This window comes from Candidatus Oscillochloris fontis (assembly GCF_004138135.1).
GTDB classification, from domain to species: Bacteria; Chloroflexota; Chloroflexia; order Chloroflexales; family Chloroflexaceae; genus Oscillochloris; species Oscillochloris fontis.
In genome coordinates this window covers 1-115,343 of record NZ_RYFD01000001.1, presented here as the reverse complement: position 1 = coordinate 115,343, position 115,343 = coordinate 1, and the positions used below count along the sequence as shown (strand labels likewise).

Here is a 115,343-nt window from a genome sequence, read left to right as displayed (position 1 = left end):
GTACAGCACTTGAGTAGCCCCACCCAGTCAATATAATCGAGTGCCAGCGGGGCGTCAATGGGAGCTTCGAGGTAGGGGCGGAAGTGCTGATCAATCAGCGCAGCGGTCAGGCTGGCCCGTTCAAGGTAGCGCCCAACCTGAATAAACTGCCAGCCTTCACCATGGGTCATCGTGGCGTCGGTGATCCCTTGGAAGAGGTGGACGCCCTGTTTGACATCGTGATAGAACTCCAGCGGTTCACCCTGCCAGATCGCATCAATGCTACTGCGGCGCATATTCAGGTAGAGCCGATTGACCTGCTCCCACATCTCAGAGCTGATCTGCTCGCGCACTTGGCGCGCATTTTCGCGGGCGGCAGCGATGCAGAAGAAGATCGAACCCTCGTTACTGGTATCGAAGGTGAGCATACTCGCAATCGCGTAGGCATCACCAGAGCCGCTGGGGGGCGGATAGGCGCGCAGCGAGGCCAGCAGACGTTCCCAGCGCAGGCTGGTGGTGTGGGGTGCCTGGTCGAGCATCATATTCAGCCCCACCGCGATCAGGCGGGCGGTATGTTCGGCGCGCTCAAGATAGCGGCTCATCCAGTAGAGGCTGTCGGCAACACGCGATAACATTTGCTTCCCCCTCTACTCAGATAAGACCCAAGTATCTTTACTGCCCCCGCCCTGCGATGAATTGACCACCAGCGACCCACGGCGTAGCGCCACCCGCGTTAAGCCCCCCGGCACAATCGTGACCGTCTCGCCATTGAGGATGTAGGGGCGCAGATCAATATGGCGCGGCTCGACCTGCTCCTCAACAAAGCAGGGGGCGCGGGAGAGGCTCAGGGTGGGTTGGGCAATATAGTTACGTGGATTAGCCAGAATGAGATCGCGGAAGGTCTCGCGCTGTTCACGAGTACTATGCGGGCCAATCAGCATCCCATAGCCACCCGATTCACCCACCGCCTTGATCACCAGATCCTCCAGGTGTTCCAAGACAAACGCCCGCTGATCGGATCGGTCACACAGGTAGGTCTCAACATTCTGAAGAATCGGATCTTCGCCGAGGTAGTAGCGGATGATCGCCGGGACATAGGCATAGACCGCCTTATCATCGGCGATGCCGGTACCAATCGCGTTGGCGAGGGCCACATTGCCAGAGCGATAGGCATTGAGCAGGCCAGGTACCCCCAGGATCGAGTCGGGGCGGAAGGCCAGCGGGTCAATGAAATCGTCATCCACGCGGCGGTAGATCACATCCACGCGGCGCAACCCGGCGGTGGTGCGCATATAGACAATATTATCGTGGCAGATCAGGTCGCGCCCTTCAACCAACTCGATGCCCATGGTACGCGCCAGGAAGGTGTGCTCGAAGTAAGCCGAGTTGTAAACCCCCGGCGTGAGCAGCACAATCGTGGGGTCGGGGCGATGGGCGGGTGCCAGCGAGCGCAGCGTAGTCAGCAGCGCTTTCCCATAATCATCAATCGGGCGCACGCCATAATTGGCGAAGACCCGTGGGAAGGCGCGCTTCATCACGGCGCGGTTGGTGAGCATATAACTCACCCCACTCGGCACGCGCAGGTTATCTTCTAAGACCGCAAAGGAGCTATCGGGCAGACGGATCAGATCTGTCCCCACCACCGAGATATAGATCTTGCGTGGCACCTCAACATTGCGCATCTCGCGGCGGTAGTGGTGACAGGTATAGATCAACTCTCTGGGAATGATCCCATCCTTAAAGATCTTCCCCTCGTGGTAAATATCGTGCAAGAAGAGATTCAGCGCGGTGATGCGCTGAGTCAGACCGCGTTCGATCACACCCCATTCAGCAGAAGTAATAATGCGGGGGAGCAGATCATAGGGAAAGATGCGCTCAGTTCCGGCATCTTCGCCATAGACCGTAAAGGTGATCCCCTGATTGACAAAGGCCGCATCAGCATAGCGCTGGCGTGCGATGAGTTCTTCGGTACTCAACTCGCGCAAGCGATCATAGAGAATGCGGTAATGCTCGCGCACCTGGCCCAACGGCGTGAACATTTCGTCGTAGGCCGTGTCGAGTTGGTAGCTAGTGAATGGGGGCCGCCCAATGTCGGTTGCGCTGCGCTCGGTGAGCATCGTGCGTGGAATCCTAAATCTACGAAAGGTAGGACATTCGCAGAGAGGGCAGCAGGGCGTCGTTGCCGTTGCGTCTTCACTTGGGGTTCTCTGGGTTAAGGGGTATGATAACTTTAGGCGGGCGATTCGTCAAGTAGCGACGCACAATGTTGCGTCGCTACGTGGGGGCATTGCGTGCGACGCAAAATAGCGTGCGTCGCACGATGTTGCGTCGCTACGTCCCCAACCACCCGATCACCCGATCCGTCAGGTTGGCCAAGGCGCGCACCGCTAGTTCCAGGTGTTCTTCGCGGGTGTCCTCGGCATGATGGTGCGAGATACCGCGCAGACTCTGGACAAAGAGCATGACCGTAGGGATGCCCGCACGGGCCATCTCGGTTGCATCATGCAGGGGGCCACTGGTCATGCGGTAGTAGGTGCCACAGGTGTCAATGACTGCTGCCTCGGCGAGTTCGACCAATTGGGGGTGGAAGGTAATCGGGGCGATCTTGTAGATATGTTCCCAGGTAACATTGAGGTGTTCTTCGGAGGCGAACTGCCAACTGGCACGCATAGCACGGTTCAGTAACTGGGCAAGTTTGACACTATCGTGGTGGCGTTGATCCACCAGTTGTACGACATTTTCGGCCACCGAGGTGGCGATACCGGGTGAACAGACCACACTTCCCGATGTACACACCGCACGATCACCAACCTCGCGGGCAATCTCGCGCAGTGCGAGGGTCAACTTGGCAGCTCCGGCGAGCGCGTCGCGGCGCTGATCCATGGGTGTGGAGCCGGAGTGCGCCGCTTGGCCGTGCCAGAGCACCTTGTGGCGTTCGACCCCGCAACTGCCGGTGACAGCGGCTAAGGGTAAGCCTTGGGTTTCGAGCACTGGCCCCTGCTCAATATGCAATTCCACATAGGCGGCGGCATCAATCAACTCGCCCCCGGCTTGGCCCATGTTCTCCACATCCACCCCGTAGGCGGCGAGTGCTGCGGGGAGCGCGATGCCGTTGCGGTCACGCAGGCCCATGATATGTTCGGGGCGCAAGGTGCCCGAAGCCGCACTCGATCCGAGCAGGCTGTAGCCAAAACGGCCCTCTTCATCGGCCCAATCAACTAGGCGGATGGTGACCGGCGGTGTGCCGCGTGCCGCAATTGCCCGCAGCACCTCCAAGCCCGCCACCAGATTGAGCGAACCATCGAGCCAACCCCCATTCGGTACCGAATCAATATGGCCGCCGATGAGCAAGGCACGCGGCGATGCACCATGCAGCGTGGCCCACTGGTTGCCGGCCTCATCAACCTTCACCTCAACCGGCAATGCGGCCAGTTTGTTGCGCATCCAGGCGCGTGCTTGGGCCCACGGCTCCGTCCAGGCAACCCGTTGGGCACCCGCGTGGGTGCTGGTGAGGGCGCGCAGTTCCTTCAACTCGGCAATCGTGCGCAAGGGGTTGAGTGGTGTCAGCATGATCAGCCTCAGTGAGAGGAGGAATCACAAAGCGGGGCGGCAAGGTTTCCCCTGCCGCCCCGCTTGAGTTTCTTGTGGCGACCCCGGCGCGATTCGAACGCGCGACCTTTTCCTCCGCAGGGAAACGCTCTAATCCACTGAGCTACGGGGTCATTCCCTCGAACCTTGCGAAGTATAGCATGGGTTTTGGATTTGTGCAAATCAGGTAAGCGCCGCCAGCATCGCTTGCCACGCCGCATCTACCTGTGCCCGTGTATGAGCTTGGGTACCACTATTATCAATCACAACCGTGGCCCGCTTGAGGCGGTTGGCCTGGTTGACTTGGGCGGCGATGCGGTGGCGGGCTTCTTCTTCGGACATGCCACGGGTGGTGACGAGGCGCTCGATCTGTTGCGCCTCATCACACGTAATCACCCACACCTGCTGGCATTGATCAGCCCAGCCCGATTCGATCAGCTTAATCGCGTCAATCACTACGACGGGGCGCGGGAGGGGATGCAGGCGCGTTCCATACCCGCCAATCTGTTCGGTCTCGGTGATGAAGTTCAGGATCTCCGTCCGTACCGCTGGATGCACGATCTGTTCGAGGCGCCGCAGCGCGCTTGGATTGCCAAAGACGATGTTGCCTAGCAGCCGACGATCAATCGGGCCGTTGGGCGAACTGAGAACCTGCGGGCCAAAGGCGGCCACGATCTGGGTATAGACGGGGGTTCCCGGACGTTGTACGCGGTGGGTTACGCGGTCGGCGTCAATAGTACGCGCACCAAGTGCTGCCAACATCGCAACCACGGTGCTCTTGCCGCATGCAATTCCGCCGGTCAGACCAATCAGGTAGGGGGTGGCCATGGTCTTCTTTCTTGATCAGGAGGGGCGAAGCATCGCCCGTCAACCGGGGCACAGTGTAGGGGCGAAGCATCGCCCTCCATGTGGTCGGTGAACCCAAACGAGGTTGGAGGGCGATGCTTCGCCCCTACGGGATGATCTACAGATCGATATATTCCTGTTTGAGCAACGCATTCTCGGCAACACCGGCAATCGCTAGGAGTTCGCCCATCAATGCTGCGCGGTGTTCGGCATCGCGGCGGCTCCAGGTGCGGCTCTTGATTTCGAGATAGAGGTTTGGCGCGGTATCGGTACCGAAGTTATCGAAGTTGATCGCGAAGTCGTGCTCTTTGTAGAGAATCCGCCACCGTCGCCGCCGTTTCTCGCGCTCGGCGATCTGATCGGGTTGAAAGTATTCGCGGTAGAAACGTACTGTATGATCAGCAGGGGCGGTATAGCGGCCACGCGAGAGGACGATGGCCGAGGGCAGTTCGCCACGTTCACCGGAGGCAATCAGGGTGATGGTGTATTTGGGTTGCGGGCGCGCCCCCGGATCACTGCGGTGATCCTCGCGGATGCGGATGCGTTCGCCGTTGCTAAAGAGGAAGTAGGTATCGTACTGGGTACGTTCGCTCGTCTTGGTGATCTGCACCCCCGGTGCATTGATCAGCCGTGCCACGAGTGCGGCGGCATCCACATCAAGGCGCGCCTTGACCTGAATCTCGAAGATTTCGTCCTGCTGCACGCCACCAATCGCCAGGATCTTGGCCAGTAGGTTGCGCTCGCGGCGTGCCAGGAAGGCATCAATCCGGGCGGCGATCTGCTGCGAACGGTGCAGAATATCGGCTTCGTCGAGGCTGACGAGGTGCTGGTTGCGCACGAGAATGCGGCCATCAACCACGACATCACGCACATCGGCGGCGCGAGCGCTATAGACGAGGTGCGAGTAGATTGCATCGGGGCTGTAGGTGTAGCGCGGGGCACTGTGCAGATGTGCCAGTTGCACCACGGCGAGGTCGGCGCGTTTGCCTACTTCAAGCGAGCCGACGAGGTGATCGAGATGTACCGCCTTGGCGCCCCAGCAGGTGGCCAGCGCAAAGGCTTCGCGGGCGGGCACCACCGTGGGATCGCCGGAGATACCTTTGGGCAACAGCGCGGCCAGTTGGATCTCGGTAAACATGTCCTGGTCATCGTTGGAGGCCGGGCCATCGGTGCCGAGGCCAACCTTGACCCCCGAATCGATCAGGCGTTTGTAGGGTGCTATGCCACTGGCCAACTTGAGGTTACTGGTGGGGCATGGCACCGCCCCCGCACCCGCCTCGCGTAGGAGACGGATGTCATCCTCGGTGGCGTGGACACAGTGGGCCGCGATGCATGGCACATCGAAGGCCCCTACCCGCTTGGCGTAACGGATCGGCGTCACCTCGCGCTCGGCGATACTCTCCTCCACCTCACGTGCCGTCTCGGCCAGGTGGGTCACCAGGGGTACCCCAAACTCGGCACACAACGCCGACGCCTCGCGGTAGATGCGGTCGGTACAGGTGTAGGGGGCGTGCGGGGCAACCGTGGGGATGATCCGTTCGTGCCCGTGCCACTGTTCAATAAAGCGGCGTGAACGTTCTAGCCCTTCATCGAACGAGGCCGCATCGGGAGTGGGTAGCCGCATCACCGTCTGGCCGCAGATCGCCCGCATCCCGGCTTCATCGGCGGCGCGCGCCACCTCCTCCTCAAAGTAGTACATATCCACAAAGGTGGTCGTGCCGCCGCGCAACATCTCGGCGCAAGAGAGCAGGGTGCCAACATAGACAAACTCGGCATCCACAAACTGGCTTTCGACCGGAAACATATAGCCGAAGAGCCAGACATCAAGCTGTTGGTCGGCGACCATCCCGCGCAAAAGGCTCATCGGCACATGGGCATGGCCATTGATCAGGCCGGGGATGAGCGCACAACCGTGACAATCAATCATCTCGTTGGGGTGGTAGCGCTCGCTCAGCGCCGCGCTCGGCCCAACGGCGACAATCGCGCCGTTATGCACCGCCACCGCCCCATCAACCAGGATCGTCCCGGCGTGATCCATCGTCACCACCGTCCCGCCCGTCAAGAGGAGATCAATCTGTTCGGACATAGGCACCTCCCAGGATAAAGATATTAGGATATTGTACCAGAGTAGACCTGCAATATGAAAAAGCAGTATCATGCAAAGTGGTATCATGAGTCACACACGATCTGCCAAGGAGAAGTTGTGATGCCGATTGCTGACCTGATTCGCCCCGAGATCGCGGATCTCGAAGCCTATACGCCGATCCTTCCCCTCGATGTACTGGCCGCCCGCTTGGGCCTACCGATTGAACAGTTAGTCAAGCTGGATGCCAACGAAAACCCCTATGGCCCCTCGCCACGCACGGTGCAGGCACTGGCCGATTTGGCTACCACAGCCGGGCCAACCGGGCAACTCTCGCTGGCGATCTACCCCGACCCCAATCAGACCCGGCTGCGAGCGGCGTTAAGCGCCTATGTGGGTCAGCCGGAGGGTACCATCTTGGCGGGAGCGGGGGCCGATGAGTTGATCGATCTGGTGCTGCGGCTCTTTATTGCGCCGGGGGATGGTGTGATTGATTGCCCGCCGACCTTTGGCATGTACAAGTTTGATACCGGGGTGAATGGCGGACGCTTGATCACAGTCCCGCGCTTGGCCGATTTTAGCCTCGACATCCCCGCGATTGAAGCGGCGGCTCATGCGGGAGCCAAGGTGCTCTTCCTCACCCACCCCAACAACCCGACCGGCAATCTGACCCCGTTGGCGGATATCGAGCGCCTGCTCAAGCTCGCGCTGATTGTGGTGGTAGACGAAGCCTATATCGAGTTTGCCAGCCAGCAGGGGGCGGCCAGCGTCTGCGATTGGGTGCCACGTTACGAGAATCTGGTGGTGCTGCGAACCTTCAGCAAGTGGGCCGGGTTGGCGGGGATGCGCGTCGGCTATGGCATCTTCCCGGCCTGGATGATCGAGCAACTCTGGAAGATCAAGCAGCCCTACAACATCAGTTTGGGAGCCGAGACCGCCGCGATTGCGGCGTTGGAGGATCGCGATTACCTGTTGGCGAACGTGGCGCGGATTGTGGCTGAGCGCGAGCGCTTGCTGGAATGCCTGCGCAGCTTGCCCTTCCTCGAACCACATCCGAGTGCCTCCAACTTTATTCTATGCCGAGTCACCCGTGGCCATGCACGCGAACTCAAATTGATGCTAGAGCGCCTCGGAATTCTGGTACGCTACTACCATACGCCTCTCTTACAAGACTATATCCGGGTCAGTGTGGGTACTCCTAAACAGACTGACACGCTCATCCATGCACTTGAGACATGGTAACAAAACCCACAACTCCTGTCACACCCATCATGCGGGCTAAAACCGGGGCTTTGGCGATGGTGATGATCGGCATGGTCTTTTCGATCATGCTCTTCTTTACCATTGTGCATCTGGAGCAAGCGGGGATCAGACAGGAGTTTCTGGGCAATGCAGAGACCTCGGCGGTTGTGCTGAGTACAACCGCGAAGCAGTATGAGCATGATGTTGAGGTCATTCATGCCTTTTTTGCGGCCTCAAGTAAGGACGTGAGCCGGGGTGAATTTAGTGCCTTTGTGCGCCTCCACATGCAGCGGGCGGTGAGCACCCCAGGGGTGCAGGCGCTCATATGGGCACCCGTGGTTCCTGATGAACAGCGCACAGCATTTGAGCAATCCATGGCGCATGAGGGTTTTGCCCATTTTCAGATCCTTGAGCGTAATGCGCAGGGGGGGCTGGTGCCCGCGAGTAAGCGACGCGAGTATGTGGTAGCGAGTTATAACGAACCCTTTGAGACCACCAGCGGGGGGATTGGGTTTGATTTCACCTCGGAGCCAGTACGGCGGGCCGCGTTGGAGCAAGCCCGCGATAGTGGTGAAGCCACCGCGACTGCGCCAACCCGGTTGGTAGTGGGTGATGAGCCGGGATTTCTGATCTTCTGGCCGATCTATCAGCGTGAAGGGGCGATCAATACGGTAGCTACACGGCGCGCCAACATCACGGGGTATGTGATCGGGATGTTCCGGCTCCGCGATTTAGTCGAGACGGCCATACAGGTACCAGATCTCCGCGATCTCAATATCTACCTGTTTGATGAGGGCTTACCGGAAGATGCGCCCCCATTCTATATTCACTCGGCCTTCTCTCGCAATGAACCCCTCGACCCCAATGATGTCACCCTCACCCAACTGCTCAAACAGAACCCCTATAGTAGCCGGGTCAGTATGGCTGGGCGCAATTGGCGGCTGATCATTAGCCCAGCAGCCAGCTATGAGGCAAGCCGCTTAGATAGTATTCCATGGATCGCACTGCTGATCGGAATGACCAGCACCTTTGCGATTGCCTATGCGATGGCGCATCAACAACATGCGACAGAGCGGCTGCGCCACAGTGAGCACCGTTTTCGCCTGCTGATTGAGAAGGGTAGCAATGCCTTTGCGATCATTGCGCCAAATGGTACCGTTCAGTATACTAGCCCCAACTATGAACACATCTTGGGCTACCCAAGTGCGAGTCGGGTGGGACATAGCACCTTCGAGTTGATTCATCCCGAAGATCAGGCCGAAGCGCAGCGTGTCTTTCACGAGGTCGTGATCACACCAGGGGCGAGTCGTACCTTGCAGATACGGGTGCGTTACGCGAATGGTGGCTGGCACTGGATCGAAACGACGGCAACCAACCTACTTGATGAGCCAGAGATCACGGGCATACTGGCGAATGTGCGTGATATTCACGACTATAAGCGGACTGAGTTGGCGCTACGCGAGAATGAGCGGCGGCTGCGTACTATCTTGCAGACGGCCCAGGATGGCTTCTTGATTCTCGATCTGCAACTGCGCTTTCTGGATGTCAACGAAGCGTATTGTGCTATGAGCGGCTTCACGCGGGCCGAGTTGCTCAATGGGATGACGATCTTCAATGTTGAAGCCTTCGAGGCGCATGAACAAATTCATGCCCATGCGCACCAGATTATGACCCAGGGTATTGATCTCTTCGAGACCCGCCATCGGCGGAAGGATGGCACCACCTTCCATGTCGAGATCAGTGTTCACTATATTGATAGTAATGGCGGTGTGATGGTCTGTTTTTGCCGTGACATTACCGACCGTAAACGGCGTGAAGCCGAAATCCGCCACCTCAATAGCGAGCTTGAACAGCGTGTCGCGGAACGTACCGCCGATCTGAGCCGGGCAAATGCCGATCTGAACCGCGCTTTGCGGGCTAAGGATGAGTTTCTGGCTACCATGAGCCACGAACTGCGCACGCCGCTCAATGGGGTCCTCTCCTTCTCTGAATTACTCCAAGAACAGATCTCTGGCCCGATCAATGAACAACAACGTCGTTCGCTCCAATATATCGAAAGCAGTGGACGGCATCTGCTCTCGTTGATCAATGACATCCTTGATCTCTCTAAAGTTGAAGCCGGACGGATGGATATTCATACCGAAATATACTCGGTGGTTGAGATCTGTGAGGCTAGTCTGCTCTTTGTGAAAGAACTGGCCAACAAGAAGGGGCTTCAGGTTCAGTTTGTCTGTAACGACAACCTCGCGGTGATCGAGGTGGATGCCAAACGCCTCAAGCAGATGTTGGTGAATCTGCTCAGCAATGCGGTGAAGTTTACCCCTGGTGGTGGTCAGGTATTATTGGCGGTTACAACCGATGCCGATGATGGAGTAATCCAGTTTACGGTGAGTGATACTGGTATCGGTATTAAAGCCGAGGATATGGAGCGGCTCTTTCACCCCTTCACCCAGTTGGATAGCAGCCTTTCACGGCAGCATGAGGGCAGTGGGCTTGGCTTGGCGCTAGTACGGCGCTTAGCCGACCTGATGGGCGGGAGTATTGGGGTTGAGAGTGGCGGCGAGAACCAAGGGAGCCGCTTTGTGCTTGCACTGCCTTGGCACCCGAAACCTATGCTCCCGCCCACCATTCATACTGCGCAACAGCCACAAACGAATGTGCCGAACCGAATCGTATTTCCCAGCCAAGCTACTATTCTGCTCGCCGAAGATAACGAGATGACGATTGATGTGCTGATCGAGTATCTGCATTACCTTAACCTTCAGGTGGTTGTGGCACGCAATGGCCGTGAGGCAATTGAACGTGCCCAGGAATGTATGCCGACGCTCATTCTGATGGATATTCAGATGCCGGTGATGGATGGTCTTAGCGCTATCCGCGAACTGCGTACCCTACCCGCCTTTCGCACCACGCCGATCATCGCCCTCACCGCGCTGGCGATGCAGGGCGACCGCGAGCGCTGTTTGGATGTGGGAGCAAATGAGTACCTGAGTAAGCCGGTGAGTCTGCATGGGTTGGTTGAGGTGATGCAGCAGATGTTACGCAACGAGAAACCAAAAGAAGGAGCCGCCCTATGGCCGTAGAGATACGTGAATTGCTCGATGTTGCCCACACGCTGGCATGGCAAGCCGGCAAGATCACCCTGCGCTACTTCCAGAGTGGGGTGGCGGTTGATCATAAGGCCGATGAGTCGCCGGTAACGATTGCCGACCGTGAGACGGAATCTTTCTTACGTAGCGCGATTCTGGCGCGTTACCCCGATCATGCGATTTTGGGTGAAGAAGAAGGCGTCAGTGGTGGCGATGATGCCGAGTATCGCTGGATTCTCGATCCGATTGATGGCACCAAGTCGTTTGTACGCGGCGTGCCGCTCTATGGAGTGATGGTGGGGGTACTATACAAGAACGAGCCACTCGTGGGTGTCGTGAACATGCCCGCCCTAAACGAGATCGTCTACGCAGGTACGGGGTTGGGTTGCTGGTGGAACGGGCGACCCTGCCGGGTCTCGTCTATCCCCGCACTTCGCGAGAGCTTGGTGGTGGCGACGGTAGCCCACGGGTATGAGCAGTATGGCAAGGGGCAAGCCTTCCAACGGCTGGTTGAGCACGCGGGGATGTTCCGCACCTGGGCCGATTGTTACGGCTACCTACTGGTGGCAACCGGGCGTGCCGAAGTGGCGCTCGATCCGATCATGAATATTTGGGATGCGGCGGCTTTAGCCCCGATCATGCGCGAGGCGGGAGGCACCTTTACCGATTGGCAAGGGCGACCCAGTATCGAGCATCAGGAGGGCATTGGCAGTAATGGGTTGGTGTTGAACGAGGTGCTGGATCTGGTGCGTGGGTAGCGGCAGCCCATTGGGCCGTGGCTACATCCCCAAGCGCAGGTTGGGGGTCACATCCAACTCCCAACCACTCTGCTTGCCCGCCGCAAAGCGGTAGAAGGCCGCCGCTGCCACCATCGCGGCATTGTCGGTACAGAGGTCAATCGGGGGCACATAGAGCGGTACCTCGGCGCGACGGTTCAGTTCGGCCCGCAAACGGGTGTTGGCGGCCACCCCACCCGCCAGGATGATCGCGTTGGCCCCGTGCTGTCGCACCGCCTCGACGGTCTTGGTGCTCAGGACATCCACGACCGACTCCTGGAAGGCGTGGGCCATCTGGGCCACCCAACGCGGATCGAGCGGAACCGGAGCCGCCTTGGGTGGCTCCGGCGGGGTTGCCGGGGGCACCACACGCCCCTTGTGCTTGCCCGCAGGTTTGGCGGGCAACCGCGCCTCCCGCTCCTGATGCTCCTGCACCTTGTGGAGTACAGCCGTTTTGAGGCCGCTAAATGAAAAGTCGAAACTCTCACGCAGCCATGCACGCGGCAACACCAAGCCCCCCACCTGCGCCCCCTCGGCGACGCGCTGGATGGCCGGGCCACCGGGATAGCCCAGACCTAGGATGCGCGCCACCTTATCGAAGGCTTCGCCCACCGCATCATCACGGGTCTGACCGAGAATCGTGTAGTCGCCGTGGTCGCGCAGCAATGCCAGGAGGGTGTGGCCACCCGAGACGACCAGCGCGATCAGTGGGAAGGCAGGCGGTTCGGCATGCGCATCGAGCCAACTCGCATAGATGTGAGCCTCCAGGTGGTTGACGCCGATAAAGGGCAGCCCGCGCTGCCAAGCCAGCGCCTTGGCCGCATTCAGCCCAGTGAGCAGCGCCCCACTCAAGCCGGGGCCATGCGTGGCCGCCACCGCATCCACCGCCGACCAGCCGCCGGGGAGGGCGGACAGCGCCGCCTGCACCACCGGCACAAGGCTGAGGATATGCTGGCGCGAGGCCACCTCCGGCACGATACCGCCATAACGGCTGTGCATATCCATCTGCGAGGCGACGACGTTAGAGAGCACCGTGCGCCCACCGCGCACCACCGCTGCTGCCGTCTCGTCGCAGGAGGTCTCTAGGGCTAAAATAGTATAGGTGTTGGGTAGATCTCTCATGATGGTAGTATACGCCAATTTTGGCGAGTCGGGTATACTCGTATAACAGGGCATGGGCAAAGTCCTTGGGGCTGCACCCCAAGCCCCATTTTTTGTGGTGTTTTGGCGGCTTCGCCGCCAAAACACCACAAAAAATTCTGCGGGGGCGGCGCAGCCGCCCCCGCACCCCCACCGGAGGTGACTTTGCCCATGCCCTGACTCCAAATGACAGAGAACACCAACGAGGTACAATCTATGGTATAATTACCCGGTTGTGTGTAAACGTCTATCACTGCACGTTGTAGAGCAGTAGATCCCTTTCTATCCCGCCGCACCACCGGGCACGCGCAGCCCGTTATGGTACGACGAGCGGGATGTCACCAGAGGAGGACTCCATGCGCGAGCGTCGCCGGAACTACGAACTGATGATCATTATTAGCCCACTGCACGCCAACGAAGAGGGGGTTGCCGCTACCATCGAGCGCATCTCGCAGTCAATCACGAATGCAGGTGGTGAGGTCACGGGTGTCAACCAGAGCCCACCCTGGGGCCGTCGCAAACTGGCCTACCCCATCCGTGAGTATGCAAGTGGTGAGGCGAGCCGCCGCAACTTCACCGAGGGCTACTATGCCCTCTTCACCTTCAGCCTTGCGGCTGCCAAGGTGGTTGAGGTTGAGCGTACCCTCAAGCTGACCGACAGTGTCATGCGCCACCTCATCACGCTGGTTGAGGTGAAGACGCTCCCAACCGAAGAGGTTGTGGAAGAGGCTGAGCCGGTTGCTGATCAGGCGGAGTAGGGCTGTATAGCCGTTTGATCCCTCATTTCCCACTTCTGCACCCAGCATCGGGGATGGAAGTGGGAGGTGGGGGTGATTTTATCAGGTGTCTGCAACGCACATGGCTGATACACCAAAAAATCCCCCACAGGGTGGCCGTAAACCTACGACCCCCAATCCTCACGCCGCTCCACCACCCACCCGCCGCCGACTTGCCCGTCATGCCCGCGAGGTGCGCGATCAGCGCCGGGTGATGCTGATCATTGGGTCGGGTATCGGTTTGGCGCTACTGATCTTGTTGGTTGGCCTGAGCTATGACCGACTCTGGATTCCGAGTCGTCCGGTGGCGCAGGTCGGAAGTACTACGCTGAATCGTGGCGACTATTGGCAGCAGCAACGTTTGGCGTATGCCCGCGAACTCTCTCAGAACTTCCAATTATTGGCTCTCTTCGGTGGAAATCAGCAGATTGCCCAGCAGTTTGCCAACCAAAGTCCGTTGATCAATCAGCAGATTCGCAATCAGCGTGCTACTGAGGTTGATCCGGCGGTGGTGAGCCAGTGGGAGAATTTCCAACTTAAGCTGCAAGGGGCAACCCCGTTGGGTCTGAGCGCCTCGCCGGATGAGATCAATCAGGCGATTGCCAATGATCTGGCGCTGATCTTCATTCCGCCTCCGGTTGAGCCGATCACACCGACCACGACGGTTGAACTCACACCAACGGTTGCCCTGACGACGACGGCTGAATTGATGCCTACCCCAACCGCAACCCCGTCGCCAACCGCACTCCCTTCACCCACGCCCTCGCCAACGGCTGGGGGGCCAACCAGTACGCCCGAACCAACCATGACCCCCTTGCCCACACCACTGGCGGCTGAGGCCAGTACACAGGTGGAGCAGATTGTTGATGAGATCTTCCGGCGGTATGAACTGGAATTGGCGGCGGTGAGTGATAAGCCGCTGCTGACGAAGGAAGATTTCCGGGCTGCCCTAACAGCGCAGTATCACGAGCAGTTGCTCAATACGCGGGTGCAGGAGCGTTTGGTGCCCGAAGCCAGTTTTGTGGCCAGCGAGGTACCCAATCGGGTGGTGGCGCGCCAGATTTTGGTCGCGGTGAACCCGCCGGCTGAGGCGACTCAGGAGCAGATCGAGGCGCTCTTTGTGGCGGCCAAGGGCCGCGCTGATGCGCTCCTCAGCGAGTTACGTGGTGGGGCTGATTTTGCCACTCTGGCGGCTGAGGAATCGGATGATCCTGGTTCCGCGAGTATGGGTGGTGATCTGGGCGGCTTCGATCAGGATGGCAAGGCCGATAATGGTGCAACCTACCCGCCGGAGTTGGTAACGGCAGCACTTGCGCTCCAACCCAACACGCTGAGTGATCTTGTCCGTACTCAGTTTGGCTGGCATATCCTAGAGGTGACGGATCGTACCGTCCCGACCCTGGAAGACCAGTTGCGCGAGGCACGTACCAAGGCGCTCGATGACTGGTTGACCCAGCAGCGCACCACCATTGCGGTGCAGCGTTTCCCGGCACCTACCGCGACGCCTGATCTTGGCCCGGCAACAGCGACGGTCGTGCCAACCTATATGCCTGGCCCGCCAACGCCAATGCCGACGCCCATTCCAACCGAGGTGGTGACGGCAGTGCCGACCGAAGCACCGACTGAGGCACCGACTGAGGTAGTGCCAACTGCGGTACCCCTAACACCAACACCGTAACATGTATCGTTGCGCTATGCGGCTTGTTCCAAGCCGCATAGCGCAACGATACTCCCCCCACTCCTATGCGCAAATGGAAAGCCCAATCAACGCCCCGAGTCTGGTTCGCGGTGATCTTCATGATCCTGACCGCTACCGGCTCCACCTTCTTTTTTGCCGCAGTGGCGCAGGCGTTGCGCGTACCAATTGAGGCATGGGCAATTGATCTCAACCTCTATCTGCGCTTCTTGGCCGGTGTGGCGCTCCTGATCGTGACCGCGCAGGTGGCCTATCGGGTCGCCGCCGCACTGACGCTGGCCTATGGGCTAGATCGCAATGGCTTCTACATCTTCTGGTTGGGCAACCGGATGGTCGTGCCGCTCGGTCAGATCGAGAGCGTTGAGCGGAGTGCCAGCGTGGCCGATAGGGCTAGTTTGAGCCAGAGCCTGGGCTACTTTTATGGTGGCTTCAAGCTTCCTAGCGGGAAGATCGCCCAACGCTTCTCAACCCTGCCCACCAAACAGGCGATCATGCTTCAGACCAGTGGCCAAGCCTATATTATTTCGCCCAATAACACCGATACCTTTGTCCAGGAACTTGAACAGCGCCAACGGATCGGGGTCATCCAACAACTAACGCCGGGGGTCGAGGCAGGGCGCTATTTCTCCTACGCCTTCTGGGACGATCAGGTAGTGCGGCAGGCGTTGGTGCTGGCCTTCAGCTTGAGCCTCATCCTGCTTGGCTGGCTGGCCTCAATCTACCCCAACCTCCCCGCGCTGATCGATCTGCGTAGCAATGCGGCGGGAGAAGCGGGGGCGCTCAGTCCGCGCCATCAGATCCTCTTCCTACCCCTCGCTGCCTTCGCCACGCTGCTCTTCAATACTGGGTTGGGCATCACGCTCTATGTACGCACACCCTTGGGAGCACGCATGCTTCAGATGGCTTCGGCCATGGTGCAGTTGCTCTTTGCGGTGGCGGTGCTGACGATTGTAAGGTAGTTGGGGCTGTGCCCCAGACCTTCTTTTTTCTCTGCTGTTGGCGGCGAAGCCGCCAACAGCAGAGAAAAAATTCTTCGGAGGAGGCTTCGCCTCCCCCGAACCCCCGCCGCCCAAAAACACCTACCTTAGTAGTTCTGCTTCAGATACGCGCGCCATCCGGCATCAAACTCGGCAAAGCTCATCCCAAAGACGCTCTGCAAGGCACGGTCGTAGCGCTCTACACCCGTACCAGCGGTCTTGTTCATGGTTTCGGCCAACTCCCAGAACTTCTCCAGCCCACCTAGTTCGGTGTCTATGTAGGCCACCATTGCATAGGAGAGGCCGTAGGCCAACGAGACATCGCGCTCCAAGAGGTAGAGGTGGTCAAGATCCTGGGGGTTAGTGCTGCCTGAGGTGTCCAGAATCGGGATGATCTGGTTACTGGCAACTGCCGCGCTCACCTGCGAAGCGCGTGGGCTATCCGAGACATACTCGGCTAAGCCCTCGAACATCCAATCGCGCATGGTCGAGACGGGCATAAAGGCGCGCTCGTTGATCAGGTGGGTAAACTCGTGGGTGAGGGTCTCGCCGAGTTCGCCATCCCAACCCTTACTGGCATCGTAGTAGCCGAAGGCGAAGGAGTTAGGAGCGAAGATGACCATACGATCTTCGCGGGGCCGGTTACCAGAACGGTAGTAGGCGAGTGCCGATGCAGGTTGGGGTGGAGTGATACCGAAGATAGGACGAATATCTACGGTGGGCTTGAAATCAATCTCGCGGCCCAGCCGGGTGGTCACGATCTGGTAGGATTGCTCCATCAATTCCATAATGCGCGGGTTAATATCGTCGGCCCAAGCATAGGTGCGGTAGGTGAAGTGTTCACTCTCCAGTTTGATCGTCTCACCAAGCTGCTTGGCAGTTGGCTCAGAGAGCAGCCACGCGCCATCCACCTCGCGGAAGAGCCAGCCGTAGCGCTGCGAGCCAGACCCATCAATATGGGCGAGGACGAAGCCCAGATCGCGCTCTTCAATCGCGGTGACGCTGAACTGCCAGCCTCCGCCACCACCAAACATCGATTCCTGGTAGGTCGTGAAGCGCTCCTCAACCAAGCGCCGAAAGGGGGTATTGCTCTGATCCACCGTAGACTGGAGTAATGCCAGATCGTTACGGTTGTAAGCACGGGCATAGTCGTCGAGGGTGGCCTGAATCGCGGCCATGATCGTGGATTCATCGGGTGCGGCGGACGTGCTGGCGGCGGCACTGGTAGGTTCGCTGGTAGGCAGACTGGCCTGGGGTTGGTTACACCCGGCCAGTAGGGTGGCCGCCAAGCATGATGCGAGCATAATTCGGCGCATAGATTCTCCTGAGTGCGGGTACAATAGACCAATGCTTCTTCAATCTGATCGTACCACATGATGGATCTCGACACCCTCAACTGGCTCCAATCCCCACCTGGCCAAGCACTCTTGGCCGAACTTGCCGTGCGTCCCTTGGGCGAGGCGGATCTCTTGGGTGAGATCACCCGCTTGCGCCGCCACTTCGCCGCCGATCTGGTGCGCGCCGCAGTCGAGTTGGCTCGTCTGCGGCAGCGTGCGACAGCCAAGTTTCCGGCTGCCGAGCGTATGTTCTTTACCCGTGAGGCATTGGAACAATCGAGCGCGGCAGCAGTGGCGGCGCACCGCGCTACCCGCTTGGCTCCCGCTGGTCAGGTGGCCGACCTCTGCTGTGGGGTGGGTGGCGATGCGCTGGCACTTGCGGCTGGTGGTGCCGAGGTGCAGGCAGTGGATCGTGATCCGCTACGCTTGGCGATGGTGGCTGCGAATGCCACCGCCTTGGGGCTGGCCGAGCGCGTGCATCCCCTCCAACGCGATCTGCTCGCGGAACCCCCGCCTGCGGCGGCGGCGCTCTTCTGCGACCCCGGACGCCGCGCTGATGGTCGCCGCCGCTTTGCTGTCGAGGAGTATGAGCCACCCCTCAGCCATATTCTTAGTTGGCAACGCCAGACCCCGGCGCTGGCGGTGAAGTTGGCTCCAGGGGTGGATCTGGCTGCGCTGCCGAGTATGGCCGAAGTCGAGTTTGTCTCGTTGCATGGCGAGTTGAAGGAGGCGCTGCTCTGGTGTGGCCCGTTGGCGCAGGTGGCGCGGCGGGCGACGTTGTTGGATGGCACGGGCCATACTGCCATGCTGGTGCAACCCAGCCCCCCAACGTTCCCCCCGGCGATCAGCCCACCGCTCGCGTATCTCTACGAGCCTGACCCGGCGGTGATCCGGGCGGGGCTGGTTGCCGATCTGGCGGTGCAGATGGGGGCCGCCCAACTCGACCCGCAGATCGCCTATCTGACGGCGGCGCATCTTCAGCCGACGCCCTTCGCCCGTGCATGGCCCATCCACTCCTGGCAGCCCTTCAACCTTAAACGCCTGCGCGCCAGCCTGCGCGAACTCGCAGCGGGCGCGGTCACGGTCAAGAAGCGTGGTTCGCCCTTAGATACCGACACGCTGGCGCGCCAACTCAGTGGCGATGGCCCCAATCCGCTGGTGGTGGTGTTGACTCGCCACTATAATGCACCGATCATGCTCATCTGTGGCCCACCGATTGCGTTTCCGTCCCTCATCCATAAGGAGTCCCGCTAATGCCAAACAACAAATTCGCCTTCTTTAATGGTCAGATCGTGCCGATTGAGCAGGCCCAAGTGAGTGTCATGACCCATGCGCTCAATTATGGGACGGGTTGTTTCGAGGGTATTCGCGCCTATTGGAATGCCGAGGAGGAGCAACTCTTCGTCTTCAAGCTGCGCGAGCATATGGAGCGGCTGCATCGTTCGTGCCGCATCCTATATATGCAGTTGCCCTACAGTGTTGATGAGTTGTGCCAGATCACGCTTGATCTGCTGCGCCAAGAGGGCTTCCGCGAGGATGTCTATATTCGTCCGCTGGTCTACAAGAGTGACCCGCTGATCGCGGTGCGGCTGAACGATACCGCCGATAGCTTCACCCTGTGGGCGGTGGGTTTCGGGCAGTATCTTGATAGTAGCGCCCTCAAGGTGTGTGTCTCTTCGTGGCGGCGGATTGAGGACAATATCATCCCCTCGCGGGCCAAGGTGTCGGGAGCCTACATCAACTCGGCGCTCGCCAAGACCGAGGCGTTGTTGAATGGCTACGATGAGGCGATTGTACTCGGCTCGGACGGCCATGTCTCCGAGGCAAGCGCCGCAAACCTCTTCCTGGTGCGGAATGGGACACTGATCACCCCGCCGGTCACCAGTGATGTGCTAGAGGGCATTACGCGCCAGGTCGTGTCACAACTGGCCCAGGAGCGCCTTGGCCTGCATGTGGTCGAGCGTGCCATTGATCGCACCGAGCTCTATATTGCCGATGAGGTCTTTTTCTGCGGTACTGGGGCCGAGGTGAAGCCGATCATCGAGATTGATCACCGCAAGGTGGGGACGGGCGTGGCTGGCCCGCTGGCACCCATGCTGGCTCAACTCTACCGCGAGGTGGTGCATGGCAAGGTGGCGGCCTACCGCAAGTGGTGTACGCCGGTATACTAGCTTCCGGGAAGCTTGGAGCTACGCCCCAAACTCCAACTTTTGCTGTTGTTTGGCGGCTGCGCCGCCAAACAACAGCAAAAAAGATCTTTGGGGGCAGCGCAGCCGCCCCCGAACCCCCACCGGAGCTAAAACGGAACATCATCGTCGCTATCAATCGGCTGGGGCTGGTTGCGCCCCGGCGGACGGCTGGGGGTACGCCCGCTGCTGGGTGGCGGCGGTGGAGGTGCGCTGCGCCGCGCCGGGGGTGGCCCCTCTGCTGGCTCGTCGTAGGATTCGTCAACATCAGGGGCCGCACCACGCTCGTTGCGGCTGGAGAGAATGATCATGTCCTGCGCGATCACCTCGGTCGTGTAGCGCTCTATCCCCTCGCGGTCGTTCCACTTGCGGGTTTGTAGGCGTCCCTCAATATAGACCCGCGTGCCTTTATTCAAATACTGATTGCAGATCTCGCCGAGTTTGTCCCAGGCAACTACGCGGAACCACTCGGTGTCGTCATGCTTGTTGCCGTCCCGATCCTTCCAGGTACGCCCGCTCGCAACGCGGAAGTTGGTTACGGCGCTGCCCTGCTCGGTGTAGCGCATCTCAGGATCTGCACCGAGATACCCGGTTAGTTGTACCTTGTTTAGGTCCTTGGACATGGGTTTCCTCCCCGTTTGTGTGGTTTACTCATAAAACCAGTTCTAAGAACTGGTGTTCGCATTGTATCATACCCAATTGGCTGCGTCAAGTTCAGGATAGCCCGTAACTGTTCACACTTGGGGTAAAGGAAGCTTCTGATTGACGCAAAGGCGCAAAGACGCAAAGGTTTTGTTGCAGGCTTTGCGCCTTGGCGTCTTTGCGTCAAAATCGGAATGCTAGGAGAACTGTGAACAGTTACGATAGCCCAATATCAAACCCTGCCGCCAAGTCGCGCCGCGAGTAGCGCCGGAAGGCGAGGACGGTCTTGGTTTCAGTAACCCCTGCGATCTGGGCAATGCCACTGGGCACGGATTGGTCGAGTGAATCGTAGTCGCTCAACCGCAAGAGGGCGATAATGTCAAATTCGCCCGTCACCGAGTAGACTTCGGCGACGTTGGGGAGTTCGGCGATGGCCTGGGCAACTTCGCTGATGCGCCGCGATTCACATGCGATCAGCACGAATGCGGTGAGCATAGGATCTCCTCTCTGCTTGGTGACAGGATGGGTATTATAGCATTGTACCGCTAGAACGGTTCCGGTGGGCGCACGCGCCAGATCATCGGCGCGATCCAGATCCAGGCCGTATTCACCACTACCACCGCGCCCATGACCAACACCGCGAGGCGTCCTAGCCAGCCGCGTCGCCACAGGGCCGCACTGCTGATTGCCGTCCCCACGGCGATGATCCAGGCTAGGAACATGAGCCAGCGCGGGCTGTTGGTGGCCAGGGTGATGAAGGGCATCACCGCAAAGCAGATCGCCACGATCAGGCTGCCGAACATCATGGCCAACACCACACCTTCGCGGCTGAGGTGCGCGCCGAGCCGGGTGCGTTGGGCCAGCATGCCTACCCCTACCATCCCCAACGGGATGGGGAAGATGCCGAAGTGGGTGATCAGCCCTGCCCGCCACAGGTTCTCCCACATGGCGGCGCGGCTGGCCGGGGCGCGGTTGGCGACGGCGCTCATGCCGCTTTCGCGGGCGATCTCTAGCTGGTTGAGGAACATGGGGATGTAGGCGCTGTAGAAGAAGATCCCCGCGAAGAGAACCGCGCCACCAAGGGCGAGGCTGAGCGGCCAGCGTACCGCCCGCGCCCATGCCACCCCGCGCCAGCTCTGCACCCATGTCGCGGCCATCAGCATGGCCACCAAGAGTGTGGTGTTGATCAGGAACCCAAAATGGCCGAGGAAGACGAGGCTGAGTAGCCCAAAGATGGCTAGAATCCAGCGTAGCCGTTGCGCGTGGTCATCGCCCTGCCACGCCTCAACAGCCCAGCAGAGTGCCGCGATGCAGAGTAGGTGGAAGAATTGGCTGTAGATGTGGGTGTCAAACGACCACCAAGTGGTCATGAAGGTGGCGGCGGTGAAGACGTAGGTGGCGGATGCGAGCAGCGCGGTTGGACCGCGTGTCACCCGGCTGGCAATCGCGTAGATCAGTATTGCACTCAGCGCATCCACAAGTGCGGCCCCGATTTGCAGCACGCTACTGGGGGCGAGACCCACGAGGGTGAAGGGGGCCACGATCAGGTAGGGGCCGGGTGGGTAGGGGAAGTCAACGCCCCGGTTTTTGGAGAGAATATAGATCAGTCCGTTGGCGGCTTCGGTGAAGCGGTTGACATGAAAGTTGATGTCGCCATGCATGGCGTTGGGGTAGAGCCGCCCGCCGTAGCGCATCGCAAAGGCAATCACGGCGAAGCTGACCAGCCAACCCAGGTTGTTCGCGGTCAGTGGCACGCCAAACCGGCTGGCCAGTGGCGCAACGCCAGCGTGCAGGATGATCGCCAACGGGTAGGCCAGCGCACTGGCGATCAGCGCCGCGTTGGCTCCCGCCGCCCAGTGTGGGCGGTCGAGCAGCGCTACAATGCCCACCAGCACCCCGATTCCGGCATACAGACTCACCTGCTGCCACGTCGGCACCGCCGACCCTAAGGCGTGGCGCAACGCCAGCCACAGGCAGAGCATGGCCCCCAACCAACCCAGGCTCGCAGCCCAGTCGGGGCTGACGAATCCCGCCCCAGCCACACTGCGTATGACCACATGCTCTACCGGAACCCCCAGATGGCGCGGGTCGCCCGCCGGGGTGAAGGTGGCACTGCGTAGACTGAGACTGAGGTGGCCGTTGCTGGGTGCGGGGATGAGCAGGTGTTGGCGTGATCCGCTGGGGCGCACTGGCAGATCAACCAGATGGACATCATTGGCGAAGATGGCGATCTGGTGCGGGCCAAGCGCTAGGATCTCAGGACTTATGCCGAGGATGCGGATCTCGATACTGAGGCTGCGGCGGCCCACCCCAGCCATCTCGATGCGTGAGTCGGCCTGTGTCCAGCGATAATCGCCGTAACTGCTCGCTTCACCCGCGTTAAAGCCCTGCACAAAGGGTAGATCGCTGCCCACCCCTTCGGGGTAGCCAGCATTGATCGGGTAATTCAGAGGCAAGTGTGGGGTGATCAGGAAGATGATCAGCAGGCTGAGGAGGCCGATCCAGAGCGCGGGATGGATGACTCCCCGCAACGCTGCACCAAGGGTGAACTGTTCACGATGGGATGAAACGGGTTGCCCTCTCACGAGTTCACACTTCTCCTACGGGGCACATGGTAGGGGCGAAGCATCGCCCGCCAACCGCGTTCGGGTTCCCCTGCTCCATCAAGGGCGATGCTTCGCCCCTACGGAATGATTGGGGAACCCGACCATGATGGGGTTTCCTTGTCTTAGGGCATCCGGTTATTCCACGTCCGCAGGCAGATCACCCTCACCGACGAGGTCGTCATCCGCATCGCCGCCGCTGAGCAACTCTTCAAGCCGCGCCCGCAGTTTCTCCGCACCATCATCCTCAGCCACAGGCGGGGTGACGCTAATCCCCAGCAACGACTCGGCGCGTTCCACGTTGTTGGGTTGCTGTTCGGATACTGCTGGCCCGCTCTCCATCATGCGCGCCATCTCATCCACCAACTCGTCGCGCCCGCGCTCAGTACGCTTCTCGATCCCAGTACCGGCTGGGATGAGCTTACCGATGACCACGTTCTCCTTCAGGCCACGCAGGTAGTCCACCTTGCCGGTGATCGCCGCATCGGTGAGCACGCGGGTAGTCTCTTGGAACGAGGCCGCCGACAAGAAGCTGTCGGTGTTGAGCGACGCCTTGGTGATCCCCAGCAGTACGGTGGCGGCAGTTGCCGGCTCACCACCCTGGCTGACAACGTCGTTGTTGAGGCGACGGAACTCGGCGGCTTCGATCAACTCGCCCGGCAACAGCCCGGTGTCACCTGGCTCCTCGATCCGCACGCGGCGCAACATCTGGCGCACAATCACTTCGACGTGCTTGTCGTTGATGTTCACACCTTGCGAACGGTAAACCTTCTGGGCTTCGTTGACGAGGTAACGCTGCACCGCTTCGCGACCCTGAAGATCGAGCAGTTCCTGTGGGTTGGCGCTCCCATCGGTGAGCTGCTGACCCGCCACGACCCGTGCGCCATTCTCCACCCGCATGCGGGCGGTGTGCGGCACAACGAGTTCGCGCTCCTCGCGATCCTCCTGGCTGATCACGATGCGGTCGCCATAGATGTAGGCACGCCCGGAGAGACGCGCAATGATCGGTGGCTGCGGGTTGTCGGCGTTGTTGCTCTCGGCGATCACCTGACCCTCAGCCACATCGCTCTCGTTGTCAACCAGCGCGATGAAGTCCTTAGGCAACGTGTATTCATCGGTGTAGACCTCCGAGGCCACGATCTTGATCGTGCGCACGCCATCGTCATCCTTGACGACCTGCGCCACACCATCAATTTCGGCCAGCAACGACTTGCCCTTGGGCACCCGTGCCTCGAAGATCTCCTGCACACGCGGCAGACCCTGGGTGATGTCGTCGGCAGATGCCACACCACCGGTGTGGAAGGTGCGCAGCGTGAGCTGCGTACCCGGCTCACCGATGGACTGGGCCGCGACGATACCACACGCCTCGCCAATGTCCACCAACTTGCCGGTAGCAAGGCTGCGCCCGTAGCAGAGGCGGCAGATGCCATGCTCGGATTGGCAGGTCAGGGTAGAACGCACATAGACCGACTCGATCTTATGCTGATCAATCTTGTTGGCAATGTCATCGTCAATCTCGACATTGCGATCCGCAATCAGTTCGCCGGTCTCTTTGTCGTAGATCGGAGCGGCCAAAAAGCGCCCGACCATACGCACAGACAAGCGCTCCATCAGCTCGTCGCTATCTGCGGCGTGCAACCAGACCCCATCCTCAGTTCCACAATCCTCGATAGTGACGATCACATCCTGGGCCACGTCCACCAGACGCCGGGTGAGATACCCAGCTTCGGCGGTACGTAGCGCGGTATCGGCCAGACCCTTACGTCCACCGTGGGTAGAGACGAAGTAGTCGAGCACCGAGAGCCCTTCGCGGAAGTTGGCCTTGATCGGCTGCTCAATAATCCGCCCGGTGGGGTCGGACATGAGGCCGCGCATACCCGACATCTGCGAGATCTGGTTGATGTTACCACGGGCACCGGAGGTGGACATCATCGCCACCGGGCCGAACTGGTTCATGTTCTCCTTCACCGCAACGATGGTGAGTTTGGTGGCTTCCTGCCAGATACGCACAACCTCTTGGTAGCGCTCCTCTTCGGTGATCAGACCGCGCCGGAACTGCTTCTCGACATCGAAAACTTGGGCTTCGGCATTGCTGACGATCTCGTACTTGGCTTGTGGCACTTCGATATCGTTGATACCGATGGTCATACCACCATAGGTGGCGTTCTTGAAGCCAAGTGCCTTGATCTTATCCGCCTGTTGCGCCGTCTTCTCCGAGCCATAGATGCGCACCAATTCAATCTCGTTCTTGTAGGGCCACATGGCGCGCAGTTCGGCCAGATCCTCCTGGCTCACATTCTTGAGGTTGGTATAGTACTGGTAGCAGTCGGCGATGATCTCGCGCAGCCCCTTCTTATCAATCACGCGGTTGCGGTAGCGCAAGGGCGGCAGGAGCTCATTGTTGAGCAACACGCGCCCAATCGTCGTCTCGATCAGCATGCGCGGGGTGCCGTCTTCTGCCGGGCTAAGAACGCGCACATTCTCGGCGCGATCATTCTTGCCCTGGGGGTATCCTTCCATCCGAATCCAGATCGGAGCTTGAATAGCCACCAGACCCTTATCGTAGGCCAGCATGGCCTCATCAACATTGGTGAACTTCTTGCCACTCCCCAGTGCCCCATCGCGCACCTGCGAGATGTAGTAGCAACCCAACACGATGTCCTGCGACGGCGTAATGATCGGGTCACCGTGGGCCGGGCTGAGCAGGTTGTACTTACTCAGCATGCGCGTGCGAGCCTCTTCCTGGGCCTTGCGCGAGAGCGGTACGTGAACAGCCATCTGGTCGCCGTCGAAGTCGGCGTTGAAGGCGGCGCAGACGAGCGGGTGCAACTGAATGGCCGAGCCTTCGATCAGTTTGGCCTCGAACGCCTGGATGGAGAGGCGGTGCAGCGACGGGGCGCGGTTGAGCAGCACGAGGTAATCCTTGATCACCTCTTCCAGCACGTCCCACACCTCTGGGCGCACGCGCTCGACAATCCGCTTGGCGCTCTTGATGTTGTGGGCAAAGCCCTTCTCCACCAAACGGCGCATCACAAACGGCTTGAAGAGCTCCAGTGCCATCTTCTTGGGCAGACCGCACTGGTGCAACTGGAGGTTCGGGCCAACCACGATCACCGAGCGGCCCGAATAGTCCACGCGCTTACCGAGCAGGTTCTGGCGGAAGCGGCCCTGCTTACCCTTGAGCATGTCGCTCAGGCTCTTCAGACGATGCTTGCCCTTGCCCGATACCGCCCGTCCGCGCCGCCCGTTATCAATCAGGGCGTCCACGGCCTCTTGGAGCATGCGCTTCTCGTTACGCACGATGATTTCGGGCGCATTCAGCTCCATCAGCCGCTTGAGGCGGTTGTTGCGGTTGATCACGCGGCGGTAGAGATCGTTGAGGTCGCTGGTTGCAAAACGGCCACCGTCCAACTGCACCATCGGGCGCAGGTCAGGCGGAATGACCGGCAACACGGTCATGATCATCCACTCCGGCTTGTTGCCGCTCTTGCGGAAGCTCTCGACCACGCGCAAGCGTTTGGTGGCCTTCTTGCGCCGCTGGCCCTGGGTGGTCTGGACTTCAGCATTCAGATCCTCAGCCAGCTTGTCCAGGTCTACCTGACGCACGATCAGTTCGCGCACCGCGCCCGCACCCATATCGGCGCGGAAGACACCGGGGGCGAGATCGCGCAACTGGCGATACTCCATCTCAGAGAGGATGCGGCACGGCTTGAGACCATCAAGATGATCGAGCTTCTCCTTCTCCTCACGCACCAGGGTGTCCAGTTCGCGCTGGAGGCGCTCCTGCAACTTCTCCTGCTCCTGGGTCGCCTCGGCGGCCTTGCGCTCGCGCTCGGCATCGGTGAGCAACTCGGCATCCGACATATCGCGGGTGCGGCGAGCATCCAGAGTGTCCAGTTCCTGATCGAGCATCTCGTCGAGCTGATCGAGGGTGCGCTCGCTGATCACCTCGCCCTCTTCCACCAGGGTGGTGTTGCGGAAGGTGATGTCCTCATCGGTGACGAGGTTGGTCATCTCCTCCAGACGCTCGCGCAGGCGTTCGGCCTCGTTCGCGATCTCCTCGCGCAAGCGGCGGTAGTCCTCCTCAATGCGGCGCTGGGTGCTGACCTGGGCATTCTCCATGCCACCCAGATCCTGGGTGAGTTGGGTGCTCAGCTCGATGCGCTTATCTTCGGCCTGGCGCTGGATGTTCTCACGCTTCTTGGCATAATCTTCCTGAAGCATCTCGCGCGCCACAACCCGCAACTCCTCCTTCACCTCGACAATGACATACGAGGCAAAGTAGAGCACCCGCTCCAAGTTACGCGGGCTAATGTCGAGCAGCAGACCCAAGCGGCTGGGGGTGCCCTTCACAAACCAGATGTGCGACACCGGCGAAGCCAGGGTGATGTGGCCCATACGGTCGCGCCGTACCTTAGCGCGGGTAACTTCAACCCCACACTTGTCACACACCACACCCTTATAGCGTACCCGCTTGTACTTCCCGCAGTAGCACTCCCAATCCTTCGTGGGTCCAAATATTCGCTCACAGAACAATCCGTCACGCTCAGGTTTCAAGGTGCGGTAGTTGATCGTCTCTGGCTTCGTCACTTCGCCGTGCGACCAGCCGCGAATATCCTCTGGGGAGGCCAAGCTAATCCGGATTGCGTTGAAGTCGTTGATCTCAAGCATGGGGGTTCACTCCTGTGGCGGCAGATACGCGTGAAACTGCACCCGCATCTCCTCTGTGATTGTGCCACGCTCAGGGCGTTTTTTCGGCTGCCAGTCTAAAAAGGTAGCTGCAATGGCAGCCTTACGGTCAAGGGCTAAACCTGGATGCTCAACATAGAGCCAAGCCGCCAGACACTTTGCCCGTATCGTGCTCCACTTGATATACCAAAGCGAACGGTTGGCTACCACGTTTGGCGCGGGGATGCCGGTCTGTTCTGCTATTGCTACGGCCATATCTGCCAGAAGTTGGTACGAACCTGAGTAGATATGGAGAACTGGCCGATCACCATTCCATGAAAGTGTGCCATCACCATCAACAAAGCCACGCACAAAGTGGACGAGAAGATGGTTGGGTAGAACAGGAAAGCCGATTACGTTGGATTTGTTCGGCATTCCACCGAGTGATATGAGATCGTTATAGAGATCTCGGTTGCAAAATTCAATATGGTAGCAATCGCCCTTGGCGGACACCTTCCGAAAACTACAACTTCCACCGATCACCTGGGCCATTGTGAGCAAATGGTCGCGATCAATACTGGCAATTTCAACTATATGCGCTCCGTTATCGCTGCGGTGGCGCATATATCCATCCGCCCACCAGTACCCTAGCACATAGGCCATCTCCGGCGACCAAACCCGAAAGAAGTCTATCGGACGTGCAGTGCGAGGCATGATCGTTCTCCAGTAGAACATATATACTGGAGAAGATAGTACCTGTTTTCGGATTGTCTGTCAAGGGGAGAGCGTAGCTCTCCCCCGACATTGCCCCTAGAACTCGCCGCGCTCCATCCCACTCAGGTTGATGCCGTCGAGGGCGGCCATGTCGCCATCCGCATCGTCGGATAGCTCCACCGGCTTCTCGTCTTCGCTGAGGACTTCGACACTTAGACCAAGCGACTGAAGTTCCTTGATCAGCACCTTGAAGCTTTCGGGCACACCCGCTTCCTGGATCGGCTCGCCCTTCACAATCGCCTCGTAGGTCTTGACACGCCCCACCACATCGTCCGATTTGACGGTGAGCATCTCTTGGAGGATGTAGGCAGCACCGTAGGCTTCGAGTGCCCACACTTCCATCTCACCGAAGCGCTGGCCACCGAACTGAGCCTTACCACCCAACGGCTGCTGGGTCACGAGGCTGTAGGGGCCAGTCGAACGGGCATGGATCTTGTCTTCCACCAAGTGAGCCAGCTTGAGCATGTAGGCATAGCCGACCGTGACCGGGTGGTGGAAGGGGATGCCCGTGCGCCCATCATAGAGCGTCACTTTGCCGTCGGCGGGCAGGCCCGAGTCGATCAGCATCTGCTTGATCTGCTTCTCGTCGGCGCCGTCGAAGACGGGCGTGGCCACTCGGTAGCCCAGCCGCGCCGCTGCCCAACCCAGGTGAGTCTCCAAGATCTGGCCGATGTTCATACGCGAAGGCACACCAATCGGGTTGAGGATGATGTCCACCGGGCGACCATCGGGCAGGAACGGCATGTCCTCGATGGGCAGTACCCGCGAGACCACACCCTTGTTGCCGTGGCGACCGGCCATCTTATCGCCGGGGCTGATCTTGCGCTTCTGGCAGAGCAGCACGCGCACGGTCTGATTGACCCCGACGGGCAGTTCGGCCCCTTCGCTGCGCGAGAAGACCTTGACATCAATCACCTTACCGCGCACACCGTTGGGGACGCGCAGCGAACTATCCTTGACCTCACGTGCCTTCTCACCAAAGATCGCCCGCAACAGGCGCTCCTCAGCGGTCAGGTCGGTTTCGCCCTTGGGGGTAATCTTACCCACCAGGATATCGTTGGGCTGTACCTCGGCACCGACATAGATAATGCCGTGCTCATCCAGGTTGCGCAAGCTATCCTGGCCGACGTTGGGGATGTCGCGGGTGATCTCTTCGGGGCCGAGCTTGGTATCGCGAGCCTCAACCTCATACTTCTCGATATGGATCGAGGTGAAGATATCTTCGCGCACGAGGCGCTCCGAGACCAGGATGGCGTCCTCGAAGTTGCCACCTTCCCAGGGCATATAGGCGACAAGGATGTTCTGACCGAGCGCGAGTTCACCAAAATCGGTGCTGGAGCTATCCGCGATCACCTCACCGGTTTCAACCCGCTGACCACGTAACACATTGGGGCGCTGGTTGATGCAGGTATCCTGGTTACTGCGCATAAACTTACGCAGCGGATACTCGCGCTCCGTCCCATCGTCCTCCTCGACCACAATACGCTCACCCGTGGCACTCAGCACCGTACCGGGCTTGCGGACCACCACCACCTGACCGCTGTCGCGGGCGGCGCGGAACTCCATCCCGGTGCCAACAATCGGCGCGTCGGGGCGGAGGAGCGGCACAGCTTGGCGCTGCATGTTGGAACCCATCAGGGCACGGTTGGCATCGTCATGCTCAAGGAAGGGGATCAGTGCCGTCGAGACACTCACCACCTGCTTGGGCGAGACATCCATATAATCCACGCGGTCAATCCGCTCGCTGACGAAATCCTCACCGAAGCGGCAGGCCACCACATTGCTGATAAAGCGGTTATGCTCATCAATCTCAGCATTGGCCTGCACAACCACAAAGCGGTCTTCTTCATCAGCGCTGAGGTAATCCACCTCTTGCGAGACAATCGGGCGGATCTTGATCGTCTTGATCGGCATCTCAACGATACGCTCGGCCAGATTGCGGTTGATCTCGGTCTCGGCCTCGGCAATCGTCTCACCCGTATTGGGATCAACAATATCCTCGCGCAAGATCTGGCCACGCAGCAAGCCAATCGCAATCCGCTTGCTGATCGCCTGATCCACACGGGTACCCTTAGCCGCAATCAGATCGCCGGTACGCAAGTCGCGCACATCGCGCAGCAGAATACCCTTCTCCAACCAGACCGGCGCATTCTCGACCGTGTTATAGACCTTGCGGTAGGGCGTCTCAAGGAAGCCCATCTCATTGACCCGCGAGAAGGTAGACATCGTACCGATCAGACCGATGTTCGGGCCTTCCGGCGTCTCGACCGGGCAGATACGCCCATAGTGCGAGTGGTGAACGTCGCGCACCTCGAAACCGGCGCGGTCACGCGAGAGACCACCAGGCCCGAGGGCGGAGAGACGGCGCTTGTTAGTCAACTCAGCCAGCGGGTTGGTCTGATCCATGAACTGGCTCAACTGCGAACCGCCGAAGAACTCGCGCATCGCGGCCACCACTGGGCGAATATTGATCAACCCATTGGGGGTTGCGCCATCGGGATCTTGGAGCGACATACGCTCCTTGACGACGCGCTCCAGGCGCAGCAGACCGACGCGGAACTGCTGCTGGATCAGTTCGCCCACCGTGCGGACACGGCGGTTGCCGAGGTGGTCAATATCATCGGGGCGTCCGTGGCCATTATTGAGATGGATAATCTGCTCAACAATCTTAATGATGTCACGCGGCAGCAGCACACGCACATTCATACTGGGCGCATTGGAGACGCCATCGCGGCGGGCCTCGCGCTCCCAGAGATTCTTATTGAGCTTATAGCGCCCGACTTTCGCGAGGTCGTAGCGACGCGGGTTGAAGAGCAGCGACTCGAGTAGCGAGCGCGCATTCTCCAGCGTTGGCGGATCACCGGGGCGCAGGCGCTTGTAGAGTTCCATCAGCGCCTCTTTACTATTGCGTGCCGGGTCCTTATCGAGGGTAGCCTGGGTATAAGGATGCTCGTGAACCGTATCAACATGCTTGAGCACCTCGATCACGTGCTCATTATGCCCATGCTGATCGAGTTCATTATCGGGCACCCAGTGGCCCTCACCCGTCTCATCGGCCTGCCAGGCCAGAATAGCGCGGATCAGGATCGTGACCGGGATCTTACGCTTACGATCCACCTTCACACTCACCACATCGCGCTTATTGGTCTCAAACTCCAGCCACGCACCCCGGTTCGGGATGAGCTTCGCGGAGTGCAGCGAGCGCCCACTGGTTGGGTCCTTATCATCCTTAAAATAGACACCGGGCGAGCGGATGAGCTGCGAAACCACCACGCGCTCGGCGCCATTATAGATAAAGGTCCCGTTATCGGTCATTACGGGGAAATCGCCCAAGAAGAGTTCACTCTCCTTGATTTCACCCGTGGAAAGAATACGCAGTTCAACACTCACCCGCAGCGGTGCGGCATACGTCAAATCACGTTCGCGGCACTCAAACTCAGTAAAGCGTGGCTCACCGAAGACATACTCGCGGAAGTGGAGTTCCAGGTTCTTGCCGGTGAAGTCGGTGATGGGCGAGATCTCATCAAACAACTCGCGCAGGCCCTCGCGCTTAAACCAGTCGAAACTATTCACCTGGGTTTCGATCAGGCGTGGTACATCAATCGCATCATAAATGCGGGCGAAAGATCGGCGTTCGATGCGACTCTCACGGCGACCGCTCACGCCAGGATCGACAGGGGTGATCAGCGGCTGGAGCACGACACTCTCAATCAACGGGGGCATACTCACCTCTCCTCAGTCGTTGCGCCCTCAGCGAGCGACTACTCGTTGGCGCGTACAGGCTTCCGGCAGGCGGAAAACAGAAATCGCCGGTTCTCGGCACCAACCCATCATTGGGTGGCCATGGAACTGGCGGGAGGCGGAATGAAAACAAATATTCGTAAAAAAAGCGCCGAACGGCGCATAGCGAACAACAAATCTTGATCTAACTCGGTCAATAACCGATACTTCTTATAAGGTTGACACAAGGGTATGGCCACCTTAGTTTCTAGTAACTGCGAAAGAGGATATTAACACCTTTCAATCTTCTTGTCAAGTTTTTTGTGACCTTTTGACTTTTCCTGGGACTGAAGCCCCAAACCCCCACTAGTTACACTACCAGGGCATGTGCAAAGTCACCTCCGGTGGGGGTTCGGGGGCGGCGCAGCCGCCCCGCAGATATTTTTTGGTATGTTTTGGCGGCTTCGCCGCCAAAACATACCAAAAAATGGGGCTTGGGGCGTAGCCCCAAGAACTTTGCACATGCCCTAGTTACACTACGACTTCAGGTTGACCTTGCTCTATGGGCATGCTATACTTTCCCAGAATCCCGTATACGGGTAGAATCGGGCATTCAAAAGCCTTGAAAGCCCGCATAATTTCGCCCCCATCAATGAAAAGTGAGAAAGGTGGCGCCATGGCGCAGACACGTCTGGTGATCGCCGATGATGAGTCAATCATCCGCATGAATCTCAAGGAGACGCTGGTCGGTCTGGGCTACCTCGTGGTAGGTGAGGCAGGCGACGGCGTCAGCGTGATAAATCTGGCGCGGGAACTTCAGCCCGATCTGGTGCTGATGGACATCAAGATGCCCAAACTGGATGGCATCCAGGCGGCCAAGATTCTGACCGAAGAGAAGATCGCCCCGGTATTGTTGCTCACCGCCTACTCGGATCGTGAGTTGGTGGATCGGGCCAAAGAGGCCGGGGTGGTCAACTATGTCGTCAAACCATTCCGCGAAGCCGAGCTGCTCCCCGCCATCGAGATCGCCATGGCGCGCTACCAGGAATTCCTGGAGATGGACAAACAGATCTATGATCTGAAGGAGACCCTGGATACGCGCAAACTCGTAGAGCGCGCCAAGGGCATCCTGATGGACAGCCAGGGGCTAAAAGAGGCCGAAGCCTTCCGCAAGATCCAGCAACTCTCGATGAATACGCGCAAGTCCATGAAGGAGATTGCGCAGGCCATCCTGTTAGCCAACGAGATCTAATGCGCGATTCGGCGCCTCCGCCACCTCGTCTCCGCGCCGCGCTGCCGTATCTTCTCACGGCAGTTGCGGCGGTTTTCGTGAGCCTCCTGATCCAGATGACGCTGCTCCAACCTGCCCCGGCGCTCGTTCCCAGCCCCACCCCACTCCCGCTCCCCAGCCCCACACGGCTCGCGCCCACCCCGCAGCCGTCGCCGCTGCCCGCCGATGAGCGCGTGTTGCGTTTGGCGCTCCTCGATCTCGAAGCCGAGGATCGCCATCTGTGGAGCGCGATCTACCTCTTGCGTACCGCGAGCCAGATTGATGACGCCTTGCTCGCCGTGCAGACCAACGATCTGGAAGCGGCCCGGCGCGCACTACTCAATGCGCGGCGCTCGCTCGACCAAGCCTACGCGGTGAGTGGTGAGCCGCAGAAGGGGCCAATTGATACCTTCCGGCTCCAGATTGGTCAGATCCGTGATGATCTCTACCTGCGCCCGGAGGGGCTGGATCGTCGCCTGCGCCAGATGCGCCAACTCATTCTTAGTTTGGTGGATGCGGGGGGAATGTAGTGTAGGGGCGAAGCATCGCCTGCGGCTCCGCCACAGGGTTCGGTTGCTTATAGTGGGCGATGCTTCGCCCCTACGGCGTATTGCCCGTACCCAATCGGTCTGCTATCATGGCGGAAGATACCTCACGCTAGCCCTACCCCTGTTGGTAGCGGACATACAGTGGAAGGATTCGCGCAATGGCCCGTGTCTCAGTCAATATTAATGGCGAGCAGCGCACCTTCGCAATTCACAATCGTGCCCTGACCATCGGACGCCAGCTCGATAACGAGATTGTGTTGAACCATGCGATTGTTTCGCGTAAGCATGCCCAGATCGAATTGCGTGGACGACAGGCATGGATTATTGATCTGGAGAGCCGCAATGGCGTGACCGTCAACCGGCTGCGGGTGAAGGAGGAGCAGCTCAACGACGGTGATGTGGTTGGGGTGGGGCCGTTTGAGCTTCAGTTTGAGGATCGTGCTGCGCAGAGTGTGGTGCTCGATGATAGCCGCTATTTCCCGCTCGCCACCGAGGTGCGTGCGGTTAAGGGCCACGAGTTGCCACCTGAGGCGGTCAATCTTCAGGAGTTCTACTCCATCGCCATGCGTCTCAACCAGGTGGTTGATTTTCGTGAATTGCTCGATCTGGTGATGGAGGAGATCATGCGCGTGGTGCCCGCCCAGCGCGGCTTTCTGCTGCTGCGTAAGGGTGATGAACTGGTGCCACGGGTGGTTCTTCCTACGGGAACGGGTGATGTTGCGATATCGAGTACGATTGTGCGTAAGGCGTTAGAGGGTGGCGAGGCGGTTCTGACGAGTGATGCGCGGCTCGATTTTGCCGGCTCGGAGAGCATTATTAGTGCCAACATTCGCTCGGCGATCTGTGCCCCGTTGATGCTCCAACATAGTGCGATGGGTGTCATTCTGCTCGACTCGCCGGGGCGGGAGCAGTTCAATATCCGCGACCGCGATATGGTGACGGCGATTGCCAATCTGTCGGCAGTGGCGATTGAGCGTGCCCGCTTAACCGAAGAGTTGCGCCAGCAGGGCCAGTTGCGCCAGAACCTCGAACGCTTCCTCTCGCCCAATGTGGCCCAAGCCCTGGCGCGGTATGTCGCCCAACATGGCAAACTCTGGGAAGCGCAGGAACAGATCGTCTCGGTGCTCTTCGCCGATGTGAAGGGCTTTACATCGCTCTCGGAACGGCTCTCGCCGCGTGAGGTGCAGGATCTCCTCAACGAGTATCTGCATGAGATGACTGATGTGATCTTCCGCTACCACGGGACGGTAGACAAATATATCGGTGATGGTATCATGGCCGTGTTTGGTGCCCCGCGCCTGCCCGATGAGCCAGTTGATGACCAACACGCCATGCGCTCCGTCGCTGCGGCCATCGAGATGCAGGCCGCTCAGAAACGTTTGGTTAGTAAATGGGAACCGAGCAAAGCCTTCACGATCCGCATTGGGGTCAATACAGGCACTGCTTACACCGGCTTCTTTGGTACCCGCCACCGGCTGGAGTATACCGCCATCGGTGACACGGTGAATACCGCTTCGCGCCTCGAAAGCGCCGCTGAGCCGGGGAGTGTCTTTATTGGGGAAGACACCGCCGACATGGTGCGCTCCAGTTTTGATCTGCAAGAGATGGGCAAACTGCAACTCAAGGGCAAGCAACAATTGGTGAGTGCCTTCAAGGTGCTTGGGGCGAAGAAGTAACATGCCAACCGTTATTACTGTTCGTTTCAAAGATAGTGGCAAAACCTACTCCTTCGATCCGGGTGATCTGGAGGTGAGCCAAGGCGATTATGTGATCGTGGATACGGTGCGCGGCTTGGAGTTGGCGCGGGTGATCGCGGAGCGCCAGGAGGTTGCCGAGAGCGAGATCATTGGCGAGTTGAAGACGGTAGTACGGCGTGCCGATGCGAGTGATCTGGAGCGCCAACGCCTCCTTCAAGCCCGCCACGATGAGGTTCTGGCGCGTTGTGCCGAGAAGATCCGCGATCACGATCTGCCGATGAACTTGGTGAAGGCCGAGTACAGTTTTGATGGTTCGCGGCTGACGTTCTACTTCACAGCAGAAAAGCGGGTTGATTTCCGTATGTTGGTACGCGATCTTGCCCGTACCTTCAAGAGCCGGATTGAGTTGCGCCAGATTGGCCCGCGTGATGAGGCCAAGTTGTTGGGTGGGCTTGGCCCGTGTGGGCGGGTGCTCTGCTGTGCCTCGTTCCTGCCCGACTATGCGCGGGTGAGTATTAAGATGGCCAAGGATCAGGATCTGCCCCTCAACCCCAGTAAGATCTCCGGGGTGTGTGGGCGGCTGCTCTGTTGCCTCTCGTATGAACACGATCAGTATGTGGAGATGCGGGCCGAACTACCCCGCCGAGGTACCTGGGTGCAGACGGTTGATGGACCGGGTGAGGTGATCAGCCAGCATGTGTTGAAGCAGCAGTTGATTGTGCAACTGGCGGGCAGTGGGATGATCGAGACCTATGATGTGGGGAGTGTTGAAGTGGTGAATGCCCAAGAGGCAACCAGCGCCCGCTCACGTCAGAGTGATGCAGGCAGCACGCCAGTCAGCCCGCGCCCACGGCCAGATCGAGGTGAACGACGCAAGTTGCGTGATGAGATTGATCAGTATGAGATGGGTGAAGATCTGAGCATGCTGGAGGATGAGCCGAGTGAGTTGGATATGCTGATGAATCGCACAGCGAAGCCAACTCCCGAACCCCCACCCCAGCGCGAGGAGCGTCGCCCGCCGCGTCCTGCCCGTGAAACTCCGCGCCCCCCCCAGGCTGCCGACGAGCGCCCGGCCAATCCGCCACGCCGCCCACCACCGACGGCGTCGCCACCGGCGGCTGAGAACCAGCCACAGCAGCGCCGCCGTCGCCGTAAGCCAGGGTGAGGCGATAAGCGACTCGATTGAGGAAAGAAGGGATCTGACTATGGAGATCATCCCGGTTGATGATCATATTACGGCGATTGACCACAACTTGCTGGGGATGCCGGGAATTGGGGTGAGTTACCTCGTTCGTGGCGAGACCTGCGCACTTGTGGAGACGGGAACATCCCTCACCGTTCCACACACCTTGGCGGGGTTGGAGCGGCTGGGCGTGCGCCCCGAAGAGGTCGAGCATATTCTCTGTACCCATGTACATATGGATCATGCCGGAGGGGCGGGCTACCTCGCGGCGGCCTTGCCGCGTGCAACGGTCTATATCCACGGCAGTATGGTCGAGCATCTGGCCGAGCCGAGCCGCCTGATGAGTAGTGTGCGCCGGGCGGTCGGTGAAGAGGCATGGGTGCTACATGGCGATATGCTGCCGATTCCTATCGAACGGCTGCGCCCAGCCCAGGATCTACACTTGGATCTGGGGCGTGATGTCGTTCTGGAGGCCATTGCCACTCCCGGCCATTCGCCCGATCACCTCTCCTACTGGGAGCGCAAGAGCGGTGGCCTCTTTATTGGTGATGCAGCCGGGTTGGTGATGGATCGTTGGGGCATGGCCTTCCCGGTAACACCGGTGCCCACCTACGACCTCAAGTCGCACCGCGCAACCATCGCCATGCTCCAGACCTACGACATCCCACGTATCTATGTCACCCACCACGGGCCACATGATGACGTGGTGTTCCAACTTGCCCGTGCCCATGAACGCTTGGAGGAGCTCGTCGCGCTGGCGGAGGCCGCTTTAGCCGACGGCGATCCCGATGTGGAGGCATTGGCGGCGCACTATGTGCCCTATGAAGATGAGGGGCCGGTTGGCCCGATGGCGCGTAGTTGGAGCCGCATGAGTGTTGCCGGGATGCTGCGCTACCTATTGAAGCAGCGTTAATCAGAGAGTGACGGCCCCCCATGAATAATCTGGATGTTGGCCTCGTGATCGGTGCGGGGGTCTTTGTGGTGCTGGGGATGTATTGGGGCTTGATCCGCCAAGTGCTCTCGATTGTGGGCCTGATCGTGGGGGTCGCACTGGCGGGTCAGTTTGGCCCCAGTGTGGCTGATTGGCTCAGTTCGTTTATTGGCGACACGCGGGTAGCAGGGATTGTGGGCTTTGTGGCGGTGTTGGTATTAGTGAGCAGCATCGCCAGTATTGCGGCGTCCCTGCTACGCATCTTCGCCGGGTTGCTCTTCCTGGGCTGGCTCGATCATCTGCTGGGTGGGGTATTGGGCCTGATTCAGGCGATCTTAGCCGGGGCAATTATCCTGATCGGGATGATCACCTTCCCGACACCAGCTTGGTCTTCCGCCATCGCGACATCGCTGTTAGCCGGGTGGATCGTACAGGTGGGCCAGGTCTTTACGCTGATGTTGCCGGAGATGTTTGATGCTGCGGTGCGGGGGTTCTTAGGGCGGTAGAGACGCAACATGTTGCGTCTCTACCGAAAATGGTACGTCACTACTTCTTGGTTACGGCGCTAGCGGCCTCGTTGGCAGCCTTGGTTACCATACGACCAAGCTCGTTCTGGGCATCAATCGCCTTCTGGGCGGCATCCTGCCACGTCGTGATGATCTTCTGGGCCTGGGTCATGTCCCAACCCTGCATCATGCTACTGGGATCAGCCTTCTTGAGCAGGTCAAACCAATTCTCCGAGAAACGCACCTGGGTATCGGTCATGGCACGGGTCATCTCCAACACCTGACGGGTCAACTCCACCGCATTACTGGGCATACCCGGCACCGTGGGCATGGCCGGCATTCCCGGAATCCCCGGCATATTGACGGAGGCGGTAGCGACGCTCTCGGCCCACATCTGGGTGAGCTGAAGCTGCGACTCGAGCGCCTGCTTGACCGTGCCGCGCCATGTCTCGACCATCTTCTGCCAAGTTTCGGGACTCTGCGGGGTGGACATTAATTGCATCGAATTGAGCCAGGAATCCCATACTTTCTGCTGCGTGCCAGTCCAGGTCTTGATCATGTCGTTCGCCTGCTTCGTCCAGTCCATTCGGGTTCTCCTTTAGTATGACCATCAGTATGGTTTTGCGTTCTTGGTGTTGCACTGATCTGAGCGTATCTGCGTAGGTTACACCGGAGTTACGTCTGCTGGCTCTAGTGATGCTACAATGCCTGAGAAGATGACCATTGGTGGTCTGGTTCTATTCGCATAAGGAGCACGTGTCAATGCCGACCATTATTCCAGGATTGCCGGTTCTGCCCGCTCGTGTCCACATCCGTGAAGTTGGCCCGCGTGACGGGCTTCAGAATGAGGCGTGCATTCTGAGTACAGAGCAGAAACTTGCGTTAATCACGGCGTTGAATGCGACGGGGCTGGATCAGATTGAGGTCGGCTCGTTTGTACGGGCGGAGAATGTGCCCCAGATGGCGGATACGCCGCAGGTGTTTGCGCAGTTGGCGCGTAAACCCGGGGTGATTTACAGTGCGATTGCGCCGAATGAGGTAGGGGCCAAGCGAGCGGTGGCGGCCAACGTTGATGCGGTACAGGTCTTTTTGAGTGCTTCGGAGAGCCACAACCGCAGCAATGTGAATATGGGGATCGAACAATCGCTGGTGCAGGTGGCGAACATGGCGGCGATTGTGCGTGGCGCGGGGTTGCCCTTTGATGCGGTGCTTTCGGTGGCCTTCGGCTGCCCCTTTGAGGGCGAGGTAGCGATTGAGCGGGTACTCGATCTGTGTGCGCGGCTGCTCGATCTGGGGGCCGAGAACCTGACATTGGGCGACACGACCGGCATGGGGCATCCGGTGCTGGTGCAGCAGGTGGTGCGCGCCTTCCACGAGCGCTTCCCGCGTCAGCCCTTGCGCTTGCACCTGCATAGTGCGCGGGGAGCCGGTTTGGCCAACATCTTCGCTGCCATGCAGTTGGGCGTGGATGCCTTCGATAGCAGTATCGGCGGGATCGGTGGCTGCCCATTTGCCCCCGGCGCACCAGGGAATCTGTGTACCGAGGATATGGTTCACATGTTCCACGAGATGGGCATCGAAACCGGACTCGATCTGCCGGCGCTGATGCAGACAGCGCGTATGCTGGAAGAGATGCTCGGCCACGAAGTTCCCTCGCAGACGATCAAGGCCGGGATTTGTAAGCATATTACGGGGTAGCAACCATGAAGATCGCCGAGCGCATCGTCATCATTACCGGGGCATCGGCGGGGATCGGCGCGGCCACAGCGCGCACCTTCGCGCAGGCGGGAGCGCGGGTGGTGTTGGCGGCGCGCTCCCGCGAGCCGCTAGAACGGCTGGCCACCACGCTCCCCGGTGATCCGCTGGTCATCCCGTGTGATGTGGGCAACCCCGATCAGTGTCGGGAGTTGATCGCGCAGACTCAGGCCACCTGTGGGCGGGTGGATATTCTGATCAACAACGCCGGGGTGGGGCTGGCCGGGCCGGTAGCCGAGTTGGCCACCCCCGATCTGGCGCGTGCCTTTGCGGTGGATCTCTTTGGGCCAGTGTGGCTGAGCCAAGCGGTGCTGCCAATCATGCGGCGGCAAGGCCATGGCCAGATCATCATGGTCTCCTCGGTACTCGCCGAGCAGACCCTCCCCTACCTGGGGGGCTACGCGGCGGCCAAGGCGGCGCTGGAGCGTATGAGCGAGGCGCTACGCATGGAGTTACGGGGAAGTGGCATTACGGTGAGTGTGGTGCGCCCCGGCACGACCCGCACCGAGTTCAGTCGGAACCGGCTGGGTGGGGGCGCGGAGCAGCGTCGCTTGGCCCCCAAAGGCGTACCGCCGGAAACCGTGGCGGCCACGATCCTGCGCGTGGCGCAGCGCCAACAACGCACAGCCTATGTCACCAGGGGGGATCGGGTGGGAATCATGTTGGCCCGTGCCTTCCCCGGCCTGATCGAGCGGGTATTGGCGCGGGCGATTGGGTGGGGGAAGTAGGGGCGCATTGGCGTTCGGTTTGCGCACCGGTTTTTGACCGCAGAGGACGCCGAGGAGCGCAGAGGAAGAACCAGAGGTCGTAACCACAGGTAGCGCAAAATCCATCTCTCTGCGTACCTCTGTGTCCTCTGCGGTTGATATGGTGTACCCGCCTACTCGCGCCCATCCGGGTGGCAACGCATACAATCCTGGTAGTTCGTAATCCCCTCTTCTAGGTGCTCGGCACGTACCTTGGCTTCGCTATGCGCGTGGCAGTTGTAGCAGGTGTAGGTCGTGTACTGGTTGGGGGGTGGGTTGGTGTGGCAGGTCGCGCAGGCGATCTGGCCTTCACCACCATGATTGAGCGGGAAGGTATGATCAAAGATCACATTCTTCCAACTGCTGGTCACATGGCAACTCGCACAGTCGGTACCAAACTGACCGAAGTGTTCCTGCGGTTCAGCGTGGCAACCCACACAGGTGGTGGGGGTGCCTTGATAGATCTGGTTCTGGTGGCAAGCGGCACATTCCAGTTGGATGTGTGCGCCAGTCAGCGGGAAGGCTGTGCGGCTATGGTCAAACGTCACCTGCGCCCAGCCTGAGGGGGTATGACAGGCCGCACAATCAGTGCCGTAACTCCCCTGATGCACGTCATCTTCATGGTGGCAGGCGAGGCAGGTATCGGCAGTGGTGGCAAACTGCTCAGGATGGCGGGTATTGGTATGGCACATGCCACATTCAACCTGCTGGTGCAGCCCTTCTAAGGGAAAACGCAGGCTGGCATGGTCGAAGTTTCTATAGCGATCCACCCCATCGTGGCAATCCAGGCAGGTTGTTCCAAAATCGGCCTGATGTTGCGGCATAAAGGCGGGCTGATCCTGGGTATGGCAGCCGATACAATCCACCGCAGCGGCATCATAGGCATTGAATGGGCGCGGATTCTGGTTGAGCGGGGTATGGCAATCAGCGCAGGCAAAGGCTTGCCCACCCGCTGTGAACTGGTGCGCCGCGAGCGAGAAACCGAGTTGCGCATGCGGGAACTCATTCAGCGGCGCATCGGTGAGGCTGGCCGACTCGCCGCGATGCTCAACGTGGCAACCCATACACACGTTGGCATCGGGAAGCGCCCCGTGGAGCGTCGCTGGATTGCCGATTTGACTCTGGATGTCGCTATGACACGCCAAACATGCAGCAGCCATGGTGCGCCCCTCCCAGGGAGCCGTATGGCACGCTCCACAATCGCCACCAATCGCGGCGTGCGAGGCGACACCCCCAAGGGGGGTTCCGTTACGCTGTTGTGTACTCAGGGGGCCAGGGCTAAACATCGCACCACCACTGAACCAGCCAATGACGACCAAGCCAATGATGGTAATGATCCCGGCACCAATCCCAAAGGGCGTGAGGCAGCCAAGGCGGTTCATAATAGTCTCTTAAAGACGCAACAGGGTTGCGTAGTACATGGCCCCGCCAACATGCACAAAGGCCATAATGAAGAGCGCCACACCGAGCGGCACATGGACAGTATGCCAAAGGGCTAACAAGCGGCGAGCCATATCCAGGCGTTCGATCTGGCGCAGTAGACGCTGGCGTTCCTGCATGATGCGGCGCAACTCACTCGCGGTGGCTTGGTCCTGACTACCAAGCTGTCCCATGGCGCGTTCGAGGGCGGCCCGATCCCGCCAGGTGATCAAGGGCCGGACTAAGACACTTGCCAAGGGGCCACCCTGGGGCGTCGCCAATGCTGGCAACTCCAGGGCGGGGGCCGGCTCGCCCGATGTGCGGGTGCGGGTGAGAATCTCTAGGCGCGCCGCGCCCGCCGCCAGTTGCGTCTCCAGGTCGGCAAGACTCAGTTCCGCCCCATCGAGGGTGCGCGGGATGGCGGTGTAGAAGTAGCGCCCCACCACGCCACTCAGCACGACGACAACGGTGAGGAGCAACACCACCCCGGCGAGGCCGCGAAACTGCCATGCCGTATGGAGCAACACCATATACGAACCAACAATCCCGCTGACAATATGCCACTGTAGCCAACTACTCAGCCGCCCATAGGTCCATGTGCGGGCGCGTTTGCGTAGGGAATAGAGCGTTTCGGTGGCCAACATCAACACGAAACCGATGATGCCGATGCTGTGGCCGACGAGGCCACTCGCAGCGGGCGTTCCGAAGCGTGAGAGCCAAAGGTACAGCCCCGTAATGGCACCGAGCGCCACCAGTGAGATCTCGATCTCATAGGTCGTCTGGCGCAGCGGGCGAGGCGGGTCAACGTGTGGCGTGGTTGCCATAGAGATGCTCCAAGGAGGCAGCAAAATCGGTAAGCAGGCTGGGAGAGGCATGGCTCTCCTGCATGAGCGCGGCACGAATCGGGCTGATGTCGGCTTGGGCGCGGATCAAACGCTGGATCGTGCGCGAAAGACTCTGATCGCCCATCAGTACCGCACCGCTGATCGTGCGTTCGCCCAGCATCAGACGGATGCGATTCACGGCGTGGCGCTCCACCACCACCCAACTGGCATGGGCATGGCGCCATGTCTCGCTGTCGCCACGCGCAATCGTTACCAGATCGGTATCACTGCCACTGCCCACCGCCCCGATGATCGTGGTCGGAATCCCGGCCAACAGAGTCACATTCATGGCTACATGGCGCTGATAGGGCTGCGGAGCACCCAGCATAGTGTGGGCCGCAGCATAGCCGTGGTTACGCGCCGTCGGCCAGAGGGTGTCGAGGGTAGCTTGGCCGAGTACAGGATCATAGACCTGGGCCGCATCTCCGGCGGCGAGGATGTCGGGGACACTCGTCACCATATGCGTATCGGTGAGGATGCCGCGATCCACCTTGATACCCGCGTTGCGGGCGAGATCGATCTGGGGGCGGGTACCAATCGCCACCGCCAAGATCTGGCATGCGATGCGTTCCCCGGTTTCAGTCTCGATGGCTTCGAGCTTGCCGCGTGTGCCCAACACCTGGCGGATACGGGTCTGGTAGTGGATACTGATGCCATCGGCACGCAACCGATCTTCAACCAGACGCGATTCCTCGGCATCCAACAGATTAGCCCAGTACCGGTCGCCACGCAGGAGGTAGTGGACATGCACCCCACGCGCATGCAGTCCTTCAGCGAGTTCGAGCGCGGTGATCCCACCGCCGACAACGACGGCGGTTTTGGCACGCCGCGCCCGTTGCACTAAATGGCGGGCATCATCGAGCGTATCGAGATAACAGACCCCCTCCAACTCCGATCCAGACATATCGGCGGGAACCGCCCGCGATCCAGTCGCCAATAAGAGCCGGTCATAGGCGATCTCCTGGCCATCAGCCAGTTTGAGGCGGCGTTGGGCGACATTGATCTGGTTAACGCGGGCCTGCACCCAACGCACCCCCAGATCCCGCAGGCTAGCCGGGGAACGCAGGATCAATTGGCGCTCTGGAACACGACCATTCAGGTAGTAGGCCAAACCAGGGCGCGAATAGAAACCGGCAGCTTCGGCACTGATCAGCGTGACTTGAGCTTGGGGGGCACGGGTACGCAACACTTCAGCGGCGGAGACGCCCGCCACGCCTGATCCAACAATTACATACTGTGTCGCCATGGGGCGATCCTTAACTTCTATGTCTCTGGGCGTAACGGCACAAACTCCAACGCTCCACGCGGGCAGCGGGCCACACACTGGCCGCAGGTAAGGCATTGGCTATCGGTGATCGGTATGCCGCGCCATGCATAAGCCCGCACATCCAAGCCAAGTGGGCAGTTGTGGCTACAGATACCACACTGCACACAACGGCCAGCATCGGGCTGCACACACCCACGCGCCAAAACTTCGGCACGGGTGAGATCAAAAAAGATCGAGCGACGATCTATGCTCATTGGAAGCCTCATAAGTACTAGGGAACACTTCTGATGATACAACGCAAAGCTTGGAAATTGCTTTGAATCTAGGGCGAAGCATCGCCCACCATGTGGCACGGAGAACACAGACTACATTCGTGGGCAATGCTTCGCCCCTACTACATCGTTCTTAACCAATTCCAAGAAGAATGCAGTAGGCTACCCATGGTGTCCGCATCCACAAAACAGAAGGTTTCCCAGCATGAATGCCCGTTCAAGCCGTACCATCGTCGCCGTTGGGGTCGCACTAGTGCTGATCGTGATTGGAGTGGTGATCTCGAACCAAGGGAGTCGTACAGCCCCAACCACCACCCAACCCACCAGTGTTGCCCCGGCTATCATCCCCACAACCCAAGCCACCGCCCCGGTAATAAATGCCACTTCGGTACCTTCAAACAGCTACGCGGTCACTGCGGATCAGGCGGGGAGTATTGCCCTTGCCACTGCACCCGGTACGACCCTTCAGGGCACGCCAGTCATTGTGACCTACCAGGGCGCAACGGTCTACGAGGTGACACTGGATACAGGGATGGTCTATGTTGATGCAACCAGCGGCCAAGTAGTGGCGAGCACCGTGCCCAATAGCAGCACCACCAACACCAATGGCGGCGGCGAGGGTGATGATGATGACGATGAGCATGACGACGACGACTAAGCCGTAGCGGGGGCTTCGGGGGCCTGCGGCCCCCGTGAAAATTTCGCTTATTGGGGGGTGTTTTGGCGGCTGCGCCGCCAAAACACCCCCCAATAAGCTTTCAGAGGTAAGACTTAGGCTCGGTGAAGAAACCTAAGCATCTCGTGAGTAAACGACGAGGGTTTCCCAATAGAATTCCAAGAGAGCCGATCTATCCTGTTCATAGGTTCACATACGAACAGCAAATAAGACCGAACAGGAGTAATAGATATGCGCCAGCGCACCACCCGCACCTTTCTCGCAATGATGATCGCGATAACCTTGGTCTTTGTGAGCGACGGGATTTCGATCCTCTACGCGAACTTTTCAAGCGTGGTTCAGTTGAAGGAATACCCGATCTCCTACAAGAATGCGAGTTCAATCGCCCTCTCGCACGAGCCAGATGCGCGGGTCTTAGGCCAGCCCGTCTTGGTGAGCTATGCGGGGATGATGGTCTATGAAGTGACGCTGGACACCGGGCGGATTTACGTGGACGCGGAGACGGGGCGGGTGGTGGCGAATACGGCACGCGGGCCGATCAGTTGTGAGGTGTCGGCGGGGGGGTGAGGTCTTTTGTTAGCGCGAAAAAGCCTTGGGACAGCCGGAACGCGGCGCGTTGGCTTCGACAGGCTCAGCCAACGCGCCGCTGGCTGAGCTTGTCGAAGCCATGCGGCGCATCCCAAGATTTCTTCGCGCTAACGGTCTTTTTCAGCATACAGGCGACACACAAAGGAGCGAGGGCGAAATGCCCTCGCTCCTTTGTGTGTCACCCGGATTTTTACACATCCTCTTGCTATAATGCGAATAGATCTACACCCGTTTTGTATGCGTAGGAGTTGCCCTATGCCCTTCTCCACTGCCCACGCCCTCGTTATCGGTGTTGGTACGTATGCCCATGTGCCGCGCTTCAATGTGCCGATCACGGCCACTGATGCCACGAGTGTGGCGACGGTGCTGCGCGATCCGCAGTTGTGTGGCTACCCCTCGGAACAGGTGGCGCTGCTCAGCAATACGGACGCGAGCCGTGCGGGGATTCTAGCTGCGTTGGATGGGTTGACGCGGGTGAATGCGGATGATACGGTCTTCATCTTCTATGCAGGCCATGGCGAATATGGCGATGATGGCTACTACCTGACCACCCACGATACCCGCATGGACGGGAAGAAGGTCGTGGTCGGTACGGGGGTGCGCGAAGCCGAGTTGATTGCGAAGTTGCGGGCGATCCCGGCCAAGCGGCTGGTGCTGATCGTCAATGCCTGCCACGCCGGTGAAATCTCGCCCGTTCTGGCCGCCGGGGATGCCCCACCAACCGGCAACCCCATGCCGCCGCCCGTCGCTGCGGCGCTGCTGGGCACCGGCGAGGGGCGGGTGATCATCAGTGCGTGCCGTGAGAACCAGTACGCCTTCATCGGCCCCGGCCCGCTCACGCTCTTCACCCAGGCGCTGGTGGATGGCCTCCAGGGCAAGGGGATCGTGAGTAACCATGGCTATATCAGTATTTTCGACCTCTATACCCATCTCTACTTCACGCTTGAGGAGAGCGTCACGCGCCAGATCTCTGTGGCGACACGCAAGCACTATGGCGAGAAGCAGGAACCAGAACTGACCATCCTCAAAGGCGTCGGGCCGTTCGCGGTGGCGCTCTACCGGGGCGCATCCACCCTCGGCACATTCGATGCCTCCAGTTCGCCCCCCGAAGACACCGCTGTACGCGAGGTCAACCCGGCCTACAGCCAGGTGGTGCTGCGTCAGCGCCAGCACCAGCAACGCATCAGTGGGAACGCCCAGGTCGGCGCGGCGATTGCCGGTGATGTTCACGGCAACGTCAACGTGGATCAGCGCAGGCAGCAGGGCGGGGTACACTTTGGCGATGGCGGGCAGTATGGCGACATCTCGATTGGTGATGTGGTGGGCGGCGATACGATCACCACCGGCGACATTCGGGGTACGGGGATCGCCATTGGGCCAGGGGCGCAGAGCAGCGTGCGCCGTGTGGAGACCGGGGGCGGGGATTATGCCGAGGGGAGTATTGATAAGCGCCGGGGCACCTTTGTGAGCGGCGATCAGTTCACGATGTCCGGCAACTTCAGCGGTGCCCTGCTGAACATCAAGTCCACCCTGAGCAACGTGACCCAGAGCATCGCTGCGGCCCCGCACGCGGATGCGGCGGCGAAGGCCCAGTTGCAGACGCTGCTAGATCAACTGAGCACCGAGCTTCAGCGGGTACCCGCCACGCACGCGGCGGCGGCGGAGCAGACCGCCAAGCGGATCGAGCAGACCGTCGCCGAGGCCACCAAGCCCCGTCCCGACCGCGAGGATGTGGCCTACAGCTTGAAGCGGCTCCAGCAGGCCGCCGAGCAGATCGCCCTGGTGTTGCCAACCGTCTTGCCGATTACGATACAGATCAGCGAGGTGGTGCGGAGGATGATCGGGGGGTGAGGTTTCGGGGTGCATACCGGAGGGTTAGCCGCAGAGAACACAGAGAACGCAGAGGGAGGATGGAGGGGCGCATCGCGATGCGCCCACCGGAGGTTTGACCGCAGGGGACGCAGAGGGGCGCAGAGGGATGGGATGTTGAGGGTGATCGGGGGGAATCTGTAGGGGCGCATCGGGATGCGCCCACCGGAGGTTTGACCGCAGGGGAAGGATGGAGGGGCGCATCGGGATGCGCCCACCGGAGGTTTGACCTCAGAGGACGCAGAGGTGCGCAGAGGAAGGATGGAGGAGTGCAGAGGGATGCGACCACCGACCAGCGTCGGTGCTACCATACAAACCGAGTATACATAGCAGGTCGTAAGTTGCTACAATTAGGGGTAATGAAAGGATCTGACTATGACAATGCTACAGATAGAGTACCCCGAAGAGCTACTAGAAGCCACGGCCCAGTCTAGGCAGGAGCTTGAAGGGTTAGCCCGCGAGGCATTATTTATACGCCTCTATGATCTGGGTAAACTCTCGTCAGGAAAAGCATCTGAACTACTCGGAATATCGCGGAGGGAATTTCTCGATCTCCTGGGCATCTATGGCGTGTCTGCCTTTGATGATACTCAGGATGTTGTAGCAGAAGCGAAGGTTGCTATTGATGCTCGGCTGAACAACTGCTGGGCATGATTGATATAGATAATGTGGCCGCTCATCTATAGCCAGTGTGCTACTTGCTCAAACTGCAACAGGCGGTTAGGTCTTTCTGAAGCCGCAAAGCCTGCTATGCGATCCTCAGGCTTTGCACACAACCTACAGATGAGCGAATGTGGCGCTGGATTTATATGACACACCGATGCGAATGAAGAAATCCTTGAATAATCTGATCGCGATGGACTGAAGTGTCAGGCTGAAGAACCTTTATGTGCTTGCCCAGTTCAATAATGATCGTTCCAGCACAAGGGCAGCCACGCGGTGTACGTATATGCCTCATCCCACGCGAAGTAGCATCTGCTTCAAGAATGGCCTGAATAGCATCCTTGTGAGAGCTAGGGTTTTCAACACAACGGCTTGTTACTTGAGTACAGAGCAATCGCATTTCTGAAAGATCACGAATAGCATGAAAGACATGATCATTGGGGTGGTCATAGCGACTACCATCTGTTCCAACGGATACAACCACGATTGAAGGTTCAACTGCATCTAAAATATCGGTAGGGTTTGCGTTTTTCCATGCACCATGGTGGGGAAATTTAAGTACGTCACTTCGCAAATCTGCATGACGCCTTCGTAACTCGTTCCATCCACTTGGTTCAATATCTGCCGTAAGCAAGGCTGAAGATCCAGAACTTTCTATCCGAAGAATAGCTGATGTATTGTTCAATCCAAGGTGGTTAAGCTTGCCCATCTGAGCATGCGAGGGTTGTAAAATTCTAATTGCTTGTGTGATCGTCCCTTCAATCTCTAGACGATCTCCACTGCGAGGCCGCAATAATGGAATACAAGAGAGTTTGTTAGGTTCCTGCTCTGCCCAAGTCACCAACTCTTGATAGGCTGTACGTCGCACCCGCTCACGTATCTTTAGATCACTAGATATCTCACTATGCTCATCAGCATCAGGGGGTGGCGGTTGACGGTTGTAGAACCAATTAAAGATAAGACGTTCACACTCAATACCCAACTGTGGCCTACAGTTCTCAAGGAAACCCACAGATTCCTTAAAGTGATCGAGATGCAGATGGGTAATAATTAATGCACGAATAAAGCGGATATTTTCACCACGTAGGTACTCAATGACTGTATCTGCTTCGGGACAATCAATAATGACAGCTTCTCCGGTATCCGGCACTGTCACCACGATACTATCACCTTGCCCTACATCAAGGAATGCTATTTTGACGCTATGCTGAAACGTCATCCGTCTTGTTCTCCGCCAGAACCAAAAATATAGCTCAATTCTTGGACAAGCTCTTTCTCATCTTGATATGTGTGCTGCTGTGGAGCAAATGAATTCCACACAACACCATCAAGTGAACGTTTGCGCTTGTTGGCAAACGGTATTTTTGCTCGAAAGGGAGTCTCTGGGCGCAGCATCCATCCAGGCATTAAGGGATCGATGGGCACGGTCTGTATATCGTCGAAGTCACTGATCCAGAGAGACACGACTCCCTGCTCAGGCTGCACGTCTTCGACGATACCGCTAACTACATAATCAGCAATGCTACGATCTGGTTGGGGGTCAAGTGTGATTTGAGGGCGCTCATCCCACGCTGATATAGCACGTAGTCGTGCGTAGGTGGCATCGTCTAGGTCATAGGCTCTGCGAAGGATCGTATCAATGGATTGAACGGCTTCTTCCGGTAGTTGCTGGTTAGCATTTGCAGCTAATTCAATCTTTTGTACAGCATCAGTCAAGCTACGACAATCATCTGGACTAAGATCACAAGGAATAGGTATGGTATCAATAATGCGTCGTTCAATCCATGGATAACTACGATGTTCAGCAATCCAAGCATTACTAACGTGCCAGTTTATGATGGCCGTTAATGCTTCTTTAGAGAGGTGGGGATTTGTCTCTGTATTAGGCGACACAACCCAGAAACTATGCGAGACGTGATAACCTCTGCGTTCAACAACAGCTTTAGCACGTCTACCCCAACTAGTATTAGGTGAAGCAATCATGATGATCTTTTCCGAGTCAAGTAGGTGTTTGTTTTCAAGACGTGGCTCTTCAAAATCTCTTGGGTAAGTTGCACTGATTGCCGCATCATAATTGATATACCATGATCTCGACATAATTCGTCGAGCATCTGTCAGCCATAAAATATTGCTTTGGCTTGAATAATTTAGCCATCGCTTCTTTTCGGTTTTTATTCCTCGAATGGTACCAGGAAATATTGTTGCTAATAATGTAATATCATTACATTTCTGGCGAATCATATTCCAATCCAAATTCGACAAGATGACAGATTTAGATATGATATCATTCTTTGTTGTATTAATCGTAACTTTATTACTCTTTGATGGATAAATATCTGAATTAATACTTGAAGCTGTAAAAATACCTGATTTTACAAATTCCTCAATAGTACCATTCTGAATATTTCGTGTACGTATTGGGAATATAGTTTTACGCTTCTCAGATTCCTTACGTGCAAATAGCACCATTGGATGTACCTTTGCATCAGGAAAAACTCGTCTTGGAAGTTCCCAAATCTCAGTAATATCACAGTTTTCGAGTAAATTGTGCCGTATTTTAGGAGCCGCTTCAGAAATAAGAAATGATTGAGGCATAATCATAGCAATATAACCACCCGGTCGTACCCTACGAATGGCAAGATCTATGTGCGCATTTGCGGCTTCAACCCGCGTTCGTTTTCCTTCGGTTGGCATAAGATCATCAAGGGTTTCTGGCAGATCCCGCCTACCCCTAAAGGGTGGATTGCCAACGATAATGCCCGGGTTATGCGTTTCAATCCAGGGCCATTGACGCGCATCCTCATGCTCAATGTGCCAACTATCTTCTGACGTAGCAAGCAAAAGCCCCAGACCAGCAAGCTGCGCTGTAAAAGTGTCAATATCATTACCGATAATATGTTCTCTTAGTGAACGACCACGCATATCGCTCAGTTGCGACAATCGCTCAGTCCCGGCAATCAAAAAACTCCCCCATCCACATCCCATATCTACAATAACGCGATGATCGGGCGGAAGGAACTCAATAGGAATGTTTTGCAGGATGCGACGAGTAAGATAGAGGGGAGTATCGTAGAAACCTAACTTCTTTCGTTGTTCTTTACTATAGGCTTTGGTATAAAGGGCACTGAGCATGTCGGGAACAAAGGCAGAATAGTATATTTGGCGCAAGATGGTGTAGGCACGTTCAATCTTCTCGTAATTTCTCAGAAAAAAGTGTCTTGAACGGAAATAGGTCGGATATCGCTCGGCAGCAGTGAAAAACAATCGATCTAGTGACAGATTAAGTCCCTGCTGCCGCATTGATTCGTCAAAGATACCGGTATCAGCAAGAATCGTTGCGCCAAGCATTTGAATTGCCAAACCGGTAATTTCGCGGTCTGAAATATCAGGCCGATCACCCATGTCGTTGCGCAATTGTGTTACTGCTTGTCCAAATTTGTCTACCAGGGTGTCACGAGTGATATCAATGGCCCATAATGCAAGTTGAAGTGGTTCCAACTTCCGTAAGTGGGGATGCACGAACTGACTACGTCCCTGTTTCACACTGACGATCTGCTCAGGAGCAAAATCAACTCTGTATTCTTGAAGTATTTGAGATAGCTGAGAATAGGAAATCGCAGTACCTAACTCAACGGGTTGTATGGTCTTTCCATCTAATGTACTTGCCCAAAATGAGAACCTGTCTTCTCGATGAATAATATGAAAAGGTGCTGCTGTCGGGGCAAGAACTGAAACAATCTCTCTTTCAGTAAGATCATTTGTTGCGTTGTACACGACGCATCCAGCATATTCTGCCGGAGTACGACGAACAGGATCAGCGAAGGCCAACATATTGAGTTTCAGATCAACATTACGGCTAGTGAAATTGTAAGAATCAAGAATAGCCTTACGCGCAAAGCCGCGCTGGATCAGGCTATCATAAACTGCCTGACGAGCGTTATCGGGCAATGGCACAAAGCCGGGATTGAAACCAAATGGAGCGGCTTGTGAGAGCATCTTTGCCTCTTGTGGATACCGCAATACTGCATGTTCATACAGAACATGTGTCTATACTATAATATCAGCTTTGTTTGTCTTCTGCAAATTCGCATACATTCTCTGTGAAGATCCCCCCTACCTCTTTATCACCTCTCGCGAACGCCCGCCCTCCGCTGGCCCGACCACCCCCTGCTGCTCCAGCAGATCGATCAACTGCGCGGCTTTGCTGTAGCCGATGCGCAGCCGCCGTTGGAGGAGCGAGGCTGAGGCGCGTTCGTGCTGCACTACTAGTTCGCGGGCCTTCACCAACAACTCGTCCTGCTCGTCTACGCTGAGGAACTCGGCGGGTGGGCTGAAGTTCTCGTCGCTCTGGCTGGCCGCAGTCGGCTCAGTGGGGCGCGGCCCCGGTAATGCGCCACTGTACCCCGGCCCACTCATCCCCAACGATCCCCCCGGCTTCGCCTTGACCTCGGCTTCGCTGGCGGGGGGTACCGCGTTGCGCCAGAACTCGACGATCCGCTCTACCTCGCGGTCTGAGACGAAGGTGCCCTGGATGCGTACTAGTTTGGCCGAATCTGCGGCCATGTAGAGCATGTCGCCCCGACCGAGCAACTGCTCGGCTCCCGGCCCGTCGAGGATCACCCGGCTGTCAATCTGCGAGGTGACGGCAAAGGCGATGCGCGAGGGGAAGTTGGCTTTGATCAGTCCGGTGATTACGTCTACTGAGGGGCGCTGGGTGGCGATGATCAGGTGGATGCCGGTGGCGCGCGCCATTTGGGCCAGCCGACAGATGTAGGTCTCGGTCTCGTCGGGGGCCATCATCATCAGATCGGCTAATTCGTCAATGATGATAATGATGTAGGGCATCGGCTCCAGATCGGCGCGTTTGCGCCCCAGTTGTTTGTAGCTCTCTAGGTTGCGGCAGCCGTGGCGAGCGAAGATCTTGTAGCGCCGCTCCATCTCGCGGGTGGCCCACTTGAGGGTCGGGACGACTCGTTCTAACTCGGTGACGACCGGCGAGAGCAGGTGTGGAACCCGGTTGTAGACGATCATCTCGACCATCTTGGGGTCAACCAGGATGAGTTTGAGTTCGTCGGGGCTGTGGCGCAGCAGCAGGCCGCATAAGAAGGCGTTGACCGCCACCGATTTGCCGGAGCCGGTCGAACCGGCCACCAAGAGGTGCGGCATCTTGGTCATGTCGGCGATGACCGGGGTGCCGCTGACATCTTTGCCCAAGGGGAGTTTGAGTTTGCCCCGGTGGGCCTCGAACTCTTCGCTGTCAATCACCTCGCGCATACCCACCATGGCGATGGCTGAGTTGGGGATCTCGATCCCCACGGCTGCTTTGCCGGGGATGGGCGCTTCAATACGGATCGAAGGTGCCGCGAGTGCGAGTGCCAGATCCTTCTCCAATGCGGTAATCTTGCTCACCTTGACCCCCACGGCGGGCTGGAGTTCAAACTGGGTCACGGCGGGGCCGGGGTTGACATGGATCACCTGGGCCTCAACCTTGAAGCTGGCTAAGGTCTCTTCGATTAAGCGTGAACGGGCACGAAAGTCATCATCGCTGATCTCAATACTACCTTGGTAGGAATCGAGCATGTCGAGTACCGGCAATGGCCATGCGCGGTACACCGGCGAGACCTCGAAGCCCTCCAGCGCTTCCTGCACCGTCGCGTTGATTGGCTCGCTGGGTGGCGGGGGGCGACGCTCCACCGGGGGCGGCTCCGGGGTGGCCTTGGCGCTGACTGGCACGGGTGCCGGGAGCGCCGCCGGTGGTTTGGTGCGCGCCGCCGGTTTGGTGGGGGCCGGAGCCTCGACACCGGGGCGCTGAAAGAGACTCGCCTTGGTCGGGCGGGCGGCGATGGGCGTCGGAACCAGATCGTCGCTGGCACCCAGCGGCGGCGGCTGGAAGGGCAGATCGGCATCGGCGGGTGGGCGCGAGCGCACCGGACGGCGCGGGGCGCTCCACAGCATCGTCCAGAAGCGGGCGAGGCGCAGGCTGCTGCCGGTATACAATTCGCGCAGGGTAATGTTGAAGGTGAGCATGATCCCGGCGAGACCGAGCACAATTACCACGAGCACCGCCGCTGGGCGGCCAATGCTGCGATCTAGCAGTTCGGCGATCCAGTAGCCGATCCATCCGCCACCCTGATCGAGCCGATCAAGCAGGTGGATGTCGTGGAAGGGGAACTCCAACAGACCGAGGATGGCGAACAGCACCAGCAGCGTACCGAGCGTATTCGCGCCGCTGAGTTTAGCGTCCTGCATGCGCTCCTGGATCAGAATCGCCCCGCCAAGCAGACCCAGCGTGATCGGCACCACCAAAGCCCCGCTGCCAAAGGCGTAGCGCACCACTTCCAGGTACATTCCGCCGAGACCACCCGCCACCCCAGTGAGGAAGAAGAGCAGCGTGACCAGCGCCACCGTGATCAGCGCCAGCGCGAAGAGTTCGCGTTGGTGCTCAGGCCGCAACGAGATGCTGAAGCGTTGCGTTCTATTCGCAGTGCGCCGGGCTGGTGGCTTGGGCTTACTGCTCCGGCTGCCACCACTGCGCTTATTTCCTCCCCGTGCAGCCATTCGTCAATCCTTTCTGCTTGGCGCAAGAGAGTATAGCACATCTGCGCGGGGCGAAGCGTATAGGGCGCATCGCGAGCCCTCCCTGCGTTATTTATCCGCAGATTACGCAGATTACGCAGATTATTCCGGTGGGTGCATCGCGATGCCTCCCTGCGTTATTTATCCGCAGATTACGCAGATTGCGCAGATTATTCCGGTGGGTGCATCGCGATGCCTCCCTACGCCATGTGCTATAATCCTGCCGCACCTCACCCAATCGAGGATGGCTTTGACTATGCAAAAACTTGAGTCCCGTGTGCGCCAGATCGGCATGATAGACGGTGTCGTCGAATCGAAGAGCGATCTGATCAGCATCACCGTCCCTAGCTCTCCGTTAACCCCCGAAGCGCACAAGGGCAGCCTCTATATTCTAACCGAGCCCGATACGTTGGTTCCGCACAGCCGTCAGGCATGCCTGTTAGCGGCGCGAACCCTTCAGCGTGCCTTCTACGATGAGAGCACGTCGAGCATTACCGCCGCGATGCGACGAGCGATAGCCGCCGCCAATCATGCGCTCTACCAAGAGAATATTCCCCAGCCGGCGGGCCAACGCGCTACGGTGGGTCTCTCGATTGCCGTCCTGAAGGATGGTGAACTCTACGTGGCCCAAGTGCAACCCGCGCAGGCGTATGTGTTGAGCCAGGGGGTGTTGCGCGCCTTCCCGGCGCATCCCTCGTGGGACCCGGCCCATGTGAGTGTCGCGCCCTTCAGTCGGGCGGGAGCACTGGGGGCGAGTCTCTTTATTGAGCCGGAGTTCTACCGCTGTACGTTACGCGCCGGGGAGACGCTGATTCTCTGTTCGAGTAGCTTTTCGCCGTTGCTCACGCGCCAAGAGACGAACCAGATTCTGCGGTGGCGTGACCCAGATGCGAGTGGGGAGCGCCTGCTCCAGATTGCCAACGAGCATGGGTTGGTGGATGCCTACGCCTTGGTGGCAAGTCTGGAGGTACGGCGGGCGGCCTCGATCCAGCAGGAGACGAGCGCACCCGCCGTGCCGCCGCGTCCCGCACCTTTGTGGTCGGGATGGTTGGCACGCTGGAGGCCAGCACCGCAGGCCACGCCGCCGCCGGTAGCCCCGCGCCCCGACCCGCTCACCACGCTGCCACCGCCGTCGCCCTATTCGACTAACCCGATTGCGCGGCCAGCGCCGCTCGATATTGGTGAGGATCTGGGCACGCGCTATGCACGGGCGAAACAGGAGCGTGAGATTTCCGAACCTGAACTCCCACCCTCCACCTTCCTGGGTGAAGAGAACTACTTCAGTACCTCGCGGCGGATCGATCTGGGTGACGGGCCGGAATTAGAAGCCACCGCCCGCCCCTACCGCACGCGCTACGAAAAACGCCCGTTTGTCGATCTCACCTGGAAGGAGCGCTTCTTACTGCCCTTCCGCATGCTCTGGCTGGCGCTCGATGAGGCTATCCGGGCGCGGCGCGTGCGCCCGCTCAATACGCCGCCTGCTATTATGCGTGGCCAGGGTCTCTCCTACCGCCGCAACCAGATCAATATCCCCTGGCTTATGCTCCTGGGGATGAGCCTGCTGATCGTGATTCTCATTCTCTATGGCATGAACTTGACCCGTGAGAATGATCAGCAATTGGCGTTGGAGTACATTAGCGCCGCTGAAACCCGCTTGGCCTCTGTGCGTGAGGCGACGAATGAGACACTAGCGCTGGAGTCACTTGAGTTGGCGCGGCAGGCGATTGATGAAGTACGCGCTAGTGCGGTGGTGACCGATACCAACCCAACACTCTGGTTGCGCTACCAGGAGATCCAGCGCGAGTATGAACGCGCCCTCGCGGCGGTGCAGCGGGTCACCTTCATAGATAGCCCGACCCTGATTTCCACCCACCCCAGCGCTGAGGGCAGTTTTGAGGGCTTGGTGGTGCCACCGACCACCACGACCATCACCGACCCCTACCAGTTGGAGGTGATGCGCTACATCTATACGCTCGATGCGGAACGTGCCAACACGCCGCTCTACCGCATCCCGCGTGATGGTGGCCCCCCTGAACCCTACCTCAACCCCGGCACCCAGATCGGTGAGACGATTGTGGGGCCGATGCGCTCGGCGCTCTGGCGTATTGATCAGGTGGTCGCGGTTGATCAGGCTCCTGAGGGCTTTGGCTACTATTTCCGCAATCGTGACCAGTGGAACTACTCAAAGCTTGGTGGGAGTGAGATCTGGCAGGTGCGTGACCATCTGCGCATTGCAGAGTATGACGGGAATCTCTATGTCTGGGGGGCTGTCCCAAATGAGGTGCTCAAGTTCAATTCGGGGAGTTATGGCGATACCCCCGAATATTGGCTCGATCCTGCGAGTTTGGCCGATGTTGATCTGAGTAATGTGGTTGATATGACCGTAGATGGCGCGATCTACCTCCTGAATTCGAATGGGGGCGTGCTGGTCTTTAGTCAGGGCCGCTTGGTCAGTGAAATCAAACCAGAGACGATTACCCCAGTAATCAGTGGGGTGACGCGCTTCTTTGTCACCAACGATGGGTTTGGTGGTGGTTCGATCTTTCTGGTTGAGCCAATCAATGCGCGGATTATCCAGATCGATAAGTTGACAGGCAAGATTATCCAACAGATCCGCATGCGCACAGATAGCGAGTACCAACTGAATCAACTCAGCGATATGGTCGTGGTCTCTAATGGGCCACGCACACTGATCTATATGCTCAATGGGCGCTACATCCTGCGTGCGGAACTGCCCGCCCCGCCGCGCACCTTCCGCGAAGAGTCCGCTACGCCGACGCCTGCGGTGCAGCCATGATGCGCTGGTTCTGGATCTTCTGTGTGCTGGTGCTGGTAGGCTGCGCGGCCCCAGCCGATGATACCGGGTTGGGCGTGGGGCGGAGTAGCCCAGAGGCGGCGGTTGATGGATTTTTAGAAGATCTGAACCTCGCCATGCGTGATCCTAGCCTTGTGGATGTGGCGACGCAGCGCAGTTGGGCCGAGCGTTTGGCGGGCTACTTTGCACCCGGCGAGCGGGTTGATCAGCGGGTGGCGTTTAGTGAGATGCTGGCGGGTTTCGCCGATACGTCGCGAAACCCGATCTTCGGGAATCGCGCCACGCTAGAGATTACCTACACGCGCCTGGAGATCCTTAACCGTGAGGGCAATGAGGCACTCGTGCATGTGGTGGATGGTTCGTTCAACCTGCGCTGGCTGAATGAGCAGGGTGAGGTGATTCGCGAGCGCACCGGCGGGCTGACCGAGGTGATCGGCCAGCAGAACGGCGGTATTCCGGTGATTCAGGTGGATGGGTTGTGGTATCTGACCGAGGGGTAGATCTAAGAAAATACTAATGAGCGATTTTTAATCCTAGCATGAAGATCCCTTAAGAAAAGGGTTGACTATTCGAAGCTTCTGATCAATGACGAGGTGATGCTGCATATCTTCCGAATAGAGTGTTGGTACACCACTGTGAAGGGCACTCGCAATAATCAAGCTATCCCAATACGACAAGGAGTAGCGTACTCGGAGATCAGACGCCATAATGAGTTGTGCATGATCCAGATTGACGACCTGATACAGAGCATAAAAATCATCAATGAAATTACGGATATCCGCTTCGGGCGTATGTTCTTTGCGCAGGAGATTGGTGCATACCTCATTGACTACTTGCACACTCAGAAATAGAGGACGGGTTGCTGCAATCAATGCCTGTGCTATTTGTGCTTTACCCGGATCTTGTCCAGAAATAAATGCGTATAGCCAAATATTGGTATCAATAAATCCCGGTTGATATACCATACTTGTCGCCATACACTCTATTCCTTAGAGCTAAGCGGTTCTGTGGGTTCCTGCTCTTGGCGATCATAGATTTCATCACGTCGTAATGGCGTAAAGGTGGGATCACGGATCGGATCATGGAGTACTCGCTCAATGATTTTACTCGTTTTCTGATGCTCTGTACGTAGAATAATCACACGTACAGAACCAAAGAGTTGGTCACGGTACTCCGCAGGAACTTCAATCGCCCCATCTTTGATGCGTGTGTGAAACTCTATCGCGATCATTGTCTCACTCATGCTGGCCTCCTTGCGAACACAACATCTATACTATACCTGATCCTGGGCATGCATGGAAATGTTAGATCGTAACCAGAGCATGGATAAAGTCTTACTCCGACAAGTACGCCGGGTCGCGGCGCGCCTTGGTGCCCAGTAGGGTCAGCGAGAGCCGCCGGTACTCGTCCTGCTCGTCGCGCTGGATGTAGCCCTCACTCACCAACCGCTCGATCAACTCTTCTATCGCCGTCTGAGCGAGGTGGCGCAACGCCCCGAACTCGGCACAACGCTCCGGCTCCACCGGGCTGCTACTGGCCCCCTTCAGCACCCGCGCTAACCCACTGCGCCCCATCGCAAACGGTAGGTGACTCAGGCCATCCAGGGTGCGCTGCACATCACTGCGCGGGTCCTCGTCGTCACGCGGGGGGAGTGGCTGCGGGGCGCTGCGCTGCGCCCGGCGCACTCCGCTGCTCAACGCAAGCTCCGGCGCGCAGATATCGCAGCCGCTCTTACAGCGCGCCAAGCGCTGGCCAAAGTGGGCGGCGATGCTGCGGTGGCGGCATTCGTTGGCGCGGGCGTAGTGCGCCAACGCTTCAACCCGCTGCATCTGACGCTCGTGGTAGTCGTGGAGGAGGCTCTCGATGCGTGCCGCGACATCACTTGGCGCGGGGAGCAGTTCGATCAGGACTTGGCGCGGCCCGCCTCGGTAGCGCAAGAATCCGGCGTCATGCCAGCGCAGCAGTGCGCCTTCCAGATCCGAGGGCGACCAGCCCGCATCTGTGGCGAGCCGCAGGAGATCCACCTCCTGCCAGACGCCCACGCTCAAGCCAGCGAGCGCGGCCACCCGCTGCGCCTCGGCCTCCGGCGCGGCGGCCCCGGTCAGGCTCAGGCTCGCCGTTTCGGGCAGATCGAAGTGGCGGCGCAGCAATTCGACTCGCTCCAACATACTCAACCCCACCCGCACCAGCGTGTCGTCATCGCCATTCACCGCCCGTTGCAGCCGTTCAAGATCAATCACATCAACCGTGCCACGCATCTGCTGGCGCAGCGCCTTGTAGAGCGCCCGCAGATGGTCGCGGGTGATCGCCTGCTCCTGCAACCAGGTGGTCAGACGCGCCTTATCACTGCCTGCGTAGAGCAGCACGCAACGCGCCGGTTGGCCATCGCGCCCGGCCCGCCCCGCCTCCTGATAGTAGGCTTCGACCGACTGGGGCAGGTTGTAGTGGATGATCGCCCGAATATCGGCCTTATCAATCCCCATGCCGAAGGCCACCGTCGCCACCAAGACGCGGGTCTCGCCACGCATAAAGCGCTCCTGGGTCGCGGCACGGTCGGCCACCTGGGCGTGGTAGTGGTCGGCGGCGATACCCACCCCGCGCAGGATGTCGGCCAACTCCTCGCAGGCTTGGCGCGCCCGTGCATAGACGATGATCGGCCCGCTAATCTCGCGGCACAGGCTGATCAGCGCCTGCTGCTTCTCCTCGCGGTTGCCCGCCCGCGAGACCTGGAAGTAGAGGTTGGGGCGGAAGACCGAGGAGAGCACCGCTGCACTCTGGCCCAGCACCTGACGGATCTCTTCTTGGGTCTCCTGCGAAGCAGTAGCGGTGAGCGCCAGCAGCAACGGGTGCTCCAACTCGGCCAGCGCCCGCCCGATGAAGAGGTAGTCGGGGCGGAAACTCAAGCCCCACAGGCTGAGGCAGTGAACCTCATCCACCACGAAGAGCGCCACCCCGCAGCGCTTGAGCGCATGCAGGAAGGCGCGCTGGCGCAGCCGCTCCGGGGCAATATAGACCAGCTTGAACTCACCGGCGGCAATCGCCCGGATACGCTCGCTCAACTCGCGGGTGGTCAGAGTCGAGTTGATCAGCGTAGCGCGTTCGCGGACAAGATCGGGCAAGCCATCCATCTGATCCTTCATCAAGGCGATCAGTGGGCTGACCACGACGGTGGCCTGGGGCAGCAGCAGCGCGGGCAGTTGGTAGGTGAGCGACTTGCCGGCCCCGGTGGGCATAACGGCCAAGGTATTCACACCCGCCAGGACATTATGGATCACCCGCGCCTGATTGGGGCGGAAATCCTGCAACCCAAAGGAGTCGCGCAGCATCTGGTAGGCGGCATCGGGGAGCAGCGGCGCAGATGGAGGTTCTGGCTCCGGCAGATCGGGCAACACCGCCGCACGTTCGAGGCGCATGCCGAGTTCGGCCAGCACCTTACCGCGTTCCGCCAGTTCAAGATCGGCCAACTGAGCGCGCAGGGCATCGGCACTGGTCGCATCATCACTCAGTTCTGCCGCCCGCAGCAGAATCTGAAGATCGGCGGTCGTGGGGGTAAACTCCGGGCGCAGCATGAGCGCATCAATCTGACCACGTGCCGCCTCCGGGTCGCCCTGCTCCAGCGCCAACTCGGCCAAGCGGCGCACCGCCGCCAAGCCGTGAAGATCGCGCAGCGCCACCGCCCGATACTGCTCGGTTGCCGCCTCCAGATCGCCTTGGGCGTGCAAGAGATCGCCACGCAGTAACCCAGCCAGCAGTTCTTGGCTGGGATCTTCGGCCAGCGCATCGAGCGCCAGATCAAGCTCGGCATAGTGCCCGGCGGCCAAGAGCGCCCGCAACCGCAGTTGGCGGCGCGTCACACTCGTGGGGCGCTCAGCATCAATCTGGGCCAGGATCGCCAAGGTCTCCTCGGCCCGATCCACCTCGGCCAAGACCCGCGCCCGCCCTTCGCGCAACGTCACGCTCTGGGGTTGCTCAACCAGCCACGCCTCCAGGTAGCCCAGGAGCGTCTGAGTATGGCCCCAGCGATTCAGGTAGTTCACCAAGTGGCGCCGTGCATCCCCGGCGATCAGGCTCAGTGCCGCCGGAGCGAGGGTAAGAAGTGGGTTAGATGCTGTCATGGCATTTATTGTAGCAGAAGGTATACAGGGCATGTGCAAAGTCCTTGGGGCGCAGCCGCCCCCGCACCCCCACCGGAGGTGACTTTGCACATGCCCTAAGAAGGTATACTATAATCCTAGACAGATACGCCCATAGCGCGTACAATCGGTAGAGTGTTCCAATCTGCCGGAATCCTTTACGTGTACATAGAAAGTAGCAGATACATGGTTCGTCTGGAGAGTGAAATCCTGTTCACGCCAATCCCTGAACGGATTGCCCGGTTGCGCGAGTTGGCCTATAACCTCTGGTGGGCATGGCATCCTGAGGCACAGGATCTCTATCGTGAGCTTGACCCCGATCTCTGGGAGTTGGACTACCATAATCCGGTTGATATGTTGCGCGATGTGCGTCAAACCAAGTTGGAAGAGGCAGCCCTCAATCCTGCCTACCTGAAGAAGTTTGATGCGGTACTACGCGACTTCGATGCCTACATGAGCACGAAGCAGACATGGTTCAACCAGCACTTCCCGGAGTCCAAGGAGACCCAGATCGCCTATTTTAGCGCCGAATTTGGTATCCACGAGTCGTTGCCGATCTACTCAGGTGGCCTGGGTATCCTTTCCGGCGATCACGTCAAAGAGGCGAGCGATATGGCCCTACCGTTTGTCGCGGTGGGCTTTATTTATCCGCAGGGCTACTTCCGCCAGCGCCTTGACCATAGTGGCTGGCAGTTTGCCGAGTATAACAAACTCAACTTCGCCGATGTTCCGGCCATCCCCGCGCTCGACCCCGATGGGCGTGAGGTGGTGATCGAGGTCGAACTACCGGGGCGCATCATCTACGCCAAGGTCTACAAGTTCCAGGTTGGGCGGGTTTCGCTGTTGCTCATGGATACCGACATCCACCCGAACAGCCCGCAGGATCGCGAACTTTCGGCGCGGCTCTATGGCGGCGACCAAGAGATGCGCGTGTCGCAGGAGTTGGTGTTGGGGATTGGTGGGGTGCGCGCCCTGCGTCGCCTGGGCTACAAACCGAATGTCTGGCATATGAACGAGGGCCACTCGGCCTTCCTGGTGCTGGAGTTGTGCCGTGAGTTGGTGGTCGAGGGCATGAGTTTCGAGGCCGCGATGGCCCAAGTGAAGCAGCATTGTGTCTTCACCACCCATACTCCCGTACCCGCCGGAAACGATGCCTTCCCGGTTGCACTCATCGAGAAGTTCTTCTGGAACTACTGGCCCCAACTCAACCTGACCCGTGATGAGTTTATGGCAATTGCGCTGCAAGAGCAGGCTTGGGGTCCCACCTTCGCCATGACGGCGCTGGCGCTGCGGCTCTCCGACTACCACAACGGGGTGAGCCAGTTGCACGGCCATGTGGCGCGCGGGATGTGGCAGTGGCTCTACCCCGGTAAGAGCCAAGACGAAGTGCCGATTGTCGGCATCACCAACGGGGTTCACTCGGCCTCGTGGTTAGCACCGAGCATCCGCCAACTCTTCAACTCCTACCTGGGCAAGAACTGGGAGGATAGCCTCGATGACGCGGAGATGTGGAAGAAGATCTATCAGGTTCCCGACGAGGTACTCTGGAATACCCGCCAAGCCCTGAAGAAGGATCTGATTGATTTTGCCCGCACCCGACTCATCCAGTACTACCGCCGCCTCGGCCAACCCGCAACGGTCTGGCCGGTGTTGGAGGAGGGCATCCTGACGATTGGCTTTGCGCGCCGCTTCGCCACCTACAAGCGCGCCACGCTGATCTTCAAGGATATGGAGCGCCTGAAGGCGATCCTCAACAATCCCAGCCGCCCGGTGCAGATTATCTTCGCCGGGAAGGCGCACCCCAAGGATGATCCGGGCAAGCACTTCATCCAGCATGTCTACCAGTTGGCAATGCAGCCAGGGCTGACCGGACGGATCATCTTCCTGGAGGAGTACGACATGGCCGTCGGGCGCGCCCTCACCCAGGGGGTGGACGTGTGGCTCAATAACCCGCGCCGCCCGCACGAGGCCAGCGGTACCAGTGGCATGAAGGCGAGCCTGAATGGTGCCCCCAACTGCTCGATCCTGGATGGTTGGTGGCCCGAAGCCTTTAATGGCAAGAATGGCTGGGCAATTGGTGATGAGCGGGAGTATGACGATCAGGATCGACAGGACTGGGACGATGCCCAGTCGCTCTACCAGATCCTCGAACACGAGATTGTGCCGCGCTTCTACGACAACCGTAACGAGGCGGGCGTGCCGGTAGCGTGGGTGCAGACCTGCAAGGAGGCGATTGCGACCTGTGCGCCGCAGTTTAGCTTCCGCCGCATGCTGGCCGAGTATGTGCAGCGGCTCTATATGCCCGCTGCGCGGAGTTAGAGAAACGGCCCTCACCCCCAGCCCCTCTCCCGTGGGCTTCGCCCACAGGAGAGGGGAGCCGAATTTCCAAGAAATCCCTTACACCAACTCCGACTCCTCCCTCGCCTGTTCGCGCAGCGAACGGGAGAGGGGGGCTAGGGGGGTGAGGGCCACATAGGCGTTTTATGTTCCCCTTCGCTGATCTCTACCTACCCCTACGCACCCACTTCGGCCCCTTGCACGGCGCTGAGGCCCAATTACCCTGGTGGCCGATCTTCGGGCATGATCGCGCCTTTGAGATCCTGGTTGGGGCGGTGGTGGTGCAACAAACGCGCTGGGAGGTGGTCGAGGCGGCCATGCAGCGCCTCATCGCGGCGGGGATGCTCAACCCACCCGCGTTGGCCACCGCGCCCCCCGATGAGATCGTGGCTCTGATTCGACCCGCCGCTTTCTTCACCCTGAAGGCGCACGGGCTACGCAACATTGCCCAGCACCTCTGCACCCACTATGCGGGTTCGATGGCGACGATGCTGGCCCAACCCACGGCAACCCTACGCCCCGAACTGCTCGCGTTGCCCCGCATTGGCCCTGAGACCTGCGATGTGGTGCTGCTCTACGCCGGGGAGCACCCGATCTTCGTGATTGACGAGTATACCCGCCGCCTCTTCGAGCGCGTCTGGCCGCAGACGCACGCGGTCAAGCCGATCTGGCGCACACCCTACGAAAAGCTGCGCACTCTGATCGAGGCCGATCTGAGCGCCGCGATCATCTGCGGGATGCCGCGCCGCGACTTCTATGCCGACTTCCACGCCCAGATTAACGAGGTGTGTGTGCGCTACTGCCGCAGTCGCCCGCGCTGCGACGGCCCCCCAGCGCGGCGCATCTACAGCGTACAGGCCGGGCGCGAAAGCTACTTAGCCAGCGATGCCGCGTGTCCACTGCGTGCGGTGTGTGGGTGGTATCGGGAGCGGGGAAATGATGAACATAACTTCCAAGGCGAGTGAAACGGTATGTTAGAATAGATAATATAAGCACATTACTTCGGTACTTCATGGATACGAGACCTGGACGTTCCAACGACTGTTTCTCTGGAAGCTAGATGAAACTATGACTACTACCCCACTTTGTGAAACGAGACTGATTAGTGTACATCAGCCCTCGCTGTTTCATATCGAAATTGATGAAAAGACGCAGCGCCACCAACAGCGCCTACTGAAGATCAAGCGTATCCACCAGGGTGGAGCAATTCGTGTTCTCGATCTATTTTCCGGGTGTGGTGGGTTATCTCTAGGTTTTGATGCTGCTGGATTTGAAATAATAGGTGCTGTTGAGTTTGATAGTACGGCTGCCTATTCTCATGCCCTCAATTTTCATCGTTCTCCTGATGGAAAGCCTGAAACTATACACGCACAGGATCGGGATATCACAAAGACTGAACCCGAAGATCTCTTGAAAGAACTATATCCAAACTCTTCTGCTTGTGAAAGTGTGGATGTACTTATAGGTGGACCACCTTGTCAAGCTTTTGCGCGAGTAGGTCGTGCTAAGTTACGCGAAGTAGCTGCACATCCTGATGCATTTAAGTTAGATGATCGAGGTAATTTATATCTCCGCTACTTAACGTATGTACGACACTTGAATCCAATTGCAATTCTTATCGAAAATGTACCTGATGTAATTAATTATGGGGGTCATAACATTCCTCAAGAAATATGCGAGGTTCTCTCTGATTTAGGTTATAGATGTGCATATACACTACTCAACGCTGCTTTTTATGGTGTGCCTCAAATGAGAGAACGTATGTTTCTTTTGGCATATGCGCGAGAACTAGAGGTTAGTATCGAATTCCCAGAACCAACCCATTGGATTGATTTACCACGAGGCTATGCGGGTTCTCGTCAAGTAGCGTTAAAAGCGGTTAATCTTAATATGCTTAACCCAGATAATACAGTCTTTTTTCAACCACCTCCTATTGCAACACCCGATCTGAAGCCAGCAATCACGGTACAAGAAGCTATCGGCGATCTGCCACCGATTACCCTACATTTAGAGGGTACGTTACGGCGAGGAGCACGACGTTTCGATAAACTTACGCCGTATCGTGATGATGTTGAAGTATCAGAGTATGCATGGGCAATGCGTAATTGGCCAAAATTTGAAAGTAGGACAGGAATTTACGACCATGTTATTCGGTCGCTTCCTCGTGATTATGCTCTTTTCCGAAGAATGAATCCAGGTGATCAATACCCTCAAGCATATGCACATGCCGTTAATATGTTCCACGAGCGACTTGCTGAACTTGCTTCCGCAGGTATATTATTGGAAAGTGAATCATCTCGGTATAAAGAATTATGGAAGGAACTAGTTCCTCCTTATGATACAAGCAAGTTTCCAAATAAATGGCGCAAGATGGAAGCCAACAAGCCAGCAAGAACTCTTATGGCCCACCTCGGTAAAGATGGTTATTCACACATCCACTATGACAGTAATCAGGCAAGAACTATTTCCGTACGAGAAGCTGCACGGTTACAATCATTTCCGGATGGTTTTCAGTTCTTTGGCACTATGAACCCTGCATTTCGTCAGATAGGAAATGCTGTCCCTCCCATTTTATCTCATGCGATTGCTCAAGTAATTCTAAAGAATATCCAGGGGAGATTGCTATGACTGGCAGAATGGCTCTTAAGAGACTCACCGCCTCCGATTTGACACTCTTTGCTTTTCAGTTTCGGACAGCACCAGCTGGAAAGCAAAAAGCGATAAATATGAATAAAGATGTTTTTATAGATTTATTTTTTCCTGCCTTACGTACAGTTCCTCAAAAAACACGTTATCCTATTGACCTATATCTTTATGGTCCTGGTCTGGCTGGGGAATTAAATATCCAGCGAAAAATTTTGCTACAAGAAAAGAATTGGCGTTTGAACGGAGAACTCATAAATAACCCAGACAATAATCCAGATCGTTTTAATATTTTATTACCCGGTGATATTGCTGTGATGGAATTCAATATCGGACCCGAACCAGAAACATTACGAATAGTACTAATAGCTCAAGGAGTTGATGATGATGTACAGATTCATCACGCACTTTCAATAATACTTGGTACGAATACCATGGTAGAGGTGTCTTCTGCATATCTTGGAGAAGTAGTACAAGGTATCTCACTTCCTTCAAATCACTCTATAAGAGGTTTCATACTTAGTAATGAGTTGGAGAGTGTTGCTTTAGGGAGTGAACGAGCCACAGAATCACTACTCACTATTCCTTCCAGAGCACCTGTAAGCCTGGATTCATTGCAACGAGCAAGAGAAAGTGCAGGTCGTATAGGCTTATTGGGCGAACAGTTAGTCTCAGATTATTTTCATTCGAGATTGGAATCTGGTGCAATACATGGATATCATTGGACTTCATATGTAGATGCAATTAGTCCATTCGATTTTTGGTATAGTATTGATGGCAAAGAACGCATACTTGTTGATGCAAAAACTACATCGGGAATTTTTGACAATCCCATCCATGTATCTTTATCAGAATTACGTCGAGCTGCAATTAAATTAGAACGTTATGATATTTATAGGGTTTATAATGCAAGTGAAACTACGGGATTTGGTTTATTAGTAATATTAGAGGATATTGGTGAATTTGCTGCATCAATTTTACAAACACTAAACACTCTTCCCGCTGGAGTATCATCTGATGGTATCTCTTTTAAACCATCACTAGTAGTTACACATAGGATAGAGCCATTAGAGTTGCGTCTTGCAGAACCCAAGGATGAGTAGTTTCGCATTGGGCGGTTGCATCTCCCTGATGTCGGCTACGGCCACGTGATGGCAACAGGGCGCATCCCTAGCGCACGGAACGCCATCTGAAGCACAAGAAAGGGCGTATGCTATCGTTTGTGGCCATGAAGAGTCCGCACCACGCCCAGTTGGGTGAGTTGTTGATCGGGCGAGATCTGGGATGAGTGGGTTAATGCCAATTCGCGTTGAACCTATTCTTACCTACCCCCCCGTACTAAAAAACGCCCGTAGGTGCTGGTAACACACCCCCGGCTGCTCGGCCATCGGCACATGGCCGCACGCATCAATCAGGGCGAGTGCGGCACCCGGTAGTGCCGCAGCCAGCGCGGTAGCACTGGCCGGGGGGAAGATCGGATCTTGGCGGCCACTCAGAATCAGGGTCGGCATGGTCGCCCTCGGCAACGAAAGCCCGACAGCAGGATCGCCCTGGCTGGCGGCACCTTCGAGGGCCGTGAGCGCATCCATCGCCACCAGATCCGAAATTCCGAGCGAGAGCATTTCCGGTTCGGGCAGATGGTGAATCATCGGCTTGGCCAATAATGCCGGAAGCGGCGGGGTCGTCCAGGCCATTTCACGCCAGGGCCGCGAGATGCTCTGCCAGGGGCGCCATGCTAAAAGCCAGGGTGCCCAGAGCGCCACGGTGAGGCTGAGTTGCACACTGAGCCCGCTATGATAGATACCTTCGTGGGAGGTGCGGGGTAGCCCAAAGCTGATTAGGGCGAGTTGGCTCACGCGCTGAGGACGACTAGCAGCCACGAGCAGCGCAATCGCGCCGCCTAGTGAATGGCCCGCGAGTTTGAGCGTTTCTAAGCCGAGTGCATCAATGAATTCGAGAACCGTGGTGGCCAACCCACGCAACCCGCCACTGCTCAACCTGGGCGGCGACTCGCCAAACCCCGGCAGGTCGGGGGCGTAGAGGGTGTGGTTGTTGGCGAGTACGGCAAAGGCACCGAGCCAGTGGCGCGATGAGCCACCCCAGCCATGGAGCAGCAACAACGGCGGGCCTGATCCGTATGTGCGGTACACCAGCCGCCCAGAGGGCAGATTGATGTGTTGGAGTGAAGGTATGTCCATAGGCTCTATCATAGCTCCTTATTGCGCTATTGCAATGGCGGGGCTGCACCGACATCCCGCCCTACGGACAAAGCTCCGCCCCAATCGCCCCACCGGCCTGATCCACCTCTGCGGGGCTGAGGTTGCGCCCAGCAGTACGGCACGCACGCTCGATGAGTACCCGGCGATCAAGTGGCCAGATGATTGCCGTTGCATCAAGCGCACCCGACGCCAACCATTGCCCATCACGACTAAAGGAGACCGTCTTGGCATCGGCGCTGTGCCCGCGCAGCACCAACGAATCGCCACCGGGGAGATCGGGCTTCCATACCCGTACCGTATTATCATTGGAGGCACTGGCCATCGTCTGGCCGTCGGGGCTAAACGCTAACCCGATGATCCAGTCGGTGTGGCCGACATAGACACGTGGGGTGCGGTCTGGCCCGTTCAGATCCCAGAGGTAGATCTTGGCCTCGAAGCCCGCCGCAGCCAGTTGGCCGGGGTAGCCAGGGCGGAAGGCCAGGGCGTAGATGTCACCTACTTGGAGCCGCTGGGGAGCAGCCTGGAGATTCTGCATGTCCCAGATCTGAATCTCGCTACTGTCACCCGCAATCGCCACATAGCGCCCATCTTCACTAAAAGCGAGCGTCTGTAACGGTTTGGGACTCGGCGTAAAGGCGGTTGGCACTTCGGTCATCTCACCCGTACTCAAGAGGTGGCTGATCTCCCATAGATGGAACCCGCCATCATAGCCAACCGAAGCCATGTAGCGCCCATCGGGGCTGAAACCCACCGCCGTCGCCACCCGATTTTGATGCGCATTGATCATCTGCAAGGGTTGAGTGGGATTCGCCACATCCCAGACTCGCACGTTGCCATCCTCACTCGCACTCGCCAATAAGCGGCTATCAGGACTAAAGGCGACCAACCAGACTGACCCCGTCCGCTCAAAGAGGTGCTGGAGTTCAATCTGCTCCCCAGTGACCGCCCACAGACCAACACTCTTATCAATACTGCCCGTCGCGAACCAGCGGCCATCGGGGCTGTAGGCCACCGAAGCGACTTCACGTGTATGTTGATAGATGATCGTGGTCGCTTGGGGATGGTTCACATTCCAGCGCCGCAAACTCCCATCGCGACCAACCGTGATCACCTGATTGGTTTCGGGAACAAAGCGCGCATCGAGTACCCAGCCCTCATGACCTCGCAGAATGCGGGGTTGCTGCTTGGTATTGAAGGGTGACCAGATCTGGGCCGTCCCATCACGGCTACTACTAATGATCTGGTGGCCATCAGGGCTAAAATGCAACCCGAAGATCGGGCTGGTATGATCACGGAAGGTGAAGGTTCCAGATCGGCTTTCAACACTACTCACGATAACATAGCTATCAGTACTGCCACTCGCCACATGCTGTCCATCGGGGCTATAGTCAACCACGCTGATACCTTCACTATGACGATGCAGGAACTTACGCACCAGCGCGCTTCCAGCATGGAAACTCATGATTTCAACGTCCCCGCTCAGATAGCCCACCGCAACCTGTTCTCCTTTGGGGCTAACTGCCAGTGCGGTGACATACTGATCTGCACCGATCAATTCTTTCGGTGGGCTATTGAGATTGCTTACTGGCCAGAGAAAGATGTGGCCACTATCATTCCCTAGTACAAACGTAGCCCCATTCTGGCTGAATGTCAGCGCACTCACACTCCCGATATTGGTCGGCAGTTGGATCGGATGGACGTGACCATCATCACCCCAGAGCAGAAGTTGTCCATCCTTGCTGATCGCTGCAATCAGGCTACCATCGTGGTTCAAGGCCAGATCGGTGATCTCAGTGGTGATAGTGATGGTTTGGCGAACTGAGCTGGCTGTTGAGCCAATAGCTTGTAGCACGATCTGGTTTTGCCCCGCATCACCTTCATGGTAGATCGCCAATAATGAGCCATCGGCATTCAGCGTTGCGATGTTCGGGCTGATGGCAAGGGCTTCGGGATGGCCGCCAGAGATGGTGAGGAGTTGTTGGAGTGCCTCTTCACCATCAACCATGGTGCTATTCCCCACCTGCTGTGATGCGAGGGCGAGGAGCAGGCTACGTTGCGGGGTGATCATGCCATCAGCGAGGGCAGCGCTGGCAAGTTGGCGCACGTGCGCCTTCTGTTCGGCACTCACCGCGAGGAAGGCAAGCACCCCCGCGACAATACTAACCAGCGTGGCCACGATGGCTAACCCACGGATCAACTTGTTATTGCGTCGTTCACGGCGGATGATCGCCTGTACTGCCCGGCAGCGATCAAGAAAATCCTGCTCCACTGGGTTCAGCGCGTCTGCATGTTCAGCGGCCCAGGCTTCGGCTGCATCCAGTGCCTGATCGCGGAAGAGCAGGCCATCCTGGCGCCCCTCGCGCTCCCACAGTTCGGCCTGGCGCTGAAGTTGATTCAGGTTGGCGTTGCGCCACTCGGCATTATCGGCCTGCACCGGCGCGACCAGGCGGTCGTGGGCCAGTTCATACCAGATCGCACCCCGGATCTGTTCGCCCCGCACGAGGTGGCTATCCACCAATGCCGCAATCGCCCGATTGGGCAACCCGCCACTCTGCTCTGGCTCGCGCAACACCTGGCCACGTAACCCCTGGCTCGTGATCAGCTTGGTTTCGCACCAATCGCGTACCTGGCGCTCACTCACCTGAGCATTCGTGGCCGCCCCCGCGATCCGTTCGGCGTAGTAGGCACGCAGGGCGCTCGTCACATCGCCGATCTTGGCCACATCCTGCGTACAGATCTCGCAGTCGTCGGCGGGCAAGTTGCTCCAGAGCCGGTAGCAGACCACCTGAAGCTGCACGGGTTCGACATACAGGCCCATCTCTTCGGCAGTGCTGCCATCGCTGCGCTGGATACGCACCATACGCAGGTCGTCAATCAGCTTTTGGGCCGCATCCTTGAGGAAGGTGACGCCCTGGGTTTGGGCGGGTTGCTGGATGGCCGCCAGTGCTGATTCGGCATCGAGCAGATCAAGGCGCATGCGCTGGGTGAGGCGCGTGGGGATCTCACGCAGGAAGGGATCGAGTTGGGCGATGTAGTCCTCGCGCATCGAGAAGAGTGCCCAGCGTTGCTGGTTGCGCAACGCAATGCCTAGTTGGTGGAAAAATTCTAGCTTGGCGGGCCGGTCGTTGGGTACCACCGCCAGCGCTTCTTCAAACTGGTCGAAAATGAGGATGATGCCATCCTGCGCCGGATCGCTGATACGCTCCAAGTAGGTGTCGAGACTCAGATTGGCCAACTCAGCCAGAGGAATCTGCTCCTCGGCGGGGCGTTGGCCCTCGATAGAGAGCATCGTACTGAGCACATAGCGATTGGCCTGCGCGAGCGCAGCGGGCGGCTCGGCCCCCACCCGGATGGGCGGGAGCACCTGGAACTCCTCTTCGCGCAGGCTGGGCACAAGCGCCGCTTGCACCAACGAGGTCTTCCCCGCACCTGACGGGGAATAGAGCAACACAATGCGCTCAGCAATCAGCAGGTTACGCAAACGACGCAACTCACGGTCACGCCCATACAGGCGTTCGCCAGTGGCAAATGAACGTGGCCCAATATAGGGGTTCTGGCGCATAAGAAGATCCTGCTACCGTGATCATAGGCGCGAGGCCAGATCGCGAATAAAATCCTCGGACGATCCCCAATAGATGCTGATGTCTTCGCCTTGGAAGTAGCTCTCCAGGTAACTGCGGGCGCGTTCGGGTTCTATCGTGCGCCCCTCTTCGGGATCAATTTGGGCGGCAACGTGGGTATACTTGCGCCGCCGTCCGCCGCCCTGATCGCGCATAAAACTGCGGAAGAGCACGCGGAAGATCCAGTCATCTACGCGGAAGCCCAGGAAGAGCATGGCGGTGTCGGTGAGGGCGCGGCGCACCGCATCGGGGATGAGTTCACGGTTGCTGGTGACCCCGATCAGGTAGTTGAAGTAGTCGTCCTCGGTCAGCACCAGCGAGTCGGGTTCATCGAGAATACCGAAGAGGTGGTAGACCAGCGGATGTTCAGGGTCTGGCTCTTCGTCATACACTGCTTGCGACTGCTCGATATACTCATTCCACGGACAGAGGACGGTACGTGGCTCGCCCCCCACATCGCGCAGTGCATCCTCCAACAAGGTATCAGAATTGGTGGTGATGTAGAGCGGCAACTTGAGGTTGGCCAGAACCCGATGCGGTTCGGCCTCATCACTACTGCGCAGTGCCTTACCGACAATGGTGATCAATTCGTTGAGCGGAGCCTTCTCTTTTCCTGGCCCGATCAAGGTACTATTCTGGCGCAGCAACTCGCGCCGGATCGAATCGGCAAGCTCATCGCGCAGGAACTGATCATCCTGATTCACCGCGATATACTGTGCCACCTGGGGCAGATCTTCGCGTTCGTGGGGGGCGAGCGGGAAGGTGTACTCATCGGCCCAGCGCTGCGCGATCTCCCGCGAAGAACCGAGGATCGTCTCGATCAGCCCTGGCCCCAGAATGGGCGTACAGCGCCCCGACTTGATCCCGCGTACCAGCGCGGGCCACTTCTGGAAGTTAGCTTTGTCGTCGGCAAAGCCCGGCACATACCAGATCCGCCCGCTCTTCAGGCGCATGATCAACACCGGCATCCACGAGTCTTGGCGATGGCTCACCTCACTACGCGCCACGGCCATCGCCCGGTCAATCTGGCCATCACGCATCAGTTCGCGGAAGAAGGCCGGCATGAAGGCCGCGTTGGTCTCCATACTGATCTGGCCCTGCATGGCCAGCACCGCCGGGATGCCCGCTTCGGCCAGACGCGGCCCAATCGCGAGCAACGCCTCCTGGCCCGCGCCGGTACCCGCACTCTGGCACGAGGCCAGCACGATCAGGCGCGGGCGCTGCCGCAGTTCGCGCAGCCGCGTCACCAACTCCGCCCCAGAGACGCGCACGATCTGGTTTTTGTCATCCTCTAGCCAAAGTAATGGCTCACCATTAACCAGTGAGCCATGACAGACGAGGTAGAGGATGTCCATCCCATTGCGTAACTGATTGAGGATGTTGTCGAGATTGGCGCTCCCCGGTGTTGCCAGAACAGTGGAAGGCACCCCACTCATACCACTCAAAGCGCGTGACTGCTCAGCGGCCACATCCACCGCGCCCATGCGGAAGCGTTCGAGACCCTGCGGGTTGGCAATCGCAATCAGCGCCCGCAGATCACCACGCGGACGCAGTTTCACCGGGCGCCAGTCACTACTCGTCAGGTAGCGCGAGAAGAGCAGTTGCTCACTCGTCAGCAGCGGCGTATCATCCGCTGGATCGCGCAACGTCTCCCAGCGTATCCCATGCAACTCCGCCACATTCGAACTAATCGCCAAGCGCACCCGGAGCGGCGCATCGAGACTAGCCGCAGCGGTACGGGCCTGCTCGAACGCCCGCCGCAGCGCCTCATCGGCAAAGAATTGCTGCGATACATAACGCCCATAGCCAATGGGATCAGTACTCAGCGCCAATAACTGGGCCGGATCGAGTTCAATTGGCTGGGCCTCATCGCGCATCAGGCGAATATCGGTATCGCTATCGGGCTGATTAAAGCGCAGATCGACACTGTAACGACCATCAGGGCGGCGGTTCATTCCGAGTTCAAGATCTGCGAAGGTAGCCATAGACGTCATCCTCAACATGACACATCGTATGATTAAGACTAGTATAACAGAAGGAGGAATGTAGGGGGCCGCAAGATGTTGCGGCGTAACTATTCACACTTGGGGTAAAAGAAATCTCGTATTGACGCAAAGGCGCAAGGACGCAAAGGTTTTGTTGCAGGCTTTGCGCCTCTGCGTCTTTGCGTCAAAAACTGGAAGCTAGGAGAAGTGTGAACAGTTACGTTACGTTGCGGCGCTACGCCGCACTATCTTGTGGCGCTACTTGCCGAAACCCTCAACCTCCCCTATGATGAAGCGCATGTCTGTTATTCCCGTTATGGAACATCCCCCATGCCTCTTGATACAACCCTGATTGCGGTCGCCCTAGGGAAACTCGCTGGCCAACTCTCGCGCCGCCTAGGAGCCGGAGGCGGTACGACGCTCCCCGGTACGCTGGCGCGCCGGGTGGCCCCTAGCATCTTGCGCAACCTGAGCGCCCGTCTGGCCCACGGCGCAGTGGTGGTGAGTGGCACCAACGGTAAGACCACCACCAGCCGCATGCTGAGTGAGATCCTGCGTACCCACGGCGAGCGCGTGCTGCATAACCGTGCCGGAGCCAACCTGATCAGTGGCCTGACAACCACCGTGATCAGTGCCACCAACTGGGCCGGTCAACTCCAAGCTAGTATGGGCCTCTTTGAAACCGATGAGGCCGCGCTGCCTCAGGCTGTCGCCGAGGTGCGCCCGCGCCTGGTGCTCATCCATAACCTCTTCCGCGACCAACTGGATCGCTATGGTGAGGTGGATACAGTCGCCGCCAACTGGCGTACCGCACTCGCCACACTGCCCGCATCCAGCACCCTGGTGCTGAACGCCGACGACCCGGCGGTGGCCGATCTGGGGCGGGACATGGCGGCGCACGTGGTCTACTATGGGCTGGAGGATACCCGTCATGCCACGGGTGCCGCCGCGCATATTGCCGATTCGCAATTCTGCCGCCGCTGTGGAACCCGTTACATCTTCAGCCATGCCTTCTACGCCCACATTGGCCACTACCGCTGCCCACACTGCGGCCACCAGCGCCCCCAGCCCGATGTGGCGCTGGCACGGCTCGATCTGCACGGGACGACCGGCAGCCAGTTGGCGATCACCTACCCCGGTGGGGCAGTCGAGATCGCATTGCCCATCCCCGGCCTCTACAACGCGCTGAATGCACTGGCCGCCAGCGCAGTCGCCTACAGCCTCGGCGTCCCTGCCGCCCAGACTCGCCAAGCCCTCGAAGCCTTCAGCGCCGCCTTCGGGCGGATTGAACGTGTCACGGCGGGGGATGGTGGCGCACCCATGCTCATCGCGCTGATCAAGAACCCGGTGGGCGCCAGCGAGACGGTACGTATGCTGGTCGAGCAAGCACCGGGGGGGCGCGGGCTGCACCTACTGATCGCCATTAACGACCGCTTCGCCGATGGTACCGATGTCTCATGGCTCTGGGACGCCGACTTTGAGGCGCTGGCCGATGCTGCACATATGACCGTAAGCGGCACCCGCGCCGACGATATGGCGGTTCGCCTCAAGTATGCCGGCTTGAACCCCGAACGGATGGTGATCCATGAACACCTTCCAGCGGCGCTCGATGCGGCACTGGCCGCGTTACCCGCCGGGGCGACTCTCTACCTGTTGCCGACCTACACCGCCATGCTCGATCTGCGTGAGGATCTGGCCAAACGTGGCTGGGTGCGCCAGTTCTGGGAAGAGTAGGGGCAAAGCATCGCCCCTATACATAGGAGCAATACCAATGGACATAGATGAAGTAAACTTTCTTACCGCCATGCTGCGCATCCCTTCCGTCTCTGGGCAAGAGGCTGAAGTTGCCAACTTCTTGGTTGCGCAGATGCACGGGTTCGGGTGGGAAACCTATGTTGACCCATCGGGCAGCGCGATTGGCCACCTGGGCGATTCGGGGCCACTGATCGTGTTGTTGGGGCATATTGATACCGTACCCGGCAATATTCCGGTGCGGATCGAGGGCGATCTCCTCTATGGACGCGGCTCGGTTGATGCCAAAGGCCCCTTTGCCACCTTCGTCATGGCCGCCCGGCGCGCCCAACTAGCCGGAACCCTGCGCTGCCGCATCGCCCTCGTCGGCGCAACCGAGGAGGAGGCGGCCAGTTCGCGGGGGGCCCACTACGCCAAGGATCAGTACGCGCCCCAGTTCTGTGTGATCGGCGAACCAAGTGGCTGGGATCGCATCACCCTGGGCTACAAGGGGCGTCTGTTGGCCCACTACTACTACGAGCAGGACGCGGCCCACAGCGCGGGAGAAGAGCGCGCCGCCCCTGAGCACATGACCGATTTCTGGGCGGCGGTGCAGTCACTCTGCGCCAAGCACAACCAGGGCCACACCCGCCTCTTCGAGCAGATGATCCCCTCACTACGCCGCGTCGCCAGCGGAGGCGACGGCATGAGCGATTGGGTCGAGGCCACCATTGGCATCCGCCTCCCCGAAGGGGTCAACCCCGCCGCCCTCGCCGATGAACTAGAGGCCATGGCCATGCCCGCCACCCTGCGCTGTGAAGGTGGCTGCCCGGCCTTCCGCAGCCCACGCACCACCCCACTCGTAAGCGCCTTTATGCGCTCCATCCGCAAGGCAGGCGGCCAACCCGGCTTCCTACACAAAACCGGCACCGCCGACATGAATGTGGTCGGCCCGGCGTGGGGCTGCCCGATAGTGGCCTATGGGCCCGGCAACTCGCAACTCGACCACACACCCAACGAGCATATCTCGATCAGCGAATACCGCACCGCGATTGCCATATTGAGCGATGTGTTGAGCCAGGTGGGGTAGAGACGCAAGATGTTGCGTCTCCGAGGCACAGACGCATGTACAGACGCAATATCTTGCGTCTCCACGCAATATCTTGCGTCTCCGAGGCATAGACGCAATATCTTGCGTCGCTACGCTACCGAATCTCCGGCACCTCATTCACCATACGCATAATCGTCCCGGTTGGGTAGACATCCAGACATGTCACGCTCCCCAGATCAATCCGCCAACGCCAATAGTCGCGCAGATTCATCCCCAGGGAAGCGCAGAGCACGATCTGGATGGGGGTTGCGTGGGTGACAATCAGGATGCGCCCGCCGGGATGTTCATGCAACAGAGTCTTCCAGGAACGGAGCACCCGCGCACTCGCTTCAACCAGACTCTCACCACCTTCAGCTTTGCCATCCACCCCCGCCGCCCAGCGCGCCCGCGCCTGCTGTGGGAAGCGCGCCATCACCTCGGCGTAAGTCAGCCCCTCCCAGGTGCCATGGCTCACCTCAGTCCACGCCGGGTCTTCGCGCAATTCGGCTAACCCACGGCCAGCCAAGATCGCCCCAGCAGTGCGCTGGGTACGCTCACGCGGGCTGGTGATCACCAAGTTGAAGGGGAGAGGACGCAGCCGTTTCACCAACGCGGCAATCTGCTGCTCACCATAACTGGTGATCGGGCTATCGCTGTGGCTCAAGTAGCGCCGCTGGCGGTTGGCCTGGGTCTGTCCATGACGCACTAACCAGATGCTGGTACGCATGGGTCTACTCCTTGTTGCACTTCGTTCAGGTTGAGATCATAATTACAGGCGATCAATTCATCCACAAACCCACGCTTAGTGCCGTCACAATTGATCTTGCGGCTGGCGCGTACCGTCTGCGCACAGAGGCCAGGGATGGTATTGGGGTGATAGAGTTGGCGGGTCAGATCAGTCGAGGAGTTACTCAACATCACATAGCATCCGCGTGCGGCCAATTCGCCTAAGACCTCCACCAGCCGATGTTGCTCGGCCTCACCAAAGCCGCGCCGGGTATAGTGGGTAAACGAGGCGGTCGGGCTGAGTGGGACGTAGGGCGGATCAAAGTAGACAAAGTCACCCGCCTCGGCATGGTCGAGGACATCGGCGAAGTCGCCTTGACGCAACTCAACATCCTGCAATGCACGGCTAACCTCGCGCATATTCTCTTCATCAACGATCAGCGGTTTTTTGTAGTAGCCGAAGGGCGTATTAAATTTGCCCTTCTGATTGAGCCGATAGAGGCCATTGTAGCAAGTCCGATTGAGAAAGATCACCCGCGCCGCCTTCTCGACCGCAGTACGCTGCTCAAAATCTGGCTCGCGATCCCAGCTACGAAGATCATAGAAGTAGTCGCGGTCGTGGGCATGGGCGCGGTGTACCTGCAACATGGCAATCAAGTCATCAACCTGATCGCGCACCGTGTAGTAGCAGGCAATCAAGTCATGGTTCATATCGCTCAGCACCGCGCCTTGGCGTAGCCGCTGCTGATTCCAGAGACTAAAAAAGAACGCCCCACCACCGACAAACGGCTCGTGATAGCGTCCAAATGCGGGGGGAGTACGGCGCAGCAACTCAGGCAGCAACTGCCCCTTACCGCCAACCCATTTTAGAAAAGGACGTGCAGGCACCAATGACTCCCGGTCTGGGCACGGTTTCGATCTTGGATTATAGCACGGATGGGATGTGGTAACTATTCACACTTGGGGTAAAGGAAGCTTCTGATTGACGCAAAGGCGCCAAGACGCAAAGGTTTTGTTGAAGGCTTTGCGCCTTTGCGTCTTGGCGTCAAAACCGGAATGCTAGGAGAACTGTGAACTGTTACGGGATGTACTTCTTTTGCACCGCACCCATCCCGCATGCTATAATCGCCTATCAGACCTGCTCCTACCCCAAGGTGACAGATATGGCTCGCACTGCGCCGAACCAGCGAATGACTCTGCGTGCCCAATTGCAGGCGCTCTTTCAGTATGCCAGCGAAGCTGATCTGGATGCTCAGATTGATATGCTGCTCGCGGAGGTGCTTGAGGAGACGCCCATCACCGCGACACAGCCCAGCATCCCGTGCGAACAGAACGAAGATAACCGGATTGTTGTCACCGGCATGGGAGTGGTTTCACCCTTTGGGGTAGGAACCGAGTGTTTCTGGGAGGGGCTGTCGCGTGGGCAGAGTGCGGTGGGCCGGATTACCCATTTTGATCCGAGTAATTTTCCGTGCCAGGTTGCAGCCCAGGTGCCCGACTTCACCCCCCAGGCGTTTATGGATGTGCGCGAGGCGCGCCGGATGTCGCGGGCTAGCCAGTTTGCGGTGGCAGCGGCGCGTATGGCGGTGGACGCGGCAGGCTTGCGGATTGATGCCGGTACCCGCGATGAGATTGGTACCCTGATTGCCTCTAGCACGATCTCGATGCCCGATGTGGAGCAGGCGGTGATCACGATGATGCAGCGTGGCCCGCTGAAGATTAGCCCCTTCTTCATCCCCTCGGCGGTACCGAATATGCCATCGAGCCAGGTGGCGATCCAGTTGGGGCTGCGCGGCTACATCTCGGCGATCAGCACCGCCTGTGCCGCGAGTTCGCAGGCGATTGGCGAGGCGGCAGAGGTCATCCGCCGGGGCGATGCCGAGGTGATGTTGGCGGGTGGGGCCGAGGCTCCGATCAGTGCGCTCAGCCTCGGTTCCTTCTCGGTCATTCGCGCCCTCAGCACCGGCTTCAATACCGATCCGGCACGTGCCTCGCGGCCCTTCGATCTGCTGCGCGATGGCTTTGTTTCGGCTGAAGGGGCTGGAGTGCTGGTGCTTGAACGCCGCTCTAGCGCCCGTCGGCGCGGGGCCACCATCCTCGCCGAGATCCTCGGCTATGCCGCCCAATCCGATGCCTACCACGTCACCGCACCCGACCCGGAGGGAGCCGGGGCGATCCGGGCAATGCGCCGCGCACTACACCGCGCCAAGATCAATCCACAGCAGGTGGACTATATCAATGCCCACGCGACCTCCACCCCAGCCGGCGATCTGGCCGAAACCAAGGCAATCAAACAAGTCTTTGGTGAATATGCCTCTAGCGTGCCAATCAGTTCCAACAAGTCCATGATCGGCCACCTCACTGGCGCTGCCGGAGCGGTCGAGGCCGCCGCGACGATCCTGGCCATGCGCCACAGCCTGATCCCGCCGACGATCAATCTGGAGCAGCCCGATCCGGCCTGTGATCTGGACTATGTCCCCAATGTGGCGCGCCCAGCCAACATTCAGGTGGCGCTCTCCAACTCATTCGGCTTTGGTGGCGTCAATTCGGTGCTGGTCTTGCGGAAGATGTAACCCCCTATGCCCTGGACAATCATCGGCCACGAGTGGGCCGTCAACCAACTCCAACACAGTATGCTGGCCGGAAGCGACGCCCATGCCTACCTCTTCAGTGGGCCAGCCGGGCTAGGCAAGGCGCTGCTCGCGCTCCAGATGGCCCAGGCGCTCAACTGCGAGGTGACACCGGGCGAGCCGTGCCAGGAGTGCTGCTCATGTCGGCGCATTGCGCGTGGCAATCACCCCGATGTGCGAATTGCCGGGATGGCGACCCAAGGGGCCGCGCTCAAGGCCGAGGAAGCGGCGCGCCAAAAGGAACTCAAGATCGCCACCATCCGCGAGTGGCAACGCGACATCAGCCTGCGCCCCTACGAGGGCCGCCGCCGGGTGTTCATCCTCCACGACGCCGAGCGGCTCAACGAGGAATCCTCCAACGCCATGCTCAAGACGCTGGAGGAACCACCCGACTACGCGACGATCATTCTGGTGGCCAACAGCCCCGACCTGCTGCCCACGATTGTCTCGCGCTGCCGCGTGCTGCGCCTGCGCCCGCTCCCCCGCCGTCAGGTCACCGAGGCACTGATTGCTCGCCACCTCGTTGCTGAAGAGGCGGAACTGCTGGCCGCATGGAGCTACGGACGCATCGGCTGGGCACTCCACGCCATCGCCAACCCGGAGCGCATCGCCGCCCGCCAGGAGCAACTCAGTGCCCTCCTCGCCCTCGCAGGCCAAGGGCGCGGGGCGGGGCTACGCTGGGCCGAACAGCGCGCCAAGGAGTATCGCAACGGCGAACAGGAGAGTGTCTTTGGCTGGCTCGAACTGTGGCAAAGTTGGTGGCGCGATGTGCTACTGGTAGCCACCGGCTGCGAGGCGAGTGTGGTCAACATAGACCGCCGTCACGAACTGAGTACCATCGCCACCCGCCATAACGTCCCCGCCATTCATGCCTTCGTGCAGCGCATCGGCACGGCGGCCCAACAACTGCGCGAGAATGGCAACCCCCAGTTGGTGCTGGAGAATGTGGTGTTGCACCATCCTTAGATGGTGCAACACTACCTCCAATGGAGGGTCTGGGGCTGCGCCCCAGATCTGCTTTTTTCTCATACGTTGGCGGCTACGCCGCCAACGTATGAGAAAAAAAGTTCTTCGGGGGCGGCGCAGCCTCCCCCGAACCTCCACCGTGAGGCGTAACTTCATGCGTATGGGAAGGGGGCGGCTGCGCCGCCAAAAACTTAGCCCAGCATCCCCACAATCACCAAAATCACCCCCAAAACCCCCGAACCACCTGCCGCATAGTAGAGGTTACGCGACCAGAACGCCGCCGAACTAGCCAACTCCTGCTCGCTCTTGCGGCTGATCATAAAGCGGTGTTTGGAATCTCTGGGGTGCTTGCCAATCGCCACCGAACCCTGACGATCTACCGCGCAGCCCAAAATATAGACCTTGGTGCCGACGGCCAAACTCTGCTCAACATGCGACTGGCCCAGCGTGCGGGTCGCACCCGTCCAGGGCTTCTCATCCTGATCAAAGCGCTTGCCTGTCTCCACCAGATCCAGATCGGCCCCTTCGGGCAGCACCAGCGTCTGGCCGGTCTCATCACGGATCGAGAACTTGATCCGGCGATCCTCGCTGCGCAGTTGCTCACTCCGCCGCTGGACGCTGGTTTCACGCTTGCCCTCCGAGTCAGTCTCGGTGACACGTTCCTCATACTCGCGTGACTGGGTATAGAGATAGGCCACGCAGGGTTGCCCCGACACCGGGCCTTTGAGCGGTGAATCACACTCAATGACGCCCTCGATCTCACACGGCTGTGCCCAGCCATCGCCACCCAGCGTACTGGTAATTTTACGATGCACCTCGGACAGCAGTTGGGCCGTATAGGTGTCCGCCGCGTTCATTGCGTGGAGCGCATTGGCCTTCGAGCGCGCCACGAAGAAGCAGATCACCGCGACGATCAGCAGAACGATGCCGCTGATAACCATAGGGGTTGCTCCATTTTCAACAAGCCGGGAGCGCACCACCTGCACTCCCAGAAGGAGACCAGCGGGTGTTATTCCTTCTTGCCGAAAAGCCCACCTAGCGTACTCGTCACGGTATTCATCATCTCTGACGCCGCGCTCACATCACTATTCACGACACCATCAAGCTGGGCTGCGAGCGGCTCCGGCAACTTCTCCTTGAGAAAACCAATCACCGTATTCAAGGCACCCTGGGCCTGCTCCTCACTAATGCCGGTCTTCTCCTGAATCAGTTGGACAAGCGTCTTGCTCATAAATAACTCCTTCTTGTGGGGGCGGGTTCCTGCACGGGTTTAGTATAACAGACCTCATAGGGGATGTGGGTTGGTTCCTCTTAATCTTCGTCTTCAGCAGCAAGTATCCCGCTGATTGCGTGGTACAGGGCATCCAGGTGATTTTCGACGACATCCCAGATGATCACGAGGTTAACACCAAAATACTGATGGATAACAATATCGCGCAAACCTGCAATTTTCCGCCAATCAATGGTAGGAACCAAATCGCGCTGTATTTGGGGAATATGTTTTGTTGCTTCACCGATGATCTCAAGATTACGCACCACGGCATCAATCCTCATCTCATCAGTGCGGAAGGTGGTAAAGTCAATCCCACTGGTATAACGGCGAATCTTCTGGATCGCCTCCAGAATATCATCCAGATAAAGGCGATAATCCCTCGACATAGAGAACCTCTCGCAGAATAACCGGACGAATCCGGGGCTTGATGCTATCAATCAAGACCAAATCAACAGAAGAGCCAAAGCGATCTTCCAGCCAGAACTTGAGGTTCATGTAGCTGTCGAACGAGGGATGCTCCAGATCCGTGAGAAAATCCATATCACTATCAGGACGAGGAGTTCCATGCCGATACGAGCCAAACAGACCTAGCGAGCGCACACCGAGAGATTGGAGTTGTGCCCGATGACGGGCCAACTCGGCCAAAACATGAGTAGCTGTCCATATTGGTGGAGACATACCACCTCCCCACTTTTGCTTATGCACCACATATTCAGCGTACCAAACGATAGTCCAAACTGCAATATGGGTGCAATCATGCCTTACTATCTTGACTATATTCAAGAAAAGAGATATAGTACCGCCAAGATCACCAACCACGAGGCCATCCATGCCGACTACCGCAGCGCCCCAAAATCTTATCGCCACCACCTTCAAGATCCTGGCGCACCCGATCCGCATCGCCATCCTCGATCTCTTGCGCGATGGCGAGCAGTGTGTCTGCCACCTTGAGGCCCATCTGGGCAAGCGCCAAGCCTACATCTCACAACAACTCGCCCTCCTGCGTAGCGCAGCGATCATTAGTGACCGGCGCGATGGCATGAATAGCTACTACCGCGTGGTGCGCCCGGAGATCTACACCCTGCTCGATGCGGCTCGCACGATCAACCAGATCCCCATACCATCTCCCATGCCGCGTGCGAACGCCTGTGACTGCCCGAAATGTATCAGTGAATAAGGATGGGTCTACCATGCGCAACGTCAAAGTACTCGGTTCGGGATGTGCCAACTGCAAGCGGCTAGAAGGCTTGGTGCACAAAGTGGTCGCCGACCACGGCCTCCAGGTTGAGGTAGAAAAAGTGACCGACTATGCCCAGATGATGCGCTGGAACATCATGCGCACGCCGGGGTTGGTCGTAGATGATACGCTCGTCGCGGCAGGCCGCATCCCCAGTGAGGCCGAGATCCTTGGCTGGCTCAAGGCAGGGGTTTAGGAGCAATTCTCCGGCATGCTTTCTTAGCGCGAAGAAGCCTTGGGAAAACTGAAATGTGTTGCGGTGGCTTCGGCAGGCTCAGCCACCGCCACCGCGCCGCTGGCTGAGCTTGTCGAAGCCATGTGGCGCATCCCGGATTTTTTCGTGCGAACCATTCTTCTTGGGGGCACTAGCCCCCATTCTTATCAGGTTATATATTCATTCTTTTGAATATAAGGAATCTCCATGGAACAGAGTATAACCACCCAACCCCAGCCAACCTACCGCGTCTGGTGGATCGTCAGTGCCGCCGCACTGCTCTGGCTGCTGGCCTACAACCTGATCCAGCCGCTGGCCGAATGGCTCACCTATGGACTATTGGGCCTCGAACATGGCTCGCACTTGGGCGAGTCGCTGGCCTTCTTCCTCTACGACGTACCCAAGATCCTGCTGCTCCTCAGCGGCATGATCTTCCTGATCACCACCGTGCGCTCCTTCTTCAGTGCCGAACGCGCCCGCGCTCTGCTCGGTGGGCGGCGCGAAGGTGTGGGCAACATCTTCGCCGCCGGATTAGGCGTGCTCACCCCCTTCTGCTCCTGCTCGGCGGTGCCACTCTTCATCGGCTTTGTCGAATCGGGCATCCCGCTGGGTGTCACCTTCTCCTTCCTCATCGCCGCCCCCATGGTCAACGAGGTCGCCCTGGTGATGCTCTTCGGCATGTTTGGCTGGCGGGTCGCATTGCTCTACCTCGTGGCCGGATTGAGCGTGGCCATCATTGCCGGAGTCGTGATTGGACGCCTGAAGATGGAGCAGCATGTCGAAGACTTTGTCTGGCAGATCAAGGGTGGCGGGGGCAGTGTGGCTGAAGAACACCTCACCTGGAACGACCGCTTTACCCAGGCGTGGGCGAGCACCCGCGAGATCGTGGGCAAGGTGTGGCTCTATGTGGTAATCGGGATTGCCGTCGGCGCGGGGATTCACGGCTACGTCCCCCAAGATGCCCTTGCCGGGGTGATGGGTTCCGATGCTTGGTGGTCGGTGCCGGTGGCAGTGCTGCTCGGCATTCCACTCTACTCCAACGCCGCCGGAGTCATCCCGGTCGTCCAAGCCCTCATGGCCAAGGGCGCAGCACTCGGCACCGTCCTCGCCTTTATGATGGCGGTGGTGGCGCTGAGCCTACCCGAAATGATCATCCTGCGCCGCGTGCTCAAGCCGCGCCTGATCGCCACCTTTGTGGGGGTGGTCGGGCTAGGCATCATTGGGATTGGGTACTTGTTTAATCTGGTGATGTGAAGAGGGGAAAGGGGAGAAATGGCGGGCAGGGAGGGATTCGAACCCTCGACAGCATTGCTGCTGTACGGCATTTCCAGTGCCGCGCACTAGACCGGACTATGCGACCTGCCCATCGAACCGGGGAAAATCTTACCATAGGGCGGCATTATACGCAACTTCGGAAAAATGATGTATGGTGGTGTTTGGCGGCTGCGCCGCCAAACACCACCATACATGAGATCTACTCAACCGTATACTCGCCCTCGACCACACCATCTTCCTTCTTGGTGCTGCTACCAGCGCCCTGGGGCGCACCTTCACTGTAGGCGCTCTGCGAAATCGCATACATCGCCTGCTGCAACTGGTTGGTCAGCCCCTCAATGCGCTCGCGGTTCTCCTGTACCACCGCCTCGCGCAGATCCTTGATCAGCCCCTCGACCCGCCCCTTCTCGATGCTGTCCACCTTGTCGCCCAGGTCGGCCAGGGTCTTCTCGCTCTGGTACGCGAGGCTATCGGCCTGGTTCTTCATCTCGACCAGCTCGCGGCGTGCCTTGTCCTCCTCGGCATGCATCTGGGCATTGCGCACCATCCGCTCCACCTCGTCCTTGTTCAGGTTGGTGCTGGCGGTAATCGTGATCCGCTGCTCCTTGCCGGTGGCCTTGTCCTTGGCCGAGACGTGCAGGATGCCGTTGGCATCAATGTCGAAGGTGACTTCGATCTGTGGCACGCCACGCGGTGCCGCTGGGAGACCCTCGAGCCGGAAGCGCCCCAGGGTCATGTTGTCGCCCGCCATCTCGCGCTCGCCCTGGAGGATGTGGATGTCCACCGCCGTCTGACCGTCGGCAGCCGTGCTGAAGATCTCGCTCTTCTGGGTCGGGATGGTGGTGTTGCGATCAATCAGCTTGGTCATCACCCCGCCGAGGGTCTCGACACCCAACGAGAGCGGGGTGACATCAAGCAGCACCACGCCCTTGACATCGCCACCGAGCACGCCGGCTTGGATGGCCGCACCCACCGCAACCACCTCATCGGGGTTGACGCTCTTGTTCGGCTCTTTGCCGATCAGCTTGCGTACCAACTCCTGCACGACTGGCATGCGCGTTGAGCCACCGACCATCACCACCTCTTGGATGTCGCTGGCCTTCAGTCCTGCATCCTTGAGCGCCTGAATCACCGGCCCGCGCAGCCGCTCGGTGAGCGCCGCCGTCAGTTGCTCAAACTTGGCGCGGCTGAGGCGCATCGCCAAGTGCTTGGGGCCACTCGCATCAGCGGTGATGAAGGGCAGGTTGATCTCCGTCTCGCTGACGCTCGACAGCTCCATCTTGGCCTTCTCAGCCGCCTCCTTGAGCCGCTGGAGCGCCTGACGATCCTTGCCCAGATCAATCCCCTGATCCTTGCGGAATTCATCCACGATCCAGTCCACAATCGCCGCATCGTAGTCATCACCACCCAGGTGGGTATCGCCGTTGGTGGCGCGCACTTCAACGACGCCATCGCCCACTTCGAGTACCGAGACATCAAAGGTACCACCACCTAGGTCGAAGACCAGGATCGTCTCGTCCTTCTTCTTGTCCAGGCCATACGCCAGCGCGGCAGCGGTCGGCTCGTTGATGATGCGCAGCACCTCAAGGCCCGCGATCTTCCCGGCGTCCTTGGTGGCCTGACGCTGGGCGTCGTTGAAGTAGGCAGGTACGGTGATCACCGCCTGCGTCACTGGCTCGCCCAGGTAGGCTTCGGCATCGGCCTTGATCTTCTGGAGCACCATGGCCGAGATCTCCTGCGGCGCATAGTCCTTGCCCGTCTGCGGGACGGCAATCCGCACATCAGCACGCGCACCCTTGGCGACCTTAAACGGCACAATCTCGCGCTCGCTCGTGGTATCGTCATAGTCGCGCCCGATGAAGCGCTTGACCGAATAGAGCGTATTCTCCGGGTTGATCGTCGCCTGGCGCTTGGCGGTCTGGCCAACCAGACGCTCGCCATTCTTGGCAAAGGCGATAACCGATGGAGTAGTACGATTGCCCTCGGCGTTGGGGATCACGACGGCATCGCCGCCCTCCATCACCGCCACACACGAGTTGGTCGTTCCCAAGTCAATACCAACAATCTTAGCCATTATCTTCTCCTCCAATAGAGTTGTGTCGTCAATTCATTGTGAGCCAACCCATACGGCTGGCCGCTACTTCCTTACCCTAGTGTACAGGGTTTGCGCATGTGGCACACTAGCGGCATATTAGAGTTGTGTATGAATCTTTGTTGGGGGTAGTATAATGTCAAGACTATAGATACAGAAATGAGAGTAAGGAGGTTCTCAATGAATCTGACTGCTGTCTACGTGCGTCAGGGAGAATGGATTGCTGCATGGATTGCCGAGATGCCCGGTGTCAATACCCAAGCAGTAACGATGGAAGAGGCGCGTGTAAATCTACGAGATGCACTAGAGATGATGTTAGAAGATCTACGCGCTGAGACCGAGTCGGAACTGGTAGGGCAAGAGGTCATTGAGCGCGAAGTTTTGCCATTGGCGGCATAGAAATTCCAGAACCATAGCATCATCCCACCACCCCCGCCTTCAACAACAACGCCCGTGCCTGTGGGCCAGCCAGGAAGTCGTAGAGGGCTTGAACCGCCCATGGCAGGCTGCGCTCGCGCAGCCGCACGAGGCACCACTCCTGCTGAAGCGTTTGCCCCGCCAGATCAATCTGCCCCAACCCATCATTGCGCTCCGGCAGGCAACTGCTCGGTATGAAGGCCAACCCCATCCCCGCCCGCACCCCCTGAAGCAGTGCGGTGATGCTGTCGCTCTCCAGGCTCACCCGCAGATCGGTGGGCGCAACGCCGCGCCGCCGTAGGCTCTCTTCGATCACCCGGCGCAAGGGCGACCCTGCCCGTGGCAGGAGCAGTGCTTCTTCGCGCAATACCCCCGGTGGCACCTGCTCTTGTTTGAGGAGTGGGTGGCTGGTGGGGGCCACCAGCACCAGTGCTTCGCTGCCCAGCGTTACCACTTCATTGCCGCGCCGCCGCTGCGGCTCCTCCACAAAGAGTAGCGCGATGCGCCGCTCGCCGAGGCCATCGAAGAGGCTCTCGGTGGGGGCGATCTCTAATTCCAAATTGACCGACGGGAACTGAGTGTGGAATTCGGCCAACAGCCGGGGCAGTAGGCGCTCGCCACTACTCGGCGTACAACCAAGCACCACTCGCCCAGTAACGTGGCCGCGTAGGGCGCTAATATTCTCCGCCGCCCGTTCAGCCAACGTCACCAGTTCGCGGGCGCTGGGCAGCAACTCCTCCCCGGCATGGGTCGGGAGCATACGCTGGCCCACCCGCCGAAAGAGACGCACATGCCCTAGCTGCTCCTCCAACGCCCGGATCTGCTGGCTCACCGCCGGTTGCGACATGTGCAACTTCTGGGCCGCCGCTGAGTAACTCCCCTCATCAACGACGGCCAGAAAGGTGCGCAGGTGGAAGGTACTCAGCACGTCCTAATGCCCCTAAATGCGTAACACATCACACTTCTTCTCGTATCCAGGTGTTGACGCAAAGACGCCAAGGCGCAAAGTCTTGAATAGTATAATCAATCACAACCTTTGCGTCTTCGCGTCTTTGCGTCAAGAAAGGCTGCGCTTACTTAGTCATGCTGTCCGGCACTGTTGAACCACGCAGTTGGACGGGCTTGCTCTTCGATTTTATCTGGAGGTTGAGCACTTCAACCAACACCGAGAAGCCCATCGCAAAGTAGATATAACCCTTGGGGATGTGGAATTCGAGGCTCTCGGCCACCAACGAGAAGCCGATCAGCAGCAAGAAACTGAGCGCCAGCATCTTGACGGTGGGGTGGCGATTGACAAACTCGCTCAGCGGGCCAGCCAGAACCAACATCACCCCCACCGCGATGACCACGGCGGTGATCATCACCCACAGCGCATCGGCCATGCCCACGGCGGTGATCACCGAGTCGAGCGAGAAGACCACATCCAGCAACAAGATCTGGATGATCACCGAGGCGAACGAGGCTTTGCCACTCGTCTCGGCGTGGCTCTCGTCACCCTCCAACTTCTCGTGGATCTCGTGGGTCGCCTTGTAGATCAGGAAGAGTCCACCTGCCAGCAGGATCAGACTGCGCCCGGAAAATTCGTGGTGCAAGACCTCAAAGAGCGGCTTGGTCAGGCTGGCGATCCAGCTAATCGAGAGCAGCAGCAGAATACGGGTGATCAGCGCCAGACCCAGGCCCGTCTGACGCGCCTTGGCCTGTTGTTCAACCGGGAGTTTACCAGCGAGAATACTGATGAAGATGACGTTATCAACACCGAGGACAATCTCCAGAACCGTCAGCGTGAGCAGGGCGAGCATGTTTGAGGTAGTAAAGATCGCGTCCATAAACGTTTGGTGCGTTCCTTCAGGATATGGCCCGCCCATAGTTGGCGAGCAGTGCCTATTGTACCAAAAATCTTGAACATCGTCTTTGGGGTGGTGCCTCAAACAATACCAAAAAAAGATCTTCGGGGGCGGTTTTGCCGCCCCCGAAGATCTTCCGTCATCCCTACTTACTCCGCCAGCGCCACCTGCACCACCCCGCGCGCACGCGGGGTCGCATCAGCCGTCATGGCCCACAGTTCCGCCTCGACAAGTTGCGGGGGGGCTTCGGGAGCTACGGCGGTGATCATGCCCCCAAAGCCAAGCGCATCGCCGGGATGGGTCGGGCCAAGGAAGCGTGTACTGAGGCTACGCAGCCCTAACGGCCCAGCCAAGGCGGTGGCGAGGCGCGCCATTTGGCCCATCACCAACATACCGTGGGCGATCACCCCATCCATGCCCAGCGAATGGGCATATTCCGCATCGGTATGCAGCGGATTATAGTCGAGTGAAGCCGCCGCATAGCGCACCATATCTTCGGCCAATAACGACGGTGCGTGGAAGGTGGGCAAGATCACCCCGATTGCAAGCTCGCTCACAGGGGGCAAGACCGTCGCTCCTGGCAGTGGGGTAGGTGATACGCTCGCCGGAGGTTGGAGTGGCGGGACGGGCAGCGCGTTGTAATCCGGGCGCACCACCGCAACCAAACGGTCGGTGATCGCCAACACACCGTGCTGGTTCACCAACTGAGTTTCGAGCGTCAGCAGATCGAAGGGGCCAGACTGGCCGTGCTTATGCACAATACTGGTAATCTCCACCGTGGCGGTGAGCGTATCGCCGGCATAGACAGGGACGTGGTAGGAATAGTGTTGTTCGCCATGCAGCATACGCGGGAGGACGGCATGGATTTCGGCCAGTTCATGGAGGAGCGCCACGTTGGCCCACAGGCCATAGCATGTGGCCAGCGTCGGCGGCGCGGGCAGATCGGGCAACCCGGCGGCCTGCGCCGCAGCAAGATCATGGTAGCAGGGATGCAACTCACCCACCGCAGCGGCCAACTGAGAAATACGCTCCCGCTCAACGGGGTAGACATAGGGGCCAAAACGGCGGCCCAAGTGTTCGGTACTGATCATGACTGCTCAATCTCGTTGATGGCCTCACGCGGGGCAATCCCCTTGGTGATCACCCGCACGAGGCCGGGGAGGTAGGTGTCCATCAGTCGAACTGCGGGGTAGATGGTATTCCGAATCAGGCGCTCGGTGAGAATCTCACCCTCAAAGTCAATACTCGACTTACAGCGCACCTCCCCGCTCCGATAGTCTAACTCGAAGTTCCCGATGTAGGTACCATAATTGGCGCGCATCAAAAACTCAGCCGCTGCCGCCATGGTTGCCGGAGGCACCACCAAAGGGGCCAGCGCATAGCAGATCAGTTGCTGTGCCTCGGTACGCAATTCGGCCAAACAGGTGATGTTTCCATGCTCGCCCACATAGGTCAACGCAAACGCCCGTCGGCCCACGATCCGTTGTGGTCGCCATCCGTCGGCGGTCAGGAAGGTCGCCAAGGTTGCCAGGGCGTTCGGCCCGGTAGAAGGCTCCGCTGATGAATCGCCCATCGCCAGCTCCTTTGCATAGCGTTGACGCAGGATGTCGAGATTGGTGCGTGGCGTGTGCCACATTCCATCATATGCCCATAGTACCGCAGCCAATGCAGGCATGTCAAAGGCTCCTGCCATATGGCAGGAGCCTTTGAGAAGGGATCGGGCGTCACCGTTGGTGGCGGATCTTAATGAGCCTCACCAGCGGTGACACCCATACGCTTACTATTCATGGGCATCACCTCCTTCGTGCCTGTATGGCATGTGTTGAATGTGCCGACATAGGTACTATAACGAGTTTTTTCGGGGGTGTCAAGACGGATTTTGCGTCTCTACAGGGCATGTGCAAAGTCATTGGGGCTGCGCCCCAAACCCCAATTTTTGTTGTTTTTTGGCGGCGAAGCCGCCAAAAAACAACAAAAAAGATCTTCGGGGGCGGCGAAGCCGCCCCCGAACCCCCACCGGAGGTGACTTTGCACATGCCCTGTGCGGCTCTACGGGGTCGAAATGGTTGGGGTGGCGGTGGCCGGTACCGGCGTGCGCAATAACGACGGGATGATCAACGTATGGCCGGGCTGAAGTGAGTTGGGATCGGTGATTCCGTTGGCGGCAGCCAGCGCCTCAACACTAGTGTTGAAGCGCTCGGCCAAGCCGCTCAGTGTATCGCCTGCCTGCACAGTGTAGAGGGCCGCAGCGGTTGCGGAGGGGCGTACCTCACTCGCATAGGCCGTCGCCGTGGCATCAATATCGAGCGTCGGGGCAGGAATAATATCGAGCACAGCGGGGAGGGTGGGCAGATTGCGCGGTGGCGGTTCCGGCAGGGTACAGCCAACCAGCAGCATGCAGATCCCTAGTATCGCTGCGATAGAATAGATGGAAGAACTTCGCGGGCAATGTGCCACTCTAGACACGGTGAATACTCCCTAAGTCTTGGTCTATAAAGATCAACACGTAAGGGCGGCCCATGCCGCCCCTCTACACAACTATTGCTCCGACCCGTTGCTATACTGAACGGTAGGATACCAGTGCCGATTCCTGATCCGGGTAGATCTTAAAGAGTGTATCAAAGCGGCTCTTGCGGAAGATCTCGGCAATTTGGGGCTGCAATCCAGCCAAGCGGAGATCGCCACCCAAGGGCTGAACCGCCTTCAGGTTGGTGAGCAGCATCCGCAAGGCAAGGCTGGCCACAAAATCCACATGGCTCATGTCGGCAATCACCTTGCCCTTGTGGTTAGTGACGATCTCTTTCAGGTTGTTTTCGATCGCAGCAACTCCCACAGCATCAAGGCGGGCAGGTAACGCAATTACCAGAACATCGTCAATGTGCTCTACATTCACGGGAGAGACCCCTTTCCACATCAAGGGTGCAGCGCAGCGGAGCTTTCAGGGTTTCTATTATAGCATGTGCCCTTGTGTCTATGCCTCGCGGGTAATGATCATGAGTGTCATGTCATCAGCCTGGGGTGCCCCTTCGGCATAAGCGTCCACTTGGGCAATAATCATGGAGACAAGATTCTGTGCCCCTAAGTAGCCATCTTCGCGCAGCACATCATGGAAGCGATCATCGCTAAAGGGTTGCCCAGCCGAATTCATGGCCTCGGTGATGCCATCGCTAAAGAGAATCAGCCGGTAGCCCGGCTCGACACAGGTGCGCTGCGATGGAAAGGTCTGGTTGGCCATGATGCCGATGGGCAGCGTGGCTTCCGGCAGTTCATACAGGTTCTCGCACTGAGCATCAAGCAGCAGCGGCGGGTTGTGGCCGGCATTCACATAGACCAGATCGCCATTCTTGGGGTCGAGCACGGCATAGAAGAGCGTGACGAACATGTTGTTGTCGCCATGTTCGCGGCAGATGTAGTCATTCACCAACCAGAGTGCCCCGGTGAGGATACTCTCGGCATCCAGTACCGCCCCACCCTGGAAGATCCACGGCGCTTGGGAGGCGGCCCGCAGCAACGAGCGGCTGAGCGCCACAAAGAGTGCGGCGGTGACCCCCTTGCCGCAAGCGTCGGCCACCACCAAGCCGATGCGTCCATCACTCAGTTCGATGCAGTCATAGAAATCGCCCCCCACCGCCTGGGCACCCCGGCTGTAAGCTCCGATCTCCCAACCAGGGAGTTGGGGGAGTTGACGCGGTAGGAATGATTCTTGAATCTGGCGCGCCACGGCCATCTCTTGCTCCATCCGATTCAGGCGGATGAGATCGTTCTGGGCCGCTTTGAGTTGCTGGTAGGCTTTGAGCAGTTCATTATTTTTACGTTCGAGATCACTGATCATGCGCTGGTTGGTGTTGCGCACCCGCGTGGTACTGTTGCGTAGCACCCGCATGGCCAACTCCGGGTTGGCACCGATCATGGTCTTGAATTCCACTTCGGTGATGACAACAAGGTGGCAGGCACTGATCGCCCGCACGCTCGCTGAACGCGGGCTGCGATCAATCAGGGCCATCTCCCCCACAATATCACCGGCGTTGTAGACCTCCAGACGGTGCTCGGTACCATTGACGAAGATTAAGACCTCGACCGAGCCTTCGATGATGATGAAACAGTCGTAGCTCTCTTCTCCATGATGGAAGAGCATGTCGCCCGCAGCAAGGTGACGCTGTTCCATACTGGTGACCATCGAGTCAAGCTGTGCGGCGTCAAGGTGCATGAACCAGGGAATCGTGCGGAGGAGATCTTGCAACATTGATTTATGGCCCTTTGATCACGATCAATTCGTTCCATCCACTGGTTTCATCGTGGTGATAGGAGATCTGATCTGCGAATTCACGGACGAAGTAAAGCCCCAATCCCCCCACCTGACGCTCGTCCACTACATCAGTGCTTATATCGGGGTCGGGATGGTCGCGAGGATCAAACGGAGTCCCATGATCCCGAATAGTGATCCGCAACGTGTCTTGTTCGTAGCAGCACTGCAATTCTATCCGGCCACAACCCTGCTCACAGTAGCCATATTTGATAATATTGGTGGCGATCTCTTCGATCACTAAGCGCAACAAATAGCTCTGATCAGCCGTCAACCCTAGGTCAGCCTCAATCTGATCGGTGAAGGCCATGAGGGTTGCAATACTCGACCATTCGGCGGGTACTTCGATGGTGTGTTGCATCATGGTGATCCGTGGTGCGTGTCGGTACACGGGTATAGTAGAGAGTATACTGCATCAGTGAACCAAATCGCTCTTGCCTCCGAGTCAATTGTGTGGGAACATGCAAAGGGTTTTCGTCAATTGTGTGGGAGTGGTTTCATTGTGACAGTTGTGTGAGGATTGAATGGCTAAACGTTATATATCCCTTCTGCCCGTGATTGCCCTCGTGGCGCTGATCGGGAGTTTGCTGGCGGTCGCACCAGTACGTGCCGCAGGTGGTACGGTGACACCGAGTGCGGGTGGTCTTGGTACGCGCTTCCACTTCACCGCCACGGGCTTTACCGCCCACGAGTGGGTACACTTTTGGGCCACCGGCCCTGATGGCCGCAGCTATCCGCGTTACCCCTCACTCAAGGCCGAGACGGACGGTAGCGTCGTCTGGTCGTGGGATGTGGAGGCTGGAATGCGGAATGGTCAGTGGACGATGACCGCCTTCGGGACGGATAGCGACCAGCGGGTGGAGATCTCCTTCACGTTGGTGGATGTGCCCGCTGTGGTCTTACCTGCCAGTGTCACGCCCAGTAGTGGCCCGCGTGGTACTACCTTCAGCTTTACCATGGGTGGGATGGTACCGGGCGAGCGTTTAGGCGCGTGGCTCACCCAACCCGATGGGCGCAGCCGCGATTTCGTACCCGGTGAGGAGTTCCGCGCCTACGCCGACAACAACGGCTCAACCAGTTGGCTCTGGGCTGCGCCGCGCGATGCCCAACTTGGCCAGTGGCAGGCTACTCTGCGCGGCCTCGATAGCGGGCGCCAGGTGAGTGTTGGCTTTGTAATCACCGGCGAGCCACAGGCTGGCCCCAGTCGCTCGGTGCAACCGGCGGCTGGCCCGCCCGGAACCACCTTTACGGTGGTGGTGGGCGGCTTGAACCCGGAAGAAGAGGCCGGGAGTTGGCTCACGCGCCCCGATGGGAGTTCGGTTGCGGCAACCCCCTACCTGCGCGCCAATCTTCAGGGGGTGGTGACGTGGACATGGACGGCACCGAGCGATGCGCCGAGTGGCATGTGGCAGGCGGTGACGAAAGGCCAGGATAGTCAGATCCAGGTGGTGTTGCCCTTTACGGTGGGCGGTACGAATGCAACCCCGCCCGATCCCAACGTGGTGCAGGTGCGCCTGAGCAACAGCAACGTGCGCCCCGGTGATACGATCAGGGTTGAGGCGAGTGGCTTTGCTGCCGATGAGAAACTGAGCTATTGGGCCACTCGTCCTGATGGTCTGCCGGTGCATAGTGAGACGAAGATCGGTGCCAACAGCCAGGGCGCAGCCAGTTGGGAGTATCAGGTGCCGCAAAATGCGCTGGCGGGCGTGTGGACAATGACGGTGCGCGGTGATGATTCGCGGCGCAGTGCCCAGGCAACCTTCACCGTGCAGGCGGCTGATCCGAGTTCGCGGGTCACACCCAGCAGTGGCCCGCCCGGTACCACCTTCACCTTCAGCGCCGAAGGGTTTTTGGATGACTACGAGAAGGTCTTCTTCTGGTTTGTTGATCCCAATGGGCGTAGTGTGGATGGCCCGGAGCCGAAGAATAGCGATAACAATAACCGGGTGACGTGGACATGGACCGCGCCTAAAGATGCCCTCGGTGGCCAGTGGCAGGCCGTCGCGCTGGGCGAGTCGTCGCGGGTGCAGCGGGTCATCCCCTTTACGATCATGAATGCCGAAGCCCCCAGTGGGCCGGGGGCTTCGGTGAACCCGGAGCGCGGCGCTCCCGGTACCACCTTCACCTTTACCGCGAGTGGCTATGAGAAGGATGAGCGGGTTGGCTACTGGCTCAATCAGCCCGATGGGACAATCATCCGCTTCGACCGCGAACTGATTGCGGATCGCGATGGGGTGGTGCGATGGACGTGGATTGCTCCAGCCAGCGCCCAACGCGGGCTTTACACCATGGCCGCCCGTAGCTCCCAGAACGATAAGGTCAATAACGACGTCTCGTATACCATCCGGTTTACGGTTGAATAGATGCTCATTCACCTAGAGTCCAGATTTTGACGCAAAGACGCCAAGGCGCAAAGCTTTTAACTGCGTAAGCAAGCGCACCCTTCGCGTCTTCGCGTCTTCGCGTCAAAAAGAGATTCCGCGTAGGAGTGAACCCTTCGTTTACCCCACGTATATTGAATAGTTCGTGTACAATATGCTGCGGAATCGCCGAATCGCAACCCTGCACACCGAGGATTCATGTCAAGCCTCGATCTGCCCCGTTCGCAGGCGGCTATAGCCGCAGATAGTACCAATCCCCGCCTGACCCAGGTTTGCTCATTGCGTGTTGAGCAGGTGATCTACCTGGGTTTGGCGGTTCTCGCGTTGTTGGCTCATCTGTGGGGGTTGGGTGATCGCGCTCTGCACCACGATGAGACATTGCATGCGGCCTATTCATGGTATCTCTTCAGTGGGCGTGGCTATATGCACGATCCGCTGCTACATGGGCCGTTGCTCTACAATATTGGGGCGTTGGCGTATTGGATCTTTGGCGATAACGATACGACCGCCCGCTTGGGCGCGGCCTTGGCGGGGAGTGCGCTGACTCTCACGCCCTACCTCATTCGGCGTGAATTGGGGCGGCTGGCGGCACTGCTGGCGGCGCTCTATCTGCTCATCTCGCCGGTCTTTCTCTACTACGGGCGCTTCATTCGCCACGATATCTATTCGCTCCTGTGCGAGATGTTGGTCTTTGCGGCGATTGTGCGCTATACCAGCACCCGCCGTCCGCTGTGGCTCTACACGGGGGCGGTTGCTTTCGCGCTCATGTATGTCAATCAGGAGACGAGCTACCTCTTCCTGTTGATCATGGCCGTGCCGCTCATTCTCACCTTCCTCTGGCGCATCTACCGGCCCGGTGTGGCGCTGCTGCTCGGTGCGGGCTTGCTGCTGATCGGCCTGATCTTTGTGCTGCCGGGTGAGGCCAAGGTGGATGGTGGCCACACCGCCCAGCGCGATCCGCAAACCCAGGCGATGCTCTATACTCCTGGGCCGATCTTTGGCTGGTACCCGCTGGAGACCGAAGATAATTCCTATGCGCTGCGCATCCGCAACCGCTCGGATACGGATGGAGGGCGTGGCTTGATCGAGAACCTGGGGCGCTACCTGCACGATCTGTGGCTCTTTTTTGGGCATCCGGCAGTGTTGTCGGCGCTGGCGGTGAGCCTGGGGACGCTGGGGGTGTTGGGGTGGCTGATCTGGGGGCGCGGTGCGCAGAGTCGCTGGCGGGCGGCCCACGAAGGCGGGGAACCGCTGGTGGCGATCTATGCCTCGTTGGCACAGAATCGGCGCTGGGTGGTGGCGCTGGCAATCTTCCTGGCGATCTATGCACTCTTCTTCAGCACCTACTTCACCAACCTGATCGGCACCATCAGCGGCACGACCGGCTCGCTGCTCTACTGGCTGGCTCAACACAATGTTGAGCGTGGCGGGCAACCTGCTCACTACTACCTCATCCAGTTGATCATCTACGAGCCATTGTTGCTGCTCTGGGGTGGGATTGGGCTGATCTTCTTGCTCATAGACTATCTGCGGCGTGAAGTTGAAGCCGGCGCTTATTGGGCCATCCGCCTGATCGCTTGGTGGTCACTCGGTGCGGCCTTCATCTACACCTGGGCGGGCGAGAAGATGCCCTGGCTGACTACCCATATCGCGCTGCCGCTGGTGCTGCTGGCGGCCTGGGCGTTGCAACGCAGTCTGCGCGGGCTGCGTTCTGGTGATGAGCTACCCCCACCAACTGCGGTGGCCAGTTTTATCGCCATCTTCACCCTGATTGTGAGCCTCTGCTTTGTGTTGATGACGGCGATCATGAGCTTTATTGATCAGTCGCTCATCCCGCCCTGGATGGTGCTGCTCTTTCTCCTGCTCCTGCTCACCCTGCTGACGGCGGGCTTTGCGCTGCGCTGGAATCTGCGCTGGGCACTTGCGCTGCTGGCGGCCTGTATTGCGGTGACGGGCGGCCTCTACACGGCCCGCAGCGCCTTCCGCCTCGCCTACCAAAATGGCGACATCCCCCGCGAAATGCTCGTCTATACCCAAACCTCGCCCGATGTGATGCGGGTGGTGCGTAAACTCGAAGAGGCTTCGCGGCGGCGTGGCTACGGGCTATCCATGCCGATCCTCTATGATAACGAGACGGTCTGGAGTTGGTATCTGCGCGACTTCGCCCAGGCCGAGCGGATTGGGGGCGATCTGAGCGCCCCACCTGCTGAAGAGATCATGGCGGTGCTGCTGCTCGACGAGAATATGATCCAGAACCCGCAGAACCGGCAATTCCTGGATGGATTTGTCATTCAGCGCTACCCGTTACGTTGGTGGTTCCCCGAAGACCAGATCTACCGGCTGGCCCCGGGATGGCGTGACGCGCCGCTCGAATCAACCTCGCTGCTCGGCCAGTTCTTGCGCACGCCGCTGGATCGCCATATCCACGTCCGCATCTGGAACTACCTCATCTTCCGTGAACCGGGCTATCCGCTGGGTTCTTCGGATTTTTATATCGCGGTACGTCCCGAATTGGCCAATCAGATTGGGATTGGTTTGGGTGGAAGTTTGAACCAGAAATAAATACCATCACGCTATGTCATACACAGCCCACAGAGAAGAGGATTCACTCCTCGATCACCACCTGAGCTTCGGACGCATCAACGGGGAAGTCGTCACCTACATCCTTATCGTCCTACTCAGCCTGATGGCCCATCTATGGGGGCTGGATCGCATGGCCATGCACCATGACGAGAGCATCCATGCGTGGTCGAGTTGGCGCTTTTATACTGGGGCGGGCAGTTTTAGTTGTTGGGGTGGTGCTACCGCTCCGACCTACTGTTATGATCCGGTCTATCACGGGCCGGTGCTCTATATTCTGACCTTCGCGGCCTACTTTTTGTTTGGTGATGGTGACGCGCAGGCGCGGCTCCCGATGGCGCTGGCCGGGGTGGGGATGGTGGCCTCGGCGTGGTGGCTGCGGCCCCTCCTGGGGCGGCGCGGGGCGTTGATTGCGGCGGCGCTGCTCGCCTTTTCGCCCTCGCTGCTCTATTTCACCCGCTTTGCCCGCCACGATGGCCTCATGGTGCTGTGGGAGATCTGGATGTTCATCGGGGCTATGCGCTGGCTAGAGAGTGGCAAGGCGCGCTGGCTCTACCTCGTCGCCGCCGCCGTGGCGTTAGCGATTGGCACCCACGAACTCTACTACATCCTCTTCTTCATCTTTGGCGTCTTTCTCGTGATGCGCCTGCTCAGCGAAAGCCGCTTCTCGCGCTACCTGCACTGGGGGCTGATCGCGGTCTTTGCGCTCTGTCTCGTACTGATGGTACTCAATCCACCGCTGCCGGTTGGCCAGGGGCTTTACCTGGGCGAGAAGGCATTTTTGGTCGCCTCGGCGCTCGCGTTGGCGTGGATCTGTCAGGGCTTGTGGGACCCGCACCCGCTGCTGAGTGAGCGTCTGCGCACGACATGGCAGGCGGATCGCCAGAGCATCTGGGTCGCCTTGGCGATCTTAGCGGGGATCTATCTGGTCTGTTACACCACCTTCCTGACCTACCCGCCGGGGGCGATTGACGGCCTCTATGCGGGGTTGGCCTACTGGTTAGGTAGCCAGCAGGAGTATGCACGCGGCGATCAGCCCTGGTACTACTACCTGATGCAACTGCCGCTCTATGAGCCACTGGCGGTGCTGAGCGGCTTCGGCGTGGTGGTGGCCATGATCACGGCGGTGGTGAGGCGGGTGCTGCGCAGCCGACGGGTGGCTCCGGTGGTGGTGGCGGAGGAGGAGGAGGAAGAAGAAGCCGAACTGGTGGCGGTTGCACCGCCACCCACGCTCCCCCCCTGGTCGCTCGCGCCGCTGCTCCTCACCTTCTGGTTCTTCACGGCAGTGATCCTCTTCTCGTGGGCGGGCGAGAAGATGCCCTGGCTACTCGTGCATATGGCACTCCCCGGCAACCTGCTGGCCGCGTGGGTCTTGGGGCGGCTGGTGCAGGTTGCGCACAACCCCGCCCAGCCCGCGCCGTCGGCGCGCTTCCTCATCCCCATCGGTACGCTCCTCATTCTGATCAGCCTGGGGGTTGCGTTTTGGCGCGCCGGGATGCCCGCGACCGGGCAGACGGCGCAGAGCAACCTGCTGCAAAGCCTCGTGCCATTGATTGTGGCGGGGGCGGTGATCTACGGCATGCTCACCATCGCCAATCAGATCGGCGGGCGTGTCGTCATGGCCCTCGCCAGCCTCACCATCGCGGGGCTGATCGGTACGTACACCCTGCGCGCCACCTGGATGGCGGTCTATGAACACCCCGACACCCCGGTTGAGTTGCTCGTCTATACCCAGACCGCCCCCGATGTACCGCGTTACGTGGCCGACATCCACGAGTTAGCAATCAACCTGACTCGTAACCAACGCAGTGCGGAGGATGTGGCGGGCGAGATCAGCCTACCGATCATCATTGATAGTGGCGATGCCAACGGGGATGGTTCGCTGGCGTGGCCGTTGCAGTGGTACCTGCGCGACTTCAAGCGCCTCGTGTGGATGAAGAAGGATGCCATCCAGACCAACCCCGGCCCGACCACCTTTGAAGTGGATTTACCCGATGGGAGTCGCGGCCTAGCCCCGATTGTGCTGCTCTACAAACCGCATGTGAGCAGTGAGGTGCGCCAAGCGCTAGAGGCCAACTATGTGCAGCCCTACGGTGCCACAGGCGTCTTCAACTGGTGGTTCCCGGAGGGCCAGAAGTGTAGCCCGGATGCGCCGGGGTACAAGCGCTTCTACTATAGCCGCTGGACCTCAGACGCCATTCTAACCGCGCAACCCACCGAGGATGGCGGGCGCGGCGGGTGTGGCCGCGACATCAGCGCCGAAGTGTACGGGCCACTCGCGCCGATCCTGTGGCCCTTCCAGCGCGAAAACTGGGCCTGGCTCTACCCCTACCTGATCTACCGCGAACTACCTGAACCGCTCAGCCCCGGTGTGCGCGAGATGGAGGTCTGGATTCGCCGCGATCTTGCGGGGGGTGTAGGCCAGAACGAGGCGACCGCCACCGCCAGCAGCGATCTGCGCCTCGTGGCCCAGAACGCAGCCACCCTGCCGGTCGGCGGTACGGGGCCAACCGGCGCGGCGGTGGATGCGCAGGGTAACCTCTACATCGCCGATAGCGGAGCGCATCAGATCCACATCTTTGGCCCCGACGGCAGCCTGACCCGCAGCTTCGGCAGCTTCGGCACCGAATTGGGTTACCTGTACGAGCCACGCGGGATCGCGGTAGATGCTGAGGGCAACATCTATGTAGCCGACACATGGAATGCACGGATTGTGAAGTATAATGCCCAACTGCAAGTGGTGGGAAGTTGGGGCAGCGGTACGCAAGATCTGGGCGATGGGCGCAAAGCGACGATCACCGATGGCGATCCGGTGAAGAATGCCGAAAACCCGCTCGGCCTATTTGGGCCACGCGGCTTAGCGCTCGATGCTGAGGGCAATCTTTACATTGCCGACACCGGCAACAAGCGCATCGTCGTCACCGACACTACGGGTAACTACCGTTACCAATGGGGCTACGCCGGTGCAGAACTAGGAGCCTTCAACGAACCGGTAGGCGTTGCGGTGGATGCGCAGGGCAACGTCTATGTCGCCGACACATGGAACAGCCGGGTGCAAGTCTTTGCGCCAGATGGCACCGGCCAAGTCGGCCCCATCCCGATCATTACGTGGCCAGTACGTGGTTGGATGCCAAACACCTATGATGATCCAGCAATTGCCGCCAGCCCCGATGGAACCATCTATGTCAGCATCCCCAGCCGCCAACAGGTACTCGCAGCCAACCTGCGTGGCGACGTACTACTGCGTTGGGGTGGGCCAGGGAGCGGCCTCGCTGCCCTAAACAGCCCAAGTGGGATCGGGGTAAGCCCAGATGGTAGTGTGTGGGTCATTGATCGCAACGAATCGCGAGCATTGCGCTTTGTCTTGCCTGAAGTACAAGCCATTCCATGAACACTTACGCGCACCTCAATCACTACATTTCGCCCTCAGCCGAAGCCGGATTGAGTGATGCATGGCGCCGTTCGCTCGGACGATTGGGCGACTACAGCGCCATCCTGATTCGCTCACTCAATCTGCGTCCATTAGACGTTAGCCTGTATACTCAGACCGAAGATCACATTCTGGTACGTATCAGCCTACCAAGTTCCTACCTGATCCTCCGTGTCGCACCGGAAGATGATCTGGCGGCGTATGTCTACCAGATCCGTGCGCTCAGCGGCCACAACATCCCGGCACCCAAGATCATCCAGCGCGATCTCTCGCGCAGCCTCGTCCCCTTCGCGTTTACGCTCGAATCGTATGTCCCTGGCGTACATGCCGAAGAGATCCACAATCCGCCACTCTTACGTGGGGCAGGCCGCCAGGCCGGGCGAGCCTTGCGCAGAATGCACTGCATCCCGGTGACAAGTGCCGGACGCCCGACTGCATCGGGGCGTTGGCCGCAACAAAACTGGCGCGTGGTGTTGCGCCAGATCGGGCGAAGGATCGCGGCACCACCTGCGGATGCGCTGATCTTCAGTAGCCACGAGCAGCGCATCATCACCAATCTGCTCGACAGCCCCATGCTTGAGTGTCAGCAACCCATGCTCATCCACGGGCGCTTCAGTCCACGTTCGGTGCGGTGTACCTCAAGTGGGAATGTGCATCTAGAGGCGCTGATTGACCCCGGCCACTATATCGGGGGCGACGGGCTTTATGATCTGGCGTGTGGCCTATGCGCGGCACACCCGGAGGCATGGCGCGAGGGTCTACTGGATGGTTACCAATCGGCGGGGCCACTGAGCGAAGCCGAACGGCGACGCTTACCGCTGCTCCAACTGCTGGCTAACTACTGGGAAGCCTGCCGCCGCTATATGTACGCTGAACCCCACGAGGCCGCCCGTACCGAAGCCCTCCGGCTGATGGAGGAACTGGTCGCTTCAGAACGAGGATCGCGGCTGGTAGCGGTATAAGTGCGCTAGTTACCAAGCTTTTTGCCGAATGAAATGAGCATGACTAAAGTGCGTCAACTCCGAACTCTCCCGAATGTGGCATAAGGAGCGTTAGCCATGGATGCACCACAGACCTTTATCTTTGCAACGCTAGATGAACTCGCTGAGGCGGCGGCAGTTCAGATCACCACCGCCATTAAAGCCGCCGTGCAAGAGCGGGGCCACTGCCTGATTGCCCTCTCAGGAGGCAACATCCCTCCACGGGTTCATCACATCATCTCCATCCTCCCCTTGCGTACCCAAATTCCATGGCACGCACTGAGCATTATCTGGGTGGATGAACGTTATGTCCCCTTTGATAGCCCCGACAGCAACTACCTACTCGCCCGCCAGACCCTACTCGATCACATCCCCATCCCCTCGGATCAGATCTACCCTGTCCCCACCTACTATGCCACGCCGGAGCTTGCCGCTACCGTCTATGATCGCCAGATCCAAGCCCTCTTAGCCACCCATGGCGGGCAGATAGATATTGCCATCCTGGGGATGGGGGCGGATGGCCATACAGCATCGCTCTTCCCCAACCATCCGGCGCTCAACGCGGCAGCGAACCAGCACGTCATCGCGGTGAGCAATGCACCCAAACCGCCACCAACCCGGATAAGCCTGACGCCAAGTGTGCTAAATCGTAGCCGGTTGGTGCTGTTCCTCGTTGCTGGGGCCGACAAGGCGGCGATGCTGGCGGCGGCCCTGCATGGCCCGCACACCCCCACGGATATTCCGGCCCAGATCATTCACCCCACCAATGGGCAGGTGGTGTGGATGTTGGACACCGATGCAGCGGCGAATCTCTAAATGCGCTTCAGTTCTGCCCGATCATCTTATTGTAGGCAAACTGCCCCCACCAAGAGAGGATAATCACCACTGGCAAGCAGAAACACAGCATATACAATACCTGAGCGATCTCCGGTTTAGGCCCAAAGGCATTTGTCAATGCAAGAAATATTAATCGATGCGAAAGGTACATAAAGAAACCGGCAAAGCTTATAGTACGAATAAACCAGTTTATATATTGCTGTACTAAGTATTTCTCTAGAAATAGCCTTAGATTAATAGTTGTCAGAAAAAATACCAATGAACCAAACAAGATTAAGGGAGTAGCGAAAGCGGAAAACTCTAATAATTCTAATCCCTGAAAGGAAAAGAACCAAGAGACTACAAGAAGCAAATAGTTGGTTGCGATGAAATATCGGTTATATAGTAATTCTTGGTGGCCAGCAATATATATTCCTGCAAAAAAAGGCAAGAAGTAAAGAAAAAATCGCGGATCAAACGTAAAGAATACAAAATCACCCAATAAACCTACGAAGACAATGCTTAAGCAAAATAAAATATAAACGAATTGATGTCTTCTTATCACCACCATCAAAGGTGTTATTGCATAAAAAACCACTAGAACTGCAATAAACCATAATGTCCGCAATGAAGAGAAAGAAAATACCGAAATCAAAGCAATACTTTTAAATACAGATATCTGAGTTCCTAATCCCGTAAACCAGAATAATAAACAAGCAAGTGCATAAGGCGGGTATATCCTAAGAAAACGCGATTTATAGAATTGCACCACATCACTTACTGTTTGAAATGTCCGACGCATCCCTATGAGATACCCAGATATAAGCATGAACAAACCAAGAATAATAACCGTCAATCTTGTAATATAGGGGTCTTTGCTAACATAAAAAGCCGTATAATCTAGAAGATGCCAATACCCGACAATATAAAGAACACTGAAACTGCGAATCATATCAATAAGTATGTCGTTTTTTATGCTTTTGCCTGCCATAAACTCCTCATGTAATAACTACAAATACTCCAATTGCCATCTATACAACACCAACTCAATCCGGAAAGAGATCATCGGTCTCTTCATCCACCGTGCGCGGCGCAACGGGAGGTTTGCCCTTACTCGATTGCTGCATCGCCTTATAGAAAGCTTCATCGTAGGGGCGGGTACGCACCACCACCGGCATTGGCACCGCGTGGCCCAAGACGAGCGCCTGCTGTTTGCTGTCGAGGGTCGCCAAAACGGCCTTGAGAGCGGTACCGCCACTGACCCCGGTAAAGACCGCGTCAATATCGCGCTCATCGTTCAGCAGCGCCGTGATGCGGGTACCGATCTGGCTCATCACCTCGTTGTCAATCGAGGAGGGGCGCTGGTCTACCACCAGCAGCGTAACGCTATACTTACGCATCTCACGCGCAATCATGCCGAAGATCGTCTGTTTGGCATTGGTAGGATTGAGGAACTTATGCGCCTCCTCAATTGTGATCATCAGCGGATGCGGGCGGTCGGCGGCATTTTTGGTACGGTTGTAGGTCTCGCTCTTCTCCATCCAGCGCCGATGGATGCGGCGGGTGATGATGTTCGCCACGAGCATATAGGCGAGGCTGCTACTATGCTGGCCAAATTCGAGTACCACATGACGTTTGGCGGCTAGGGCATCAATCAACCGATCAATCACCGAAAAATCGGCCTGTTTGTGGATGAACTTGAGGCGACTAATCTGCGCCAGCTTGCGCTTGAGCGCCCCAATAGCACCGGCGTGAGCACCATGGGCTTCAGCAAACTCTTTGATCTCGGCGCTGTCCATGTCGAGCAACTGGGTCAGCCAGCGATCTTTATAGTGATCGGCAAGGAGCGAGGCGGTTTCACCAGCGGTGCTGCTCAGATTTAACTCGTCTTGAAGGGGAATGACATCCTCGATCTCAATCTGATTCAGGCCAATCACCACCTCGCCATCATAGCTACCGTGCTGGGCACCATCGGGATCGAGGGTATAGACCTGCACCTGGCTGCCAAAGAGTTGGCGTAGGCTCTTCACAAAGACGTTGCCCTCGGCACGTGCATCGCGGCCATACTCATTGTGCATGTCGAAGATCAGGTTGGAGGCGATGCCGGACTGGATGGTGCCACACAACAAGAGCCGGGTGAGAAAGCTCTTGCCAGTACCGCTCTTACCAAAGATGCCGTTGGAACGCTCAATCAGGCGCTCCAGATCAATACAGACCGGCACCTCCATGTCCAAGGGCTTACCGATCTCAAAGTGGGTGCGATCTGCTTCACCAAAGACGCGACTAAAATCGGCCTCTTGCGCCTCGTAGAGCGCCGAAAAGTGGCGCGGGATGGTCTTCACCGGCGACAACTGCGCGGTAGGATCGTGCGGCAACATAAGCTGCGGGCGCACCTGAAGCGTCCCGTAGGTAGCCGTCCCCGCCAGCACCGCCTGGATAAACGCATCAGCTTTGGGCGGATCGATCAACACCTTCTGGTTCGTCGCCTCCAAAGCCACATCGGTGATCATCGAGAAGAAATCGTTCTTCTCACCATTGACGACCACAAACTGCCCGACTCGCATATCCTCGACACTCTCACGTGCCTCAAGACGGGCGGTAAGCCCGGTGTTGAGCGAACCACTGGTGATGACGCCAAGGCGGGTGCGTTGCTGCATAGTGCCTCCTTATCGCTGCGAGTCTGGCAGCACAAATATACCACAGGTTGGGTATGAAGTAGAGAGACGCAAGATCTTGTATCTCTAGCCTCCATTTTTAAATATTAACCATTTTTATAGAATAAATCCGCCACAAAAAAATAGTATGCCCGCGTTTATATAAACCCTGGCTAAGCCAAGCAATTCGACACCACCCACCATAGAGAGTGAGTGACATATATGCGAGTTCTCATTGTTGAAGATGATGCAGCGGTACGCAGCTTTCTGTGCCGGGTGATGTGTCTGCTCTTGCCCCATGCGCAGGTTATCTCGGCGATAGATGGGAACCAAGGGCTACTTGAGTTTCTGGCTGAACCATTCGATCTAGTGATCAGTGATAACCGTATGCCCAACATGAGTGGTCTGGAGTTGCTGACCACGCTGCGTGAGTATTCGAGTGTCCCCTTCGTTATGATCTCGGCTGAGGTTGCAACTGAATATCGCGCACTACAAGCGGGAGCATCGGCCTATCTAGCGAAGCCATTGTCCATCAATGAACTGCGCACGGTGGTGCGCCATGTGATGGCAACATCCTTCGATTATACTAGTAGAGTGTAAGCAATGTCCGCCCTCCGCCGATAGATTATAAGGAGCCAATGGTGCAACTCCCAGTCTATGATGGCTACATCTTCGATCTTGATGGGACGATCTATTTGGGTGACCAGATCTTACCAGGGGCAGTTGATCTGCTTGCCCAACTGCGACGTGATGGGCGGAAGGTAGCCTTTCTCTCCAACAATCCCACCAAAAACCGGGCGCAGTATGTCGCCAAGTTGAACCAGATGGGCATCCCAACCAGCCTCGACGAGGTGATCAACACCAGTTATGTGATGGTCGAGTGGCTGAAGAGCAATGCCCCCGGTGCGACGGTCTACCCGGTGAGTGAGCAACCGTTGATTGATGAACTCAGCGCCGCCGGGTTCCCGATTAGTGAGCGGGCGGGCGAGATCGAGTATGTGATCGCCTCCTTCGACCGCACCTTCGTCTACCGCAAGCTCCAGATCGCCTTCGATGCCATTCGGGCGGGTGCTCAGTTGGTCGCCACCAACCCCGACCGCTTCTGCCCGGTGCCGGGGGGTGGTGAACCCGATGCGGCGGCGATCATTGCGGCGATTGAGGCATGTACGAACACCCGCTGTAGTGTGAATGTTGGCAAACCCTCACCGATTATGGCTCGCACTATCAGTACCCAACTAGGTGTGCCACCAGAGCGCTGCCTGATGGTTGGGGATCGCCTACATACCGATATTGCGATGGGGGCTGCGGCGGGCATGGATACGCTGCTGGTGCTTACGGGCGATAGCCGCCGCGCTGATCTGGCGACAGCACCCTATCAGCCCACCTACATTGCCGAGGATCTATTGTAGGGGCGAAGCATCGCCCGCCATATGGCAGAGGCACCCGAACGAGGTTGGCGGGCGATGCTTCGCCCCTACTTCTCTCTTGACGAGAAACGGGCTTCGCTCTACAATTTCATGATAGAACACCAAGCCCTACGAGGAGTCACCATGCCACCGATTCGATCTACGCACCATACCCATCACCTGCTGCCTCCCGGCGTGGAGCGCTGGCATGGGCAGGCCGCCGATTCAGCCGGCGATTCCACATGGCCAGTCGCGCTGCGGGCGATGCTCCTCTTCACTGGTGCCGTTCTCCCCGATGATGCCACGTTAGCACGTACTTCAAATGATGACCTGAATATGTTGCGTGTCTCGCTGAACATGTTGGGCAACAACGATCATAGCAATATGGCCTAGCTCATCCACTCCGTAATCGCCGCGTCAACCATGGATGCAGCCTCCCAGTGCGGGAGGTGGCCCGCTTTGGGCACCTCAAGTAACTGGCTCCCCGCAACCTGGGCGTGTAGCCAGTGGGCCTGCTGGATCGGTACGACCGGATCGCGGTGACCGGCGATGATCAGCAGCGGGCAGCGGATCTGAGCCATGAGCGGGCGGATGTCACACAGCGCCAACAACTTGAGCAAGATCGCAAAGTTGCGGATCGAGGAGCGTTGGTAGTCAGCGTGCCAATGCTCCACCGCAGCTTTGGCAATCGGGTTGCGCCGGTAGGCCGCCGCGTCTCCACTGTAGAACTGTCCAATCCCCCACTTAATGTAGGGCAGTGAGCGTTGGGTGGCGCGGTAGTTGAGCCAGTAGAAGCCGTAGCCACCCAAGAGATACATCTGGCGCTGGTACAGCCCCAGGAATCCACTCAGTGGCCCCCACACGACCGGCGCAATCGCCACTACCCGTTGAACCAGTTCGGGGTAGAGCGACGCCATGGCCAACGCCACCATCCCGCCGGTCGAGTGACCGATCAGGGTGACGGGTTGGCCATTGGCGATCTCGCGGATGGCGTGTAGCTCCAGATCAATCAGCATCTCCTGAGTCAGTTCGCGATAATCGGGCGGTACCTGCGCCGGGTAGTGGCCGGGCAGATCAAGTGTCACGCAGCGCCCGTAGGGTGCCATGTGGGCCACTTCACGGTGCCAAATGGAGCGGTTGGCCGAGTAACCATTGATGAAGATGAAGGTCGTGTCACCCTGGCTGTGTTCCTCCCAGGTCAGGGTGTGGCCGCGATGGTTGGTAGATGGCATAGGTTTATTGATAGAATGCAGCAATGATCTGTGGCGTCACGAAGCCTTCGATCAATGATCCGAGCGTGACTAAGGGCAACAAGACAAAGACCCAGATCTTGGCGAAGGCGGCCAAGGCCCAGAGCAGATTCTGGCCGGTGGTGAAACCGGGTGGCGGGGCCAACATCGCCGCTCCGATGCGCAGCCCTAAGGCCGCGCTGAGAATGAAGGCGGGTAGCTCGATGATACCATGGGGCAGCACATAGGCCAACACAAACTGAAGCGGGCTGGCGATGCCCAAAATAAGCCAACTGCCGCCGCGCACCGCCAGTAGGTGCGAGATGAAGCCGATCTGAGCGAAGGCTACCGCTGGCACCAGGAAGGCGAAGAGGCCAAAACTGACCGTCGAGAAGAGGTTGGAGAGGATGGAGACACGGATGTTGTTGGCGAAGATCTGGAGCGTGAGCAGCAGCGAGGCTTGGGGTGGGTTACCCAGGTTGGCAATCGCCTGCTCGAAGATCCAGATGTGGTAGCGTTCGCCCAGGAATGCGCCGAGAAGTAACCCGCCTAGCGCTGCAAAACTGGCAAAGCCGAGGGGCATGCGCAGTTCCCGCAAGAGTTCGCGCAGTTCATGGGTGTAGAAACGTCGCACCGAAAAGGCGCGGCCCGCATACTGACTGGGCTGGGTGCCCGCCGGACGATGCTCGCGGTAGAATCTGAGGTAGGTGTTGAGGATCTGACGCGGGTTGAGATCTTCGTGCTCGCGGGAGAGGATCTCTTCGCGATTGAAACTCATCAGCCCACTGCGGATCAGGGCGATGGCGATCACGAAGAGCGCCGCCATCACATACCAGAGCATGTCGTAGCGCTGTGCAATGAAGAGGACGGCCTGTACCTGGAGCGTGACCGCTGTGGGTACCAGCACCGCCGAGGCGAGCAGGGTAGCAGCGCGGATACTGCTGGTGTGGCTCGAAATCACCACCGCCCCCGCCACCAGCAGCAGGCTGATCACCGTAATCATAAGGGTGATCTGGAGCAGCAGCAGCGGGGTCATGCTGTCATAGTAGATGCTGGGATGTACCATCCGCATCATGTTGAGGAAGACCAGCATGGCCATGAGGCTACCTGCGAGCGGCACGATCAGCGCCGAGAGCAACTTGCCCGTGTAGAGGCTGCGGTCAGAGATGGGCATGGCCAGCAGCGATTCGAGGCTGTTGCGTTCGCGCTCGCCGACAAACGACTCAATCGCCGTAATCAGGGCGAAGCTGGCGGGCACAAAGCCGATCAGCAGGGCGGCAAAGGGCACCAAGCGCCCTAGCACCAGCGGATCTTCAACAAAGCCGAGCGCAAACGAGGTGCCCGCAACCAAACCACCCGGCAGCGCAATCGTCAAGACCGCGAGCGGAATCAGTACGCGCCAATCGGTCATGATCTCGCGCAGTTCGCGTTGGGCAATCGCCAGCGCCGAACTCAGCCCACCATCGCGCCGCCCCCGACCCCGCCCCAACCGCAACTTGTTGGGGCGCGCCGCCTGCCACGCGAAGAGCCGGATCGAACCCTGGGTATGCTCGCGTGACAAGATCTCCTCGCGGTTGAAGGTCTTCATCCCGATCCGCATGAGCAGCGCCGCCAGCGTAAAGAGGCCCACCGCCACCAGCCACAACTCGCCCCAGCGGTTATTGATGATCTGCACCGCCGCCAACTGCACCACCAACGCCGCCGGTAACAGAATGAAGCTCGACATCAGATTGGCGGCACGTACCGTCGTGATGTGGGCCGAGATCACCACCGCGCTGGTGACCATCACCAACGCCAAGCTGCTCACAACGAGGAAGATCAGCAGCAACCGACTCAGGGTAAAGGCGGGGTAGTAGAGATCGGGTTGGAAGCCGATCAGCATTAAGAGAAAGACCAGCATAGCGATCACGCTGGAGATCAAGGGCGTAAAGAGTGAGGAGGCGAGTTTGCCCAGGTAGAGATCGCCATCCGAGAGTGGCATCGAGAGTAGCGATTCAAGGCTGTTGCGTTCGCGCTCGCCCACAAACGACTCGAGGGCGGTAATCAGCGAGAAACTAGCCGGAATAAAGCCGACCAGCAGCGCCGCAAAGGGCACCAGCCGCTCGGCCAGATTATCTGCCTCCACATAGTCTACGACTTGGCTGGCCCCGGCCACCAACAACTGGGGGAAGATGAAGGTGAGCAAAAGGATCGGAGCCACAATACGCCAATCCTTGAGCGTATCGCGTACTTCGCGGCGGGCAATGGTGGTAATCGTCGTGATGTTCATAGTTAGTCCGCGACAATCCGCAGATAGACCTCTTCGAGACGCTGGGGCACTTCGGCCAGCGAGACCACAGGCAGACCGGTTGCCGCCAAGCGGCTCAGGATCTGCGGGTTGAGCAGATGCGGCTCGGAGCAGCGGTAACGCAGCGCGGTATCGCTCTGGCTCTCCACCGTTATCAGATCGGCCAGGATGGAAGCCGCCGCACTCGCCGGAAGTGGAGCGGCCAAGCGTAATTCATAGATCGGCGCACCGAGAAGCTGGCGGGTCAACTCCGCTATCGTCCCCTGGGCAATAATCTGGCCGCTCCGAATAATCGCAATCCGGTCGGCCAGCACCTCCGCCTCACTCAGGTTATGGGTGGTGAGCAAAATCGAACGGTCGGCGGCACGCAGATCTTGGATCGCATCGCGCACCGTGCGCGCACTCTGCGGGTCCATCGCAGTCGTCGGCTCATCCAAAAAGAGCACCGGCGGATCGTGGATCAGGGCACGCACCAGCGCGATCTTCTGCTTCATCCCCTTAGAATAGCCATCGAGCTTACGATCACGCGCCTCCCACATGCCAAACTGGCGCAACAGCAGTTCGGCGCGCGATTGGCGGGCCTGAGCTTCGAGACCCAGCAGCGAGCCAAAGAAATCGAGGTACTCCATCGCCGCCATCCGCCCATACAGGCCGGGGTACTCCGTCAGCAACCCGACCTTACTACGGACTACTTCGGCCTCGCGCACCACATCGTGGCCACAGATACGCGCATAGCCACTACTCGGCTTGAGGATCGCGCCGAGCATACGCACCGTAGTCGTCTTTCCGGCCCCATTTGGCCCCAGCAAGGCCAGCAATTCACCGGGCTGAATATTGAGATCGATGCTGCGCACCGCTTGGAAGGCACCAAATTGCTTACTCAGTTGCGAGGCTTCAATCATGATCGGCTCCTATGGGCTTGGCCAACGACAACGTGGCCCTGCTTCTATTGTACCTAGCGATGGTATCCAAAGCCACCCAGTAGGTGTTGGATTTGGCGCACCTGAGTGCAAGTAGGGGCGAAGCATCGCCCCCCAACATGGTTGGGGTTCCCCCGGTCACATGGTGGGCGATGATTCGCCCCTACGGACATGCGGGGCATGGCGGCGCACCCGTGGCGGCACGGGGCGGGGCGGGGGTTCATTATGACGGGGCATGGCGGCGCACCCGTGGCGGCACGGGGCGGGGGTTCATTATGACGGGGCATGGCGGCGCACCCGTGGCGGCACGGGGCGGGGGTTCATTATGACGGGGCATGGCGGCGCACCCGTGGCGGCACGGGGCGGGGCGGGGGTTCATTATGACGGGGCATGGCGGGGTACCCGTGGTGGCACGGGGCGGGGCACCCGTGCCACCACGGGATCGGGCGGGGGTTCATTATGACGGGGCATGGTGGGGTACCCGTGGCGGCACGGGGCGGGGCGGGGGTTCATTATGACGGGGCATGGTGGCGCACCCGTGGCGGCACGGCACGGGGCGGGGGTTCATGTAGGGGCGAAGCATCGCCCCCCAACATGGGTGGGGTTTCCCCGGCCACATGGTGGGCGATGCTTCGCCCCTACGGACATGCGGGGCATGGTGGCGCACCCGTGGCGGCACGAGGCGGGGCGGGGGTTCATTATGACGGGGCATGGCGGGGCACCCGTGGCGGCACGGGGCGGGGCACCCGTGCCACCACGGGATCGGGCGGGGGTTCATGTAGGGCGATGCTGCGCCCCCGCCCCCCACCGGAGGTGACTTTGCACATGCCCTACGCCCCTTCTAACGCATGTTGACAATTCCCAACAAGACGTGCTACTTTATACACGTTGTGAGGATTATTCTGGTGTTCGTGCAAGAACACTCGGTGGGAGTATGTATGCAGATCGGCAACCTCAAGAAATCGGGCCAAGATGCAGCGCATCTGGTGGAAGAGCGTCCCACCAGCGGTGCATGCACAGACGGTACGAAATCTCGTACCGGGCTTGCCCGTTCTGCCGTGATGTGTACGCTACGGACGGCGGCTTCTGCCGGACGTACTAAAAGCCTAACTCGTTAGGCGGGGAGGCCGAACCTCCCCGCAAAGAGCGTTTGTTATGCAAACAAACGGTTCTGAGAGGGGGGTGGATGCCTTGGGCCAGCGAGTCCTCGTCCTCAACGCAAGCTACGAACCGCTACAACTCATCTCGGTACGTCGGGCAATCATCCTGTTACTTCAGGAGAAGGCCGAACTGATCGAGGCGGCCCAGCAACAACTGCGGGCGCTTCAGGTCACACTGGCGGTTCCCCTGGTGATCCGTCTGGTGCGCTATATCCGCATTCCACGGCGGCTCAAGTTGCCCTGCTCACGGCGCGGCATCTTCGCCCGTGATCGTGAGACATGCCAGTATTGTGGTGAGCAGCCGGGGCGGCACCAGCTCACGATGGATCATGTGATCCCGCGCTCACAGGGAGGGCCAACCACCTGGGAAAACCTCGTCACCGCCTGCCGTGATTGCAACCACCGTAAGGGCGGGCGCACCCCCGAACAGGCCGGGATGCACCTGTTGAGTACGCCGCGCCAGCCGCAGTACTTGGCCTTTGCCCTGCTTGGCGAGATGGAACGCCACGATGTCTGGCGTAAGTATGCCTTCATCTAAGCGCCGTCTGGGTGATTTTGGCGAAGCGGCCGCCTATGCCCATCTGCTGCGTAAGGGTTATCGCATCCTAGCCCGCAACTGGCGCTGTCAGTACGGTGAGCTCGATCTGGTCGCCCACGATGGCGACCAGATCGTTTGTGTTGAGGTGCGAACCCGCCGCGCCTCTAGCTCGATCAGCCCCGAAGAGAGCATTACCCCCCTCAAACGCCAGCGGCTCATGCGCCTCGCGATGACCTACCTCAGCCAAACCGATCTGCCCGATTCCACTGTGTGCCGCATCGATCTGATTGCGGTAGAGATTGACTCGCAAGGGCGGATTGCACGCCTCGATCACCTGATCAGCGCGGTTGAGGAGTAGGTGTTGTGACACTCCGCAGCCACTAAAGTGGCGCGGCTTCTTGGCCCAACCCGCCTACTGGCGAGCGTAACGACCAACGGAG

General features: G+C 58.7%; 92 protein-coding genes and 2 tRNA genes (1 of these 94 running past the window's edge). 45 read left to right on the top strand and 49 right to left on the bottom strand.

Features of this window, described 5'->3' with window-relative positions; all coding sequences use genetic code 11:
- The 6 genes from EKD03_RS00470 to EKD03_RS00445 form a co-directional block, all read right to left on the bottom strand.
- On the bottom strand, positions 1–614 hold the 5' portion of the coding sequence (locus EKD03_RS00470; RefSeq protein ID WP_129626181.1) for an alpha-E domain-containing protein. It extends 349 nt beyond the left edge of the window; the window shows 614 of its 963 coding nt (coding positions 1–614); its start codon is at positions 612–614; the stop codon falls past the left edge of the window.
- Between the two features lie 12 nt (positions 615–626).
- Positions 627–2,096 (bottom strand): circularly permuted type 2 ATP-grasp protein, encoded by a 1,470-nt coding sequence (locus tag EKD03_RS00465; RefSeq protein WP_129626179.1) that lies wholly within the window; start codon positions 2,094–2,096, stop codon positions 627–629.
- A 214-nt stretch (positions 2,097–2,310) separates the two neighbouring features.
- Entirely contained in the window at positions 2,311–3,549 is a 1,239-nt protein-coding gene (locus tag EKD03_RS00460; RefSeq protein WP_129626177.1) for a Zn-dependent hydrolase, read from the bottom strand.
- Positions 3,550–3,624: 75 nt separating this feature from the next.
- A tRNA-Arg gene (locus EKD03_RS00455) sits at positions 3,625–3,701 on the bottom strand.
- Positions 3,702–3,750: 49 nt separating this feature from the next.
- Entirely contained in the window at positions 3,751–4,395 is a 645-nt protein-coding gene (gene coaE / locus EKD03_RS00450) for a dephospho-CoA kinase (RefSeq protein WP_129626175.1), read from the bottom strand.
- Positions 4,396–4,531: 136 nt separating this feature from the next.
- A complete protein-coding gene (locus EKD03_RS00445; protein ID WP_129626173.1) occupies positions 4,532–6,499 on the bottom strand; it encodes an amidohydrolase family protein in 1,968 nt (655 codons plus the stop codon).
- 120 nt (positions 6,500–6,619) lie between these two features.
- Here EKD03_RS00445 and hisC point away from each other — a divergent pair, with 120 nt between their 5' ends.
- The 3 genes from hisC to EKD03_RS00430 are packed head-to-tail and all read left to right on the top strand — an operon-like array spanning position 6,620 to position 11,585.
- A complete protein-coding gene (hisC, locus tag EKD03_RS00440) occupies positions 6,620–7,738 on the top strand; it encodes a histidinol-phosphate transaminase (RefSeq protein ID WP_174842785.1) in 1,119 nt (372 codons plus the stop codon).
- Positions 7,732–10,821, top strand: a complete 3,090-nt coding sequence (locus EKD03_RS00435) for a CHASE domain-containing protein (RefSeq protein ID WP_129626169.1) — start codon at positions 7,732–7,734, stop codon at positions 10,819–10,821. The genes hisC and EKD03_RS00435 overlap by 7 nt, the downstream gene beginning before the upstream one ends.
- Entirely contained in the window at positions 10,812–11,585 is a 774-nt protein-coding gene (locus EKD03_RS00430; protein ID WP_129626167.1) for an inositol monophosphatase family protein, read from the top strand. Before EKD03_RS00435 ends, EKD03_RS00430 begins: the two co-directional genes overlap by 10 nt.
- A gap of 21 nt (positions 11,586–11,606) precedes the next feature.
- Here EKD03_RS00430 and tsaD read toward each other — a convergent pair whose 3' ends face one another.
- Positions 11,607–12,725, bottom strand: a complete 1,119-nt coding sequence (gene tsaD / locus EKD03_RS00425; protein ID WP_129626165.1) for a tRNA (adenosine(37)-N6)-threonylcarbamoyltransferase complex transferase subunit TsaD — start codon at positions 12,723–12,725, stop codon at positions 11,607–11,609.
- Positions 12,726–13,099: 374 nt separating this feature from the next.
- Between tsaD and rpsF the strand changes: the two genes are divergently transcribed.
- The 3 genes from rpsF to EKD03_RS00410 all read left to right on the top strand — a co-directional run bounded on the left by rpsF (position 13,100) and on the right by EKD03_RS00410 (position 16,174).
- Positions 13,100–13,501: a 30S ribosomal protein S6 gene (rpsF, locus tag EKD03_RS00420; protein WP_129626163.1), complete on the top strand. Its 402-nt coding sequence runs from the start codon at positions 13,100–13,102 to the stop codon at positions 13,499–13,501.
- A gap of 100 nt (positions 13,502–13,601) precedes the next feature.
- Positions 13,602–15,197 carry a peptidylprolyl isomerase gene (locus EKD03_RS00415; RefSeq protein ID WP_238613244.1) on the top strand — a complete coding sequence of 532 codons (1,596 nt, stop codon included), beginning with the start codon at positions 13,602–13,604 and terminating at the stop codon, positions 15,195–15,197.
- A 119-nt stretch (positions 15,198–15,316) separates the two neighbouring features.
- The gene (locus EKD03_RS00410) at positions 15,317–16,174 is read left to right on the top strand and encodes a PH domain-containing protein (protein WP_161569141.1); all 858 of its coding nucleotides are present in this window, start codon (positions 15,317–15,319) and stop codon (positions 16,172–16,174) included.
- 125 nt (positions 16,175–16,299) lie between these two features.
- On the opposite strand, the gene EKD03_RS00405 is transcribed toward EKD03_RS00410, so the two are convergent.
- The gene (locus EKD03_RS00405; protein ID WP_129626159.1) at positions 16,300–17,508 is read right to left on the bottom strand and encodes a gluzincin family metallopeptidase; all 1,209 of its coding nucleotides are present in this window, start codon (positions 17,506–17,508) and stop codon (positions 16,300–16,302) included.
- Positions 17,509–17,565: 57 nt separating this feature from the next.
- On the opposite strand from EKD03_RS00405, the gene EKD03_RS00400 reads away from it, so the two are divergent.
- The gene (locus tag EKD03_RS00400; RefSeq protein WP_238613243.1) at positions 17,566–18,783 is read left to right on the top strand and encodes a THUMP-like domain-containing protein; all 1,218 of its coding nucleotides are present in this window, start codon (positions 17,566–17,568) and stop codon (positions 18,781–18,783) included.
- A complete protein-coding gene (locus tag EKD03_RS00395) occupies positions 18,783–19,700 on the top strand; it encodes a branched-chain amino acid transaminase (RefSeq protein ID WP_129626157.1) in 918 nt (305 codons plus the stop codon). Before EKD03_RS00400 ends, EKD03_RS00395 begins: the two co-directional genes overlap by 1 nt.
- Positions 19,701–19,825: 125 nt before the next feature.
- Here the strand turns inward: EKD03_RS00395 and EKD03_RS00390 are convergent, their stop codons facing one another.
- From EKD03_RS00390 to rpoB, 6 genes are all read right to left on the bottom strand, one after another.
- On the bottom strand, positions 19,826–20,338 hold the full coding sequence (locus EKD03_RS00390; RefSeq protein ID WP_129626155.1) for a single-stranded DNA-binding protein: 513 nt from the start codon (positions 20,336–20,338) through the stop codon (positions 19,826–19,828).
- 235 nt (positions 20,339–20,573) lie between these two features.
- The gene (locus tag EKD03_RS00385; RefSeq protein WP_129626153.1) at positions 20,574–20,852 is read right to left on the bottom strand and encodes an Lrp/AsnC family transcriptional regulator; all 279 of its coding nucleotides are present in this window, start codon (positions 20,850–20,852) and stop codon (positions 20,574–20,576) included.
- A 50-nt stretch (positions 20,853–20,902) separates the two neighbouring features.
- Entirely contained in the window at positions 20,903–22,942 is a 2,040-nt protein-coding gene (locus EKD03_RS00380) for a hypothetical protein (protein ID WP_129626151.1), read from the bottom strand.
- A gap of 156 nt (positions 22,943–23,098) precedes the next feature.
- On the bottom strand, positions 23,099–27,631 hold the full coding sequence (locus tag EKD03_RS00375) for a DNA-directed RNA polymerase subunit beta' (protein WP_129626149.1): 4,533 nt from the start codon (positions 27,629–27,631) through the stop codon (positions 23,099–23,101).
- A 6-nt stretch (positions 27,632–27,637) separates the two neighbouring features.
- On the bottom strand, positions 27,638–28,342 hold the full coding sequence (locus EKD03_RS00370; protein ID WP_238613242.1) for an LAGLIDADG family homing endonuclease: 705 nt from the start codon (positions 28,340–28,342) through the stop codon (positions 27,638–27,640).
- A gap of 96 nt (positions 28,343–28,438) precedes the next feature.
- A complete protein-coding gene (gene rpoB, locus EKD03_RS00365; RefSeq protein WP_129626145.1) occupies positions 28,439–32,125 on the bottom strand; it encodes a DNA-directed RNA polymerase subunit beta in 3,687 nt (1,228 codons plus the stop codon).
- 673 nt (positions 32,126–32,798) lie between these two features.
- On the opposite strand from rpoB, the gene EKD03_RS00360 reads away from it, so the two are divergent.
- The 6 genes from EKD03_RS00360 (at position 32,799) to EKD03_RS00335 (ending at position 38,257) form a co-directional block, all read left to right on the top strand.
- Positions 32,799–33,374 carry an ANTAR domain-containing response regulator gene (locus EKD03_RS00360; protein ID WP_129626143.1) on the top strand — a complete coding sequence of 192 codons (576 nt, stop codon included), beginning with the start codon at positions 32,799–32,801 and terminating at the stop codon, positions 33,372–33,374.
- Complete coding sequence (locus EKD03_RS00355; protein ID WP_238613241.1) at positions 33,374–33,922, top strand: hypothetical protein; 549 nt, start codon at positions 33,374–33,376, stop codon at positions 33,920–33,922. The genes EKD03_RS00360 and EKD03_RS00355 overlap by 1 nt, the downstream gene beginning before the upstream one ends.
- A 176-nt stretch (positions 33,923–34,098) precedes the next feature.
- Positions 34,099–35,616, top strand: a complete 1,518-nt coding sequence (locus EKD03_RS00350) for an adenylate/guanylate cyclase domain-containing protein (RefSeq protein ID WP_129626141.1) — start codon at positions 34,099–34,101, stop codon at positions 35,614–35,616.
- Position 35,617: 1 nt separating this feature from the next.
- Positions 35,618–36,802 carry a PSP1 domain-containing protein gene (locus tag EKD03_RS00345; RefSeq protein WP_129626139.1) on the top strand — a complete coding sequence of 395 codons (1,185 nt, stop codon included), beginning with the start codon at positions 35,618–35,620 and terminating at the stop codon, positions 36,800–36,802.
- A gap of 40 nt (positions 36,803–36,842) precedes the next feature.
- Positions 36,843–37,733, top strand: coding sequence for an MBL fold metallo-hydrolase (locus tag EKD03_RS00340; RefSeq protein WP_129626137.1), 891 nt, complete (start codon positions 36,843–36,845; stop codon positions 37,731–37,733).
- A 20-nt stretch (positions 37,734–37,753) separates the two neighbouring features.
- The gene (locus EKD03_RS00335; protein ID WP_129626135.1) at positions 37,754–38,257 is read left to right on the top strand and encodes a CvpA family protein; all 504 of its coding nucleotides are present in this window, start codon (positions 37,754–37,756) and stop codon (positions 38,255–38,257) included.
- 40 nt (positions 38,258–38,297) lie between these two features.
- Here EKD03_RS00335 and EKD03_RS00330 read toward each other — a convergent pair whose 3' ends face one another.
- Positions 38,298–38,843, bottom strand: coding sequence for a hypothetical protein (locus EKD03_RS00330; protein WP_238613240.1), 546 nt, complete (start codon positions 38,841–38,843; stop codon positions 38,298–38,300).
- Positions 38,844–39,019: 176 nt separating this feature from the next.
- On the opposite strand from EKD03_RS00330, the gene EKD03_RS00325 reads away from it, so the two are divergent.
- Together EKD03_RS00325 and EKD03_RS00320 are read left to right on the top strand one after the other, a co-directional pair.
- Positions 39,020–39,955: a hydroxymethylglutaryl-CoA lyase gene (locus EKD03_RS00325; protein WP_129626133.1), complete on the top strand. Its 936-nt coding sequence runs from the start codon at positions 39,020–39,022 to the stop codon at positions 39,953–39,955.
- 5 nt (positions 39,956–39,960) lie between these two features.
- Positions 39,961–40,740, top strand: a complete 780-nt coding sequence (locus EKD03_RS00320) for an SDR family NAD(P)-dependent oxidoreductase (RefSeq protein ID WP_129626131.1) — start codon at positions 39,961–39,963, stop codon at positions 40,738–40,740.
- 152 nt (positions 40,741–40,892) lie between these two features.
- Here the strand turns inward: EKD03_RS00320 and EKD03_RS00315 are convergent, their stop codons facing one another.
- The 4 genes from EKD03_RS00315 to EKD03_RS00300 are packed head-to-tail and all read right to left on the bottom strand — an operon-like array spanning position 40,893 to position 44,582.
- Entirely contained in the window at positions 40,893–42,140 is a 1,248-nt protein-coding gene (locus tag EKD03_RS00315) for a cytochrome c3 family protein (RefSeq protein WP_129626129.1), read from the bottom strand.
- 9 nt (positions 42,141–42,149) lie between these two features.
- Entirely contained in the window at positions 42,150–43,001 is an 852-nt protein-coding gene (locus EKD03_RS00310; RefSeq protein ID WP_129626127.1) for a hypothetical protein, read from the bottom strand.
- The gene (locus EKD03_RS00305) at positions 42,979–44,307 is read right to left on the bottom strand and encodes an NAD(P)/FAD-dependent oxidoreductase (RefSeq protein WP_161569140.1); all 1,329 of its coding nucleotides are present in this window, start codon (positions 44,305–44,307) and stop codon (positions 42,979–42,981) included. The genes EKD03_RS00310 and EKD03_RS00305 overlap by 23 nt, the downstream gene beginning before the upstream one ends.
- A 17-nt stretch (positions 44,308–44,324) precedes the next feature.
- The gene (locus EKD03_RS00300; protein ID WP_161569139.1) at positions 44,325–44,582 is read right to left on the bottom strand and encodes a 4Fe-4S dicluster domain-containing protein; all 258 of its coding nucleotides are present in this window, start codon (positions 44,580–44,582) and stop codon (positions 44,325–44,327) included.
- Between the two features lie 223 nt (positions 44,583–44,805).
- Between EKD03_RS00300 and EKD03_RS00295 the strand changes: the two genes are divergently transcribed.
- The 4 genes from EKD03_RS00295 (at position 44,806) to EKD03_RS00280 (ending at position 48,387) form a co-directional block, all read left to right on the top strand.
- Positions 44,806–45,258 (top strand): PepSY domain-containing protein, encoded by a 453-nt coding sequence (locus EKD03_RS00295; RefSeq protein WP_129626121.1) that lies wholly within the window; start codon positions 44,806–44,808, stop codon positions 45,256–45,258.
- Positions 45,259–45,507: 249 nt separating this feature from the next.
- Positions 45,508–45,843, top strand: a complete 336-nt coding sequence (locus tag EKD03_RS00290; RefSeq protein WP_129626119.1) for a PepSY domain-containing protein — start codon at positions 45,508–45,510, stop codon at positions 45,841–45,843.
- A gap of 276 nt (positions 45,844–46,119) precedes the next feature.
- Positions 46,120–47,715 carry a caspase family protein gene (locus tag EKD03_RS00285; RefSeq protein WP_161569138.1) on the top strand — a complete coding sequence of 532 codons (1,596 nt, stop codon included), beginning with the start codon at positions 46,120–46,122 and terminating at the stop codon, positions 47,713–47,715.
- 393 nt (positions 47,716–48,108) lie between these two features.
- The gene (locus EKD03_RS00280) at positions 48,109–48,387 is read left to right on the top strand and encodes a UPF0175 family protein (RefSeq protein ID WP_129626115.1); all 279 of its coding nucleotides are present in this window, start codon (positions 48,109–48,111) and stop codon (positions 48,385–48,387) included.
- A gap of 151 nt (positions 48,388–48,538) precedes the next feature.
- On the opposite strand, the gene EKD03_RS00275 is transcribed toward EKD03_RS00280, so the two are convergent.
- From EKD03_RS00275 to EKD03_RS00265, 3 genes are all read right to left on the bottom strand, one after another.
- The gene (locus EKD03_RS00275) at positions 48,539–49,615 is read right to left on the bottom strand and encodes a ComEC/Rec2 family competence protein (protein WP_129626113.1); all 1,077 of its coding nucleotides are present in this window, start codon (positions 49,613–49,615) and stop codon (positions 48,539–48,541) included.
- The gene (locus tag EKD03_RS00270; protein WP_129626111.1) at positions 49,612–52,392 is read right to left on the bottom strand and encodes an HsdM family class I SAM-dependent methyltransferase; all 2,781 of its coding nucleotides are present in this window, start codon (positions 52,390–52,392) and stop codon (positions 49,612–49,614) included. Before EKD03_RS00270 ends, EKD03_RS00275 begins: the two co-directional genes overlap by 4 nt.
- A gap of 117 nt (positions 52,393–52,509) precedes the next feature.
- Positions 52,510–54,954 (bottom strand): FtsK/SpoIIIE family DNA translocase, encoded by a 2,445-nt coding sequence (locus EKD03_RS00265; RefSeq protein WP_129626109.1) that lies wholly within the window; start codon positions 54,952–54,954, stop codon positions 52,510–52,512.
- Between the two features lie 274 nt (positions 54,955–55,228).
- Between EKD03_RS00265 and EKD03_RS00260 the strand changes: the two genes are divergently transcribed.
- Together EKD03_RS00260 and EKD03_RS00255 are read left to right on the top strand one after the other, a co-directional pair.
- A complete protein-coding gene (locus EKD03_RS00260) occupies positions 55,229–57,769 on the top strand; it encodes a hypothetical protein (RefSeq protein WP_129626107.1) in 2,541 nt (846 codons plus the stop codon).
- The gene (locus EKD03_RS00255) at positions 57,766–58,287 is read left to right on the top strand and encodes a hypothetical protein (protein ID WP_129626105.1); all 522 of its coding nucleotides are present in this window, start codon (positions 57,766–57,768) and stop codon (positions 58,285–58,287) included. The genes EKD03_RS00260 and EKD03_RS00255 overlap by 4 nt, the downstream gene beginning before the upstream one ends.
- Before the next feature lie 33 nt (positions 58,288–58,320).
- Here the strand turns inward: EKD03_RS00255 and EKD03_RS00250 are convergent, their stop codons facing one another.
- From EKD03_RS00250 to EKD03_RS18320, 3 genes are all read right to left on the bottom strand, one after another.
- A complete protein-coding gene (locus tag EKD03_RS00250; RefSeq protein ID WP_129626103.1) occupies positions 58,321–58,764 on the bottom strand; it encodes a PIN domain-containing protein in 444 nt (147 codons plus the stop codon).
- A gap of 5 nt (positions 58,765–58,769) precedes the next feature.
- A complete protein-coding gene (locus EKD03_RS00245; RefSeq protein ID WP_202976746.1) occupies positions 58,770–59,030 on the bottom strand; it encodes a hypothetical protein in 261 nt (86 codons plus the stop codon).
- A gap of 91 nt (positions 59,031–59,121) precedes the next feature.
- On the bottom strand, positions 59,122–61,902 hold the full coding sequence (locus tag EKD03_RS18320; RefSeq protein WP_161569137.1) for a RecQ family ATP-dependent DNA helicase: 2,781 nt from the start codon (positions 61,900–61,902) through the stop codon (positions 59,122–59,124).
- 204 nt (positions 61,903–62,106) lie between these two features.
- Here EKD03_RS18320 and glgP point away from each other — a divergent pair, with 204 nt between their 5' ends.
- From glgP to EKD03_RS00220, 4 genes are all read left to right on the top strand, one after another.
- The gene (gene glgP / locus EKD03_RS00235) at positions 62,107–64,239 is read left to right on the top strand and encodes an alpha-glucan family phosphorylase (protein WP_129626101.1); all 2,133 of its coding nucleotides are present in this window, start codon (positions 62,107–62,109) and stop codon (positions 64,237–64,239) included.
- Between the two features lie 164 nt (positions 64,240–64,403).
- Positions 64,404–65,222 carry an endonuclease III domain-containing protein gene (locus EKD03_RS00230; RefSeq protein WP_129626099.1) on the top strand — a complete coding sequence of 273 codons (819 nt, stop codon included), beginning with the start codon at positions 64,404–64,406 and terminating at the stop codon, positions 65,220–65,222.
- Between the two features lie 103 nt (positions 65,223–65,325).
- Complete coding sequence (locus EKD03_RS00225) at positions 65,326–66,885, top strand: DNA cytosine methyltransferase (RefSeq protein ID WP_129626097.1); 1,560 nt, start codon at positions 65,326–65,328, stop codon at positions 66,883–66,885.
- The gene (locus EKD03_RS00220; RefSeq protein WP_129626095.1) at positions 66,882–68,003 is read left to right on the top strand and encodes a protein NO VEIN domain-containing protein; all 1,122 of its coding nucleotides are present in this window, start codon (positions 66,882–66,884) and stop codon (positions 68,001–68,003) included. The genes EKD03_RS00225 and EKD03_RS00220 overlap by 4 nt, the downstream gene beginning before the upstream one ends.
- 222 nt (positions 68,004–68,225) lie before the next feature.
- Here EKD03_RS00220 and EKD03_RS00215 read toward each other — a convergent pair whose 3' ends face one another.
- The 3 genes from EKD03_RS00215 to EKD03_RS00205 all read right to left on the bottom strand — a co-directional run bounded on the left by EKD03_RS00215 (position 68,226) and on the right by EKD03_RS00205 (position 74,724).
- A complete protein-coding gene (locus tag EKD03_RS00215; RefSeq protein WP_161569136.1) occupies positions 68,226–69,098 on the bottom strand; it encodes an alpha/beta fold hydrolase in 873 nt (290 codons plus the stop codon).
- Between the two features lie 61 nt (positions 69,099–69,159).
- Positions 69,160–72,681 (bottom strand): WD40 repeat domain-containing protein, encoded by a 3,522-nt coding sequence (locus tag EKD03_RS00210; protein WP_129626091.1) that lies wholly within the window; start codon positions 72,679–72,681, stop codon positions 69,160–69,162.
- Between the two features lie 21 nt (positions 72,682–72,702).
- Positions 72,703–74,724, bottom strand: coding sequence for a CHAT domain-containing protein (locus tag EKD03_RS00205; RefSeq protein WP_129626088.1), 2,022 nt, complete (start codon positions 74,722–74,724; stop codon positions 72,703–72,705).
- A gap of 330 nt (positions 74,725–75,054) precedes the next feature.
- Between EKD03_RS00205 and EKD03_RS00200 the strand changes: the two genes are divergently transcribed.
- Both EKD03_RS00200 and EKD03_RS00195 read left to right on the top strand, forming a co-directional pair.
- Positions 75,055–76,458, top strand: a complete 1,404-nt coding sequence (locus EKD03_RS00200; protein ID WP_129626086.1) for a MurT ligase domain-containing protein — start codon at positions 75,055–75,057, stop codon at positions 76,456–76,458.
- 37 nt (positions 76,459–76,495) lie between these two features.
- Positions 76,496–77,545, top strand: coding sequence for a [LysW]-lysine hydrolase (locus tag EKD03_RS00195; protein ID WP_129626084.1), 1,050 nt, complete (start codon positions 76,496–76,498; stop codon positions 77,543–77,545).
- A 115-nt stretch (positions 77,546–77,660) separates the two neighbouring features.
- Here the strand turns inward: EKD03_RS00195 and EKD03_RS00190 are convergent, their stop codons facing one another.
- Positions 77,661–78,272, bottom strand: a complete 612-nt coding sequence (locus tag EKD03_RS00190) for a histidine phosphatase family protein (RefSeq protein WP_129626082.1) — start codon at positions 78,270–78,272, stop codon at positions 77,661–77,663.
- Positions 78,251–79,159, bottom strand: a complete 909-nt coding sequence (locus EKD03_RS00185; protein ID WP_129626080.1) for a DNA adenine methylase — start codon at positions 79,157–79,159, stop codon at positions 78,251–78,253. The genes EKD03_RS00190 and EKD03_RS00185 overlap by 22 nt, the downstream gene beginning before the upstream one ends.
- A 275-nt stretch (positions 79,160–79,434) precedes the next feature.
- Between EKD03_RS00185 and fabF the strand changes: the two genes are divergently transcribed.
- Entirely contained in the window at positions 79,435–80,844 is a 1,410-nt protein-coding gene (fabF, locus tag EKD03_RS00180) for a beta-ketoacyl-ACP synthase II (protein ID WP_129626078.1), read from the top strand.
- 6 nt (positions 80,845–80,850) lie between these two features.
- Complete coding sequence (gene holB, locus EKD03_RS00175) at positions 80,851–81,867, top strand: DNA polymerase III subunit delta' (RefSeq protein WP_129626076.1); 1,017 nt, start codon at positions 80,851–80,853, stop codon at positions 81,865–81,867.
- A 191-nt stretch (positions 81,868–82,058) separates the two neighbouring features.
- On the opposite strand, the gene EKD03_RS00170 is transcribed toward holB, so the two are convergent.
- The 4 genes from EKD03_RS00170 to EKD03_RS00155 form a co-directional block, all read right to left on the bottom strand.
- The gene (locus EKD03_RS00170) at positions 82,059–82,808 is read right to left on the bottom strand and encodes an E3 ubiquitin ligase family protein (protein WP_129626074.1); all 750 of its coding nucleotides are present in this window, start codon (positions 82,806–82,808) and stop codon (positions 82,059–82,061) included.
- Positions 82,809–82,876: 68 nt separating this feature from the next.
- Positions 82,877–83,098 (bottom strand): DUF2267 domain-containing protein, encoded by a 222-nt coding sequence (locus tag EKD03_RS00165; protein ID WP_129626072.1) that lies wholly within the window; start codon positions 83,096–83,098, stop codon positions 82,877–82,879.
- Between the two features lie 80 nt (positions 83,099–83,178).
- Positions 83,179–83,526 carry a HepT-like ribonuclease domain-containing protein gene (locus tag EKD03_RS00160; protein WP_129626070.1) on the bottom strand — a complete coding sequence of 116 codons (348 nt, stop codon included), beginning with the start codon at positions 83,524–83,526 and terminating at the stop codon, positions 83,179–83,181.
- Positions 83,495–83,818, bottom strand: a complete 324-nt coding sequence (locus EKD03_RS00155) for a nucleotidyltransferase family protein (RefSeq protein WP_129626068.1) — start codon at positions 83,816–83,818, stop codon at positions 83,495–83,497. Before EKD03_RS00155 ends, EKD03_RS00160 begins: the two co-directional genes overlap by 32 nt.
- A gap of 151 nt (positions 83,819–83,969) precedes the next feature.
- Between EKD03_RS00155 and EKD03_RS00150 the strand changes: the two genes are divergently transcribed.
- The 3 genes from EKD03_RS00150 (at position 83,970) to EKD03_RS00140 (ending at position 85,845) form a co-directional block, all read left to right on the top strand.
- Positions 83,970–84,317: an ArsR/SmtB family transcription factor gene (locus tag EKD03_RS00150; protein ID WP_129626066.1), complete on the top strand. Its 348-nt coding sequence runs from the start codon at positions 83,970–83,972 to the stop codon at positions 84,315–84,317.
- Between the two features lie 13 nt (positions 84,318–84,330).
- Positions 84,331–84,573: a thioredoxin family protein gene (locus tag EKD03_RS00145; RefSeq protein ID WP_129626064.1), complete on the top strand. Its 243-nt coding sequence runs from the start codon at positions 84,331–84,333 to the stop codon at positions 84,571–84,573.
- A 225-nt stretch (positions 84,574–84,798) separates the two neighbouring features.
- The gene (locus tag EKD03_RS00140) at positions 84,799–85,845 is read left to right on the top strand and encodes a permease (protein WP_129626062.1); all 1,047 of its coding nucleotides are present in this window, start codon (positions 84,799–84,801) and stop codon (positions 85,843–85,845) included.
- 19 nt (positions 85,846–85,864) lie between these two features.
- On the opposite strand, the gene EKD03_RS00135 is transcribed toward EKD03_RS00140, so the two are convergent.
- A tRNA-Ser gene (locus tag EKD03_RS00135) sits at positions 85,865–85,956 on the bottom strand.
- Between the two features lie 109 nt (positions 85,957–86,065).
- Complete coding sequence (gene dnaK / locus EKD03_RS00130) at positions 86,066–87,940, bottom strand: molecular chaperone DnaK (protein ID WP_129626060.1); 1,875 nt, start codon at positions 87,938–87,940, stop codon at positions 86,066–86,068.
- A 198-nt stretch (positions 87,941–88,138) separates the two neighbouring features.
- Between dnaK and EKD03_RS00125 the strand changes: the two genes are divergently transcribed.
- The gene (locus EKD03_RS00125; RefSeq protein WP_174842784.1) at positions 88,139–88,357 is read left to right on the top strand and encodes a type II toxin-antitoxin system HicB family antitoxin; all 219 of its coding nucleotides are present in this window, start codon (positions 88,139–88,141) and stop codon (positions 88,355–88,357) included.
- Between the two features lie 19 nt (positions 88,358–88,376).
- Here the strand turns inward: EKD03_RS00125 and EKD03_RS00120 are convergent, their stop codons facing one another.
- The 8 genes from EKD03_RS00120 to EKD03_RS00080 form a co-directional block, all read right to left on the bottom strand.
- Positions 88,377–89,303, bottom strand: coding sequence for a LysR family transcriptional regulator (locus EKD03_RS00120; protein WP_129626058.1), 927 nt, complete (start codon positions 89,301–89,303; stop codon positions 88,377–88,379).
- Positions 89,304–89,448: 145 nt separating this feature from the next.
- Complete coding sequence (locus EKD03_RS00115; protein ID WP_129626056.1) at positions 89,449–90,201, bottom strand: TerC family protein; 753 nt, start codon at positions 90,199–90,201, stop codon at positions 89,449–89,451.
- Between the two features lie 167 nt (positions 90,202–90,368).
- Entirely contained in the window at positions 90,369–91,310 is a 942-nt protein-coding gene (locus tag EKD03_RS00110; RefSeq protein WP_129626055.1) for an FAS1-like dehydratase domain-containing protein, read from the bottom strand.
- Positions 91,307–91,894, bottom strand: coding sequence for a YbjN domain-containing protein (locus EKD03_RS00105; protein ID WP_238613239.1), 588 nt, complete (start codon positions 91,892–91,894; stop codon positions 91,307–91,309). The genes EKD03_RS00110 and EKD03_RS00105 overlap by 4 nt, the downstream gene beginning before the upstream one ends.
- A gap of 374 nt (positions 91,895–92,268) precedes the next feature.
- A complete protein-coding gene (locus tag EKD03_RS00095; protein WP_129626051.1) occupies positions 92,269–92,616 on the bottom strand; it encodes a LysM peptidoglycan-binding domain-containing protein in 348 nt (115 codons plus the stop codon).
- Positions 92,617–92,776: 160 nt separating this feature from the next.
- On the bottom strand, positions 92,777–93,112 hold the full coding sequence (locus EKD03_RS00090; protein ID WP_129626049.1) for an STAS domain-containing protein: 336 nt from the start codon (positions 93,110–93,112) through the stop codon (positions 92,777–92,779).
- A 78-nt stretch (positions 93,113–93,190) separates the two neighbouring features.
- The gene (locus EKD03_RS00085; RefSeq protein WP_129626047.1) at positions 93,191–94,462 is read right to left on the bottom strand and encodes a PP2C family protein-serine/threonine phosphatase; all 1,272 of its coding nucleotides are present in this window, start codon (positions 94,460–94,462) and stop codon (positions 93,191–93,193) included.
- A 4-nt stretch (positions 94,463–94,466) separates the two neighbouring features.
- Positions 94,467–94,886: an ATP-binding protein gene (locus EKD03_RS00080; RefSeq protein WP_129626045.1), complete on the bottom strand. Its 420-nt coding sequence runs from the start codon at positions 94,884–94,886 to the stop codon at positions 94,467–94,469.
- Positions 94,887–95,046: 160 nt separating this feature from the next.
- Between EKD03_RS00080 and EKD03_RS00075 the strand changes: the two genes are divergently transcribed.
- From EKD03_RS00075 to pgl, 5 genes are all read left to right on the top strand, one after another.
- On the top strand, positions 95,047–96,885 hold the full coding sequence (locus EKD03_RS00075; protein ID WP_129626043.1) for a hypothetical protein: 1,839 nt from the start codon (positions 95,047–95,049) through the stop codon (positions 96,883–96,885).
- Positions 96,886–97,101: 216 nt separating this feature from the next.
- A complete protein-coding gene (locus EKD03_RS00070) occupies positions 97,102–99,465 on the top strand; it encodes a flippase activity-associated protein Agl23 (protein ID WP_129626041.1) in 2,364 nt (787 codons plus the stop codon).
- A gap of 13 nt (positions 99,466–99,478) precedes the next feature.
- On the top strand, positions 99,479–102,874 hold the full coding sequence (locus EKD03_RS00065) for a flippase activity-associated protein Agl23 (RefSeq protein WP_129626039.1): 3,396 nt from the start codon (positions 99,479–99,481) through the stop codon (positions 102,872–102,874).
- The gene (locus EKD03_RS00060; RefSeq protein ID WP_129626037.1) at positions 102,871–103,875 is read left to right on the top strand and encodes an aminoglycoside phosphotransferase family protein; all 1,005 of its coding nucleotides are present in this window, start codon (positions 102,871–102,873) and stop codon (positions 103,873–103,875) included. Before EKD03_RS00065 ends, EKD03_RS00060 begins: the two co-directional genes overlap by 4 nt.
- Before the next feature lie 96 nt (positions 103,876–103,971).
- The gene (pgl, locus tag EKD03_RS00055; protein WP_129626035.1) at positions 103,972–104,709 is read left to right on the top strand and encodes a 6-phosphogluconolactonase; all 738 of its coding nucleotides are present in this window, start codon (positions 103,972–103,974) and stop codon (positions 104,707–104,709) included.
- Between the two features lie 7 nt (positions 104,710–104,716).
- Here the strand turns inward: pgl and EKD03_RS00050 are convergent, their stop codons facing one another.
- The gene (locus tag EKD03_RS00050; RefSeq protein WP_129626034.1) at positions 104,717–105,700 is read right to left on the bottom strand and encodes an acyltransferase family protein; all 984 of its coding nucleotides are present in this window, start codon (positions 105,698–105,700) and stop codon (positions 104,717–104,719) included.
- Between the two features lie 55 nt (positions 105,701–105,755).
- Positions 105,756–107,366 (bottom strand): helicase HerA domain-containing protein, encoded by a 1,611-nt coding sequence (locus EKD03_RS00045; protein ID WP_129626032.1) that lies wholly within the window; start codon positions 107,364–107,366, stop codon positions 105,756–105,758.
- Positions 107,367–107,585: 219 nt separating this feature from the next.
- On the opposite strand from EKD03_RS00045, the gene EKD03_RS00040 reads away from it, so the two are divergent.
- From EKD03_RS00040 to EKD03_RS00030, 3 genes are all read left to right on the top strand, one after another.
- Positions 107,586–107,963 (top strand): response regulator, encoded by a 378-nt coding sequence (locus tag EKD03_RS00040; RefSeq protein WP_129626030.1) that lies wholly within the window; start codon positions 107,586–107,588, stop codon positions 107,961–107,963.
- Positions 107,964–108,001: 38 nt separating this feature from the next.
- Positions 108,002–108,772, top strand: a complete 771-nt coding sequence (locus tag EKD03_RS00035) for an HAD-IIA family hydrolase (protein WP_129626028.1) — start codon at positions 108,002–108,004, stop codon at positions 108,770–108,772.
- Between the two features lie 141 nt (positions 108,773–108,913).
- On the top strand, positions 108,914–109,162 hold the full coding sequence (locus tag EKD03_RS00030; RefSeq protein WP_129626026.1) for a hypothetical protein: 249 nt from the start codon (positions 108,914–108,916) through the stop codon (positions 109,160–109,162).
- On the opposite strand, the gene EKD03_RS00025 is transcribed toward EKD03_RS00030, so the two are convergent.
- From EKD03_RS00025 to EKD03_RS00015, 3 genes are read right to left on the bottom strand one after another with little or no spacing between them, the layout of a single operon-like run.
- Positions 109,159–110,001 carry an alpha/beta fold hydrolase gene (locus EKD03_RS00025; protein WP_129626024.1) on the bottom strand — a complete coding sequence of 281 codons (843 nt, stop codon included), beginning with the start codon at positions 109,999–110,001 and terminating at the stop codon, positions 109,159–109,161. The two genes, EKD03_RS00030 and EKD03_RS00025, sit on opposite strands and share 4 nt — an antisense overlap.
- Before the next feature lie 4 nt (positions 110,002–110,005).
- Positions 110,006–112,267, bottom strand: a complete 2,262-nt coding sequence (locus EKD03_RS00020) for a stage II sporulation protein M (RefSeq protein ID WP_129626022.1) — start codon at positions 112,265–112,267, stop codon at positions 110,006–110,008.
- A gap of 2 nt (positions 112,268–112,269) precedes the next feature.
- Entirely contained in the window at positions 112,270–113,187 is a 918-nt protein-coding gene (locus EKD03_RS00015) for an ABC transporter ATP-binding protein (RefSeq protein ID WP_129626020.1), read from the bottom strand.
- A 170-nt stretch (positions 113,188–113,357) separates the two neighbouring features.
- Here EKD03_RS00015 and EKD03_RS18315 point away from each other — a divergent pair, with 170 nt between their 5' ends.
- The 3 genes from EKD03_RS18315 (at position 113,358) to EKD03_RS00005 (ending at position 115,261) form a co-directional block, all read left to right on the top strand.
- Positions 113,358–113,534: a hypothetical protein gene (locus EKD03_RS18315; protein WP_161569135.1), complete on the top strand. Its 177-nt coding sequence runs from the start codon at positions 113,358–113,360 to the stop codon at positions 113,532–113,534.
- A gap of 826 nt (positions 113,535–114,360) precedes the next feature.
- Positions 114,361–114,903, top strand: a complete 543-nt coding sequence (locus EKD03_RS00010; RefSeq protein WP_238613238.1) for an HNH endonuclease — start codon at positions 114,361–114,363, stop codon at positions 114,901–114,903.
- On the top strand, positions 114,890–115,261 hold the full coding sequence (locus tag EKD03_RS00005) for a YraN family protein (RefSeq protein WP_129626018.1): 372 nt from the start codon (positions 114,890–114,892) through the stop codon (positions 115,259–115,261). The genes EKD03_RS00010 and EKD03_RS00005 overlap by 14 nt, the downstream gene beginning before the upstream one ends.
- Positions 115,262–115,343: the final 82 nt, after the last annotated feature.

Bases quoted from the DNA above. Each gene is read 5' to 3' on its own strand.
- EKD03_RS00040 (WP_129626030.1), top strand. From the start codon at position 107,586: ATGCGAGTTCTCATTGTTGAAGATGATGCAGCGGTACGCAGCTTTCTG.
- EKD03_RS00105 (WP_238613239.1), bottom strand. From the start codon at position 91,894: ATGCCTGCATTGGCTGCGGTACTATGGGCATATGATGGAATGTGGCAC.
- EKD03_RS00025 (WP_129626024.1), bottom strand. From the start codon at position 110,001: ATGCCATCTACCAACCATCGCGGCCACACCCTGACCTGGGAGGAACAC.
- EKD03_RS00245 (WP_202976746.1), bottom strand. From the start codon at position 59,030: ATGAGTGAGACAATGATCGCGATAGAGTTTCACACACGCATCAAAGAT.
- EKD03_RS00160 (WP_129626070.1), bottom strand. From the start codon at position 83,526: ATGTCGAGGGATTATCGCCTTTATCTGGATGATATTCTGGAGGCGATC.
- EKD03_RS00065 (WP_129626039.1), top strand. From the start codon at position 99,479: ATGTCATACACAGCCCACAGAGAAGAGGATTCACTCCTCGATCACCAC.
- EKD03_RS00085 (WP_129626047.1), bottom strand. From the start codon at position 94,462: ATGTTGCAAGATCTCCTCCGCACGATTCCCTGGTTCATGCACCTTGAC.
- EKD03_RS00265 (WP_129626109.1), bottom strand. From the start codon at position 54,954: ATGGCTGCACGGGGAGGAAATAAGCGCAGTGGTGGCAGCCGGAGCAGT.
- glgP (WP_129626101.1), top strand. From the start codon at position 62,107: ATGGTTCGTCTGGAGAGTGAAATCCTGTTCACGCCAATCCCTGAACGG.
- EKD03_RS00290 (WP_129626119.1), top strand. From the start codon at position 45,508: ATGCGCCAGCGCACCACCCGCACCTTTCTCGCAATGATGATCGCGATA.
- EKD03_RS00400 (WP_238613243.1), top strand. From the start codon at position 17,566: ATGATGGATCTCGACACCCTCAACTGGCTCCAATCCCCACCTGGCCAA.
- EKD03_RS00385 (WP_129626153.1), bottom strand. From the start codon at position 20,852: ATGCTCACCGCATTCGTGCTGATCGCATGTGAATCGCGGCGCATCAGC.
- EKD03_RS00445 (WP_129626173.1), bottom strand. From the start codon at position 6,499: ATGTCCGAACAGATTGATCTCCTCTTGACGGGCGGGACGGTGGTGACG.
- EKD03_RS00275 (WP_129626113.1), bottom strand. From the start codon at position 49,615: ATGACGTTTCAGCATAGCGTCAAAATAGCATTCCTTGATGTAGGGCAA.
- EKD03_RS00330 (WP_238613240.1), bottom strand. From the start codon at position 38,843: ATGGACTGGACGAAGCAGGCGAACGACATGATCAAGACCTGGACTGGC.
- EKD03_RS00285 (WP_161569138.1), top strand. From the start codon at position 46,120: ATGCCCTTCTCCACTGCCCACGCCCTCGTTATCGGTGTTGGTACGTAT.
- EKD03_RS00050 (WP_129626034.1), bottom strand. From the start codon at position 105,700: ATGGCAGGCAAAAGCATAAAAAACGACATACTTATTGATATGATTCGC.
- EKD03_RS00320 (WP_129626131.1), top strand. From the start codon at position 39,961: ATGAAGATCGCCGAGCGCATCGTCATCATTACCGGGGCATCGGCGGGG.
- holB (WP_129626076.1), top strand. From the start codon at position 80,851: ATGCCCTGGACAATCATCGGCCACGAGTGGGCCGTCAACCAACTCCAA.
- EKD03_RS00205 (WP_129626088.1), bottom strand. From the start codon at position 74,724: ATGGCTACCTTCGCAGATCTTGAACTCGGAATGAACCGCCGCCCTGAT.
- EKD03_RS00060 (WP_129626037.1), top strand. From the start codon at position 102,871: ATGAACACTTACGCGCACCTCAATCACTACATTTCGCCCTCAGCCGAA.
- EKD03_RS00305 (WP_161569140.1), bottom strand. From the start codon at position 44,307: ATGGCGACACAGTATGTAATTGTTGGATCAGGCGTGGCGGGCGTCTCC.
- EKD03_RS00110 (WP_129626055.1), bottom strand. From the start codon at position 91,310: ATGATCAGTACCGAACACTTGGGCCGCCGTTTTGGCCCCTATGTCTAC.
- EKD03_RS00155 (WP_129626068.1), bottom strand. From the start codon at position 83,818: ATGTCTCCACCAATATGGACAGCTACTCATGTTTTGGCCGAGTTGGCC.
- EKD03_RS00270 (WP_129626111.1), bottom strand. From the start codon at position 52,392: ATGCTCTCACAAGCCGCTCCATTTGGTTTCAATCCCGGCTTTGTGCCA.
- rpoB (WP_129626145.1), bottom strand. From the start codon at position 32,125: ATGCCCCCGTTGATTGAGAGTGTCGTGCTCCAGCCGCTGATCACCCCT.
- EKD03_RS00165 (WP_129626072.1), bottom strand. From the start codon at position 83,098: ATGAGCAAGACGCTTGTCCAACTGATTCAGGAGAAGACCGGCATTAGT.
- EKD03_RS00080 (WP_129626045.1), bottom strand. From the start codon at position 94,886: ATGATGCAACACACCATCGAAGTACCCGCCGAATGGTCGAGTATTGCA.
- EKD03_RS00200 (WP_129626086.1), top strand. From the start codon at position 75,055: ATGCCTCTTGATACAACCCTGATTGCGGTCGCCCTAGGGAAACTCGCT.
- EKD03_RS00195 (WP_129626084.1), top strand. From the start codon at position 76,496: ATGGACATAGATGAAGTAAACTTTCTTACCGCCATGCTGCGCATCCCT.
- EKD03_RS00220 (WP_129626095.1), top strand. From the start codon at position 66,882: ATGACTGGCAGAATGGCTCTTAAGAGACTCACCGCCTCCGATTTGACA.
- EKD03_RS00315 (WP_129626129.1), bottom strand. From the start codon at position 42,140: ATGAACCGCCTTGGCTGCCTCACGCCCTTTGGGATTGGTGCCGGGATC.
- EKD03_RS00210 (WP_129626091.1), bottom strand. From the start codon at position 72,681: ATGCGCCAGAACCCCTATATTGGGCCACGTTCATTTGCCACTGGCGAA.
- EKD03_RS00260 (WP_129626107.1), top strand. From the start codon at position 55,229: ATGCAAAAACTTGAGTCCCGTGTGCGCCAGATCGGCATGATAGACGGT.
- rpsF (WP_129626163.1), top strand. From the start codon at position 13,100: ATGCGCGAGCGTCGCCGGAACTACGAACTGATGATCATTATTAGCCCA.
- EKD03_RS00300 (WP_161569139.1), bottom strand. From the start codon at position 44,582: ATGAGCATAGATCGTCGCTCGATCTTTTTTGATCTCACCCGTGCCGAA.
- EKD03_RS00190 (WP_129626082.1), bottom strand. From the start codon at position 78,272: ATGCGTACCAGCATCTGGTTAGTGCGTCATGGACAGACCCAGGCCAAC.
- EKD03_RS00280 (WP_129626115.1), top strand. From the start codon at position 48,109: ATGACAATGCTACAGATAGAGTACCCCGAAGAGCTACTAGAAGCCACG.
- EKD03_RS00460 (WP_129626177.1), bottom strand. From the start codon at position 3,549: ATGCTGACACCACTCAACCCCTTGCGCACGATTGCCGAGTTGAAGGAA.
- EKD03_RS00355 (WP_238613241.1), top strand. From the start codon at position 33,374: ATGCGCGATTCGGCGCCTCCGCCACCTCGTCTCCGCGCCGCGCTGCCG.
- EKD03_RS00395 (WP_129626157.1), top strand. From the start codon at position 18,783: ATGCCAAACAACAAATTCGCCTTCTTTAATGGTCAGATCGTGCCGATT.
- EKD03_RS00430 (WP_129626167.1), top strand. From the start codon at position 10,812: ATGGCCGTAGAGATACGTGAATTGCTCGATGTTGCCCACACGCTGGCA.
- EKD03_RS00015 (WP_129626020.1), bottom strand. From the start codon at position 113,187: ATGATTGAAGCCTCGCAACTGAGTAAGCAATTTGGTGCCTTCCAAGCG.
- EKD03_RS00145 (WP_129626064.1), top strand. From the start codon at position 84,331: ATGCGCAACGTCAAAGTACTCGGTTCGGGATGTGCCAACTGCAAGCGG.
- EKD03_RS00360 (WP_129626143.1), top strand. From the start codon at position 32,799: ATGGCGCAGACACGTCTGGTGATCGCCGATGATGAGTCAATCATCCGC.
- EKD03_RS00370 (WP_238613242.1), bottom strand. From the start codon at position 28,342: ATGCCTCGCACTGCACGTCCGATAGACTTCTTTCGGGTTTGGTCGCCG.
- EKD03_RS00335 (WP_129626135.1), top strand. From the start codon at position 37,754: ATGAATAATCTGGATGTTGGCCTCGTGATCGGTGCGGGGGTCTTTGTG.
- hisC (WP_174842785.1), top strand. From the start codon at position 6,620: ATGCCGATTGCTGACCTGATTCGCCCCGAGATCGCGGATCTCGAAGCC.
- EKD03_RS00415 (WP_238613244.1), top strand. From the start codon at position 13,602: ATGGCTGATACACCAAAAAATCCCCCACAGGGTGGCCGTAAACCTACG.
- EKD03_RS00005 (WP_129626018.1), top strand. From the start codon at position 114,890: ATGCCTTCATCTAAGCGCCGTCTGGGTGATTTTGGCGAAGCGGCCGCC.
- EKD03_RS00045 (WP_129626032.1), bottom strand. From the start codon at position 107,366: ATGCAGCAACGCACCCGCCTTGGCGTCATCACCAGTGGTTCGCTCAAC.
- EKD03_RS00435 (WP_129626169.1), top strand. From the start codon at position 7,732: ATGGTAACAAAACCCACAACTCCTGTCACACCCATCATGCGGGCTAAA.
- EKD03_RS00150 (WP_129626066.1), top strand. From the start codon at position 83,970: ATGCCGACTACCGCAGCGCCCCAAAATCTTATCGCCACCACCTTCAAG.
- EKD03_RS00070 (WP_129626041.1), top strand. From the start codon at position 97,102: ATGTCAAGCCTCGATCTGCCCCGTTCGCAGGCGGCTATAGCCGCAGAT.
- EKD03_RS00035 (WP_129626028.1), top strand. From the start codon at position 108,002: ATGGTGCAACTCCCAGTCTATGATGGCTACATCTTCGATCTTGATGGG.
- EKD03_RS00465 (WP_129626179.1), bottom strand. From the start codon at position 2,096: ATGCTCACCGAGCGCAGCGCAACCGACATTGGGCGGCCCCCATTCACT.
- EKD03_RS00170 (WP_129626074.1), bottom strand. From the start codon at position 82,808: ATGGTTATCAGCGGCATCGTTCTGCTGATCGTCGCGGTGATCTGCTTC.
- EKD03_RS00225 (WP_129626097.1), top strand. From the start codon at position 65,326: ATGACTACTACCCCACTTTGTGAAACGAGACTGATTAGTGTACATCAG.
- EKD03_RS00340 (WP_129626137.1), top strand. From the start codon at position 36,843: ATGGAGATCATCCCGGTTGATGATCATATTACGGCGATTGACCACAAC.
- EKD03_RS00230 (WP_129626099.1), top strand. From the start codon at position 64,404: ATGTTCCCCTTCGCTGATCTCTACCTACCCCTACGCACCCACTTCGGC.
- EKD03_RS18320 (WP_161569137.1), bottom strand. From the start codon at position 61,902: ATGACAGCATCTAACCCACTTCTTACCCTCGCTCCGGCGGCACTGAGC.
- EKD03_RS00295 (WP_129626121.1), top strand. From the start codon at position 44,806: ATGAATGCCCGTTCAAGCCGTACCATCGTCGCCGTTGGGGTCGCACTA.
- tsaD (WP_129626165.1), bottom strand. From the start codon at position 12,725: ATGAGAGATCTACCCAACACCTATACTATTTTAGCCCTAGAGACCTCC.
- EKD03_RS18315 (WP_161569135.1), top strand. From the start codon at position 113,358: ATGATTCGCCCCTACGGACATGCGGGGCATGGCGGCGCACCCGTGGCG.
- EKD03_RS00075 (WP_129626043.1), top strand. From the start codon at position 95,047: ATGGCTAAACGTTATATATCCCTTCTGCCCGTGATTGCCCTCGTGGCG.
- pgl (WP_129626035.1), top strand. From the start codon at position 103,972: ATGGATGCACCACAGACCTTTATCTTTGCAACGCTAGATGAACTCGCT.
- EKD03_RS00390 (WP_129626155.1), bottom strand. From the start codon at position 20,338: ATGTCCAAGGACCTAAACAAGGTACAACTAACCGGGTATCTCGGTGCA.
- EKD03_RS00030 (WP_129626026.1), top strand. From the start codon at position 108,914: ATGCCACCGATTCGATCTACGCACCATACCCATCACCTGCTGCCTCCC.
- EKD03_RS00020 (WP_129626022.1), bottom strand. From the start codon at position 112,267: ATGAACATCACGACGATTACCACCATTGCCCGCCGCGAAGTACGCGAT.
- EKD03_RS00255 (WP_129626105.1), top strand. From the start codon at position 57,766: ATGATGCGCTGGTTCTGGATCTTCTGTGTGCTGGTGCTGGTAGGCTGC.
- dnaK (WP_129626060.1), bottom strand. From the start codon at position 87,940: ATGGCTAAGATTGTTGGTATTGACTTGGGAACGACCAACTCGTGTGTG.
- EKD03_RS00250 (WP_129626103.1), bottom strand. From the start codon at position 58,764: ATGGCGACAAGTATGGTATATCAACCGGGATTTATTGATACCAATATT.
- EKD03_RS00405 (WP_129626159.1), bottom strand. From the start codon at position 17,508: ATGCGCCGAATTATGCTCGCATCATGCTTGGCGGCCACCCTACTGGCC.
- EKD03_RS00010 (WP_238613238.1), top strand. From the start codon at position 114,361: ATGCAAACAAACGGTTCTGAGAGGGGGGTGGATGCCTTGGGCCAGCGA.
- coaE (WP_129626175.1), bottom strand. From the start codon at position 4,395: ATGGCCACCCCCTACCTGATTGGTCTGACCGGCGGAATTGCATGCGGC.
- EKD03_RS00215 (WP_161569136.1), bottom strand. From the start codon at position 69,098: ATGGACATACCTTCACTCCAACACATCAATCTGCCCTCTGGGCGGCTG.
- EKD03_RS00125 (WP_174842784.1), top strand. From the start codon at position 88,139: ATGAATCTGACTGCTGTCTACGTGCGTCAGGGAGAATGGATTGCTGCA.
- fabF (WP_129626078.1), top strand. From the start codon at position 79,435: ATGGCTCGCACTGCGCCGAACCAGCGAATGACTCTGCGTGCCCAATTG.
- EKD03_RS00350 (WP_129626141.1), top strand. From the start codon at position 34,099: ATGGCCCGTGTCTCAGTCAATATTAATGGCGAGCAGCGCACCTTCGCA.
- EKD03_RS00325 (WP_129626133.1), top strand. From the start codon at position 39,020: ATGCCGACCATTATTCCAGGATTGCCGGTTCTGCCCGCTCGTGTCCAC.
- EKD03_RS00345 (WP_129626139.1), top strand. From the start codon at position 35,618: ATGCCAACCGTTATTACTGTTCGTTTCAAAGATAGTGGCAAAACCTAC.
- EKD03_RS00410 (WP_161569141.1), top strand. From the start codon at position 15,317: ATGATCCTGACCGCTACCGGCTCCACCTTCTTTTTTGCCGCAGTGGCG.
- EKD03_RS00375 (WP_129626149.1), bottom strand. From the start codon at position 27,631: ATGCTTGAGATCAACGACTTCAACGCAATCCGGATTAGCTTGGCCTCC.
- EKD03_RS00115 (WP_129626056.1), bottom strand. From the start codon at position 90,201: ATGGACGCGATCTTTACTACCTCAAACATGCTCGCCCTGCTCACGCTG.
- EKD03_RS00095 (WP_129626051.1), bottom strand. From the start codon at position 92,616: ATGCTGCTGGTTGGCTGTACCCTGCCGGAACCGCCACCGCGCAATCTG.
- EKD03_RS00140 (WP_129626062.1), top strand. From the start codon at position 84,799: ATGGAACAGAGTATAACCACCCAACCCCAGCCAACCTACCGCGTCTGG.
- EKD03_RS00310 (WP_129626127.1), bottom strand. From the start codon at position 43,001: ATGGCAACCACGCCACACGTTGACCCGCCTCGCCCGCTGCGCCAGACG.